This is a genomic window from Streptomyces sp. yr375 (genome assembly GCF_900110755.1).
In the GTDB taxonomy this organism is placed as follows: domain Bacteria; phylum Actinomycetota; class Actinomycetes; order Streptomycetales; family Streptomycetaceae; genus Streptomyces.
On the sequence record NZ_FOFF01000032.1, the window covers coordinates 1 to 97,093 of the forward strand.

The window sequence follows — 97,093 nt, forward strand, 5'->3', positions numbered from 1 at the left end:
TCAGCCCCTGCCCGGGTCTTAGGTTTCCCGCCTGGGTGTCAGCCCCTGCCCGGGTCTTAGGTTTCCCGCCTGGGTGTCAGCCCCTGCCCGGGTCTCAGGTTCCCTGCCCGGGCCTCAGCCCCCTGCCCAGGTCTCAGCCCCTCGCCCGGGTCTCAGCCTCCCGCCCTGATGTCACTCTCCCCCCGTCGTCACCGGTACCCCCATCACTTCGCGTGCGTGGCGGTCCGGGACCATGCCCAGGCGCCAGGCCTGCCAGCCGGCTTCCAGGTTGACGCCGCGTTCCAGTAGGACCGCGTAGGACTTCGTGCAGTCGGTCAGTTTGCCGTCTCGGGACGGGTGGGTCGCGTGGGCCAGTTGGGTCAGGTCCTGCTGGGCCACCGCCGTGCCGACCTCGACGCCGCCCGGGGACGCGTACGGCAGGAGGGTGCAGCGCAGGAAGCGGGCCCAGTCCTCGCCGCGCCGGTCGCCGTAGGACGCGAAGAGGGCCGTCGCCTCCTCGCACAGGGCGAGCGCCGCCTGCGTACGGGCGTTGCCCGCGTCGACGATCGCGAGTTCCAGGCAGGTCCAGGCCTCGCCGTGGGCGACGCCGATGCGCTGGAAGTCGGCGCGGGCGTCGACGAGGAGCTGGCGGGCGAAACCGGAGTTGCGGAGCGAGCCGGTCTGGGCGGCGCGCTGGTCGCGGGTCACCCGGGCCGAGTGGTGGCGGGCGCAGGCCAGACCGTAGACGTCCCGCATGCGGGAGAACAGGGAGCGGGAACGTTCCAGCTCGCGGACGGCGTGGTCCAGGCTGCCCGTCTCCTCCAAGGCCAGGCCCAGGTAGTAGACGGTCCAGGCCTCGCCGCGCGCGTCCTCGTTGTCCCGGTGACGGGCGGCCGCCCGGCGCAGGTCGTCGGCCGCCGGGCCGGGGTCGCCGGCGATGAGCCGGGCCCGGGCGAGCTGGGTGAGGGCCCAGGCCTCGCCGCGGGCGTCGCGGGTGCGGCCGTACAGGTCGAGGGCGCGGCGCAGGTCGGCCTCGGCCTGCGGGGCGTCGCCGCGGCGCAGGTTGAGCTGGCCCAGTTGGAAGTGGGCCCACGCCTCGCCGTGCACGGAGCCGCCCTCGCGGTGCAGGACCAGGGAGCGGGTGAGCAGGTCGAGGGCCTCGGTGAGGTGCGCCCGGTCGCGCTGCACCGCCGCCAGCGCGTGCATCGTCCAGGCGCGGTCCGTGGCCAGTTCGGGCGCGGCCTGGAGAGCCAGCGCCTCGCGCAGTTTCGCCGCCGCCTCCGTGAGCTGGCCCTGATGGTGCAGGGTGATGCCCAGCGAGCACAGGGCGCGCGCCGCCCCCGCGTCGTGATGGGCCTGGAGGTAGAGGTCGACGACCGAACTGAGCGTCGTACGGGCCTTGTCGAGCTCGCCCAGTTGACGGGCCGCGATGCCCGTACGCCACTGCACGGACCGCACCAGCAGATCCTGGCCGACCGACTGTGCCAACTCGCTGATCTCACCGAGCCGGTAGAGGTCGCCGCGCAGCAGGCAGTAGTCGCACAGCGCGCCCAGCAGGCTCAGTACGGCGTTCTGGTCGACGCCCTCCGCGTGCCGCAGCGTCGCGGTGATGAAGCTCGACTCGTCGTCCAGCCAGCGCAGCGCCTCGTCCAGGGAGGTGAAGCCGTGCGGGGTGAAGCGGTCCGAGCGGGTCGACATGTTGCCGTCGACCAACCGCAGTACGGAGTCGGCGAGTTCGGCGTAGCTGACGATCAGGCGTTCCTGCGCCGCCGCCCGCTCGCTCTGCTCCTCCTCGTCCAGCAGGCGGGCCAGGGCGAAGGCGCGGACCAGGTCGTGCAGGCGGTAGCGGTCGCCGCGGACGTGGTCGACGAGGCCGGCGCCGGCGAGGGCCGTCAGGTGACGGGTCGCCTCCGCGCGGTCCGTGGCCAGCAGCGCGGCGGCGGCCGCCGTGCCGAGGGAGGCGCGGCCGGCCAGCGCGAGACGGCGCAGCAGTCGGCGCGTCACCTCCGGCTGGTCGGTGTAGCGCAGCCACAGCGCGCGCTCGACCGGCTCCACCGGGCCGTACGCCGCCAGGTCCGCCGCCAGTGCGCGCGGTGAACGCGGGCCCAGCGAGGAGCCGACGACGCGCAGCGCCAGCGGCAGCCCGCCGCACAACTCCCCGATCAGGTCGGCGGATTCGGCGTCGTAGGGACCCGAGGCGTCCTGGGCCGCCGCTCCCAACAGCTCCTCCGCGCCCGCCGAGTCCAGCGGCTGTACGGCCAACTCGCGTACCCAGGCGGACAGTTCGGGCGGGAGGTCGAGTGCGGTCCGGGCGGTGACCAGGACGAGGCTGTCGGAGCGTTCCGGGACGAGCGCGCGGACCTGTGCGGGGTCCGAGGCGTCGTCCAGGACCACCGTGACCGGGAGGCCGGTCAGGTGCTGGTGGTACAGCTCGCCGAGCCGTCTGACCTGCTGGTCCGCGGAGGAACGCTCACGGAAGAGGAGCTGTTCGCGGGGCGCGCCGAGCCGGTTCAGCAGGTGCAGCAGGGCGTCGCGGGTGGGCAGCGGCGTCTCCCGCGCGCTGTCGCCGCGCAGGTCCACCACGCACGCGCCGCGGAACTGGTCCCGCAGATCGTGCGCGGCCCGCACCGCGAGGGTGGTGCGGCCGCTGCCGGGCGCGCCGTGCAGCACCACCACCGTGGGCCGCGTCTCCGTACTGGCCCGCGCCGCCTGCACCCACTGCCGGATCTGCGCCAGTTCGGACCGGCGACCCGCGAACGGCCCCGCGGTCTCGGGCAGTTGGGCGAACGACTGCTCCAGCACCGTGCGCCCGCGCGCCGCCGCGCTCTTGTCCGCGCCCCTGAGCTGCGGCCCGGCCGCCTTCTTCGGCCCGGTCGTCGCGCTGATCACCCGCTGCTGGTCCAGGAACGGCCGGATGCCCCGCACCTCCAGCGCCGTGAGCCACTGCAGCCGCAGTTGCTCCGCCCCGCCGGGCTGGCCCGCCTCGCCGGCCCGGTGATGCGCGGCCGGCAGATGTGAGCCCGCGACCTTGACGACGGTCGCCGCCGCGCCGACGACCCCGACGGTCACCCCGGCCCCGAGCGCCGTGCCCGGACCGGTGCCCAGCGCGAGGTCGGCGACCGCCGCAGTGAGGGCGGCAACACCCGCCACCAGCAAGGGAGTTCGCCCGCCCTCGCGCGCGTAGCGCTGCCCGAAACTGATCCGCCGGGCCTCCGACGCGTCCAGCGCGCGGGCATACGCCTCGTACTCCTCCGCCGCCGTCTGCGCCATGGCGTCCAGCGCGCCCCGCGCCCGCGTCATCAACACCTGCCGATCAGCCCGCCCCCCGGACCGCCGCACCTCCTCCTCCACGGCCCGCACCAACAACCGCTCGGCCTCAGCCCTATGGCCGTCCCGCATGTTCCGTCCCCCTCCGGCGGCAACTCCCTGTCCCCTGAGTGTCCTTCGGAGGAGGCGGGAGCGCGAGAGGGGCGACGATCACAGGAAATGGTCAGGTGACCTTCCGACCGGTCGATCGTTTCTTTGTGTGTCGGTCTGGTGGTCGAACGGGAGGGACTGCGGACGGTCTTGTGGTGGATCGGGAGGAGGGAAGGATTCCGGTGGCGTCCTACGCCCGCACATCGGAGGACTCCCGCCGACGGGACGGACATGGGGTACGTCATCAGCTACGGATCAATCAACGAACCGCGTTTGAGCGAGGCTGCCGGGTTGTCGCGACGTACTCCGACAACGGGTGCAGCGCATCCAAGGAGGGATCGGCCAGGCCTGGGTTCAACCGTCTGATCGAGGACCTGGTGCGTGGACACACAGTCGACGGCCTGACGATCCAAGGGGTCGTCTGTGTCGCGGACGACCGGATGTATCGCCGTCCGGAGGATCTGACCCGGTTCTTCGCCGCGCTGACGAACCAGCCTGGTCGCGTGTACATCGATCCGCAAGGCGTCCGGGACCCGTATGCGGCGCACGGTCTGTCGCAGGCTTTGCGGGCGCTGGAGGCAGCGGAGACCGAGACCCGGGTCAGAGGACGGAGGGTGGCGAACTGGCACTGGGCGCGAGCCGTCGAGGGCGTGCCGCACAGTGGGCCCCGTCCCTTCGGATGGCAGGAGGACAGGATCACCCTCCATCCTGTTGAGGCGACACTGGTCGACCGTGCCATCGACGACCGGGTGGGAGGGAAACCGGTCCGTGCCATTGCCCGTGAATGGTGCGATCTCGGTGTGACCGGAACCCGAGGCGGCAGGCCCAACGCGCAGACCGTCACGCAGATCATGACGGCGCCCAGAGTGTGCGGCTACCGAGCCAACAGGGGCGAACTGCTACTGGTGCCCGAGTCGGGGCAACCTGTGCTCGGGCGGTGGGCACCCATCGTCACGCCGGACCGGTGGCAGGCGGTGTGCGCGACGTTCTCCGCAGGCAGTCTGTACATGCGCAGAGGCAGCGGAGCGCCGAGACTCACCGGACAGCGGGTCGCTCCACGGTTTCTCGCCAGTGGCATCCTCCGATGCGGAGTGCCGCGCCACGACGGCACGGTGTGTCACGGTCCGTTGTGCGCCCAGAAGGGGAGAAGCAGAAAGAGCCCCCACGTCTACTCCTGTCGCGACTGCGGACGGTGCAGTATCAGCGGGCCGTTGGCCGACGAAGTCCTGGAGAGGCTCGTGTTCTCCGAAGCCCCGGGGCGCGTGAGGCCGTCGGACGAGGTGCTCCATCGCTGGCGTGCGGGTGAGTTGCGACTTGAGGAGAAGCGAAAGACCATCACGTCCGTCATCGCGTGCTGCGTCGTCCGAGCAGGCGTGAAGGGGAAGCCCACCTGGGACCACTCACGAGTGGTGCCGGTGTGGCGTTGAGGGCTGGTCCCTCCGCCGGTCCGGCGGACCTCTCAGGCAGGATGGACCCCATGCCGAACCGACTGGCCCATGAGACCTCCCCGTACCTGCTCCAGCACGCGGACAACCCTGTCGACTGGTGGCCCTGGTCGGCGGAGGCGTTCGCGGAGGCGCGACGCCGAGGTGTTCCCCTATACCTGAGCGTCGGCTATTCGAGCTGCCATTGGTGCCATGTCATGGCTCGGGAAAGCTTCGAGGACGAAGCGGTCGCCGCTTACATGAACGACCACTTCGTCAACATCAAGGTCGACCGCGAAGAGCGGCCCGATGTGGATGCCGTCTACATGGAAGCCGTGCAGGCTGCCACCGGGCAGGGTGGGTGGCCGATGACCGTGTTTCTGACGCCTGAGGGTGAGCCCTTCTACTTCGGTACGTATTTTCCGCCCGCGCCCCGGCATGGGATGCCGTCGTTTCGGCAGGTGCTGGAGGGGGTGCGGCAGGCGTGGTCGGAGCGGCGGGACGAGGTGGCCGAGGTTGCCGGGAAGATCGTCCGGGATCTGGCGGGGCGGGAGATCTCGTACGGGGACAGTCGGGCGCCGGGTGAGCAGGAGTTGTCGCAGGCGTTGCTCGGGCTGACCCGGGAGTACGACGCGCAGCGGGGCGGGTTCGGTGGGGCGCCGAAGTTTCCGCCGTCGATGGTCGTCGAGTTCCTGCTGCGGCATCATGCGCGGACGGGGGCCGAGGGCGCGTTGCAGATGGCCCAGGACACGTGTGAACGGATGGCCCGGGGCGGGATCTACGACCAGTTGGGCGGTGGATTCGCCCGGTACTCCGTCGACCGTGACTGGATCGTGCCGCATTTTGAAAAGATGCTGTACGACAACGCGCTGCTCTGCCGCGTGTACGCGCACCTCTGGCGGGCCACCGGCTCGGAGCTGGCCCGTCGCGTCGCGTTGGAGACGGCCGACTTCATGGTGCGTGAACTGCGCACCGCCGAGGGCGGGTTCGCCTCCGCGCTGGACGCCGACAGTGACGACGGGAGCGGGAAGCACGTCGAGGGGGCCTACTACGTGTGGACGCCCGCGCAGCTCGTGGAGGTGCTGGGCGCTGCCGACGCCGAGTTGGCCGCCCGTTACTTCGGGGTCACCGAGGAGGGGACCTTCGAGGAAGGTGCCTCCGTCCTTCAACTCCCGCAGCAGGAAGAGGTCTTCGACGCGGAGCGGATCGCCGGTATCAAGGAGCGGCTGCTGACCCGGCGCGGTGAGCGTCCCGCGCCGGGCCGGGACGACAAGGTCGTCGCCGCCTGGAACGGGCTCGCGGTCGCCGCGCTCGCCGAGACCGGCGCCTACTTCGACCGCCCGGATCTGGTCGAGGCGGCGGTCGGCGCCGCCGATCTCCTCGTCCGGCTGCATCTCGACGAACAGGCCCGGCTCTCCCGCACCAGCAAGGACGGGCAGGTCGGGGCCAACGCGGGTGTCCTGGAGGACTACGCCGACGTCGCCGAGGGGTTCCTCGCCCTCGGATCGGTCACCGGGGAGGGCGTCTGGCTGGAGTTCGCCGGGTTCCTGCTCGACCACGTCCTCGTCCGGTTCGCCGACCCTGAGTCCGGTGCGCTGTTCGACACGGCGGTCGACGCCGAGCAGCTCATCCGGCGTCCGCAGGATCCGACCGACAACGCCGCGCCCTCCGGCTGGACCGCCGCCGCCGGCGCGCTGCTGAGCTACGCCGCGCACACCGGCTCCGAGCCCCACCGCACCGCCGCCGAAAGGGCGTTGGGCGTCGTGAAGGCGCTCGGGCCGCGCGTGCCCCGGTTCATCGGCTGGGGGCTCGCCGCCGCCGAGGCCCTGCTCGACGGGCCGCGCGAGGTCGCCGTCGTCGCCACGGACGTGACCGACCCGGCGTCAAAGGCCCTGCACCGCACGGCACTTCTCGGTACCGCCCCGGGAGCGGTCGTCGCGTTCGGTGCGGCGGGCGGCGACGAGTTCCCGCTGCTCGCCGACCGCCCGCTGCGCGACGGCGAGCCGACCGCGTACGTCTGCCGCAACTTCACCTGTGACGCCCCGACCACCGACCCGGAGCGGCTGCGCACCGCGCTGAACGGCTGAAATGCCGTAAGCGGCCGTCTAGTTGGCGAACTCGGCCAGGGCGCGTTCCACGATGGCGACCAGTTGCTCGTGGTGCGCGCCCTTCCAGTAGGCGCGCTTGCAGGAGCGGCACTGGGCGAAGACGTCGTACGACTGCTCGGTGCCCTGGCGGAGTTGGTCGGCGACCTCGTCCTTGGTGGCCTCGCGCAGCAGGCCGTTGCAGGCGGTGCACCGGGTCCAGGGGAGCAGTTCGGGGGCGAACCGGTCGAGGACGTCGCGCAGTTGCTGCTCGGGGTCGGTGCTGTAGACGTACGCGCCGGACCACAGTTCGCGGCGGCGCAGCAGGCCCCGGTCGCGGCTGAGCAGGACGCGCTGCTGGGCGGCCGAGCGGGCGGCGAGCGCCGGGTCGCCGATGTCCGTCGACTCGTACGCCGTGTCCACGCCGAGCAGGCGCAGTCGGCGGGCGAGGGTGCCGAGGTGGACGTCGAGGAGGAAGCGCAGCGGAGCGCCCGGCACCTGCTGGGGGCGGGCGACCGGGCGGACGGTGACGGACTCGCCGGCGGCCGGGATGTGCGCGACCGGGACCTCGCGGCCGTCGACGAGCAGCGCGCCGACCTCGGTGAGGGGCACCCCGAGCGACTCGACGACATGGCCGAGCGTGGAGACGCCGTCGACGGCGAGCGCGGTGGCGCCGGCGCGCCGGGCGTGCGGGACGAAGAGGGCCAGCTCGGGGGCGACTTCGACGTGGATCTCGGGTGCGTTCACCTGGTCAGGATGGCATGGGGGAGGGGGCCCGGTCTCAGGCTTTGCGGCTGGGCAGGCCGTGTTCCAGGACGTCGAGGGAGCGGTTGAGAAGGGTTTCGAAGTCGTCCTGGTGGCCGTTCTCGGCCCAGTACATGGATGTCTGCAGCAGGCCGGCGATGACGGACATCGTGTAGACGCGGACCTCCAGGCTGCCGGGGTCGAGGCCGGTGCGCTCGCCGATGGCCTCGGCGAACATGCGGCCGGTGACCGACATGCTCTCCATCATGCGCGAGCGCACCGAGGGGACCTGGACCATCAGGTGGGTGCGCAGCCGGGCCACCTCCAGATCGTCCTCGATGCCGGTGCGGACGGCCTTCAGCATCACGTGCCGGACTGACTCCGGCCATGGTTCGTCCGCCGGGCGTTCCCGCAGTTCCGCGACGAGGATCGGGTCCCACTCGTCGGTGAGGACGATGTCCTCCTTGGTCGGGAAGTAGCGGAACACGGTCGACGGCGAGACCTCGGCGCGCTCGGCGATCTGGTCGATCGTCGTGGCGTCGTACCCCTGTTCCCCGACCAGTGCGTACATCGCGGCGCGGATCGCCTCGCGGGTCTTGATCTTCTTGCGCTCCCGGAGACCGAGTTGGGGTCGGTCGGCGGGAGCGCCGGTGCGTGCGGCGGTCATGGGCTCATTGTCGGGCATCGGGCCTGGCGGCGACCACGCCGGGAGCGGCGTCGGCGGGGTCGAGGTCGCCAGGGGCGAGGTCGGCCGGGCCGGCGTCGCCAGGGCCGGTGTCGGCGGTCTCGTCGTGCGCGGCTCCCGGCAGGAACGCGGCGGCCAGCAGGGCGGTGACCAGGGCGGCGATCCCGCACACCAGCAGGACCAGGTCCATGCCGTGCACATAGGCGTCGTTCGCGGAGGCGACGAGGCCGGTCAGGTGGGCCTGCTCGGCGACGACGTGGGCGGCGACCACCGAGTCCCCGGCGGTGTCGGCGACCTGGGCGGGCAGACCGGTGACGTCGAGCCGGTCCCGGAAGGCGGCGGACAGCAGGCTGCCGAGCAGCGCGATGCCGATCGCGCCGCCGACCTGGCGCAAGGTCATCAGGAGCCCGGAGCCGCTGCCGGCGCGGTCGCGGGGCAGGGTGCCCAGCGCGCCGTTCATGGCCGGGATGACGGAGAAGCCGAAGCCGAGGCCGGTGACGGACAGCCACAGCGCGGTGAATCCGTAGCCGGAGTCGACCGTCGTCCGGGTGCCGAGGAGCGCGGCGAAGGCCAGCACCACCAGGCCCGCGCTCACCGAGGCGCGCGCCCCGAACCGGGCGACGACCGGCGCGGCGGTCCGCGAGGCCACCAGCAGGCCGCCCATCATCGGCAGCAGCCGCACACCCGTGCCGAGGGCGTCGTGGCCGAGGACGGCCTGAAGGTAGGGCGGCAGCACGAACAGCAGGCCGGACAGTACGAACATCACCAGGGTCGCGGCGATCGTGTTGAAGAGGAAACCGCGGTGGGCGAGCAGGGTCATGTCGAGCATGGGGCGCTCGACGCGCCGTTCGCGCAGCACGAGCGCGGCGATCAGGACGACGGCCGCGCCGAGCATGCCGAGGATCAGCGGGTCGCCCCAGCCGCGCGTGGGGGCCTCGATGATGCCGTAGATCAGGGCGGCGAGCCCGGTCGCGGTGAGCGCGGTGGAGAGGGCGTCGACCTTGGGGGAGGCGGGGTCGCGGGTCTCGGGGAGCAGGAAGAGGCAGGCGGCGATGCCGAGGGCGGCCATCGGGACGTTCACCAGGAAGACCGAGCCCCACCAGTAGTGGTTGAGCAGCCAGCCGCCGATGATCGGGCCGAGCGGCAGGCCGAGCGCGGAGGCGGAGGAGATGACGCCGACGGCCCTGGTGCGCTCGTCGGGGGCGAAGAGCGAGGGCAGCACCGCCAGCGCGAGCGGCGTGACCAGCGCGGCTCCGACGCCCATGACGGCGCGGGCGGCGATCACCGCGTCGACGTCCCCGGCGAGCACGCCGACCAGCGAGCCGGCGAGGAAGATCCCGAGCCCGGTGATCAGCATCCGGCGGCGGCCGAACCGGTCGCCGAGGAGGCCGGCCGGGAGCATGAGCGCGGCGAAGACGACGACGTAGGCGTCCGCCATCCACTGCTGCTGGCCGGTGGTCGCGCCGAGGTCGCGCGCCATCGTGGGCAGGGCGACGTTGAGGATCGTGGTGTCGAAGCCGAGCGTGAGCATGCTCGCGACCAGGGCGCTGAGCGCCCACCAGCGGCGGGGGTCTGGAGTGACAGTGACAGTGTCCATGAAGTGAGAGTAACTCTCAAAACATGTGGACTGTCAATAAGTACCCACTCCAGGTATTCGCTCCTGGGGCTCTCGCAACGCAAACTCGCCACGCAAAAGGGCCACGCAAAAGGGCCACGGCTCGAAAGCCGTGGCCCTGAAGGAGGGGGCGTCCGTAGTGGATCGCCCGTAGGGGACTACCCGTGCTGGTACGCCACCAGGGAGATGCCGACGTAGTGGACGACGAACGCGGCGAGCGTGAGGGAGTGGAAGACCTCGTGGAAGCCGAACCAACGCGGTGACGGGTTGGGCCGCTTGATGCCGTAGATCACGCCGCCCGCGCTGTAGAGGAGTCCGCCGACGACCACCAGGACCAGGACGGCGATGCCGCCCGTGCGCAGGAAGTCCGGCAGGAAGAAGACGGCCGCCCAGCCCATCGCGATGTAGCAGGGGGTGTAGAGCCAGCGCGGCGCGCCCACCCAGAACACCCGGAACGCGATGCCGGCCGCCGCCGCGGCCCAGATGCTCCACAGCAGCCACTGCCCCTTGGCCTCGGGCAGCAGCAGCATCGTCAGCGGGGTGTAGGTGCCCGCGATGATCAGGAAGATGTTCGCGTGGTCGAGTCTGCGCAGGATGCCGTCCATGCGCGGGCTCCAGTCGCCCCGGTGGTACAGCGCGCTCACGCCGAACAGCAGGCAGGCGGTGAAGGCGAAGATGCCGCAGGCGATACGGCCACGGGTGGAGTCGGCGAGCGCGGTGAGCACGAGACCCGAGACGAGGACGGCCGGGAACATGCCGAGATGCAGCCAGCCGCGGAGCTTGGGCTTGATCTCTTGCGACAGGGAGTGCGCGACGGGACCGCGGCCGGCGGCCGGCGTATCCGTGGGCGCGTCGGGGACGGGCGCAGTCATAGGCGGCATCGTACCTACGGAACCGTAGGTTGCGGATCAGTCCGGCGAGATGACGGGTCAAGAGTGGCCATCGTCTCACGGGAGTTGGGTCGGCGCGGTGCGCGGAAGTCAGGTCAACGGACGGTTGTCCGAACGTCATGTGAACGCAAAACGTCGCTTTTACACGTGCCGGGCCGTGGTCATGTGCGTGGTCATCCTCACTCCGCTCACTTGTGAGGCAGTCTGGACAGATGGGCGGTACAGTCGGATGATCAAATGAGTGCGGTCGACACCGGATGAGCGCCAAGGTCACCACCGAGAAGCATCCGGGTCGCAGCCCCCACGGGGCCTCCAACAAAAAACCCTCATTTAGGAGCAATCGTGGCGCGCGACATCGCGGCTCCCCCCGTCATCCCCACCCACCACCAGGAACTCGTCTCCTGGGTGCACGAGATCGCCGAACTGACGCAGCCGGACAACGTGGTCTGGTGTGACGGATCCGAGGCCGAGTACGAGCGCCTGTGCGGGGAGCTCGTCTCGAAGGGCACCTTCCGGAAACTCGACCCGATCAAGCGACCGAACTCCTACTACGCGGCCTCCGACCCGACCGACGTCGCGCGTGTCGAGGACCGCACCTTCATCTGCTCCGAGAAGGAGGAGGACGCGGGCCCGACCAACCACTGGAAGGCCCCGGCGGACATGCGGGACATCTTCGTCGGCGAAAAGGGCCTGTTCCGGGGCTCGATGCGGGGCCGGACGATGTACGTCGTCCCGTTCTGCATGGGCCCGCTGGGCTCCGACCTCTCCGCGATCGGCGTCGAGATCACCGACTCCGCCTACGTCGCCGTGTCCATGCGCACCATGACCCGCATGGGACAGCCGGTCCTGGACGAACTGGGCTCCGACGGGTTCTTCGTGCGTGCCGTGCACACGCTCGGCGCGCCGCTCGCCGAGGGCGAGGCGGACGTCCCCTGGCCGTGCAACTCCACGAAGTACATCTCGCACTTCCCCGAGAGCCGCGAGATCTGGTCCTACGGCTCCGGCTACGGCGGCAACGCGCTGCTCGGCAAGAAGTGCTACGCCCTGCGCATCGCGTCGGTGATGGCGCGGGACGCGGGCTGGCTCGCCGAGCACATGCTCATCCTCAAGCTGACCCCGCCGCAGGGCGAGTCGAAGTACGTGGCCGCCGCCTTCCCGTCCGCCTGCGGCAAGACCAACCTCGCCATGCTGGAGCCCACCGTCTCCGGCTGGACCGTCGAGACCATCGGCGACGACATCGCGTGGATGCGCTTCGGCGAGGACGGCCGGCTGTACGCCATCAACCCCGAGGCCGGTTTCTTCGGCGTCGCGCCCGGCACCGGTGAGCACACCAACGCCAACGCGATGAAGACGCTGTGGGGCAACTCGGTCTTCACGAACGTGGCGTTGACCGACGACAACGACATCTGGTGGGAGGGCATGACGGAGGAGACCCCGGCCCACCTGACGGACTGGAAGGGCAACGACTGGACACCGGCGTCCGGTTCGCCCGCCGCCCACCCCAACGCCCGCTTCACCGTGCCCGCTTCGCAGTGCCCGATCATCGCGCCCGAGTGGGAGGACCCCAAGGGCGTGCCGATCTCGGCGATCCTGTTCGGCGGCCGGCGCGCCTCCGCCGTCCCGCTGGTGACGGAGTCCTTCGACTGGAACCACGGCGTGTTCCTCGGCGCGAACGTGGCGAGCGAGAAGACCGCCGCCGCCGAGGGCAAGGTCGGCGAACTGCGCCGCGACCCCTTCGCCATGCTGCCGTTCTGCGGCTACAACATGGGCGACTACATGGGTCATTGGGTCGACGTCGCCAAGGGCAAGGACCAGGCGAAGCTCCCGAAGATCTACTACGTCAACTGGTTCCGCAAGAACGACGCGGGCCAGTTCGTGTGGCCCGGCTTCGGTGAGAACAGCCGTGTCCTGAAGTGGATCGTCGAGCGGCTGGAGGGCAAGGCCGAGGGCGTGGAGACCCCGATCGGCGTCCTGCCGGCCAAGGGCGCCCTCGACACGAACGGCCTCCAACTCGCCGACGAGGACCTGGAGTTCCTCCTCACGGTCGACAAGGAGGTCTGGCGCGAGGAGGCCGCCCTGGTCCCCGAGCATCTGAACACCTTCGGCGACCACACACCCAAGGAACTGTGGGACGAGTACCACGCGCTGGTACAGCGCCTGGGCTGACGTCCCCCTTGGCCGGAATGGGTCGGGCCGCGTACAACGACGTACGCGGCCCGGGGCCGTTCACGGTTCGCCGCCCGAGCCGACGCGGTGTGTGGCGCCCGGTCCGCGCGTCGCTGCGGGTGCACGCGGACCGGGGCCGTTCGTGGTCCCCCGTAGGGGAGTCCCCTGAAGGGAGGTTTCCTGGAGGGGAGCTTCTTGGAGGGGAGTCAGCCGGCGGTGCTGAGTTCCTTGGTTTCCGCCAGGGCGGCGGCGTGCGCGTCCATGCGCTGGGCCGCCAGGATCGCCGTCGCCGTGTCCGCGCGGGACGCGGCGACGAGGAGCGCGCGGCCCGCCAGGGCGTGCGCCCGCTTGTGCAGGACGATCGCGCGGCGCGACTCCGCGAGGGCGGTGGCGAGCGGCGGGCGGACCGGCGTCCGCCCTTCCCGCAGCCGGGTGACCTGCTGCGCGAGCCCTGCGGCCGCGTTGTCCAGGTCGGCGGAGGGCTCCGTCGCGAGCAGCTCGTCGGTGACGGCGAGCAGCGCCGCGAGATGGCCCGCGAGCTGGATGTCCAGCTCTTCCTCGCGGGAACGGTGGGGGAAGTCCGAGGGCATGCCGGCCATCGTGCTGCTGTGGACCGACTTGGTGCGGATCGGTTCGTACATGAGGATGGCCTCCTGGGATGTCAGGAAACCATCCTAGCTTAGATTCCGTCTAAGATTGTGCTGAGGCTGTGCAGCGGCCGTTCCCTCGGACGTGGCTACGGTTCTCCGCCGGACGTGGCTACGGTTCCCCGCTGGACGCGGTTATGGCTGGCTGTAGCCATCCAGGAAGCGGCCGATCCGGCCCATCGCGTCCCGCAGGTCCGTGGCCGTCGGCAGGGTGACGACCCGGAAGTGGTCCGGCTCCGGCCAGTTGAAACCGGTGCCCTGGACCACCATGATCTTCTCCCGGCGGAGCAGGTCGAGGACCATCCGCCGGTCGTCCTTGATCTTGAAGACGGTGGGATCCAGGCGCGGGAAGAGATACAGCGCGCCCTTGGGGCGGACGCAGGTCACGCCGGGGATCTGCGTCAGCAGCTCGTACGCCGTGTCCATCTGTTCCTTGAGCCGGCCGCCGGGCAGCACCAGGTCCTTGATCGTCTGGCGTCCGCTGAGGGCGGCGACCACGCCGTGCTGACCTGGCATGTTCGCGCACAGGCGCATGTTCGCCAGGATCGTCAGGCCCTCGATGTAGGAGTCGGCGTGCGCGCGCGGCCCGGAGATCGCCATCCAGCCGACCCGGTAGCCGGCCACCCGGTACGCCTTCGACATGCCGTTGAAGGTGAGGGTCAGCAGGTCGGGGGCGACCTTGGCGGTCGGGGTGTGCGTGGCGCCGTCGTAGAGGATCTTGTCGTAGATCTCGTCCGAGCAGACCAGGAGGTTGTGCCGGCGCGCGATGTCGGTCAGCCCCCGGACCATCGCCTCGTCGTACACCGCGCCCGTCGGGTTGTTCGGGTTGATGATGACGATCGCCTTGGTGCGGTCGGTGACCTTGCGCTCGACGTCGGCGAGGTCGGGCATCCAGTCGGCCTGTTCGTCGCACCGGTAGTGCACGGCGGTGCCGCCGGACAGGGACACGGCGGCGGTCCACAGCGGGTAGTCCGGGGCGGGGACGAGGACCTCGTCGCCGTCGTCCAGCAGTCCCTGCATGGCCATGACGATGAGCTCGGAGACGCCGTTGCCGATGAAGACGTGCTCGACGTCGGTCTCGATGCCGAGTGTCTGGTTGTGCATGACGACGGCCCTGCGCGCGGCCAGCAGTCCCTTGGCGTCGCCGTACCCGTGCGCCGTCGAGACGTTGCGGAGGATGTCCTCCAGGATCTCCGGCGGCGCCTCGAACCCGAACGCGGCCGGGTTCCCGGTGTTCAGCTTGAGGATGCGGTGACCAGCCGCTTCCAGCCGCATCGCCTCCTCGAGAACCGGGCCCCGGATCTCGTAACAGACGTTGGCGAGCTTGGTCGACTGGATCACCTGCATGCCTGGAGCTTACGGCCGGGTAACACTTCCCGCGCCGTGTTTTCCACCACTTGAGACGGTCATGGGCGGATCGGTCTCGCCCCCACCGGGGCCCGGCCGCGCATGCCCATTGCCCACCCGGGTAGCCCATCCGGGCTACGGCGGGGCCGCGCTGGCCGTCAGCCGCCGAATTCCCCGCCACCGACTCCGGCGCTGAAGGCGTTCCACTCCGTGGGCGCGAAGAAGAGGACGGGGCCGTGCGGGTTCTTGCTGTCCCGTATCGCGCGGCCTCCGTCGGCGGTGTGCGCGACCTCTACGCAGTCGTCGTTAATGTCCAGCCCGGAAGCCGACGACTTCCTGAAGGCTGTGATGATGTTCCGGTTCTTACGCACTTGCCTCTTCTTCCTGGGGGGCGAGGGATGCGCCGGAGTGGAGTACGGCCTTGGCTGTCAGTCGTTGAATTCCCCGCCCACGACTCCGGCGCTGAAGGCGTTCCACTCCGTAGGCGCGAAGAAGAGGACCGGGCCGTGGGGGTTCTTGCTGTCGCGTATTGCGCGGCCTCCGTCGGCGGTGTGCGCGACCTCTACGCAGTCGTCGTCGTGGTTCATCCCGGAGGCCGACGACTTCCTGAAGGCCGTGACGATGTCCCGGTTCTTACTCACTTGCTGCTTCTTCCTGGGAGATGCCGTCCGCCGTCTGCCGGAGGAACGCGAGGCTCTCCTCGGGGCTGAGCGCGGCGGACCGCAGCGTGTCGAAAGCATGCCCGTAGCGAGCCAGTTCTTCCTCGTCCTCGATGAGCAACATGCCCCCAAGCGCGTCGAGAGCGACGATCTCGGGGGCCCACTCCTCGTCGAAGGAGAAGGCGACGAAAGGACTGGCGATCCTTGCCGCATCCCACTGGCCCTGCGGCAGGATTTGGACCGTCGTGCTCCTCCGTCGGGCGACCTTGACGATGTGCTCGATCTGCTTGCGGTGATCCGAACGGCTCGGCATCGGAGAAGTGAGCGCGTGCTCCCAGATGACGGCGGCGATGCGCGTGCCCGCCTCCTCGACGGTGCGGCGGCGCTCTTGGCGGATCTTGAGACCCTCTTTGACCATCTCTTCCGACATCGCGGCCGGATTGCTTTCGAAGAGCGCTCGCGTGTACTCGGGGGTTTGCAGGATTCCGGGGATGAACATGGTCTGCCAGGTGCGGATGAAGGACGCGTCCGCCTCCAGCGTCACGAAGTCGGTGAAGCCGGCCTTGACCGTCGCCTGGTAGTCCGCCCACCAACCGCGCTTGTTGCTCTGGCGCGCCAGGCTCTCCAGCCGGCCGCGCAGCTCCGCGTCCTGGATCTGGTAGAGGTCCAGGAGGATCCGTACGTCCCCTACGCGCGCCGGTGACAGCCCCGACTCCAGTCGGCTGATCTTGGACGTGGAGCAACCGACCGCTTCGGCCGCGTCCTTCAGGTCGAACCGAAGGCTCTCGCGGTGCTTGCGCAGCGCGGTGCCGAGCCGTCGGCCGCGAATCGCAGGCCGTCCATCTGACGACATGCAGACCCCTTTCTCTGTGCAGCTTCCCAGTCTGCCCGGCAACTCGACGTGACCGCCAGCATGTTGATGCATCTGCTTCAAGCAAACTTGCATGGAGATTCCGTTGCGGGGCTTCCACTTCCCACGATACCTTCGTTGCGTCACTTCGTGTTCCCGGTTGGGTACGGGGGGTGACCTTGGTTCCACGTGTCCACAGATCGCAGACCCAGGGAGGACCTATGTCCGGGCGCACGTGCAACAGGAGGTTCCGGTTGCGTAAGGACTCGGTGCCGGCGGCCCGTGATCATGTGCGCGCGATATTGACGCTGTGGCTCCTCGGGGAGCTGGCGGACGACGCCGTCTCGATCGTGGGGGAGTTGGCGGCCAACGCCGTCGTGCACGCCAAGGGGATCGGCGAGTTCTTCGAGGTGGGGCTGCGCCGTCGCGACGGCGTGCTGATCGTCGAGGTGTCCGACTCGTTTCAGTGGCGGATGCCCGAGAAGCTCGACGCCGACCCCGACGCCGTCGGTGGCCGCGGGCTCGTCATCGTCGAGGGGCTGTCCGACAAGTGGGGCGTGCGGCCCAGAGATGCCGGCAAGACGGTCTGGGCCCACCTCGCCGTCGGCCGTACGGAAGTGCCGTGTTGACCACGCGGCGGGACATGTGCCGCGCCCTGATCCGTCGCCCCGCGTCCGGGGGCCGCCCCGGCTGGTGGTGCGAGTGCGTCGCGCGTACGACGGACGGCGACGGTGACGGCGAAGTGTGGACGGTGCGGGTCCGGATGGGTGCCGCCGACACCCCGGAACGGGCGCTGGTGTGGATGCGTCTCGCCGTGCGCGTGCTGTTGTCGGCGCTCGATCCGGAGGATGTCGAGCGGACGTTCCGGTGGCTCGACCACGGTCAGTGGGAAGCGGTCATGCGGCTCAGGGCCGGGGAGCCGTACGTGTTCGTCGCGGCGTCGGGGAGTACGCGTGTCGAGTGGTCCGCCCGGCCGGTGCTGTTCCTTCCGCTTCTTCCCCGTCGGGGGTGACATCGCGCCAACTCCCGGCCGGAAACAACTCCTTGCTCATCCGCCCCTCTGAACTCAGAATGCACATGACAAGAACAGTGGTGGCCGGAAGATCTCCGGTCGCTTTGTCATCAGAGGGGACCCCCACATGAGAAAGCCTCTCGTTGCCGCGTTCTTCGCTCTGGCCATCGCCGGGGCGGGAGCGGCACCCGCGGTCGCGGCGCCCATGAGCATGAACGTCGCGCCCGCCGACTCGGCTTCCGCGACAGCGGTCAAGGCGGACGCCAAGGCTGCTGCCGCCAAGGCCGCCGCGCCCACGTTGAAGGCCGTCAGCCTCGCCGGAACCGTCGCGCTGAGCAACTGCTCCGGCTCGGTCGTCCGCTTCCCGAACTCCCTGGACACCGACCCGGCGTTGGTGATGTCCAACGGGCACTGCCTGACGACCGGTTTCCCGGAGCCGGGCGAGGTGCTCGTCAACCAGGCGTCCTCCCGGACCTTCGGGCTGCTGAACTCCGCCGGCACCAAGGTCGCGACCCTGCGCGCGAGCAAGCTCGCCTACGGGACGATGACCGACACCGACGTCTCGATCTACCAGTTGACCAGCACGTACGCGTCGATCAAGAGCTCCTACGGGATCTCCGCGCTGACCGTGCAGGACACCCACCCGACCGCCGGTACGGCGATCACCGTGGCCTCCGGTTACTGGAAGAAGCTCTATAGCTGCAACATCGACGGCTTCGTGTACCGCATCAAGGAGGGTGACTGGACCTGGAAGGACTCGGTCCGTTACACCTCCGCCTGCCAGACCATCGGCGGCACCTCCGGTTCGCCGGTGATCGACCAGGCCACCGGCAAGGTCGTCGCCGTCAACAACACCGGCAACGAGGACGGCGAGCGCTGCACGGAGAACAACCCGTGCGAGGTCGACGAGAGCGGCAACGTCACCGTCCACGAGGGCATCAACTACGCCCAGGAGATCTACCAGATCCCGGCCTGCTTCACGACCGGCAACCAGCTCGACCTGAGCGCCAGCGGGTGCACCCTGCCCAAGCCGTAAGGCGAAGTGGTGGGGCCGGTCCGTCACATGGGACTGCGACGGACCGCCCGCCCCGCCAGTACGTCCGTCCGCCGGCCGTCCTCGATCACGAAGCGGCCGTCGACCAGGACGTGCGGGACGCCCGTGGGGAGGGTGCGCGGATCGTCGTACGTCGAACCCGCCGCCACCGTCGCCGCGTCGAACAGCACCAGATCCGCCCGGTAGCCCTCGCGGATCAGGCCCCGGTCCGGCAGGCGCAGCCGGGCCGCCGGACGGCCGGTCAGGTGGGCGACGCACTCCTCCAGGGACAGGATCCCCAACTCCCTTGTGTAGTGGCCCAGATAGCGCGGGAACGTGCCGTATGCGCGCGGGTGCGGCTTCGCGCCCTGGAGGACGCCGTCCGAGCCGCCCGTGTGGACGCGGTGGCGCATGATCGTGCGGACGTTCTCCTCGTGGCCCACGTGCTGGAGGATCGTGGCGGACAGCCGGTCGTCGAGGAGTAGGCGGCGGGCCGTCGTCCACGGGGGTTCGCCGCGCAGTCGCGCCGACTGCTGGATCGTGCGGCCCACGTGGGCCGCCAGGCGTTCGTCGGCCACGCCCGAGATCTCGATCGTGTCCCAGTCGACCGGTACGCCGTGGCAGCCGTCCGCGCCGGTCACCTCCAGGTCGTGGCGGATACGGGCGGCCGTGTCGTCGTCCGCGAGGCGGCGCAGGATCTCCTGCGGGCCGCCCTCGCTCGCCCAACTCGGCAGCAGCGCCACGAGAGTTGTGCAGCCCGGCGTGTAGGGGTAGGTGTCGAGGGTGATGTCGGCGCCGGCGGCGAGTGCCTCGTCGAGGAGAGTCAGCAGGTCCGGTGCGCGGCCCTTGTTCACGCCGAAGTTCATGGTGGCGTGGGCCAGATGGAGCGGGCAGCCCGCCTGACGGGTCAGCTCGATCATCTCCGCGTACGCGGCCAGCGCGCCCGCTCCGTAACTGCGGTGGTGGGGGCAGTAGTAGCCGCCGTAGCGTGCCACCACCCGGCAGAGTTCGGTGAGTTCGGAGTCCGGGGCGTACATGCCGGGCGTGTAGGTCAGGCCGGACGACAGGCCCACCGCGCCCTGTTCCAGCCCCTCCGCCACCAACTGCCGCATCCGGTCCAGCTCTTGGGGCTTCGCCGGACGGTCCTCCCAGCCGACGGCCAGCGCGCGGACGGTTCCCTGGGGGATCAGATACGCCGCGTTGACGGCGATGCCCGCGCCGTCGAAACCGTGGTCCAGGCGGTCCAGGTACTCGCCCACCGAACGCCAGCCGAAGTCGAGTTCGTCGCCGTAGCCGTTCCAGCCGGTGATGGCCCGGCGGACCTCCTCCAGGGTGCGGTCGTCGACCGGGGCGTACGACAGCCCGTCCTGGCCGAGGACTTCGAGGGTCACCCCCTGCGCGGCCTTCGCGCTGTGGTCGGGGTCGCGCAGGAGGGCGAGGTCGCTGTGCGCGTGCATGTCGATGAAGCCGGGGGCGAGGGTCAGTCCCTCCGCGTCCAACTCCCTTACGGCCGTCGGGCGTTGGCAGCCCGCCGCGGCCGCCTCGCGCACGATGGAGACGATCCTGCCGTCGTCGACCACGACATCCGCGCGGTAGGAGTCCGCGCCGGTGCCGTCGATGACGTCCGCGTCCCGGATGACCAGGTCTGCCACGGCCGAACTCCCCTAGAAGAAGGTGCGGATGTAGTCGACGACCGTGCCGTCCGCCTCGGCCAGCGGGATCAGCGGCCACTTGTCGAAGGACGTGCACGGGTGGGACAGACCCAGGCCCACCCAGTCGCCGACCTGGAGATCCGCCTCGTCCGTGGTGCGCAGCCAGGCGTGCTGGTCGGAGAGCGCGGTCACCGAGACGCCGGTGGCGGGGCGTTCCGTACCGTCCCGGCGGACCGCCTGGGCGAAGGGCAGGTCGAGGTCGTAGGCCGCGTCCCGCTTGCCCGCGTTGACGAACGCCTGGTCGGGGGAGGGGCGCGAGACGACCTGCGTCCAGAGCCGGAACGCGGGCTCCAACGCACCTTCCTCCGGGACCCGGTTGAACGGCGTCAGCTTGCGGTAGTGCCCGTCGTCGTGCGAGACGTACGCACCCGAGCGCAGCAACTTCAGTACGGGCAGGGAGAGTTCGGGAATCTCGGCGAAGACGTCGGCGACCGCGTCGAACCAGGCGCTGCCGCCCGCGCTGACCACGACCTCGTCCACACCCGTGCCCGCGAACCGCCCGGCCTTGTCGAAGTCGACGGCAAGGGCGACCAGTTGCCGCAGCCAGGCGCGCACCCGCTCCGGGTCGGCGCGCGGGACCTCGCCCTCGTAACCCGCGACCCCGACCAGCCGCAGGGTCGGCGCGGCGGCCACCGCGTCCGCGACCGCCGCGCACTCCGCCTCCGTACGGACCCCGGTGCGAGCGCCCGCACCGGCGGCCAGTTCGACGACGACGTCCAGGGGGCGGCGCGCGCCGCGCAGGGCGGCGTCCATCAGCTCGACCCCGCGCACCGAGTCGACGTAGCAGGTGAGGCGGAAGTCGTCGTCGGCGTCGAGTTCGGCGGAGAGCCAGCGCAGGGCCGCCGGGTCCACGACCTCGTTGGCGAGGAACACCCGCTGGACGCCGTACGCCCGCGCCACCCGCACCTGGTGCGGGACGGCGAGGGTGATGCCCACCGCGCCCCGGTCGAGCTGCCGCTGGAAGAGCTGCGGGGCCATGGACGTCTTGCCGTGCGGGGCGAAGGCGAGGCCGTGGCGGGTCGCGTAGGTCTCCATGAGCGCGAGGTTGTGCTCCAGGCGTTCGGCGGAGAGGGCAAGGACGGGGGTGGTGAAGCCGCCGGTGAAGAGGTTGCGGCGCTGCGCGGCCAGCTCGCCGACGGTGAGGCCGTCGGCGTCCGGCGGGAGGCCCTTGAAGCGGTGGTCGACGCGTTCCGCGGCCAGTCGGGCGAGCGCCTCGCGTGCCTCGGTCCTCATGGAACCTCCCTGATCAGGAGCGTTGCGATATGTGCAACGTCCATTGCGTATGTCGCTGACTGCTGTCTAACATCTCGGCCACGCGGGGTCAACGGAGCCGCCGACCCGCACCGGCACGGGAGTTACGAGCATCGTGACCGTCACTGGACCCTGCAACGCCCCCCGAGTGGTGGACGTCGTCGCGCTCGGCGAGTCCATGGTGACCTTCCTGCCCTCCCGGCCCGGCCGCCTCGCCGACGTGCCGTCCTTCGACCGGGGCATCGGCGGCGCGGAGTCCAACGTGGCCTGCGCGCTGGCGGCGGCCGGACACGCGGTGCGCTGGGTCAGCCGGGTCGGGGCGGACGGCTTCGGCGACCACCTCGTCGAGGCCATCGGCTCGTACGGAGTGGACGTGGCCTCCGTACGCCGGGACCCGGCCCGCCCGACCGGCGTCTACTTCCGCACCGCCGCCGACCGGGCCACCGCCGCCCACGAGGTCGCCTACTACCGCGCCGGGTCCGCCGCCTCCGTCATGGCGGTGGGGAACGTGGACCTGGCGGCGGCGCGGGCCGGACGCGTACTGCACCTGACCGGCATCACGGCGGCCCTGTCCGGGGACTGCCTCGCTCTCCTGCGCGAGCTGACGGCCCCCCGGCCGGGACGCCCGCTGATCTCCTTCGACGTCAACCACCGCCCCGGGCTGTGGCGCGGAACCGACGGTCCGCGCGTGCTCCTGGAACTGGCCCGCGCCGCGGACGTCGTGTTCGTGGGGGAGGACGAGGCGGAAGTGGCGTGGGGGGTCACGGGCGGGCCGACGGCGATCAGGGAGGTGCTGCCCGAGCCGGCCGTGGTGGTGGTGAAGCAGGGGGCGCGGGGGGCGACGGCGTTCGCCGGAATCGGTGAGGGAGTCCGTGACGGCGAGTGGGGTGGTGCCGCCCGGTCTGCGGGCCTTCGCCTTCGGCGGGACGGGGGCCGAGCGCACCGGCTTCGGCCCACGCCCGCTCCCGCTCCGGGTGTCGCCCCGCCGTCGACGGTCACTTTCGTGTCCGCCCCGGCGGTCCAGGTCAGTGCGGCGGTCGGTGCCGGGGACGCCTTCGCCGCCGGGTTTCTCTCCGCCACCCTGCGCGGACTGTCCGTGCGGGACCGGCTGCGGCACGGGCACCTTATGGCGGCCGCCGCCCTGACCGCCCCCGGCGACCTCGCCGTGCCCCCGACGCGCGCGCACGCCGACCGGCTGGCCGCTCTCGACGATCAGGCGTGGGAGACACTGCGACTCGGCCCTGGCTGGATCCAGACACTCGAGGGGGCCGACGAGGAGGTACGTACGCCATGAGCCAGACCGTCGACCGCGCCCTGAGCATCCTGCCGCTGCTCGCCGAAGGACCCGCCGACCTCGGACAGGTCGCCGACCGCCTCGGCGTGCACAAGTCGACGGCCCTGCGGCTGCTGCGCACCCTGCACGAACACGGCCTCGTCTACCGGCAGTCCGACCAGCGCTACCGGCTCGGCGCGCGTCTCTTCGCCCTCGCCCAGGAGGCGATGGAGAACCTCGACATCCGCGAGATCGCCCACCCCCACCTCGTCCGGCTGAACGAGACCTGCGGACACACCGTCCACCTCGCCGTCCACGAGGAGGGCGAGGTCCTCTACATCGACAAGGTGGAGAGCCGCTACCCGGTGCGCATGTACTCGCGGATCGGGAAGCCGGTGGCCATCACCGTCGCCGCCGTGGCGAAACTCCTCCTCGCCGATCTCCCCGAGGCCGAGCGCCGGGTGCTCGCCGACCAGCTCGACTACCCCCTCTACACGTCCCGTTCCACCCCCAACGCCCCCGCTTTCCTGCGGGAGTTGGAGAAGGTGCGCGAACAGGGCTGGGCCACCGACCTCGGTGGCCACGAGGAGTCCATCAACTGCGTCGCCGCGCCGATCCGGGGCGCCGACGGCCGGGTGGTCGCCGCGATGTCGGTCTCCGCGCCGAACGTCGTCGTCACCGCCGACGAACTCCTCACCCTGCTCCCGCTGGTGCGCCGCACGGCCGACGCCATCAGCGGCGAGTACTCCGGCAGGACACCGATCAAGGAAGCCACTTCATGACCGAGAAGACCGCGACCGAGAAGACCGTGACCGAGAAGGTCGCGCTCACCCCGAAGACGCACACCGCTCCGCCCGCGAAGTTCTCGCACGGTGTCCGCAAGGGCAACATCCTCCAGGTCGCCGGCCAGGTCGGCTTCCTGCCCGCCGAGGAGGGCAAGCCGCCGACGCCCGCCGGACCCACCCTGCGCGAGCAGACCCTCCAGACCCTCGCCAACGTCAAGGCGATCCTGGAGGAGGGCGGGGCGTCCTGGGAGGACGTGCTGATGATCCGCGTCTACCTGACGGACACCGGGCACTTCGCCGAGTTCAACGAGCTCTACAACCAGTACTTCGAGCACCTCGCCGAGGTACCCGCCGCCCGCACGACCGTCTACGTCGGCCTGCCCGCCGGTCTGCTCGTCGAGATCGACGCGCTGGCCGTCCTCGGCTGATCCGTCACTTCCCCCAACTCCCGCACCCCGTAAGACGGTACGACGGTACGGCGCACCCGACGCGTGCGCCGTACCGCGCTCACCCCTGCCCGAGAGCACCAGTGAACCCACCCCGAGGACCCCCACATGCCCACGCCATCCACGCCACCCCACACCGGCGGACTGCTCCTGCTCATCGACGGCACGGCCGGCCTCCTGACCGTCGCCGCGCTCGGCATAGCCCTGCTCCTCTTCCTGATCATCAAGGTCAGGATCCAGCCCTTCGTGGCCCTCCTCGCGGTCTCCATAGCCGTCGGCCTGCTGGCCGGCCTGTCGGTGACCGAACTCTTCGGCACCGTCCAGCGCTCGGACGCCGTCTCCACCATCGAGTCCGGCATGGGCGGAATCCTCGGCCATGTCGCGATCATCATCGGCCTCGGCACGATGCTCGGCGCGGTCCTCGAAGTCAGCGGCGGGGCAGAGGTGTTGGCCTCCCGGCTGCTCGGCCTCTTCGGCGAGAAACGAGCCCCGCTCGCCATGGGCCTGACCGGCCTGATCTTCGGCATCCCGGTCTTCTTCGACGTCGGCATCTTCGTCCTCGCCCCGATCGTCTACGCCGCCGCCAAACGCGGCGGCAAGTCGATCCTGCTGTACTGCCTCCCGCTGCTCGCCGGCCTGTCGATGACCCACGCCTTCCTGCCCCCGCACCCCGGCCCGGTCGCCGCCGCCGGACTGCTGCACGTCGACCTCGGCCGGGTCATCCTCATGGGCGTCCTCTGCGGCATCCCGGCGGTGCTGGCGGCCTGGGCGTACGCCGCGTGGATCGGCCGCCGGATCTTCGTCGCCGTACCGCAGGACATGGTGGAGGCGGCGGCGGAGGCGCGGCAGGCGGTGATCGAGGAGCAGCGGGCGCAGGGCGTGGTGCCGCGCGAGGACCCGGTGCCGCTCGGCACGGTCGTCGGCATCATCGGCACCCCGCTGGTCCTGATCCTGGCGGCCACCTTCTCCTCGATCGCCCTGGACCCTCCCCCTCTCTCTCCGACAAGCTCCGAGCCGGGGGGACCCCCATCCAGCCGCTCGGTGATCGAGTTCTTCGGCAGCCCGTTCGTGGCGCTGACGATCGCGCTGCTCCTCGCCTACTACCTGCTCGGCATCCGGCGCGGCTGGTCCCGCAAGTCGCTGGAGACGGTCTCGACGGCCTCGCTGAAGCCGGTCGGCAACATCCTGCTGGTGGTCGGCGCGGGCGGGATCTTCGGCGCGGTCCTGAAGGCCAGCGGGGTGGCCCAGGCCCTGTCGGACACCTTCCACGACGTCGGGCTGCCGGTGATCGTCCTCGCCTACCTGATCTCGGTGGTGCTGCGGGTCGCCCAGGGCTCGGCGACGGTGGCGATCGTGACGACGGCGGGCATCGTGGCCCCGCTGCTCGCCGAGGGCGACCACTCGCAGTCCTTCGTGGCGCTCGTCATCATGGCGATCTCGGCGGGCTCGATCTTCGCCTCGCACGTCAACGACGGCGGCTTCTGGATGGTGGCCAAGTACTTCGGCATCACCGAGCGCGACACCCTCAGGACGTGGACCGTGCTGGAGACGGTGCTGTCGGTGGCGGGGTTCGCGATGGCGGCCGTATTGAGCTTCTTCGTATAACGAAGTTGGTCCTGGCTGTGCCCGGCACAGGATCTTCGACCATACTTCGCGCTGTGGAGCAGCGTATAGGTTCGAGCAGCCAGCCCCTGGAGGGCGAGCCCCTGAAGGGCGCCGGTTTCGACCCGGCCTTCATCCCCGGGCTCACGACGCCCCTGACGACGTCCCCGACGTCCCCGAAGGCGGCGGAGCCGGAGGACGAGGCCGAGGACGTGGCCGAGGGCACGGTCGAGGTCGAGGACAAGGTCGTCGAGAAGGCGGAGGACGCCTCTTCGGAGGAGCCCGCCGAGGACGAGTCCGAGCCCGTCGACGGTCCCGTCTTCGAGGCCTCCGACCGCCGGGCGCGGATCACCGCCGACGCCAAGGGGGTACGGCTGCGCCTCGACGAGGAGGCGTGCGAGTTCCGCTGGGACGAGATCGGCGCGATCGAGACGGAGGCGCCGCGCTTCGGCAAGCGGTACACCATCACGGTGCACACCCCTGACCGCCGCTGGTACCCGATCGAGATCGAGGCGACGGCCAGGGCGCGCTTCAGCGAGTGGGACGAGCAACTGGACGCGGTCCTCGACGCCTACTTCGACGACGAGGCCGAAGCCGAAGCCGAAGTCGAAGAGGCGGACGCCGAGGCCAAGGACGCCGACTAGCTGCAGTACTGGGCGGCCTTCCCGATCGCCCGGTACATACAGTCCGCGTTCTCGAGAAGCTGAAGCACCGCGTCCCGGTTACGGGAAGTCTCCCGCTCGATGACCTCGTCGGGCGGGTAGAACCCACCCCCGGAGCTGGACGACGGATACATCTCGAACGTGAAGTCGAAGATCTTGTGCGTGCCCCAGAGGTAGTCGTCGATCGACCCGTCCGTGATGTACAGGTCGCTCGACTGCTCCGGCGTGTACCCGTTGCTCGCGGCCAGCTTCTGCCCGATGGCCTTGAACGCCGCGTTGTCGTCCGCCGTCATCCCGGTCGCCGTGTCCGCGTTGGTGTACCCGAGCGGCCACAACACCAGTTCGCTGTACGTGTGGAAGTCGATACCGGCGGTGATCTGCTGCTTCCCGCCCACGACCCGGCTGCGTACGAAGTCGGCGACGACCTTCACCTCGGGCGCCGACTCGGCGGCCGTGCCCCGGTAGGTCTCGGACGACGTCGAGCCCGAAGAGCCGCCGCAGCAGCCCCACTTGTAGCCCCAGTTCCGGTTGAGGTCCGTACCGACGGACGAGGAACCGGAGTTGGGCTGCCGGTTCTTGCGCCACGAGCGGTAGGAGCCGGTGGCGATGTCGTACTCGCCGCCGTCCGGGTTGAGGTCGGGCACGATCCAGATCTCGCGCCCGTCGACCATGCTGGTGACCCGGGAGTCGGAGCCGTAACCGGCGCCCAACTCGCGGATCAGGTACAGGGCCATCTCCACGGTCATGTGCTCACGGGCGTGCTGGTGATGCGTGAACAGCACCTCGGGCTCGGCCTCGTCGGTGCCGACGTTGTCGCTGATCTTCACGGCCACGATGTCCCGGCCGCCGTACGACTTGCCGATGACCCGCTTGCTCATGATGCCCGGGTAGGCGGCGATGCGCTGGTCGATCTCCGCCGTCATCTCGGCGTAGTTGTGGTACTTCGAGTCGGCGGACGGGAAGTCGTAGAGCCGTACCTCGTCCTCGGCGACGCGGTCGGGCGCGGAGCCCAGCAGGGAGACCTCGTACCCCTGCGCGCGCAGCTTCTTGATCTGCTCCGCGCGCCCGGAGACCACCACGGTCTCCTCGTCCGCCTCGTCGACGCTCACTCCCGACGCGGCGATCGCGGTGCGCACGGCGGACGTGCTGTGGGCGATGTGGATCTCGTACTGGCGGATGTCGTCGGCGGAGGCTGCCGTCTTCGGGGCGCTGCCCGCCGCCGCGTCGGTGGCCGTCGCGGTGAGGGGTGCCGCGAGGGCGAGGGCCAGCAGGGCGGCGAGAGCGGCGGTTCGTCTGCCGCCACCTGAGCCAGAGCCTGAGCCGCGAATGCGAAGTCGCATGAACTCTCCTTGTGGGGAGTGGGGTGTGGGGGGCTGCGCGCTTGCTGAATGCGGTGGTGCGGTGCGGCGGTGCGGGTGCCGCTCATCGTCGGCTTATGGCATGAGCAGGTCAAGAGACGACAAAGGGACGGTTGGCCGGAATCATGCGCAACGGTGAGCGGACGGCGGCGGTTGGCGGCGACCGGCCGCGCAGTGTAGTCACGGTCGCATCCCCGGAAGCGATCCCCGGTGAAGTACACCCGCGCGTGTGAGGCGGGGGAGCCTCTGCGCAGCCCCGGGGGAAGGCTGAGGGTTCGCGCAGGATCTGGCTGATCATGGGCGGACCTGCCGGCCCACCCGACCGACCGCCGATGGGGGACCCCGGACCCATGACCGCCCAACCAGCCCGACCAGCCCGACCAGCCCGACCAACTCGATCCATCCAGCCGACGCAGCCCATCCAGCCAGTCCCGCCAGTCCCGCCAGTCCAGCCAGTTGAGCCCGTCCAGCCCGTCCAGTCGGTCCCATGCGCCGCCGCCGGTGCCGGTGCCGGAGCGTTCGACCACCGGATGTCCGTCGCCGCCACGGACGACGCGTTCCTCGCCGCCGCCCTCCCCTTCCTGGCCGAGGGCCTGGCCGCCCCCGACGAGCCCCGGCCCGTCGCCATCGCCGCCCCCGACAAACTGGACCTCCTGCGTGACGCCCTCGGCGCGGACGCGCGGGACGTCGGCCTCGTCGCGCACACCGACTGGTACACCGGCTCCGCCGCCAACGCCGTCGCCCGCCTGGCCGGCCACCTCGCCACGCACACCGGCCCCACCGGCCCCGGCGGCCGGCTCCGCCTCCTCATGGAGCCGGTGTGGAACGGCAGGGCCGGCCGCTCCCCGCGCGAGAGCGCCGAGTGGATCCGCTACGAGGCGCTCGCCAACCTCGTCTTCGCCCCGACGGCGACCACCGCGATGTGCCTCTACGACACCCGCACCGCCGGTTCCGCGCTCATCGAGGCGGCCCGCCGCGCCCACCCGGACACCGGCGTGTACGCGGCCCCCGCACTCCTCGCCGCCGAGCTGGACGCCGTACCGCTGCCCCCGACCCCCGCCGACGCCGTGCGCCTCGCCGACCCCGCCCCGGACGCCGTCCGCGCGTGGGCGACCGGCCGTGGACTCGCCGCCGCCGACGCCGAGTTGTTCGCCACGGCCGTCGCGGAGGCGGCCTCCCTCGCCCCGGTCACCGGCGTGCTGCTCTGGGGCGACGCCCCCGGCTGCGTCTGCGAACTGCTCCTGGCCCACCGCCTCGACGACCCCCTCTCGGGCTTCGTCCCGCCCCCGACGCCCGAGTTGGCCCCTGGCCAGGGCCTGTGGTTCGCCCGCCAGGTATGCGCGTACGTGGACGTCCGCAGGGCCGACCCCGATCCCGACCCCGCTGTCACCGCCGCCGGGACGACCGTACGACTGCAGTACGCGTGAGCAAGGGCTGTTCGGCCGCCCGTTGCTGATGGACACTGGTGGCCACGCTTCGCGGGGGGTGGAGGCTTGGAGTGGCAGGCACTGTTGTCGGGGGCGTTGAGTGTGCTGGCCCCCGGGGCCACGCACCTCACGGAACGGGCGGAGCCCACGGAACCCCCGGATCTCACGCGACGCATTCGCGCCAAGTACGAGGCACTCGGCCCGCCACCCGACAGAGCCGACGACCCCGGCGACCCCAGCAACTCCTACGATCTCGACGCTCCCGACCCCGATGCCCTCACCGTACTTGCCGACGCGCTCGCTGCGGCCGGCCGCTACTCCGAGGCCGAGGCGATGTTCCGGCAGGCCCTCGCCCTGCCGTGGGACCGCCCGACGGCTCTCCGTCCCGTCGCCGGTCTCGCGTGGCTGTTGCGGGCGCGCGACCGGGACGCGGAAGCCGAGGCGCTGCTGCGTCCGGGGCTGACCCCCGACCGGCTCCGGGAGGTGCTGAGCACGCTCGACGCACCCGGCCCCGACACCGCCTACCGAGGACGTGACGGGGTGCTGGAGGAACGGGCGGTGTGGGAGCGGAGAGTCGAGGAACTGCGTGCCTTCGAGCGCGAGCACCGGACGCGGCTGACGAGCTTCCTGGAGAGCCAGTTGCGCCAACTGGACGCGCAGGACGACCTGGCGCCCGCCCCGCCCCCGGCCTCCTCGGGCAGGCACCGTCGCGCGGGGAGGGTGGAGGAGACCCGGAGACTGAACCCCGTCGACGAAGCGGCACTGGCGAGGGTCGCCAGAGCCATGCTGCGGTGGGAGGCCGGTGCGCCGCCGCCGCAGTCGTCGTCCGTGAACAGTCCGTCCGTGAAGAGTCCGGCGAACGACGGGGAGGAGGAGCGGTAATGGCCCCACGGTCGGCGAATCGCTGGGACGGCATGCTGCCCCCGCCGAGGGCGGCTCAGGAGTGGGAGGCGATCAAACCCGGGCTGGCCGCCGAGATCTTCGAGGAGTCGATCGCGGAGGAACGGCACCGCCGCCGCATGGAGACGCTGCGGGTCGGCACGAAGATCCTCGGGCAGTTCCTGGCCCTCGGCTCGGTCGGCCTGATGGTCCTGTTCGCCAAGTACGCGCTGGACGCCGGTGAACCCATCGTCGCGGGCTTCGCGACAGGAGCGCCGTCCGTGTCGCTCGCCGTCATCTTCGCCCTGTCCCGCACCCCGGGCAGACGCCTGGAGGAGGGCGTCGCGCGGGCCGGCCGCCGGGGTCTCACGGCCGTCACCGCCGGCCAGGGCACCCCGGCGCCGGTGATCGCCCAGGCGCCCCCGCCGGGGGCCGACACCGCCCAAATGCCCTGAGCTGTGGGCACATTGAGTGGAGATCGGGCAGGCCCTCTTGCCGGACCGGCTGCTTTAGGCTTTCTTGACCTTCATGGCGGACATCACGGGCAGCCCGAGGGACACCGACACCGACACCGACACCGACCTCAACAACGCATCTCCCCGCAAGTCCAGTTGGAAGTACATCGGCCCCGGCATCGTGGTCGCGGCGACCGGGGTCGGCGCCGGGGACCTGGTGGCCACCCTCATCGCCGGGAGCAACTTCGGCTACACGCTGCTCTGGGCGGCGGTCGTCGGCTGCCTGGTGAAGATCTCCCTCGCCGAGGCGGCCGGCCGCTGGCATCTGTCCACCGGCCGCACCCTCTTCGACGGCTGGGCGAGCCTGGGGCGTTGGACGACGTGGTTCTTCGTCGTCTACGTGGTCGTCTGGGGCTTCGTCTACGGCGCGGCGGCGATGTCGTCGAGCGCGCTGCCGCTCCAGGCGCTGTTCCCGGACGTGATGGACCTCAAGCTGTGGGCCGTCGCCTGCGGGCTGGTGGGCCTGGTGTTCGTCTGGTTCAACAAGTACGCCGTCTTCGAGAAGGTCATGACGGTCCTGGTCGGCGTCATGTTCGTGGTGACGGTGTACCTGGCGATCCGGGTCACCCCCCACCTCGGCGAAGCCTTCGCGGGCCTCCTCCCGGTGCTGCCGGACGAGAAGGACTCCGTCCTCAACACCCTCGGCCTGATCGGCGGCGTCGGCGGCACCATCACCCTTGCCGCGTACGGGTATTGGGTCAACGCCAAGGGCTGGACCAACACCGGCTGGATGAAGGTCATGCGGCTCGACAACCGGGTCGCCTACCTCACCACCGGCGTCTTCGTCGTCGCGATGCTCTTCGTCGGCGCGGAGCTGCTGCACTCCGCGAACGTGGCGATCGCGAGCGGTGACAAGGGGCTCATCCAGCTCAGCGACATCCTGGAGGCGAAGTACGGCACGGCGACCGCCAAGTTCTTCCTGATCGGCTTCTTCGCCACCTCCTTCACCTCCCTGATCGGCGTCTGGCACGGCGTGAGCCTGATGTTCGCCGACTTCGTGTCCCGCTACCGCAGCGACGGCGACGTGAGCGGCGCCGAGGTCGCCTCCGGCGAGCGGGAACGCTCCTGGCCCTTCCGGGCGTACCTGCTGTGGCTGACCTTCCCGCCGATCGTGCTGCTCTTCCAGGGCCAGCCGTTCCGCCTGATCATCCTGTACGGGGTGCTCGGCGCGGCCTTCCTGCCGTTCCTGGCCGGGACACTGCTGTGGCTGCTCAACTCCTCCCGCACACCCAGCCAGTGGCGCAACGGAGCGCTGAGCAACGCGATGCTGGTACTGGCGGGACTGCTGTTCCTGGTCCTGTGCGTGAAGCAGATCTGGGACCAGCCATGGTCGGAGTTCTTCTGACCACGTTCTCCGGCCACGGTTTTCTGACCACTTCCGTTGGGCGAGTCGCGCAATGGTTCGAGTTTCGTACGGGCCTCTCCTAGGCTGCTGATCCCCGAGGAGAGGTACCCCGGCCGTGGCTGTGACCGTGCTGGACGACAAGACCGCGCTCGTGCTGATCGACCTCCAGACCAGCACGCTCGCCGCCGCCACCAGGCCGTACCCGACGGTGGACGTGGTGGCCCGCGCCGCCGAACTCGCCGACGCCTTCCGCGCCGCCGGCGCCCCTGTGGTGCTGGTGCGCATGGCCACCTCGCCCGACGGCGCCGACGCCGTGCCCGGCCGCAGCGAGGCCGTACGACTGGCCGGCGGCCGCGCCCGCCCCTACGACCTGGGCCCCGTCGTCGAACCCCTCGCCGGACACGACGGGGACGTCCTGGTGACGAAACGGAACTGGGGCGCTTTCCACGGCACCGACCTCGACGTCCAACTGCGCCGCCGGGGCGTCACCCAGATCGTGCTCGGCGGCATCGCGACCAGTCTCGGCGTCGAGTCCACCGCCCGCGCCGCCCACGAGCACGGCTACCACCTCACGTTCGCGGTCGACGCGATGACCGACATCGACGAGGACGCGCACCGGCACAGCGTGTCGTACCTGTTCCCGCTGATCGGCGAGCCGGGCACGACGAAGGAGATCCTGGCCCTGCTGGCCGCCGCCCGAGCCTGAGCCCGGGAGGCCTGAGCCTGCGCCGCAGGGCCGGTCCACCACCTTCGCCGCCTTCGCCGACGTGTCTTTTTTTCGAGGTTCCGTCCGTCAGTCCTGGTCGGTCAGCCAGCGTGGGCTGAGGGCGATCGCCCGCAGTTGGCCGATGGTGAGGGCGGGTTGCGCGCGGGTCGCGGCCTCGTTCTGCTGCGCGGCGTTGAAGGCGCTGACGACGACGCGTGCCCCGTCCGCGCGCATGGAGTCGACGGTCCACGCCACGACCCCCGCCCCGCCCTTCTCGCCCGGCCCCTGCCGGACCGCGACCCGTGTCCCGTCGTCGAGGGTCTCGGAGCCGGCCCCGTACAACTGGTCGGCGACGTCGGACATGTCGGGCTGCACGTTGATCTCGACCCGGCTCGCGCCCTTGCCGTCGTCGACGACGACGTAGCCCCACCCGGTCTCCTGGCTGCCGTGCGAGACGCGCTTCAGGTCGGCGGGCAGCAGCAGGGCCAGCTTGCGCAGGATGACCGTGCCGGACATCTCCGTGGGCCGGGCGGACGAGCCCGTCGTGGCCGTCGACTTCCTCGGCTCGGGGATGGCGTCGGCGATGCGCCGCCACTCCGGGGCCGCCGCCAGCGTCTTCAACTGGGCCGGGGTCAGGGGTGGTTCGGGGCGGCTGATTGGCTTCCCCTTCTCCGCCGCCGAGTTCCACTCCATGACGCTCACATGCTGTCCGGCCCGGGTGACCAGGTCCGCGCCCCACGCCTTGGTGTCCGCACGGCGGTCGGGATACTCGTACCCCTGGTAGACGGTGATCGCGGACCCGTCGGGCAGCAGCTCGGTCCTGCAACTGTCGAGGCCCGACTGCTCGCCGTCCGCGCACGGCAGTACGGCGGTGGCCGGATCGACCTTCCCCGCGTCGGCCGGGATCCGGCCCAGGCCCACGGAGACGGCCGCCTCGCCCTTGCCGTCGTCGTACACGCCCAGCGCGAGCGGCGGCAGCTCGCCGTCGGTGCCGCGCGCCTCCGACGTGCTGAACTTCCCCTGGGGGAGCAGTTGTCGGAGCGTACGGATCATGTCGTCGCCGGTGAAGGAGGCGGCGACCGGCGTCGGTTCGGCGCTGCCGGGCACGGCGACGGAGGAGGGCCGCGGGCCGGGCGTACCGCCCCACGGCACCAGCAGCGCCCCGCCCACCCCCACGAGGGCGAGGCTCGCCGCACCCCCCATGACGGCGGCCCGGCGCCGCCGCAACCGCAGCCGCTGCCCCCACGCCTGACCGGCGGCGGCGAGCGCGCCCCCCGGACTGTCGAAGGTGCCGCCGACGTGATGCAGGGCGGCGGAGAGCCGTTCCTCGAAGGGATCGCTGTGCTGATCGGGTGACTGGTCGCCGGGCATGGTGAACCACCGTTTCCGCGAGGTTGGATGAGTCGGTCGTGTGTGGGAGGTGGGAAGACAGGGGAGGCGGCGGCTCAGGGTCTGGCGTACTCGCTCATGTCCTCGCCGAGCAGTTCCCGCAACCGGCCGAGCGCCCGTACGCACCGCGTTCGTACGGCCGCCGAGCTGGCGTTCATCGCCTCGGCGGTCTCCTCGACCGAGCGGTCCTCCCAGTACCGCAGGACCACGACGGCCCGGTCCTTGGCGGGCAGCCGGCCGAGGGCCTGCATCAGCGTCAGCCGCAGCGGGGTGTCGGTGCCGCGGCCGTCGGGCACGTCGGGGAACGAGTCCACGGCCTGCTCGCGGCTGCTGCGTCTGCGCTGGTGGGCGAGGAAGGTGCGGGTGAGGACGGTCTGCGCGTACCCGGCCGGGTTGTCGACCCGCGACACCCGCCCCCAGCGGACGTACAGCCTGCCGAGGGTCTCCTGCACCAGATCCTCGGCGAGGTGCGTGTCCCCGGCGGTGAGCAGACACGCCGACCGGTACAGATGCCGGGCGCGCGCCGCCGCGAACTCGGCGTACTCGTCCGCGCGGACCTGCCTCATGAGTGTTCCCCCGGTTTCGATTGCCCTGCTGCGTACGGTCCGTACTGTCCCTGCCGTCCTCACCTCATTGATGCGGTGAGTCGGGGAAATGTTTCAGGGTGGGATCAGGGTGGGACGGGAAGTGGGCGTCAAGAGGTCCGGTTGTGGAGGGCGGGTGGAGGGGGTGGGTGCGTAACCTGCCCCGGTTTGCCGTGACTTGCGTGATGAAGAGTTGCCTCGTCGTCACGGAAAGCTGTTCTCCGGCCACAGGGGCGTGGATACAGTGCTGACGTAGTCACGCAATGAAGTCACCCCGGCGCACCGGAGTAACGCCGGTGGGCCGGACCGCGGGAATCGGGGAGCTGCGCGTGCCAACTGCCATTGCCGTGACCGGAGCGGATCTGGCGCTGCCGCCCCAGGACGAGCGGACCCTGCCCGCCGCCGTCCTCGCCGACCTCGACCGGCAGCCGCTGGCGGAGGCCCTCGCCGCCGTCCAGAGCCTCGTCGAGCAGTACGGGCATGTGATCGTCGTGTACTCGCGGGCCGTGCCGGCCGCCGTGGAGCAGCGGCTGCACACCATCCGCTCGCTCCTGGAGAGCGACCGCATCGCGCTGTTCCGGCCCGAACTCCCGCCGCTCGCCGTCGCCGTCCTCGCCCGGCAGTTGCGGCAGCTCGCCTCCTGCGACCTCGGCCCCGGCGTGCTGGCCGCCGCGGGCCGGCTGCTCACCCACTATCTGCACGCGGGCGCGCTCCTCGGGTCCGTCGCCCGGCTCGACCGGGTTCCGGTCGTCGGGCTGAAGGCGCATGCCAGGTCGTGGGTTCCGGGTAGTCAGTTCGGTGTGCTGGCCCATCCGCAGGCGGACATGGTGAAGGCGGGTCCCGAAGTCGTGCTGCCAGGGCCCGAGTTCGGTACGTGGATGCTCGTCGCCCGGGGGCAGTTGCAGTCCGACTGGGTCACCGGCACCCTCGCCCCGGCCTGGAAGGCGCAGGGGCTGCGGGAGACGACGCTGCCCGCCGAGTCCGCCGAGTGGTGGGGCACCGGCCGGGTGATCGAGTTCTGCGGGTATCTGCCCGACCTGTCGGTCCTCTACCAACTGGTCACCTCCGTCCGGCAGAGCGTCTGCCATTGGTGCGGCATCGACGTCATCGGCGACCGCTGCGTCTTCTGCTCCGCGACTCCGCCGTCCGCCGCCGAACTCACCGCGCAGCCAGCCCAGTTGGCTCGACAGGGCCGCCAGGGCCGCCCGGACCGAGGTGCTGCCCGCGCGCTCACCACGGGCGACTGAACCAGCGTCACCGACCCGACCCCCGACCCCCGACGAGGTTGTACGGCTCATGAACTCCCGTCAGCGCCGCGGCGTGATCCTCCTGCTCCTGTCGGTGTTGTGCGCCCTCGGCGCCTTCGCCGGCGTCCTCTCCGTCATCGACGACGTGAAGTCCAAGGTCGGCCCCGAGGTCACCGCGTACGAGCTGCGCTCCGACGTGGCGCCCTACACCACCCTGAACGCGGGCCAGTTCAAGAAGATCGAGATGCCGCAGCGCTGGCTGTCCCAGAACGCCGTCACCGATCTCGCCGCCCTCCGCGGCAAGATCGCCGTGACGACCCTCAAGAAGGGCTCCCTGCTGCAGAGCGACATGATCGTCGACCAGCCCGCCCTGCGGCCGGGGCAGCAGGAGGTCGCCATCATGATCGACGCGGCCACCGGCGTGGCCGGCAAGATCACCCCGGGCTCGTCCGTCAACGTGTACGCCACCTTCGAGGGCGCCCGGGAGAGCGACCCCGACCAGTCGAAGATCATCGTCACCAACGCCCGGGTCCTCGACGTCGGCGAACTGACCCCGCTCGAACCCGATTCGAGCAACCGGACCCGGTCCGCGACCGAGGCCGTCCCCATCACCTTCGCGCTGTCCACCCTCGACGCCCAGCGCATCACCTACGCCGAGTCGTTCGCCAAGCGCGTCCGCCTCGCCCTCGTCGCACCCGGCGGCGCCACCACGGTCCCCGACCAGGACCGTACGTACGAACTCACCACGGACAAGTGAGAGGCCGCCGCTCATGCCCACGAGGATCCTCCCGGCCGTCGGCGACGCGGACGCGGTCCGTTCCCTCACCACCCTGCTCAGCCAGCTCCCGGACGCCGAACCGCTCGCCCCGGTCACCGACTCCACCCAACTCGTCGACACCCTCGCGCGGCTGGCCGCCGAGTCGGTCGACGAACTGCCCGAGGTCGTCGTCGTCCACGAACGCATCGGCCCCGTACCGGCGTTGGAGCTGGTCCGCGAGGTCGCCCTGCGCTTCCCGGCGGTCGGCGTCATCCTCGTCACCACCGACATCGGCCCCGGCCTCTTCGCCGCCGCCATGGACTCCGGCGCCCGCGGCCTGGTCACCCTGCCGCTGGGCTACGAGGATCTCGCCGGCCGCGTCCAGGCCGTCGCCCAGTGGTCGGTCGGCGTACGACGCCATCTCGGCCACGGCGCCGACGTGTTCACCGGCGTCGGCGGCACCGTCGTCACCGTCAGCGGCGCGAAGGGGGGCGTGGGCGCGACTCTCACGGCCGTCCAACTCGCCCTCGCCGCCCAGGCGTCGGGCCGCCCCACCGCGCTCGTCGACCTCGACCTCCAGGCCGGCGACATCGCCTCCTACCTGGACGTCCAGTTCCGCCGCTCGGTCGTCGACCTCGCCGCCATCGCCGACATCTCGCCCCGCATCCTCGCCGAGGCCGTCTTCCGCCACGACACCGGCGTGGCCCTGCTGCTCGCCCCCGGCGAGGGCGAACGCGGCGAGGAGGTCACCGACCGCGCCGCCCGCCAGATCCTCAGCGCCCTGCGCGCCCGCTACGAGGTGGTCGTCGTCGACTGCGGCGCGCAGCTCAGCGGGGCCGGTGCGGCGGCGGTGGAGATGGCCGACCGTGCCCTGCTGGTCACCACCCCCGACGTCGTCGCCGTCCGCGGCGCGAAACGCACCGTCCGCATGTGGGACCGGCTGCAGATCCGCAAGGCCGAGGAGACGACCGTCGTCGTCAACCGGCACAGCCGCGCCACCGAGATCCAGCCCCCGCTGATCCAGAAGATCACCGGCACGGCCATCGCCGCGACCACGGTCCCCGCCAACTTCAAGGAACTCCAGGCCGCCGTGGACGCCGGCCGCGTCCACGCCCTCGACGGCAAGGGCACCGTCCGCCAGGCCCTGTGGGCGCTCGCCGCCGAACTGGGGCTGGTCAAGGCACCTGAGGGCGCGGCGGCGCGCCGGGGCGGGGGCCGGGCCCGGAGCGGCGGACGCGCCCGGGGCAGGGACGAGGCCCAGGCGGGGGACCGGTCCACGGTCGGGTTCCGGCGGCGGCGGGAGTGAGGGCCGTGAGACGTGTGAGGCACGTGAGACGTCTGAGGCACGTGAGGTGCGTGAGGAGCTCAAAGGGGGGTCGGTTCACGACGGACCGGGGCCAGGTCACCATCGAACTCCTCGGTATGACACCGCTGATCATCGTGACCCTGGTGGTGGTGTGGCAGTTCGTTCTCGTGGGGTACACGTTCACGCTCGCGGGGAATGCTGCCGACGAGGCGGTGCGGGCGGGGACGGCGGTGCCCGCGGGGGAGCGGCCCGGGGTCTGCCAACAGGCGGGCCTGGACAAGCTGGGGGACGCGTGGAAGGGGAACGCCGAGGTGGACTGCGGCGGCAGCGGCTATGTGACGGCCGACGTCACCCTGCACGTCCCCGTCCTCTTCCCGGGCCTCATCGACTTCCCGTTCCCGGTGCACGGCCACGCGGGCGCAGTCGAGGAAGAGGACGGCGACTGAGATGGCGCACCGACGTCCTCGAAGGCGCGACCAGGGTCAAGTCGCCCTGGAGTACCTGGGGTTCGTGCCGCTTCTGCTGCTGGTCGCGCTGGCCGCCGTACAGCTCGGCCTGATCGCCTACGCCGCCCAGCAGGCGGGGACGGCGGCCCGGACGGGGGCGCGCAGCGCGGCGCTCCGCGAGGACTACCAGGGGGACTGCCAACGGGCGGCGAGCAGTTGGCTGAACGCGAGTTGCGAGCCCGCGTACGTCGGCGACGACGTCCGGGTCACCTCCACCGTCACCATCCCGTCCGTCATCCCCGGCATCGGCGACTTCGGCCAGGCCCACAAGACGGCCACCATGCCACTCGACCACTGAAGCCCATGAAGTCCATGAGGAGGCACCGGAGATGAGTCTGCGGGCCCGCATCACCTCCCCCGAGGAGAACGGCGGCCGGGGCGAGGACGGCCACCTGGTCTGCTCCTACCGGACCAAACTGCTGGAGGAGATCGACCTCGCCGAGATGAGTTCGCTGGCGGCGGCCGAGCGCCGGGCCCGGCTGGAACGGGTGCTGGGGCACATCATCAGCCGCGAGGGCCCGGTGCTGTCGACGACGGAGCGCTCGCAGTTGATCCGCCGGGTCGTCGACGAGGCGCTGGGCCTCGGCATCCTGGAACCGCTGCTGGAGGACGCGTCGATCACCGAGATCATGGTGAACGGCCCCGACACGATCTTCGTCGAGCGAGGCGGCCGGGTCGAACAACTCCCGCTCCGCTTCGCGTCGAACGACCAGTTGATGCAGACGATCGAACGCATCGTCTCGACGGTCAACCGCCGCGTCGACGAGACGAACCCGATGGTCGACGCCAGGCTCCCCTCGGGCGAGCGGGTCAACGTGATCATCCCGCCGCTGTCGCTCACCGGCCCCATCCTCACCATCCGCCGCTTCCCACGCTCCTTCACCCTGCACGAGCTGATGGGCTTCGGCTCGCTGGACGAGCAGATGCTGTACCTGCTGGCGGGCCTGGTGCAGGCGAAGTTCAACGTGATCGTCTCGGGCGCGACCGGCACCGGCAAGACGACGCTCCTCAACGCCCTCTCCGGTCTGATCCCGGACGGTGAACGCATCATCACCATCGAGGACTCGGCGGAACTCCAGCTCCAGCAGTCCCACGTGATCCGCCTGGAGTCGCGGCCCCCGAACGTGGAGGGCAACGGCCGCATCACCATCCGGGACCTGGTCCGCAACTCCCTGCGGATGCGCCCGGACCGGATCGTGGTCGGCGAGGTCCGCGGCGGCGAGTCGCTCGACATGCTCCAGGCCATGTCGACCGGCCACGACGGCTCCCTCGCCACGGTCCACGCCAACAGCGCCGAGGACGCCCTGATGCGGTTGCAGACCCTCGCCTCCATGTCGGACGTCGAGATCCCGTTCGTCGCCCTGCACGACCAGATCAACAGCGCCGTGGACGTCGTCGTCCAGCTCACCCGGTTCGCCGACGGCGCGCGCCGCATCACCGAGATCGCCCTGCTCGACAGCCACGGCGGCGAGCCGTACCGGCTGGCGACGATCGCCCGCTTCAACGCCCGCCCGATGACCGCCGACGGCCGCATCCACGGCGCTTTCGAGTACTTCCCGCTGCCGCGCCGCACCGCCGACCGGCTCTACATGGCGAGCCAGCCGATACCGCAGGCGTTCGGGGTGGCGCGCGACGCCCTCGAACTGACGACAAGGGAAGCCCGATAGCAGTCATGGACATAGCAGTCATGGACATGGATATGGACCTCGACGAGCTCATCACCCTCACCACCGGCGTGGCCCTGCTGACCTGCACGCTGGCCGTCGCCGGACTGCACAGCTACGCCAAGGGCCGGGCCCAGCGCGCGGAGCTGGTGGAACGCCTCTCCTACACCGGCCAGCTCCCGGGCGCCGGACGCCGACGCCGCTTCCGCGCCCTGGACCGCCGACTGCGCCGGACGACGACCGGCCGCAAGCTGGAACTGAAACTGGCGGCGACCGGACTGGACGTGACGCCGGGCGAGTTCCTCGTCGCCATGCTGGCGACGGTGGCCGGGCTGTGGCTGATCGGCGAGGCCACCCTGGCCCCCTTCTTCGGCCCGATCGCCGGGCTGCTGGGCGTCTGGGCGGCCCTTCAGTTCCTCAACTGGCAACGCCAGAAACGTATCGAGAGGTTCATCAACCAACTCCCCGAACTGGCCCGCATCCTGGCCAACGCCACCCACGCGGGCCTCGCGCTGCGCACCGCGGTCGGCATGGCGGCTGAGGAGCTGGAAGCTCCAGCGGGCGAGGAACTGGCCAAGGTCGCCAACCAGTTGGCGGTCGGCCACTCCATGGACGACGCCCTGGGCGAACTCGCCGACCGCCTACCGTCCCGCGAACTCGTCGTCCTCGTCACCACGTTGGTGCTGTCGAACCGGGCGGGCGGCCAAGTCGTAGGGGCATTGCGGAACTTGACGGAGACGCTGGAGGAACGCAAGGAGACCCGACGGGAGGTGCGGACACAGTTGTCCCAGGTGAACATGACCTCGTACGCCGTACCGGCGCTGGGGGTCGGGGCGTTGTTCCTCATGGACAGCGTCGAGGGCGGCACGCTGGAGCGCATGACGGGCTCGACCGTCGGCCAGGCCTGCGTGATCATCGCGTTCGGCCTGTACGCGGTCGGCTTCGTCCTCATCCGCCGCATGTCCCGAATCGACGTCTGAGCAGGAGGTGACGTAGCGGATGGAACTGTTGCTCGCACTCACCGTGGGGATCGCCGTCTGGGGCATGTTCGCCGGTGTCCGCATGTACCGGGCCGACGTGAAACTGCCCAGCGACCTCGCGCTCGCCCTGGAGGTCGGGGCCACCCGCACCAGCGCCGTGGGCTCGGTCATCGACCGCCTCGGCATGCGGTACGCCCCCGCCGTCCTGCGCCTGATGGGCCCCAAGCAGGTCACCCGCTACCGCCGCCGGATCGACCTCGCGGGCAACCCCGGCGGCCTGACCATCGACCGGTACGCGGCCCGGCGCGCCGTCTACGGCGGGATCGGCGCCCTCGGCGCGTTCGCCGCGCTGCTCCAGGGCAGCTACTTCATCGCGCTCATGATGCTCGCGTTCGGCGCGTTCTGGTCCGAGGTCGGCATCTGGTCCGCGATCCGGGTCCGCAAGGACGCCATCGAACGCACCCTGCCGGACTTCCTCGACGTCCTCGCCGTCGTCGTGAGCGCGGGCCTCGGCTTCCGCCAGGCCCTCGACCGGGTGGCGTCCCGGTACGAGGGCCCGTGGGCGGACGAGATCCGCATCACCCTCCGTCAGATGGACCTCGGCGTGAGCCGCCGCGAGGCATTCCAGGAACTGCGCCGCCGCAACGACTCCGAGCAGGTCGCCATGTTCGTCACCGCGCTCCAGCAGGGCGAGGAACTGGGCGCGCCGATCGTCGACACGCTCGTCGCCATCGCCAAGGACATGCGCCGCACGGACGCGCAGAACGCCCGCCGCAAGGCCGCCCGCGCCGTCCCCAAGGCCACCCTGATGATCACAACGTTCATGGTCCCGGCCACCATGCTCCTCCTGGGCGCGGGCATGCTCCTCGGCTCCGGCACCGACTTCAGCTCGATCACGGGCGACTAGGGCCAGGACAGGACAAACGGTCATGACGATCACCACGGAGACCCGGGCAGACCGACGGCCCCACTGCGACCGCCCCAGCGACCGCGATGACTGCGATGACCGCGATGACCGCAGCGAGACTGACGGCCGCGGTGACACGGACGGTCGTCGGTCGGCCGGTGGCGGGGCGGCTGGTGGAGCCCCCATTTCCCTTCAGGTCAATGCCCTGCAAGCGATGTGTCGGCAGGTTTTTGGGTTTCGGTTGGCCATGATCGCCGTTGCCGCGCCTGCCGCTCTGCTCAATGCCGCTCCGGGGATGAGTGTTCGGCTGGTGGGTGCGGCCGTGGTCGTCACGTTCATGGGCTCGTACGTTCTCTTTCGGGACTGGGAGCGGTTCGGGCCCCTTCTCCTGCGCCACCCCTCCCTCCTCGCCGTGGACACCCTGGTCGGCACCCTGCTGTTGATCTCGGCCGGCCCGGACACCACGCTCGCGTACGTCAGCGTCTGCACCCCGCTGCTCGCCGGCATCGTCTACGGCTGGCGCGGCGCGGCCTGCTTCGCCTCCCTCCAGTCGCTGATCCTGCTGCTGGTCCACGCGACCCTCGTACGCGAGTCGGGGACCGGCCTGGCGGAGCGGCTGCTGCTGCCGGGTTTCTGCGTGATCACCGGCGCGGTCGGCTCGGCCCTGCGTCAGCTCATGCTCCGCTTCGGCGCGGCCACCCAGGCCCTGACCACCGTGAAGGCCCGGCTGGCCGTCACCGAGGCGGTCGCCGCCGAACGCGCCCGGCTGGCCCGCGAGATGCACGACTCGGTGGCCAAGACCCTGCACGGCGTGGCCCTCGCGGCGGATGCCCTGGCCCAGTCGGCCGGCACACCCGGCACGGACCCGGCCCTCGTACGGCAACACGCCGAACTGGTCGCCCGCGCCGCGCGCCGCGCCGCCGCCGAGTCCCGCGAACTCCTGACCGACCTGCGCCGCGAGTCGGCCCCCGCCCCCGGCACCGACCTCCTGCCCGAACTCGCCTCCACCGCCCGCGACTTCACACAACGCACCGGCCTGCCCGTCACGTACGACGACTCGTCCCACGGCGGTACGACGCCGCTCCCCGTCCCGCCCGCCGTGGCCCGCCAACTCCTCACCATCACCGCGGAGGCCCTGGAGAACGCCCACCGCCACGCGGCCCCGACCCACGTCGAGTTACGCGCCGCCGTGACCGGCGGACTCCTCACCCTCAGCGTCCGCGACGACGGCCGCGGCCTCCCGCCCGGCACCACCCTCGAACACCTCCGCCGCACCGGCCACTTCGGCCTGGTCGGCATGGCGGAGCGCGCCGCCTCCATCGGCGCCCGCATCCACATCGGCCCCGGCCCCGACGCCCGCGGCACCGAGGTCCGCGTGGAACTCCCGCTGGCCGCCATGACTCCGTACCCCGCCGCACCCCGAGAGGAGGCCGCCTGATGCCGCTGTTCCCCCCGCCGCCCCGGCCCGCCCCCGTCCGCGTGATCGTGGCCGATGACAACCCGGTCGTCCGCGCGGGCCTGACCGCCCTTCTCTCCGCCCGCGAGGACACGACGGTCGTCGCGGAGGCGGCGGACGGCCGCGAGGCCTACGAGTCCGCCCTCCGCCACCGCCCCGACGTCGTCCTCCTGGACGTCCGCATGCCCGGCGTCGACGGCCTCGCCGCCCTTCCCCACCTGGCCAGGATCACCCGCGTCGTGATGCTGACGTACAGCCACGAGGCCGAGATCGTCCAGGCGGCGCTGCGCGGCGGGGCGGGGGGCTATCTGGTCCACGGGGAGTTCACCGTGGAGGAGTTGGCGTCGGCGGTACGGGACGTCACGCGGGGCCGGGCGCACGTCACCCCCACGGCGGCGACGGCCCTGCTGGCACACCTCCAGACCGATGCGACTGCACACGCCGGTGCGGATCCAACTCTCCTATTTTTACCTACTTCTACGGAACCGCTTTCGCAGTTGCAATCAACTGTGGGACAGTCGATGTCGGTAGGCAGGGCGAAGTACCCACTCAGCGCGAGGGAGGCGGAGATCATGGACCTCATCGCGTCGGGCATGAACAACCAGCAGATCGCCGCCACCTGCTTCATCAGCGAGAAGACGGTCAAGAACCACATCAACCGCATCTTCGCCAAACTGCACAGCGCCACCCGCTCCGAGGCCACGGCCAAGTGGCTGGGCACGGCGGTGACTTCATGAGCCCCCGCCGGCCCTCCGACTGGGCCCGCCATTGGGCCCGGGGACCCTTCTCCAAGGCGGCCGCCCGGCCATACGGTGCCGGTCACGCCACCGATGGAGAGGAACGCCATGAGCGACCTGCTGCTGAAGACCGCCGTCGCGGCCAAGGTCCGGGTGAGCGGCTGGACGAACACGACGGCACGGGCCGTACGCCGCCGCGCCACCGGCGACAGGGGACAGACCGCGGTCGAGTACCTGGGCATCATCGCGGTGGTGGTGGCGATCGTGGTCCTCATCGCGAACACCAACCTGGGCCAGACGATCGTCGACAAGCTCAGAGCCCAGATCGCCAAGGTGGCTCCCTGACGCGACTTCGTCTTCGCGCGCACGGCGACGCAGGGCAGGTCTTCCCCATCTACATCACGGTGGTGGCGGGCCTGCTCTTCCTCGCGTTCGCGTACTTCGCGGTCGGCCAGGCCGCGGTGAACCGCAGCGGTGCCCAGACGGCGGCCGACGCGGCGGCACTGGCGGCGGCACAGGACACCAGGGACCAACTGGCGGACCTGTGGGTCGAGGACGTCCTCGACCCGACGAAGTGGCAGCAGATCTTCGAGGGCGTCGGAGCGGCCGAGGACCCGTGCCGACGCGCTGCCGAGCTCGCCGCGCAGAACGACGCCAGTGTGGACGACTGTGCTCCGGACGGCCTCCGCTTCACGGTCGCCGTCCAGACGAACAAGACGGCGGGTGACTCGGTGATCCCCGCCACGAGCACCACGCACGCACACGCCTCCGCCACAGCCGTGATCAAGTCCCTGTGCACGTTCGACCCGCCTGGCGCGGACCCCGAAGGTGCCGTGCTGCCCACGCTCACCTGCAACGACAAGGACGGGGAAAGGGAGTGGGAGCTGGATCCGAAGGATCTCGGGGTGCTTCCCAAACCCGAGGACCTCTTCGACGTCCACCTGACCAACGACTGACGCGCGAACGACAAGCGGTGAAGGAAGCGGAGTGATGAGCATGCGGTTCACGGCGAAAGCCCGCAGGGGGATGGTCGCGCTGGCCGTCGTGTCCGGGCTGGCCCTCGGCGCGACTGCCTGCGGTGGCGGCGGGGGTGACGACGACAAGAAACCACAGCGTTCGTCGTCCGCCTCCAAGAGCGGTGGATCGCAGCCGGACACCCAGGAAGGGCAGTCCGAGGAGCCTTTGGCCGAGCTGAAGGGCCCGAGCGGGCTGCTGCTCCAGATCACGTCAGCCGTACGCGACTCGGGCGGCTTCGTCACCGTCAACGGCGCACTGAAGAACGACAGCGGGACGGAAGCGGTGATCCCGTCCGCGCTGAGCGGCAACGAGACCGAGATCATCAACAACGGGCTGTCCCTCGGCGGAGCCACCCTCGTCGACTCCAAGAGCAAGAAGCGCTACTACGTCCTGCGCGACACCGACGGCCGCCCCCTGACGACCACCGGCTTCTCGACCCTCAAGGCCGGCGACTCCATCGACGTCTTCCTGCAGTTCCCCGCGCCGCCCGCGAGCTCGACCGACGTCACCTTCCAACTCCCGCTGTTCCCCAGCGGGGTCATCAAGATCTCCGGGTGAGGACGGCCATGACCCCACGTCTCACTCTGGCGGTGGCCACGGCCACCCTTGTGATCATCGGCATGGCCCCCGCCGCCCACGCCGACCCCAGCCCCGGCGTCAGCGTCCCGCCCGGCACCGAACCCACCGCCTCCGCCCCCGTGCAGGTCGACCCCAACGACCCCGACCTCAAGCTCCCGCAGGGCGGCACCCTCGCCGAGCCCAAGGTGCTGGACATCAAGCAGGTCGTCGAGGACGAGGCGGGCGACGAACGGCGGGAGGACACCAACGCGGACGTGACGTTCGCCCTCCAGGCCGAGGTCCTCTTCGGCAAGGACAGCGCGACACTCGGTGCGCAGGCGCAGGCCCGCATCGGCACGATCGCCGCCGAGATCAAGAAGCAGCACACCAGCCTGGTCCGTGTCTTCGGCTTCACGGACGACCTGGGCTCCTCCGCCCACGGCGACGTCCTGTCGAAACAGCGCGCCGACGCCGTACAGGCCGAACTCGCCGGCGAGCTGAACGACCCGAGCATCACCTTCGAGGTGCGCGGCTACGGCGAGCAGTACCCCATCTCCGACAACTCCACGGAAGAGGGCCGCAAGAAGAACCGCCGCGTGGAGGTCACCTTCCCCCGGACGGCGAGCTGACCCGTACCTCCACCCGTACCCCCGCCCGCACCCCCCACCCCGCCAGCGCCCCGGCCGCCGCCTCCAGCACATGCCGCGACCGCAGCCGGGGCAGCCCCAGCCGCCCCGGCTGCATGGTGCGTACGGCGATGACGGTGAACCGCCGGTCGAGATAGGCGACATCGATCGGCATCCGCATCCCGAAGGTGTGCACGCTGCCCGCCGGCGTCAACAGCATCGCCCCGGCGACGGACTCCCGCCCGAGCAGCCCCCTCGTACGGGCCCGATAGGAGGCGGCGATCTCCACCGCAACCCGCAGACCACCGAGACCCCCGCCCTCCCCGTCCACCACCACGAGCTCGCCCCGCCCGTCCCGCCAGCGCGCCATCCCCGTCTCCCCTCAGCCGCGTAGCTACCCTCTGCACCGTAGCGAGCCGGGCAGGTCGGGACACGAAGAGGTGGCCGTCGTATGCGGAAGATCGTGCTGATGATGTCGGTGTCCCTGGACGGATACATCGAAGGTCCGGACCACGACATCTCCTGGCACCGCGTCGACGACGAAGTGCACCGCGACGCCAACGACGCCGTCAGGCAGCTCGGCGGCATCCTCAGCGGCCGGGTCACCCACGAGCTCATGGCCGGGTTCTGGACCACGGCGGACGCCGAGCCCGAAGCCTCCGCGCCGGTCGCCGAGTTCGCCGCGATCTGGCGGAACATCCCGAAGTACGTCTACTCCCGCACCCTCCAGCACGCCGACTGGAACACCACGATCGTGCGGGACGTCGTCCCCGAGGAGGTCACCGCCCTCAAGGAACAGGCGGGCGGTGACCTGGGCCTCGGCGGCGCCGACCTCGCCGCGTCCTTCCTCCGCCACGGCCTCGTCGACGCGCTCCGCCTCTACGTCCACCCCGTCCTCATCGGCCGGGGCACCCCCCTGTTCCCGGCCACCACCGCCACCACGACCCCCCTGCACCTCACCGAGACCGAAATCTTCGGGAACGGAGTAGCCCTCCTGCGGTATGACGTACTGCATGAATGACAGGGTCTTCGAACACCTCCTCGCCGAAGGGGCCGCCGTCCCCACCGAAGGGTGGGACTTCTCCTGGTTCGAGGGGCGGGCCACCGAGGCGCGGCCCTCCTGGGGGTACGCGGCGAGGTTGGCCGACCGGCTGGCGGCGGGCGTCAGTGCCGTGCTCGACGTGCAGACCGGGGGCGGGGAGGTCCTGGACTTCGCGCTCGGCCGGATCGCCCCCGCCGCGCCCGTCCTCACCGTCGCCACCGAAGGTTGGCCGGCGAACGTCGCCAAGGCCACCGCCCTGCTCCGCCCGCGCGGCATCGCGGTCGTCGCGTCCCCGGAAGACGGCCCGCTGCCCTTCGCGGACGCCACCTTCGACCTGGTCACCAGCAGGCATCCGGTCCGGCCGCTCTGGGGCGAGATCGCCCGCGTGCTGCGGCCCGGCGGGACGTACTTCGCCCAGCACGTCGGCCCGCGCAGCGTCTTCGAACTCGTCGAGTACTTCCTCGGGCCGCAGCCCGAAGGGGTGAGCGGCGCCCGGCATCCCGACCGGGAGCGCGCCGACGCCGAGGCGGCGGGGCTGGAGATCGTCGACCTGCGGGCGGAACGGCTCCGGGTCGAGTTCCATGACATCGCCGCCGTCGTCCACTTCCTGCGCAAGGTGGTGTGGATGGTGCCGGGCTTCACGGTGGAGGCGTACCGGCCCCGGCTGCGCGCCCTGCACGAGCGCTCGAGGCCGACGGCCCCTTCGCCGCGCACAGCACCCGCCACCTCTTCGACGCCCGCAAGCCGACTGAGTGACTGACGGGCCGCCCCGGAACGCTCGTCGGCGAATTGGCCAGGAACTGTCGTTCGAGGCATCGTGCGGGGCCGCACGTCGAGTGGTTTTCGAGTGATCCTCCAGGTCGTGGCTACGGCGTCAGGCCGCAAAGGGGTCGGAACCTGAGCACTTCGTCGCCCCGCCGTCCCCGGCCGACCGCCGGTTCATCCCCGGAGCCCCTCTCCGGCTACGCTTCCCCCACCCTCCACCTCCACAAGGTTTCCACATCATTACCGTCAACCCTTCACATCTCCTGCCCGCCTCGCGTATGTTCTAGCCCGGGCAATTCGCGTGAGCAAAGCTACGTGGACGTCACCGCGCAGTGGAGGGGGCCGCGCGGTGACGCCCGCGTCCCGGTCGCGTCAAGGTGGCGTTCGCAGTCGGGTTAGCCCATCAGAGGGACAGGCGGGCGAGTGATCGGCCGAGGCTCATGTCGCCGCAAAACCTCTACTTTCCCCGGTAAACGTCCCCGTTCCCCTGGGAATCCGCTGTGTTCAGGCCATGGGTCACCCATGAACAACGCCCCAAACGGCCACCGGGGCGTCGTCGGGCGACTCCGGAGAGTAGTTGTGGCGCGCTGATGCACGCAGCATCACTTACGAAGGGTTATGGTGGAAACCCCCCCTCGGGCCGGTCCGTCTCCCCCCCCACGGACCGGCCCGTTTTTTTGTGCCTCCGGCCCCCGCGCCGCCCCCTCTCCCCGCCCACCCCGCTCAACGGGCCAGGCCCCACAGGGGTAGGCTGCGCCCCGCGGGGACCGCACCGTACGGAGGGGCTGACAATCACGTGAACCTGCGCGACAAGCTGCGCGGCCTTCTGGTCAGGCTGTACGCACGCCGGGTGGAAGGTCACCTGGACCACGCTCAGGTGCCCAAGCACATCGGCGTCATCATGGACGGCAACCGGCGCTGGGCGAAGGCCGCGGGTTCCACCACCGAGCACGGACACCGGGCCGGCGCCGAGAAGATCGAGGAGTTCCTCGGCTGGTGCACCGAGACCGACGTCCAGGTCGTCACCCTCTGGCTGCTGTCGACGGACAACCTCGACCGCCCGCAGGACGAACTCGTCCCGCTCCTCGGCATCATCGAGGACGTCGTACGCACCCTCGCCGCCGACGGCCGCTGGCGCGTCCACCACGTCGGCACCCCCGACATCCTCCCCTCCCACGTACAGACCGCGCTGAAGCAGGCCGAGGAGTCCACCGCCCACGTCGACGGAATACTGGTCAACGTCGCCATCGGCTACGGCGGCCGCCAGGAGATCGCCGACGCCGTGCGCTCGATGATCGTGGACGCGGCGGAACAGGGCACCTCCATGGAGGACCTCGCCGACTCCGTCAGCGTCGACCTGATCAGCCGCCACCTCTACACCGGCGCCCAGCCCGACCCCGACCTCGTCATCCGCACCAGCGGTGAGCAGCGGTTGTCCGGATTCATGCTGTGGCAGACGGCCCACGCGGAGTACTACTTCTGCGAGGTCTTCTGGCCAGCCTTCCGCAAGGTCGACTTCCTGCGGGCGCTGCGCGACTACGCGGCCCGCCACCGGCGTTACGGCGGCTGACCGGCCTGGTATTCCCCAGGGCGCCGGGTGCGCCGGGGGAGCGGCAGAGGGTCGGCAGGGGCGGAAGCGACGGAAGTCGTAACAAGGAGTTCACCGGCGCGCCGTCATATGCCCTGGCATGGTGGCGCATGTTCGAGGGCATAAGCCAAGCAGGTCGACGCCCGAACCACGGGCGTCGAATCTCAGCGGGCGGCACGGGGCCGTCCGCCCGGGAGGCCCTTTTGCACCAGCCCGACCGTGCGGTCACGGCACGGAAGAAGCAGCGGGGGGCCGGTTCTCGGCCCGTGCAGGGCGGCCGACGACCGGTCCAGCTCAACTCCGTCGCTCCCCGACCTCATCCGAGGGGGTACGTCCTTCCGTGGTGACCAGCACAAAGCGCCGTATGCCAGACCGGCGCACCTATGTTCTCGACACCAGCGTCCTGCTGGCCGACCCGAACGCCATGACCCGCTTCGAGGAGCACGAGGTAGTGCTCCCCATCGTCGTGGTCACGGAACTGGAGGCCAAGCGGCACCATCCCGAACTCGGCTACTTCGCCCGCCAGGCGCTGCGCCTGCTGGACGACTACCGGGTGAAGTTCGGTCGCCTCGACGCCCCCATCCCGATCGGGGAACTCGGCGGCACCGTCCGTGTCGAGCTCAACCACTCGGACCCCAGCGTGCTGCCTTCCGGCTACCGCCTGGGGGACAACGACTCCCGCATCCTCGCGGTCGCCCGCAATCTGCAGGCCGAGGGATTCGACGTCACCGTCGTGTCGAAGGATCTCCCGCTCAGGATCAAGGCCTCGTCCGTCGGACTCCTCGCCGAGGAGTACCGCGCCGAGCTCGCCATCACGGGCTCCTCCGGCTGGACCGGAATGTCCGAACTGACCCTGTCCGGCGAGCAGGTCGACATCCTCTTCGAGGAGGGGCACCTGCATGTGCCCGAGGCCGCCGACCTGCCCGTGCACACCGGTCTGACCATCCAGTCGGAGCGCGGCAAGGCCCTCGGCCGGGTCACCGCCGACGGCAACGTCCGGCTGGTGCGCGGCGACCGGGAGGCCTTCGGCATCAAGGGCCGCAGCGCCGAGCAGCGCATCGCGCTGGATCTGCTGCTCGACCCGGACGTCGGGATCCTGTCGATGGGCGGCCGGGCCGGCACCGGCAAGTCCGCGCTCGCGCTCTGCGCGGGCCTGGAAGCGGTCCTGGAGCGCCGTCAGCACCAGAAGGTGATGGTCTTCCGGCCGCTGTACGCGGTGGGCGGGCAGGAGCTGGGCTATCTGCCCGGTTCCGAGGCCGACAAAATGGGGCCCTGGGCGCAGGCGGTCTTCGACACGCTGTCCGCGGTCACCAGCCGCGACGTCATCGAGGAGGTCACCGCGCGCGGCATGCTGGAGGTGCTGCCCCTGACCCACATCCGGGGCCGTTCCCTCCACGACGCCTTCGTGATCGTCGACGAGGCCCAGTCCCTCGAACGGAACGTGCTGCTCACCGTGTTGTCCCGGATCGGGGCGAACTCACGGGTGGTACTGACCCACGACGTGGCACAGCGGGACAACCTGCGCGTCGGACGGTACGACGGTGTGGTCGCCGTCGTCGAGAAACTGAAGGGGCACCCGCTCTTCGCGCACGTGACGCTGAACCGGTCCGAGAGGTCCCAGATCGCGGCGCTTGTGACCGAAATGCTGGAGGACGGGCAGATCTGATGCGGATCTGAGCGAACTGCCCCAAATGATCGGGGTTGTGTGGTAGTTGGCGCCGTCCGACAAAGGCTGTGAGCCTAGTCGGGCGGCGCCGACGCATGTGAGGGTTTCGCTGAATTCCCGGGATCCCGTGGGTGTGAGCTTTCACACTCGGCCCGGAATTGCCCTGCGTGGTTTGGTTACGGCAGAGTCTCAGTCCTGTCAGGCCCCGCATACGACACACGTGTACCCCCAGCGGTACGCAACCACTTGAGCTTCACCCTCAACTCCATACAGACCGTCGTATGCCGCCCGCGTACCATGCGGCGCTCCCGTAGCGGGAGTTGCCCACCGGGCCCGTGTCTCCTGTGACCCCGTAGTTCGGAGACCAGCGTCAAAGGGCACGATTGCGTCCGCCAGGGTCACCGAAGCGGGCGATGCTGGAAGGAAACCGTGTGAGCCGGGTCTCGGTCCGGGGATTCGCAGTGGCCTCGGCCACGGCGGTCACCGCTGTCGGAAGCGTCGTCGGTGTTGCCTCGGGCAGCGTCGCGCAGCCCAACGACGCAGAAGCGACGGCGAGCGACACGACGCTCCTCGCCGACATACCGGTGGGCCAGCAGGCCCAGGTACAGACGGCATCCCTCGCGCAGCAGGCCAGTTTCCAGGCCATCGCCGCGGACGAGGGCGCGAAGAAGGACGCCGAGGAAGCGGCCCGCAAGGCCGCCGCCGAGACGGCCGTCGCGAAGAAGGAGGCCGCCGAGAAGGCGGCCAAGGATCGCGCCGAGGCGAAGGCCAAGGCCAGCCGCAGCGCGGGCGACTTCCCGATCCTGAGCTCCTACTCCATCGACCAGATCCAGGCGATGGCGGCACAGATGGTGCCCAGCGGCCAGTTCCAGTGCTTCAGCAACATCGTGGACCACGAGTCGAGCTGGAACTACCACGCGGTCAACGCCTCCTCCGGCGCCTACGGCCTCTTCCAGGCGCTGCCCGCCGGCAAGTACGCGTCGGCCGGCTCCGACTGGCAGACCAACCCGGCCACCCAGATCAAGTGGGGCCTGAACTACATGGACAGCCGGTACGGCAGCCCCTGCGAGGCCTGGTCGTTCTGGCAGGCCAACCAGTGGTACTGACCGGCCAGTCGTACTGAGTCGGCCCGCACCGCCCCGGCCGATCATCCCCCCTCACCTGACCGCCTGATGACAAACCAGAAGGAATCCGTGTGAGCCGGATATCGACCCGGGGCTTCGCCGTGGCCTCCGCGACCGCAGTCACCGCCGTGGGCGCCGTCATGGGCGTCGCCCAGGGCAGCGTCGCGCAGCCCAACGACGCCGAGGCGACGGCGGACGACTCGATCCTCCTCGCGGACTTACCCGCGGGCGAGCAGGCCGACGTACAGACCGCCGCGATGACGCAGCAGGCGTCCGTCCAGGCCATCGCCGCCGACACCACCGCCAGGAAGTCGGCGGAGGAGACGGCCCGCAAGCAGGCGGCCAAGGACGCGGTCGCCAAGCAGCAGGCCGCGCAGGACGCCGCCGACCAGGCGAAGGCCGAAAAGGAAGCCAAGGAAGCCAAGGACCGCGCCGAGGCGGAGACCAAGGCCGCCGCCGGTTCGAGCGTCGACGCCGGGACCTTCACCCAGCAGTCGTCGTACACCGTCGCCGAGGTCCAGGCCATCGCCCGGCAGATCGTGCCGGCCAGCCAGTTCCAGTGCTTCAGCAACATCGTGGACCACGAGTCCACCTGGAACTACCAGGCCGTCAACGCCTCCTCGGGCGCCTACGGCCTCGTCCAGGCCTACCCCGCCTCGAAGATGTCGTCCGCCGGCGCCGACTGGCGCACCAACCCGGCGACGCAGATCAAGTGGGGCCTGAACTACATGAACGAGCGGTACGACAGCCCCTGCGGCGCCTGGGACTTCTGGCAGGCCAACGGCTCCTACTGACCCGGCGTCAGCACACCGCTCCGCACCCCCCCCCGCTCAACCTCGCGCAGCCCCTCCCCGTCATAGGGGGAGGGGCTTTCGCCCTGTACGGTCGGTACGGCCGTTACGGCTGGGACGGGCCGGGACCGACGACTCCAGGGGGAGTGGTGGGGAGAGACGGGGGAAGAGGACGGATCATGTCGCGAGTGCCAGGGTGGCTCGGCCGGATCGGCGCCGGTCTGAGCGAGATGGGTGAGCGGCTCGACGAACGGCGTGCGGAGGTCGAACGGGAGGGCGAGATCCCCGACCCGGAACCGGCGCCGCCCACCGACGACATCTCCGGTGGCTCCGGCGACTCCGGTTCCTTCGGCACGGTGCCGTCCGGGGCCGAGGAGTTCCCGCGGCCCGGCCCGCGTCCCGATCCCGCGCACGCCGTGCCGTGGGGGGTGCGGGTCGCCGCCGAGGCGAGCTGGCGGCTGCTGGTGCTCGCCGGGACCCTCTGGGTCCTGATCCGGGTCATCAGCGCGGTCCAACTCGTCGTCATGGCCTTCGTGGTGGCCCTGCTGCTCACCGCGCTCCTCGAACCGACGGTGGCCCGGCTGAAGCGGCTCGGGGTGCCCGGCGGGGCCGCGACCGCGATGACGGCGATCCTCGGGTTCGTCGTCATCGGCCTGATGGGCTGGTTCGTGACCTGGCAGGTCATGGCGAACATCGACGACCTTTCCGACCAGGTCCAGAACGGCATCGACGACCTGCGCCGCTGGCTGCTCAACAGCCCCTTCCACGTCACCGACAAGCAGATCAACGGCATCGCCAAGAACCTGCGCGAAGCGATCGGCGACAACACCGACTCGATCACCTCGGCGGGCCTGGAGGGCGTCACCGTCGTCGTCGAGGCCCTCACCGGCATCCTCCTGGCGTTCTTCTCCACCCTCTTCCTGCTCTACGACGGCAAGCGCATCTGGGAGTGGACGCTCAAGCTGGTCCCGGCCGAGGCCCGGCCGGGCGTCGCGGGCGCGGGTCCGCGGGCCTGGGCGACGCTCACGGCGTATGTGCGCGGGACGGTGATAGTCGCGTTGATCGACGCGATCTTCATCGGCCTCGGCATCTACTTCCTCGACGTGCCGATGGCCGTCCCGCTCGCCGTCTTCATCTTCCTGTTCTCCTTCATCCCGCTGGTCGGCGCGGTCGCCTCCGGCGCGCTCGCGGTCGTGGTCGCGCTGGTCACGCAGGGCGTGTTCACCGCGGTGATGACCCTGGCGGTGGTGCTGGCCGTCCAGCAGATCGAGGGCCACATCCTCCAGCCGTTCATCCTCGGCCGCGCGGTCCGCGTCCACCCCCTGGCGGTCGTCCTCTCGGTCGCGGCCGGCGGCATGGTGGCCGGCATCGGCGGCGCGATCGTGGCGGTCCCCCTGGTCGCCGTCACCAACACGGTCGTCGGCTACCTACACGCCTACTCCCGCGAACGGGCACTGCTGCGCAACGCCCCCCGGCCCCGGGGAGCCACAGCCTCCCGCGTCGCGACGGTGGCTGCGCCGACGCAGGGCGACGCCGGGGCAGGGGAGTCGGAATCCCCGGGCGACGACGGTGGGACGACCGCCCGGGAGTGAGAGGCGGGCGGTCGGGAAGGCGGGCGCGCCGGTCGGGCCTGCCCCCACCGCCCGGCAGTGAGGCGGGGCGATGGCGGGGGCGGGGCCGAGAAATCGGGGACCCCCGGCCGACGATGGTCGGACCGCCGCCCGGGAGTGAGAGGCGGGGCGGTCAGGGTGTCGATCAGACGTCGGTGAGAATCGCCTCCGCGTCCAGCGTGACCCCGACTGCCTGGATTACTGAGGCGATCTTGAAGGCTTCCTGGATGGTCTGCCGTTCGACGCCCGCCCCGCGCAGCACCCGCTCGTGTGTGTCGAGGCACAGGCCGCAGGCGTTGATCGCGGAGACCGCGAGTGACCAGAGCTCGTGGTCGACGCGTTCGACGCCGGGGTCGTCGATGACGCTCATCCGCAGACCGGGCCGCAGGTTGCCGTATTCCGGGTCCGACAGCAGGTGGCGGGTGCGGTGGAAGACGTTGTTCAGGGCCATCACGGCGGCGGTGGACCTGGCCGCCGTGTACGCCTGCGGCGAGAGGTTCGCCTTCGCCTCCGGGGCCAGCTCGCGCAGCACGAGGGGGGAGCGCGAGGCGATCGCGGTCGCCAGCACGGTGCCCCACAACTGCTGTGCGGACAGCCCGGATTCGCCGATGACCGAGCCCAGATTGAGCCGCAGATCCTTGGCGTAGTCCGGCATCGCGGACTTCAGCGCATCCAGTGACACGTCGGCTCACTCCCTGGCCGGCTCCCCTAGGGGCGGACGCCACCGATCGTGACACAAGGGGCGCACCCGCACCGCCCGGGACGCGGCCGGAGCGGGTGCCGGGCGGCGACGATCAGTGTCCCTCAATCGGTCAAATGAGCGTCGTACAAAGAGAATTGAGCCCAGGCGTGGAGCAATTTCCGTCAGCCGGAGGCAGGTGGGAAATCCCCCGCTGGAACACGCGCCCCGGCTGATACACATTCCCTCCTCAGCGCTACGCGTCAGGCGTATGTGCGAGAGATCCTGGGGGGAGTGGGGGAGCGATGTCGGGCCACGAACCGCTGGCACGCGCCCTCGCCGCGTGCGGCCGGGAGGGCTTCACCGGGGAAGTGCGCGTGTCGGGCACGCCCGGCGGCACCTTCCATCTGCACGGCGGACTGGTCGTCGCCGTCGAGTCGCCGGGCGCGCCCACACCGGAGGCACTGCTGCTGCGCTCCGGCCGGATCGGCGGCGAGGAGTGGGCCGGGCTGGTCCGCGCGTCCGGCGGGGCGCGCTGGCCGGCCGCCGGGCTGATCGCGCACGGCTACGCGGGGGCCGCACAGCTCCGGGTGGTCTGCGCGATGGCCCTCCAGGACGCCGCGTTCGCGGTCGTCGCGGGCAGTGTCGACGGCTGCGAACGCGGTCCGGCGAGCGGGCCGCCGGCCACCCCACTCGCCCCGGCCACCCCACTCGCCCCGGTCCCCGTGGCCCCCATGGTCCCCGTGGGCGAACCGCCCACCCGGCTGCTCCAGGAGGCGTCCCGCAAGCTGCGCGCGCTCCTGGCGCTGCCCTACCCGGTGCGCCCGGACCGGGAGCGGCCGGTGCCCGCCTCCCTCTCCTACACGGCGGCCCGACTGGGCGTCCTGCAACGGGAGTTGCTCACCCACGCCGACGGCCGGCGCACCGCCCGCGACCTCGCTTTCCGCACCGGGCGCGGGGTCTACGCCGTCACCGTCGAGGTGGCCCGGATGCTGGGTGAGGGACTGCTGGAGTGCGTGGACGCGCCCCACCCGATCCCGGTCCGGCTACCCCCCGACGCCCCCGGCGTACGCCCCCGCGAACCGGCCCCGCCCCCGCCCGTGCCACAGCCCCTGCCGCAGCCGTCGCCTCCGGAACCGGCGACCCTGCCCCGCCGTCGGCCCGGCGCCAGCGGCATCAACGAAGCCCTCACACCGGAACACGGCGGCACGGACACCGGCACGGACACCGGCCCCGGCTGGAAGGAGTTCTTCCGCCTGCGGAACTCGACGCCGAAGTAGCCGAAACGGCCGTTCGGCCGAACGGCCGAAACAGCACACGCCATATATGTCATATATGCCGTCAGAACCAGGGGAGTTGCGCCTATGGACCACGAAGCCCTCGCACGGGAGATGCGCGGCCTGCGCGAGCAGGTGGCCGGTATCACCGACACCGCCCTCGCGGCGGCCGACGGGCTGCTCATCGCCGCCGACACCGCCGACTCCATCGACCCGGAGGGCCTCGCCGCCCTCGCCGCGGCCGGCCTCGGCCTCGCCCGCCGCACCGCCGCGGCCACCGCCCGCGGCGCCCTGCACCGCACGGTGGCCTACGGCAGCCACGGCTGCGCCGCGTTCTACGCGGTCGGCGACACCGCGCTGATGGTCGTACTCGGAGACGAGGGCATCGACGTGGAGCGCCTGCACCGGGCGACCCAGCCGGCCCTGCGCCGCATCGACCTGATCCTCACCGCGAAAACCTCCGCGAAAACCTCCGCGAAAGCCCCCGGAGGAGTCTGAAGGGATGGCGACGAAACGTATGACCCCCGGTTTCTCCGACCAGGTGATGGGCCTGGTCAAGGCACTGCGTACGGACGCCCCGGACTGCGTCGCCTCCGGCGTCGTCGACATGGCCACCGGCATGCTGCTCTCCTACGAGACCGTCGACAACCACCCGCCCGAGGTCCTCGACCTGCTCGCGGGCGCGACGCTCGACCTCTTCCAGGGCCGTACGGTCGTGATGATCGAGGACGTCTTCAAGGAGCGGCGCGGGAGCCAGAGCGACAACCACTTCTTTCAGGAGATCCTCGTCAACAGTGAGAACCTCACTCACCTGTTCGTGAGGATGACCGAGCAGCAGGACGTCGTCGCGGTGGTGGTCTGCCGCAAGTCCGTCAACGTGGGGATGCTGTTCGCGCAGGTGCGGAGGGTGGTGCGGGAGTACCGGCTGTGAAACGCCGACGGTCCCTCCCCGAGCCGATCGGGGAGGGACCGCCGTACCGCGTCGCCGCGTGTCTATGCCGCGTGTCTATTCCGTGCGCAGGCCGTCCGGGCGCAGCAGCCGCATCAGCGGCGGCAGGCTCAGCAGCGTCACCAGCAGGACGACCGCCGCACCGCAGCCGGTCATCGCCAGCACGCTCGACCAGTCGACGGCCACCGTCGTGGCGGTCATCTTCAGCAGCACCGCGCCCAGCGTGAGCCCCACCGCCAGGGCCAGCAGCAGGCCCAGCGCGATCGGGATCGCCGTCTGCCACAGCACCGACAGGCCCAGGGTGCGCCGCCGGGTGCCGAAGGCGACCAGTGACGACAGCAGCTTGCGCCGCTCACGCAACTGCTCCAACTGCGAGACCAGCAGGCTCGCCCCGATCAGCGCCAGCACCGCGGCGGCGCCGACGAGCAGTCCGGTGCGGATGGAGGTGAACGTGCGGTCCTCCTCGGTGCTGGCCCAGTTCATCGGGCTGGCCAGCGGATCCACCTGGTACGCCGTGTTGCGGGCGTACTCGAACGCGTCGGGCACGGACTCGTCGATCGAGAGGTAGAGCTGACCGCGGACCGACTTCTCGGCCGCCTTGGGCAGCGCGCTCGGCGTCATCAGGAAGCCGCCGCGCTCGTAGTCCGTCAGGCCCTGGAACGCCTGGGCCGTGGCGAGGCCCGCGGGGACGGTCCAGACGACGTCCTTGTGGTCCTTGGCGGAGGACGCGTCGAAGTACAGCTTCTTGCCGGGCTTGTTCAGCTCCTGCCCTTCGGGGGCGTAGTCGGCGCCGTCGATCACGAACATGTCGCCGTCCTTGCACGAGGGCAGCTTCGCCACCTCGCGCAGCGCCGAGCAGTCGCCCACGGTCAGGTCGGCGAGCGTGTCCGGGCCGTCCTGGGTGTTCCAGGAGGAGTCGCCGAGGTAGCCCTCCCACAGGGCCGTGACCTTCCGGACGCCCTTGGTGTCGGTGAACTTCTTGGCGGTCGCGGCCGGTTGGGCCCCGTCCGGCACGGTGATCTCGAGCTGCGCCCGGTTGAGGTCCTTGCCGGTGGACTTGGCGTACTCGCTGTCCACGCCCGCGAACAGCATCTGGAGCGCGATCGCCCCGGCCACCGCCACCGCGATGCCGTTGACCATCCGGGCCGCCGTACCGCTGCTCAACTGCAGCCGTCGTACGGCCAGTTGCCAGGCGACACCGCCCGAGCCGAGCCGCGCGACGACCGTCTCCACGAGCCAGGGCAGCAGCGCGGTGATCCCGACGAGGAGCAGCAGGACGCCGCCGGTCACCAGGTAGGAGTTGAAGCCCCCGTTGTCGTGGCCCTGCCCGATCATCGGGTAGAGCATCGCGAGTCCGGCCACCGGCATCAGCAGCCGCCACCACAGCCGTCGGCGCGCGGGCTTCGCCGTGCGCACCACGCCGAGCGGCTCGATCACCACACCGCGCAGCGCGAACAGGGTGACCAGGACCGCGGCCGCCGGCACCGCCACCACGACCAACGCGGCCAGCGCCGGGGAGGGGTTGAGGTAGCTGGGCCACACGCTGATGCCCACCAGCTCGACCGTACCCGCCACCTGACGGCCGATCAGGAAGAACACCGTGCCGAGGACCAGGCCCAGCAGCGCGCCGGCCATCGCCTCGCCGGCCGCGATGCGCCGGGTCATCCGGCCGTCGGAACCGATCAGCCGCAGGGCCGCGAGCCTGCGGTCGCGCCGCTCGCCGCCGAACCGCACGGCCGCGGCGATGAACACGGCCACCGGCATCAGCAGCACCACGATGACGACCAGGATCAGCAGGACCAGCACCGGATCGGTGCTCTCCTTCGTCGGGCTCGGGTTCCCGAACTCCTTCAGCCGGTTCACCCCCGAGACGTCGCGGTACGCGGCCAGCCCCGAGTCGCCCGCGTAGTAGGCGAGTTCCTGGGAGCCGACCAGCCCGCTCTCCCCGATGGTCCCGACGACGCGGTACGGCATCCGCTGCCGCAGCAGCGCCGAACCGTCGGCGGCGAGCAGCTTCCTGAGCGCGGGCGAGACGACCATGTCGCCCTTGGCCGGGAACCGGCTCAGGCCGGGCGGCAGCGGGGCGCGCGCCCCTTCGGGCTCCACCAGCCGGCCGCGTACGTCCTTGCCGCGGAACGTCGTGTCGACGTCCGCGATCAGCAGGGTGTCGTCGCCCTTGGCCAGCGGTTCACCGAACTGCCAGTCCAGCCGGGACTGTTCACGGTCGTGGCGGACCGCGAGCGCGGCCGGCACCGCAGTCGTCAGCAGCAGGACCGCCACGCCGAGCCCGACGCCGACGGCCGTCAGCACGGCCCGGATCCAGCCCTCCCGCCCGCCGGCGAACGCGAACCGGACCCCCATCCCCAGGTCCCTGGACCACTGGCGCAGGCTCATACGACCCGCTCCATGTCCCGCGACTTCCCGTCCCGTACGACTATCTCGCGGTCGGAGTAGGCCGCCACCCGCGCCTCGTGCGTGACGAGGACGACGGCCGCGTTGGCCGTCCGGGCGGCCTCGGTGAGCAGTTCCATCACGCGCTCGCCGTTGAGCGAGTCCAGCGCGCCGGTCGGCTCGTCGGCGAACACCAGGCGGGGGCTGGTGACGAGCGAGCGCGCGACGGCCACCCGCTGCCCCTGCCCGCCGGACACCTCGCCGGGCCGCTGCCTGCCGATGTCGTCGACCTCAAGCCGCTCCATCCAGCCCAGGGCGGTGCGCTCGGCCTGCTTGCGCGGGGTGCCGTTCAGCCGCAGCGGCAGCGCCACGTTCTCCACGCAGGTCAGTTCCGGCACGAGCTGCCCGAACTGGAACACGAACCCGAACTCCGAGCGCCGCAACTGACTGCGCTGTGCGTCGCTCATCGTCGCGAGCTCCCTGCCGTCGTACAGGATCGAACCCGAGTCGGGCGTCACGATGCCGGCGAGGCAGTGCAGCAGCGTCGACTTGCCGGACCCGGACGGGCCCATCACCGCGACGACCTCGCCGGGGTGGATGGAGAACTCGGCGCCGTCCAGCGCCAGCGTCGGGCCGTACGCCTTGCGCAGGTTCTCGGCGACGAGCAGGGATCCCCCGGGGGCGTTCACGCGATCACCGCGGCCTTCAGTTTGTCGAGGCGCGCGGCGGCGAGCTCCAGCCAGCGCAGGTCGGCCTCGAGGTGGAACAGGGCGTGGTCACAGATCAACTGGTCGGCCAGGTCGCCCCGGCGCTTGCGGTCCGTGAGGATGCGCATGCTGCGCAGGTGCTCGGAGCGCTGCGTGTCGAGGATGTCGGCCGCGTCGCGGTGGGTGAGCAGCGCGAGGACGATCTTGGTGTAAAGCGTCGACTGCAGATACGGCTCGGGCTTCTCGGGCGTCCCGAGCCATTGCTCTACGTCGGTGACGCCGGCGTCGGTGATCGCGTACCGCTTGCGCTCGGGACCGCCGCCGGCCTCGATCCCGTCGACCTCGACGAGCCCGTTCTTCAACAGCCGCGACATCGTCGAGTAGACCTGGCCGTAGTGCAGAGGCCGGTCGTGACCGAACTTCTCGTCAAAGGCCCGCTTGAGGTCGTAACCGTGGCGGGGTCCGGACTCCAGGAGTCCCAGAAGGGTGTGACCGATGGACATGAACACGACTGTACACGCGGTGTATACCCGGTGTGTATAGGTGTGAGGTGGGGGTGGTGGCGAGGGTGTGGGGGTGAGGGTGGGTGTGCAGGTGGGGGCCGATTGTCACTGTTCTGCAACAGGCCGGTGGTTGGTATTTCAGCCCGTCTGGGGGCACCCCCTCTGGGGGAGTTTGAGGACGAGGCCGTTCAGGCCGACGGGGGTCTGGGGGCGGAGCCCCCAGGGGGGCGCCCGCGACGAGGCAACGGACCCGTGTCGCCGGGCAGCCGCCCCGCCTCCTTCAAGGCCCTCCGCAGCAGAAACTCGATCTGCGCGTTGGCGGACCGCAGGTCGTCCCCGGCCCACCGCGCCAACGCCTCGTACACCAAGGGATCCAGCCGCAGCAACACCTGCTTGCGCTGCGGCCGCCCTCGCGGAGCGCCTTGTGGGGCCGGCCCCTCAAAGGGATCGGAGGGAACCGTCATTGGTAGAGGGTTCCGGTGTTCAGGACCGGCTGGGGCGCCCGGTCCCCGCACAGCACCACCATCAGGTTGGACACCATCGCCGCCTTCCGCTCGTCGTCCAGCTCCACGATGCCCTGCTCGGAGATCCGTGCGAGCGCCGCCTCGACCATCCCCACCGCCCCGTCCACGATCTCCCGCCGCGCCGCGACCACCGCACCCGCCTGCTGCCGCTGGAGCATCGCCGAGGCGATCTCGGGAGCGTACGCGAGGTGGGTGAAGCGGGACTCGATGATCCGCACCCCGGCCGCCGCCACACGCGCGTGCAGTTCGACGGCGAGCTTCTCGGTGATCTCCTCGGCGTTGCCGCGCAGCGAGAGCCCCTCCTCGTCGTGGGAGTCGTAGGGGTACTCGATGGCGATGTGCCGGACGGCCGCCTCGGTCTGGGTGGCGACGAACTCCAGGAAGTCGTCCACCTCGAAGCTGGCCTGCGCGGTGTCCTGCACGTTCCACACCACGACCGCGGCGAGTTCGATCGGGTTGCCGTAGGCGTCGTTGACCTTCAGGACGGCCGTCTCGTGATTGCGCACCCGGGTGGAGATCTTCGCGCGGGAGGTGAAGGGGTTCACCCAGCGCAGCCCGTCCTCCCGGATGGTGCCCCGGTAGCGGCCGAAGAGCTGCACCACGCGGGCCTCGCCCGGCGCGACCGTGTTCAGCCCGCACATCGCGAGGAACGCGGCGAGGCCGACCAGGATGCCGCCGGTGATCAGCGCGGCCTTGGGGCCGGTCGCGGTCACGGCGCTGGCCGCGGCGATCATCCCGCCGCCCGCCAGCAGCCCGGCCAGCCCGAGCAGCAGCGCGAGCCCGCCGCCCACGCTGTGCGCGGGAAACTCCCGCACGCTCGGCGCGGGCATCTCGGGCACGTCGATGCCGTCGGCGGCTCCTTCGGCGGTGGCCGAGGGGCCGGTCGAGGGATCGGGCGCGGATGTCGGCGCGGAGGTGGATGTGGACATGATGGATCCCCGTTCTGTAGAGCTAGCGACTGCCTAGCTAAGTGATATCACTTTATCGCGTCGCGGCAACCCTGCACCCCTCTCGAACGTCGAATCGGTGGGGACCTTCCGCCGGTTCCACCGGACGGGGTGCTGATTCTCACGCCCCGTTGAGACCGGATCGTGAACGCCCCGTCATAGAGAGCGGTGTTAGTTTTCGAAGCTGACCTGCCCCTGCCCACGGGCACTGGTGTGACTGCCGAGTAGGAAGCGGAGCGAGCGGACTCATGGGACGAGCGGAAGAGAGACGAGCGCGACAGCGCGGTGGCCGCCGCGCGGCGCCCAGGAACCGCTCGGCGGAGACGGAGTCGGTGGCACCCACCGCAGCCGGGCCCGAGACCGGATCCGGGACCAGGACGGGGACCAGAACCGAAACCAGGTCCGAGACCAGGTCGGAGACCAGATCCGAGTCCGGGTCCGAGTCCGGGTCCGACAGCAGACCTGAGACCGGGGGCCGGGCCGCCGCCCGCAGGGGCGCGAAGAAGAGCGGCAAGGCCGGCAAGGGCGGCAAGGCCGGTAAGAAGGACAAGAGCCTCATACGCCGGATCTTCACCTGGAAGAAGATCCTCGGCACCTTCCTCGGCCTGACCGTCGCCGTCATCGGCGGCCTGGTCTGGCTGTACATGAGCACGCCGATCCCCAAGGGCAACCCCGACGCCGACCTCCAGAGCAACGTCTACAAGTACGGCAACGGCGCGATCCTCGCCCGCGACGGCGACGTCAACCGGGAGAACGTCGACCTCTCGAAGGTCCCCAAGGAGGTCCAGCACACCTTCGTCGCCGCGGAGAACAAGACGTTCTACGGCGACAACGGCGTCGACCTCAAGGGCACCGCCCGCGGTGTCCTCAACACCCTCATGGGCAAGGGCGCGCAGGGCGGTTCGACGATCACCCAGCAGTACGTCAAGAACTACTACCTGACGCAGGAACAGACCGTCACGCGCAAGCTGAAGGAACTGGTCATCTCGCTGAAGCTGGACCGCGAGCAGTCCAAGGACTACATCCTGGCCGGCTACATCAACACCAGCTACTACGGCCGCGGCGCCTACGGCATCCAGGCCGCCGCCCAGGCCTACTACCGCGTCGACGCCGACCAGCTCAACGTCGAACAGGGCGCCTACCTCGCCGCGCTGCTCCAGGCCCCCAGCCAGTACGACTGGACCTCCGCCTCCGACACCGGCAAGCGGCTGGTCACGGCCCGCTGGAACTACGTCCTCGACAACATGGTCGGACAGGACTGGCTCGACAAGTCCAAGCGCGACGCCATGACGTTCCCGGTCCCCAAGGACCCCAAGGCCGCCCCCGGCAAGGAGGGCCAGGTCGGCTACCTCGTCGACGCGGCCAACGCCGAACTGGCCAGGCAGCTCGTCGCCAACGGCACCGCCGACGACTTCGAGGCGGCCACGGCCCTGGTCAGCAAGGGCGGCTGGAACATCCAGCTCAACATCGACAAGGGCAAGCAGAAGGCGCTGGAGACGTCCGTCAAGGACCAGCTCACCAGCAAGCTGGACAAGAAGAAGCGCTCGGTCGACGGCGACGTCCAGGCCGGCGCGGTGTCGGTGAACCCGAAGACCGGCGCGGTCGAGGCGATGTACGGCGGTGTCGGCTACACCGAGCACTACCTCAACAACGCCACCCGCGCCGACTACCAGCCCGCCTCCACCTTCAAGCCGGTGATCCTCGCCGCGGCCTTCGACAAGAACGCCGTGACACAGGACGACGACAAGATCACCGCCAACACGATCTACGACGGCACCAGCAAGCGCCCGGTCGTCGGCAGCGACATCGGCTTCGCCCCGGAGAACGAGGACGACCAGGACTACGGCGACGTCACCGTCCAGACGGCGCTGAACAAGTCCATCAACTCCGTCTTCGCGCAGATGGGCGTGGACGTCGGCATGGACAAGGTGCTCCAGGTCGCCGACCAGCTCGGCATGGACACCAAGGACCTCAAGGCGGTGCCGGCCCAGACCCTCGGCACCATGGGCGCGAGCCCCCTCCAGATGGCCGGTGTCTACGCGACCCTCGACAACCACGGCAAGCAGGTCACCCCGGCGATCATCAAGTCGGCCGAGAACAGCCTTTACCCGTCGTTCAAGCACACCCCGCCCGTCGGCGAGCAGGTCATCTCCCGCGAGGCCGCCGACTCGGTCACCTCCATCCTCACCGGCGTGGTCGACGACGGTACGGCCAAGAAGTCCGTACGGGACAACCCGCTGCGCAAGGGCCAGAAGGTCGCGGGCAAGACCGGCACCTCCGACAACAACAAGTCGGCCTGGTTCACCGGTTACACGCCCGACCTGGTGACCTCGGTCGGCCTGTTCGGTGAGGACGCCAAGACGCACGCCCAGGTCCCCCTGACCGGCGCGACCGGTCTGATCAGCGAGGGCGGCGGCCGTATCAACGGTGGCGGCTACCCGGCGCAGATCTGGGCGGCGTACACCTTCGGCGTCTCCACCAAGGTCAGCAAGTTCGACCTGGAGACCGACCAGGGCGCGGCGGTCCAGACGGCCTCGCCGTCCCCGACGACGTCCCCGTCGCCGAGCACCTCCCCGTCCGCCAAGCCGTCGAACACCGTCAAACCGACGGACACGGTCACGCCGACGGACACGGTCACCCCGACCGACACCACGACCCCGACGGACACCCCGACGACCGGGCTCCCGACGGACGGCACACCGACGACACCGAACACCCAGACCCCGTCGACAGGCCCGGCGAACACGGACGGTCCGCTCCTCGGCCAGTAGCGCGCACGGGAACGCGAACGCGACAGTGGGGCGCCCGGTGAACACCGGGCGCCCCACTGTTTGTGCTCTCAGCCGTGCGGGACTGTGTGTCCTACGGCCGATTCAGCTCGAACCACACCACCTTGCCGGTGCTGAGCCGGGTGGCCCCCCACCGCCGGGCGAGCCGGTTGACGAGGTACAGGCCGCGCCCGCCCTCGTCGGTGGCCCGCGCCTGCCGCAGCCGGGGCAGTTGCGGCACGTCGTCCCCGACCTCGCAGCGCAGTACGTCGGTGCGCAGCAGCCGCAGGGTGACCGGCCGCGTGGCGTACCGCACCGCGTTGGTGACGACCTCGCTGACCAGCAGCTCGACGGAGTCGGACATGTCCTCCATGCCCCAGCGGGACAGCGCCCGCCGGGCCAGCCGGCGGGCCCGGCCGGGAGCCGCGTCCTCCGGCTCCAGGACCCAGTACCCGACGTCGCTCGGCGCGATCCCGTCGAACCGGGCGGCGAGCAGCGCGATGTCGTCGTCCCGGTCGCCGGGGCCGAGCATGTCGAGCACCTCGTCGCAGAGGGCCTCGAGGGGCGGCGGATGATCCGGACCGGTCAGCGCGGCGGTCGCGGCGAGCTTCTCGCGGAGCTGCTCTATGCCGGTCGCCACGTCCCGCAGCCGGGACTCGACCAGGCCGTCGGTGTACAGCAGCAGCGTCGCCCCGGCGGGCGCGTCGAGCTCCACCGCCTCGAAGTCGACGCCGCCGACGCCGATCGGCGCGCCCGGCGGCACCCGCAGCACCTCCGCACGGCCGCCCAGGTGCAGCAGGATGGGCGGCGGGTGGCCCGCGTTGGCGATGGTGATGCGATGCGACACCGGGTCGTAGACCGCGTACAGGCAGGTCGCCATGCGGTCCGTGCCCAGCCGCTGGGCCTGTTCGTCGAGGTGGTGCAGGACTTCCTGCGGGGGCAGGTCGAGGCCTGCCAGCGTCTGCGCCGTCGTGCGCAACTGGCCCATGATGGCCGCCGACGTCATGGAGTGCCCCATGACGTCGCCCACCACCAGCGCCACCCGGCTGCCGGGCAGCGGGATGGCGTCGTACCAGTCGCCGCCGACCCGCGCCGTCTCCGCCGCGGGCAGGTAGCGGGACGCCAGCCGTACGCCCGTGGGGCGCGGCAGGGTCTCCGGCAGCATCGTGCGCTGCAACTCGTCGGCGATGTACGCCTCGCGGTCGTACAGCACCGCCTTGTCGATGCCGAGCGCGCTGTGCGTGGCGAGCTGGGCGGCGACCAGCAGGTCGTCGTTCTCGAACGGGAGGCGTTCCGGACGGCGCAGGAAGACCGCGGCGCCGATCACCCGGCGCCGGCCCCGCAACGGGGCCAGGATCGCCCGCTGGCCGCCCGGTACGACCAACGTACTGTCCTCGCCAAGGAGTTCGGGCAGTGCGGCGCGCGCGGCCGGATTGTCCGCGAACACCGGACGCACCCCGCGCAGCACCTCCGCGAGCGCCCCGCCGGGCCGCACCTCGCACAGCTCCGCGATCGCGGCCGACAGTTCGGCGGTCAGCTCCGCCGGCTCGGGGGCCGGCAGCGCCAGCGACGCGAAGCCGTTCTCGGCGTCCCGCTCCTCCGGGATCCGGTCGGTGCGGCGCAGCCGCAGCATGATGCGGTCCGCGGCGGGCCGCTCGTCACCGACGGGCAGCGGGTCGCGCAGATAGACGAGGATCGCGTCGGAGAAGGTCGGCACGGTGGCCCGGCACAGCCCCATCACGATCTCGTCGAGGTCCAGTCCGCGGGCGATCCGCCGGGTCGCGGCGCCCACGAAGCGCAGCCGGTCCCCGTCCCGCCGCATGGGCGTGGGCCGGCCGGGCGTCCCCACGCCGCCGCCGCGCCGGTCCGACCCGCCGACGCCCCGCTCCACCCGCACGTCCGCGCCCGGCTGGGCCGGGATGGACTCGGGCGCGGGGCGCGGCCGGTGGGTGTCGGACTCGGCGGACGCCGACGGCTGGGAGTGCTCGGTGTCGGTGGCGGGACCGGCTTCCGCACCGGCCACCGCATCCTTCCCCGCGGCTCCCGGGCCGCCGCTGCCGCTACCGCCGCCGGTGCCGCTCTGGCTTCCCTTGCCGCCCATGGCGCCCTTTCCGCCCTTGCCGTACGGCGTCGTCGAACCCGAGACGTCGGGCGGTAAGGCGGACGGGCCCACCGCGGGCTCGGGCTCCGGGGTATGCAGGAGTGCCCCACGGGGGTCCGTGGGGTCGACGCCCTGGGGGCGTTCGTAGGAGATGGGCTGCTCCGTCACGCGTGTCGAATCCGTCCGTCCGGGGCTGCGCGCCGCGCGCGCAGTTGGTCCCGCAGGAAACCCGATACCCGGAATACATGTCCCCGGAACGGAATTCCCGCGTGGTCAGAGGTTGTTCCTGTGTCGCCGGTGGACCGCGCGCGACCCTGGGGGCCGACGACGAAGGTCCCGCCTGTGTTGCCCTCGTGCCCCTCGCTCACGTCCTGCCGCCCCTCGGTGACGTTCGGTCAGACCCGGCATCTGATCCGGGAGTTACTGCCAGCGTGCCTTGCGGAGGACGATCCTACGTTTGTTGCCCGGGGGCGCATCAAGGGTCTCATGTGGACATGTGCGCGGGCGTACGGTCCCAGTCCTCCGGCAGCAACGGTACGGCCCAGGACGGATCCGGGCGCCAGTTCTGCCAGCCCTCGTCGAACGGCGGCCCCCAGGCGCCGATCACCTCGACCGCCCTGCGGCCCGCCTCCCGCACCTGTTCGGCGACCGCGGCGTCCATCAGACCGTCCTGCTGGGCCTGCGCGAACTCGTCCTCGTCGCGCCAGCCCCAACTGCGGTTCGGGTAGACGCAGATGTCCAGGAAGTGGTCCTCCGAGTCCACCCCGCCGTCCCAACGGAACAGCGGCTGCTCAAGATTGACGTACCAGTTCTTGAACTGCCAGCCCGGCTCCCAGAACAGCCACACCGACCACGGCTCGCCGGGCCGGGCCAGCTTCAGCACACCGGTGCCGAACCAGTGGTCGCGCTGCACGGTCCGCGGCTTGGTGTACCGGGTGTGCAGCGGCTCTTGGTGCAGCGGTGTGCCGTCCGCGAGCACCGGCCGCACGCACTCCGTGCCGGGGGCCATCCACACGGCCAGCACGTCCTCGTCGTCGCGCACGACGGTGACCGGGCGGGCGATGTGGAAACCCGCCCCGCCGTTCTCCCGGTAGCGCCACAGGATCCGGTCCCCGGGCTCCCAGAAGACCGCCGCACCGCCCGTTCCCACGCGTCTCACCGCTCCACCGTCTGCCATGCACAGATATTAGGTGCCATGGCCATACGACGCTGCGGCGCGCGTCACGGTTCTCGCGCCGGGGGCGCAATGGTTACGGGTGTGTCATCCGCAGGACATCCAGCGCCTCGTCGAGCTGTTCCAGGGTCAGGTCACCGCGTTCCACGTACCCCCCTTCGAGGACGGTCTGCCGGATCGTCTGCCGCTGGGCCAGGGCCTTCTTGGCGACCTTCGCGGCCTCCTCGTACCCGATGTACTTGTTGAGCGGCGTGACCACCGACGGCGAGGACTCGGCGTACTCGCGGGCGCGCTCGCGGTGCGCGACGATCCCGTCGACCGTGCGGTCGGCGAGCAGCCGGGAGACGTTGGCGAGCAGCCGGATCGACTCCAGGACGTTCTTGGCGATCACCGGGAGCATCACGTTCAGCTCGAAGTTGCCGGCGGCTCCGGCGGTGGCGACCGTCGCGTCGTTCCCCACGACCTGCGCGGCGACCATCAGGACCGCCTCCGGGATCACCGGGTTGACCTTGCCGGGCATGATCGAGGAGCCGGGCTGGAGGTCGGGCAGGCTGATCTCGGCCAGTCCGGTACGCGGCCCGGAGGCCATCCACCGCAGGTCGTTGGCGATCTTCGTCAGCCCGACCGCGATGGTCCGCAACTGCCCGCTGGTCTCCACGATCCCGTCGCGCGCGCCCTGCGCCTCGAAGTGGTCGCGCGCCTCCGTCAGCGGCAGTCCGGTGGCCCGGGCGACCTCCTCGATGACGGCGGCGGAGAAGCCGGGCGGCGTGTTGATCCCGGTGCCGACGGCGGTGCCGCCCAATGGCAGCTCGGCGAGCCGGGGGAGCGAGGCGCGCAGCCGCTCGACGCCGTACCGCACCTGCGCGGCGTACCCGCCGAACTCCTGGCCCAGGGTGACGGGTGTGGCGTCCATGAGGTGTGTCCGCCCCGACTTCACGACGTCGGCGAACTCCTGCGACTTGCGCTCCAGGGAAGCCGCCAGATGCTCCAGGGCGGGCACGAGATCGCGCGTGACGGCGGCGGTGGCGGCGATGTGGATCGAGGAGGGGAAGACGTCGTTGGACGACTGTGACGCGTTCACATGGTCGTTGGGATGCACACCGCTGCCGAGCCGCTCGCTCGCCAGTGTGGCGATTACTTCATTGGCATTCATGTTGGACGACGTACCGGAACCTGTCTGGAACACGTCGACCGGGAAGTGGGCGTCCCAGGTGCCCTCGGCGACCTCTTCGGCCGCCTCCTGGATGGCGTCGGCGATGTCCTTGTCGAGCACTCCCAGCCCGGCGTTGACCTTCGCCGCGGCGCCCTTGATCCGGGCGAGGGCCTCGATGTGGGACCGCTCGAGGCGCTGGCCGGACACCGGGAAGTTCTCCACGGCCCGCTGGGTCTGGGCGCGCCACTTGGCCTCGACGGGGACGCGTACCTCGCCCATGGAGTCGTGCTCGATCCGGTATTCGCTCATGTCCCGTTCAGCGAATGGGACGGCCGGAATGTTCCGGGATCCGGCAGGGTCCACCGTACGAGTGACGCTCTGTGACCCAGGTCTCATCGAGGCCGTGCAGCAGAAGCGGGCGGGTCCGCGTCGAGGAGGGGTGACAGGAAGGGAGGAGCGTGTGGAGACGGACTTCCAGGAATTCGTGGCCGCTCGGTCGGCCGCGTTGTTCCGGGGCGCGCTGGTCCTCACGGGAAACCGTGAGGCGGCCGAGGACCTGGTCCAGGAGACGCTGGAGAAGGCCTGCCGCAAATGGCGCACCATCGCTGCGAAGGACGCTCCGGACGCCTACGTCCGGCGGATCATGGTGAACCTGGCCAACGACCGCTGGCGGAGATTCCGACGCCTGACCACGACTCCCCATTCCGAGGGCGGCGACAAGGCCGCCCCCGGGGACGAGTACGGACAGGTCGACAGCAGGGACCAGTTACTGCGCGCACTGCAGCAACTGCCCATGCGGATGCGGACGGTGGTGGTACTGCGATACTTCGAGGATCTCTCGGACGGCGAGATCGCGGCCGACCTCGGCATATCGCCGAGCACGGTGCGCTCCCAGTTGGCCCGGGGCATCGAGAAACTCCGAAGTCAGTTCCCCGCACTCTCCAGCCCTTCACCGATGCGGCACAGGGAAGGAATCCGATGACCTCGTACGGCGATGCGCGGCCTTCCGGCCGCACACCATTCGAAGAGGAACTGACGAACGCCATGAACCGTTTCGCGCACTCCGCCGACGCCCCCGACTTCGACGCGCCGCAGATCGTCCGCAGCGCCCGGCGCCGTCGGACCGCCGGTATCGCCGCCGTCGCCACCGCCCTCATCCTGGCGGGCGGCGGGACGGCCCTGGCCACCTCGGTCGCCAGCAGCGGGAGTTCGACCCCGGCGGCGACCAGCGAGGCCACCGGGAGCGACGCCACCACCATGCTCTACGGAGAGAACCCGACCATCCCGATCGACTTCGCGGGCTGGCGCCTGGACGACGCCAAGACGTACCTCGACAAGACGCAGACCAAGCTCGGCACCGTCACCAGGAAGGCCACCGGGACCTGCAAGCCGGGCTCGGTGATCGGCGTGTCCCCGCATGCCCCGGCGATCGTCCACAACGGCGACACGGTCAGCTTCGTCGTCTGCGCCGGCTGATCTGAGGACGTAGGCCGTCCCAAGACATAGGCCGTCCCACTTGGTAGCGCTGCCGGGTGGGATGGTCATTTTTGTGTTGTCTCGGTCTTGATATGATAAATCCGACTCCGCAACTGGTGAGTAGTGTGCTAGAAATTCCAACATCACTGGGGCGGGTCACCCACCAGAGGCTCCGGTGGACACTCCCCCCACATGGAGCTGTAGTGCCATCCCACTCCGCTTTCCAGTCGCATCACCCTCCAGGCCTGACATCGTTGTCAGTAGCTCTCGTCAGCCGGCACGACACCCAACCGGCCTTCCTCTCCGGCGTCACCGTCCGGCCGGTGCGCGAACCCCACGAGTTCCAGCCGAGCGACGACGTCGTCCTGTTCTACGGCCCCGGCATGGCACGGGAGTTGAGGCGGTTCGCGGACGCGTCGGACGGCCGGCTGCCGCCCGCCGTGGTCCTGGCCCACCGGCTCGACTGGGACGACGTCCGCCTGGCGCTCGACAGCGGAGCCGCCAGCTACCTCCTGGAGAACCGGTACGCCTACCTGCTCGCCGAGGCGCTCCTGTGCACCTCCCGGGGCGCCAGCATCCTGGACCCGGCGATAGCCGCCGAGCAGGTCCGGGTGGCCGCGCGGGCGAGGGCCGAGGAACGGGAGCGGGTGAAGGAGCGAGCGAAGGCCGAGGAGCGAGCGAGGGCCGAGGAGCGGGCGAAGGCCGAGGAGCGCGCCCGCGGTTCGCTGCCGGAGCCCGTGGCGGCCCCCGACCGGCTGTGCCAACTGTCCCGACGGGAACGGCAGGTCATGGACCTGCTGGTCGCCGGGCAGGGGGTCCGTGACGTCGCACAGGAGATGAGCCTGACCGACAAGACGGTCCGCAACTACCTGAGCCGCATCTACACGAAACTCAACGTGCGATGCCGGTCGGAGGCGATCCTGTACTGGCTCGGGCACCTGGACACCAAGGGCGCGGACGTCAGGGCGGACGGAGCGCCGCCCGGCCGGGCGCTGCGCTCGATCTGATCCGGCCGCGGAGAACCTTCGGGCTCTCCGCGGCCGTTCGTTCATCCGCTCGGGGTACGGGCTACGGACTCAGCTATTGATGTTCCACACGCTGGCGACGGGGTCGGGCGCCCGGCGGGTGGCCCACGAGATGGTCCTGCCGCAACCCTGGTTGCGGTAGAAGTTGATGTTGACGCTCGTGCCGTTCTCGACGAAGACGTTGACGCTCGCGCTCTGGCCCGCCCTGACGTTGACGCAGTTGGAGAGGGCGGGGCTGCCGTCCGGGTTGCTGCTCTCGACGTCCACGGAGAGCGTGCCCGCGGGGTACAGCCTGGGGTTGACCACCACGCGGTTGGCATTCGCCGACGCCGGGGCGGCGGCGAGAGCGACCGAGGCCGTTGCGGCGACGATGGCCGCGGGGACGAGCATGCGCGTACGCGCGAGGTTCTTCATTACCGGTCCGTTCTGTGTGGGGGGTGGTCCGGTGTGGGGGTGTGTGGTGCGTGGACGAGAGGGCCGTCCGGCAGAATTCAGCGGCGGATCCGAAATTCCGGGTATTCGAGAATCCGGGGATTCCAGGACCCGCGAATTCAGGGATCCCGGGATGCAAGGATCGTCGAATCCCGGGATCTGAGGCGTCCCCTGCGTTTTCGGATTCAGCCGCCGTAGCTCATGTAATTCAACCGAAGCGCGGTCGTCCTCACCCTTCTCCGGAACCGAGTTTTGCGGTCACCTCGATTATCGAAGGATCGGCCCCGACGGAAATAGAGGCAAATGACCCCAGCCCGTCCGGGGCGCGACACCGGCGGGGTTGAAGGGGCGGAGCCCCTAGAGATGGGATGGGTCGGGTAGGGGCGGCGGGGGCGAGATTCCCCCGGCCGCCCCGAATTGCTAAGCGAGCCCAGGGCCCCGGACCGGAATGGACGTGAACGTCGGCTGGGGTGCGGGGTCTTTGAAGAAGTCGTTGCCCTTGTCGTCGACGACGACGAATGCCGGGAAGTCCTCGACCTCGATCTTCCAGACCGCCTCCATGCCGAGTTCCTCGTACTCGACGACCTCGACCTTCTTGATGCAGTCCTGGGCGAGGCGCGCGGCCGGGCCGCCGATGGAGCCGAGGTAGAAACCGCCGTGGCTGCCGCAGGCGTCGGTGACCTGCTGTGAGCGGTTGCCCTTGGCGAGCATGACCTTGGAGCCGCCCGCCGCCTGGAACTGCTCGACGTAGGAGTCCATACGGCCGGCGGTCGTCGGCCCGAAGGAGCCGGAGGCGTAGCCCTCGGGGGTCTTGGCCGGACCCGCGTAGTACACCGGGTGGTCCTTCAGGTACTGCGGCATCTCCTCGCCCGCGTCGAGGCGTTCCTTGATCTTGGCGTGCGCGATGTCACGGGCCACGACCAGCGGACCGGAGAGGGAGAGCCGGGTCTTCACCGGGTACTTGGTCAGCTCGGCGAGGATGCCGTCCATCGGCTGGTTCAGGTCGATCCGGACGACGTCGCCCTCGGTCTCCAGGTGCTCGTCGGTGGTGTCCGGCAGGAAGCGGGCCGGGTCGGTCTCCAACTGCTCCAGGAAGACGCCCTCGGCGGTGATCTTCGCGACCGCCTGCCGGTCGGCGGAGCAGGACACGGCGATGGCGACCGGGCAGGACGCGCCGTGCCGTGGCAGGCGCACCACGCGGACGTCGTGGCAGAAGTACTTGCCGCCGAACTGCGCGCCGATCCCGATCCGCTGGGTCAGCTCGAAGACCTTCTCCTCCAACTCCTGGTCCCGGAAGCCGTGTCCGAGCGGCGAACCCTCGGCCGGGATCTCGTCCAGGTAGTGCGCCGAGGCGTACTTGGCGGTCTTCAGCGCGAACTCGGCCGACGTGCCGCCGACGACGATCGCCAGGTGGTACGGCGGGCAGGCGGACGTGCCCAGTGAACGGATCTTCTCCTCCAGGAACTTCATCATGGAGGCCTCGTTCAGGACCGCCTTCGTCTCCTGGTAGAGGAACGACTTGTTGGCCGAGCCGCCGCCCTTGGCCATGAACAGGAACTTGTACGCGCCGCCGTCGGTGGCGTACAGCTCGATCTGGGCCGGGAGGTTGGAGCCGGTGTTCTTCTCGTCCCACATGGTGAGCGGGGCCATCTGCGAGTAGCGCAGGTTGAGGTTCAGGTACGCGTCGTAGATGCCGCGCGACAGGGCCTTCTCGTCCTCACCTTCGGTGAGGACGTTCTGTCCGCGCTTGCCCATGACGATCGCCGTACCGGTGTCCTGGCACATGGGGAGCACGCCGGCGGCCGCGATGTTCGCGTTCTTCAGGAGGTCCAGCGCGACGAACTTGTCGTTCCCGGAGGCCTCCGGGTCGTCGATGATGCGCCGCAACTGGGCCAGGTGCGCGGGCCGCAGGTAGTGCTGGATGTCGTGGACGGCCTCCTCGGCGAGCTTGCGCAGCGCCTCCGGCTCCACCTTGAGGAACGTCCGCCCGTCGGCCTCGAAGGTGGAGACACCCTCGGCGGTCACCAGCCGGTAGGGGGTGGTGTCCTCTCCCATGGGGAGCAGATCGGTGTACGCGAACTCAGGCATCTCGCCCATTCCTCACTCGACAGACAGCGGCCGCCTCCATTGGCGGGCGCTCACCAGCGTAGGACCTGCCGCTGACAGCGAGCTTGTGAGGTAAGGCTCAGTTCCGCGACGGCCGGTGGCGATGTCGTCAGCCGACATCGTCGGCCGGTGGGGCTATCGCGATCTATCGTGTGTGGGTACGCTGCTGTCGTGGACCTTCAGAAGCAGACCGCCGCACCCACACCGACCGCCGAGCTGCGCGCCTCGGACGCCGACCGCGACCGGGTCGCCGACATGCTCCGCGAGGCCCTCGCGGAGGGCCGGCTGACCGCCGAGGAGCACGCCGAGCGCGTCGAGGGCGTCCTCGCGGCGAAGACGGTCGGCGACCTGGAGGTGTTCGTCCGGGACCTGCCGGCCCCGCACGAGCGGCGCACGGCCCCCTCCGCCGCCTTCACCGCCGCGCCCGGCCGGCCCACCACCGGTGCGATTCCCGCCGATCCCGACGACAACGTGATCGCGGTCTTCAGCAGCGCCGTCCGCAGGGGCCGTTGGCGCGCGGGCCGCCGTATCCACGCGTACGCGGTCTTCGGCACCGTCGAGATCAACCTCACCGAGGCGCTGTTCGAGTACCAGCAGGTCGTGATCAAGGCGATCTCGGTCTTCGGCAACGTCGAGGTCCGCGTCCCGGAGAACGTGTCGCTGCGCGGCACCGGCGGCGCGGTGCTCGGCAACTTCGAGGTGGACGCGCTCGACTCCCCGCAGCCCGACGCGCCGGTGGTCTACGTCGACGGGTGGGCGGTTCTGGGCAACATCGAAGGCCGGCCGAAGCGGGGCAAGCTCGTCGCGGACATTCTCGATCGGGTTCAGTACAAGGTCGACAAGAGTTTGCGCAAACACTTCGACCGTTGACAGTCGTGAACACGCCATCGCCGGCGGCCGCGGCGCCGGGCGGTTGCGAACCCTGTGCATAGGCGCGCGCACAGCGGGTAGGCCTTGCTGCATCGTCTCTCGCTCGCGAAGCCGTCGTCAGGAGTAGACCCGTGCTGCAACCGCCGCATTCGTCCTTGCAGGTCGCCGCTGTCCCGGCCCAGCGGGTACCAGCGCGCGACAGGGACCAAGATGCTCCCTGGCATACCGAGGCGGTGTGCCGACGCGACGAGGCAGGCCTGTTCTTCGCCCCCTCCAAGGAGCCCACAGCCGCCCGGCTCTCCCGCGAGGAAGCCGCGAAACGCGTCTGCGCGCGCTGCCCCGTCATGGTGGAGTGTCGCGAACACGCCCTGCTGCAACCCGAGCCCTACGGCGTCTGGGGCGGCCTCACCGCCGCCGAACGCCGCGTGGTCCTCGCCCGTCGCCGCCGCCGCGACGTGGAACTGAAGAAGACGGCGGGGGCCGCGAGCCGCATAGCGCAAGCGGGGTAGGCGGCGCGCGAAGCAGCGCAGGGCGCCCCCTCCGCACCGGGGGCGCCCTGCTTCTTCGCTTCAGGCTTCTTCGCTCCAGGCCCCTCGGGGCACTGGGCGGGGAACGCGGGGCCTACTTGGCCCGGTCGAAGTCGACCGCGCTGTAGGCGCGCAGCTTGCTCAGGCGGTGCTCGGAGTCGATCCGCCGGACCGTCCCGGACTTCGACCGCATCACGATCGAGTCGGTCGTCGCTGTCTCCGAGCGGTAGCGCACCCCGCGCAGCAGCTCGCCGTCGGTGATCCCGGTGGCGACGAAGAACACGTTCTCGCCGGTCACCAGGTCCTCGGTGGTCAGCACCCGGTCGAGGTCGTGCCCGGCGTCGATCGCCCGCTGCCGCTCCTCGTCGTCCTTGGGCCACAGCTTGCCCTGGATGGTGCCGCCCAGGCAGCGCACGGCGCAGGCCGAGATGATGCCCTCGGGCGTGCCGCCGATGCCGAGCAGCAGGTCGATGCCGGTGCCCTCGCGCAGGGCGAGGATCGAGCCGGCGACGTCACCGTCGGAGATCAGCTTGATGCGCGCGCCGGTCTGCCGGATCTCCTCGATGATGCCCTCGTGCCGCGGCCGGTCCAGGATGACGACGGTGACGTCCTCCGGCATGGCCCGCTTGGCCTTGGCGACCCGCCGGATGTTCACGGCCACGGGCGCGTCGATGTCGACGAAGTCGGCGGCTTCCGGCCCGGTGACCAGCTTGTCCATGTAGAACACGGCGGACGGGTCGAACATCGCGCCGCGCTCGGTGGCGGCGAGGACGGCGATCGCGTTCGGCATGCCCTTGGCCGTCAGCGTGGTGCCGTCGATCGGGTCGACGGCGATGTCGACCTCGGGCCCGGTCCCGTCACCGACGCGCTCGCCGTTGAAGAGCATCGGGGCTTCGTCCTTCTCGCCCTCGCCGATGACGACCACGCCGTTCATCGACACGGTGGAGACGAGGGTCCGCATGGCGCGCACCGCGGCGCCGTCGGCGCCGTTCTTGTCGCCGCGGCCCACCCAGCGACCGGCGGCCATCGCGGCGGCCTCGGTCACCCGGACCAGTTCGAGGGCGAGGTTGCGGTCGGGGGCCTCGGAGGGAACATCGAGCTCGGACGGCAAGTGATGATGCTCGGTCATCGGAGCGCACCTTTCTGACTGATACGACGACGGCCGGATGAGGGTTCGATCCTCGACTCTATCGTCAGTCTGACAAAATGAGCAGGGGACCCCACGGATGAGCGCACCGGGCACCTGCGACGATAGGGGCGTGGCAGGTTCGAACGGCAAGCAGAAGACGGCCCGGGACATGATCCTCTCCCTGGGGCTGATCATCATCGCGGCATGGGTCATATACCTCTTTGTCCCCCATGACGATCGTCCGCGCGAGGTCGCGCGGGTCGACTACCGCGTCGAGCTCCTCACGGCGCGCCGCGCGGCGACCTACCCGGTGGCCGCGCCGGAGGGCCTGCCCGACACCTGGAAGGCGACCTCGGTGCGCTTCCAGGGCGCCGACTTCGACGCTTGGCACCTCGGCTTCCGCGCCCCCGACGGGGAGTACGTGACGATCGAGCAGTCCACTCAGAAGCGCGCGCAGTTCATCGACGAGGCCAGTCAGGGCTCGACCGCGACCAAGGTCACCGAGCAGATCGGCGGCCGCACCTGGACCCGCTACACCGGCGGCCGCTACGACGCGCTCGTCCTCCAGGACACCGAGGGCTCGACCACGGTGGTCGCGGGCACGGGCTCCTTCGACCAGTTGTCGACGATGGCCGGGGCACTGAAACTGGCCTGATCGACCCCCCCCGACCTGCGAAGAGGCCCCCGGCACTGCTGCCGGGGGCCTCTTCGCACGCGTACGCGTCACGGGTCCGTGTCGCAGGTGCGCGTCACAGGTCTCAGACGGTGGTGACGACCTCGTCGTACGCCAGGCGCGGGGAGCGCGGGTACGAGGCGTTCTCGCCGGGCTTGCCGATGTTGATGACCATCAGCGGGGTGTGGTCGTCGTCCAGGAACTCCTTGCGGACGCCCTCGAAGTCCAGACCGGTCATCGGGCCGGCGGCGAGACCCGCGGCGCGGACGCCGATGATGAAGTACGCGGCCTGGAGCGCGGAGTTCAGCGTGGCGGCACCTTCACGGGCCGGACGCTCGCTGAAGAACAGGTCCTTGGCCTGCGGGAACGCCGGGAACAGGGCCGGCAGCTCCTCGTGGAACTCGTTGTCCGCGGAGAGGATCGCGACCAGCGGGGCGGTGGCGGTCTTGGGCTGGTTGCCCTCGGCCATGTGCTTCACGAGGCGCTCGCGGGCCTCGGCGGAGCGGACCAGGGTGATGCGCAGCGGGGTCTGGTTGAACGCCGTCGGGCCGTACTTGACGAGGTCGTAGATCGCCTGGACCTGCTCGTCGGTCACCGGCTCGTCGGTGAAGGTGTTCGCGGTGTGAGCCTCGCGGAACAGCAGGTCCTGGGCGGCGGCGTCAAGAACGAGAGACATGCGTGAACTTCCTTGGGGTGGCGGCCGGAGGACGGGGTCCGGATCCGGATCCAGGTACCGGACCGTGGTCCGGATAGGCTGACGCGGTTGACGTTACGCGAAGTATGTTCAAATTTCAACAAAGGTGGGGTGGTGATCCGCTTCACAAACACCCACGTCTCGGTCGCCGGGGTCACTCCTCCTCGGGCGTCCCCTCCTCCTCGGCCAGCGCGGCGTCCAGCCGGGCGCGCGCACCCTCCAGCCAGCGCCGGCACACCTTGGCCAGCTCCTCGCCGCGCTCCCAGAGGGCGAGGGACTCCTCCAGCGTCGTACCCCCCGCCTCCAGACGCCGTACGACCTCGATCAGCTCGTCCCGGGCCTGCTCGTACCCGAGCGCTTCGTCCGTCCTGCTCGTCATGCACCCATTCCCAGTCGTCGTTGTCGTCGTACCTGGCCTGTCGTACCTGGCCTGTCGTCCACGGACCGTTGCCTACGGGCCGTTGTCTACGGGCCGTTGTCTACGGGGCCGTCGGCCCGGCTCACCGTGAACTCGCCCTCGGCGACCCGCGCGCGGAGCACCTCGTCCGCCGTCACCTCGCCCGGATCCCGGACCACATGCCCGTCGGCCTTCTGCAGCACCGCGTACCCCCGCCGCAGCGTCGCGGCCGGCGAGAGGCCCACCACGCGCGCGTGCGTGTGCGTCAGCTCGGAGTCGGCGCGGTCCAAGAGGTGGCCCAGGGTCCGCCGGGTGCGGTCGACGAGCGAGGCGACGTGATCGGCCCGCTCGTCGATCATCCGGTGCGGATCCTGTATCGCCGGCCGCGCGAGCGCCTGGGACAGCCCGCGCTCCTCCCGCTCCACGAACCCCTCCACGCACCGCCGCGCCCGCCCGCGCAGCATCCGCACCCGCTCCAGCTCCTCGCCGACGTCCGGTACGACCTTCTTCGCGGCGTCGGTCGGCGTCGAGGCGCGCAGGTCGGCGACATGGTCCAGGAGCGGATTGTCCGGCTCGTGCCCGATCGCCGAGACGACCGGCGTACGGCAGGCAGCGACCGCGCGGACCAACTGCTCGTCCGAGAAGGGCAGCAGGTCCTCCACGCTGCCGCCGCCGCGCGCGACGACGATCACGTCCACGTCGTCGAGCGCGTCGAGCTCCTTGACGGCCTGCACGACCTGCGTCACCGCGTGCACGCCCTGGACGGCCACATTGCGCACCTCGAAGCGGACGGCGGGCCAGCGGTGCCGGGCGTTCTCCAGGACGTCCCGCTCGGCGGCCGAGGCCCGCCCGCACACCAGCCCGATGAGCTGCGGCAGGAAGGGCAGCGGCTTCTTCCGCGCGGGGGCGAACAATCCCTCAGCGGCCAGGGACTTCTTCAACTGCTCCAGCCGCGCCAGCAGTTCCCCGACGCCCACCGGCCGTATCTCCACGGCCCGCAGCGACAACTGCCCCCGTGGCGCGTACCACTCCGGTTTCGCGTGGACGACGACCCGCGCGCCCTCGCCGACGACGTCCGCGACCGCGTCGAAGACCTGCCGGTAGCAGGTCACGCCGACGGAGATGTCGTGCGCCGGGTCGCGCAGCGTCAGAAACACGACGCCCGCGCCCGGACGTCGCGACAACTGCGTGATCTGCCCCTCGACCCACACCGCGCCGAGCCGGTCGATCCAGCTCCCGATGAGCCGCGACACCTCGCCGACGGGCAGCGGGGCGTCCGCGGACGTGTTCACAGCCATGCGCCCGAGAGTATCGGCAGGCACTGACAACACCGGTCAGCGTCAACCGCCGGTCCGGCCTTTGACGAGGAGGACGGGGACGGGGACGGGGAACGAGGCCGAGGACGAGTATGAGGCCGAGGCCGGGGCCAAAGCCGCCCCTTAAGGGCCGAAGTGGGGGGTCTCTTGGGGGCGAAGCCCCCGGGGCCGGGACGAGCGCGGCCTTACGATGGACGCATGTCTGCTTCGCCTGCCCGCCGCCGTGTCCTGCTCGCCGCTCCCCGGGGCTACTGCGCGGGCGTGGACCGCGCCGTGATCGCCGTCGAGAAGGCCCTGGAGCAGTACGGGGCCCCGGTCTACGTCCGCCACGAGATCGTCCACAACAAGTACGTCGTGCAGACCCTGGAGAACAAGGGAGCCATCTTCGTCGAGCGGACGGAGGAGGTCCCGCCGGGCAACATCGTCATGTTCTCCGCGCACGGCGTCGCCCCCGTCGTCCACGAGGAAGCCGCGCGCGGGAGCCTCGCCACCATCGACGCGACCTGCCCGCTCGTCACCAAGGTGCACAAGGAAGCCGTCCGCTTCGCCAATGAGGACTACGACATCCTCCTGATCGGTCACGAGGGCCACGAGGAGGTCATCGGCACCTCCGGCGAGGCCCCCGACCACATCCAGCTCGTCGACGGACCAGAGGACGTCGCCAAGGTCGAGGTCCGCGACCCGTCGAAGATCGTATGGCTCTCCCAGACGACCCTGTCGGTCGACGAGACCATGGAGACCGTCGACGCCCTGAAGGAGAAGTTCCCGCAGCTCATCTCCCCGCCCAGCGACGACATCTGCTACGCCACGCAGAACCGCCAGCTCGCCGTGAAGCAGATGGGCGCGGAGGCGGAGCTGGTGATCGTGGTCGGCTCCCGCAACTCCTCCAACTCCAAGCGGCTCGTCGAGGTCGCCAAGCTCGCCGGCTCCCGCGAGGCCTACCTCGTGGACTTCGCGAGCGAGATCGACGAGGCCTGGGTGGAGGGCGTGACGACGGTGGGCGTCACCTCCGGCGCGTCCGTCCCGGAGGTCCTCGTCGAGGAGGTCCTCGCCTGGCTCGCCGAGCGCGGGTTCGGGGACGTCGAGCTGGTGAAGGCGGCCGAGGAGCACATCACCTTCTCGCTGCCCAAGGAACTCCGGCGGGACCTGCGCGAGGAAGCGGCGGCGCTGGTCGCACAGCGCGGCGGAAGCGGTGCCGAGGGCGGCTCCACGGATGCCTCGGCGGGGTGACTGTCAGTCGGTCGTCGTAACGTAGGGCCATGCAGATCTTCGGCGTGGACATCGGTGGATCCGGGATCAAGGGCGCCCCTGTGGACCTGGACAAGGGCGACCTGGCGGAGGAGCGCTGCAAAGTGCTCACTCCGCGCCCGGCGACGCCCGGGGGCGTGGCCGACGGCGTGAAGCAGGTCGTCGACCACTTCGGCTGGACCGGCCCGGTGGGCCTCACCTTCCCCGGCGTGGTCACCGACGGCTCCCACATCCGCACGGCGGCCAACGTCGACAAGAGCTGGGTCGACGTGGACGCGCGCACGTTGTTCAGCGAGCGGCTGGGCGGGCTCCCGGTGACGGTGGTCAACGACGCGGACGCGGCGGGCGTCGCCGAGGTGGCCTTCGGCGCCGGCCGTGACCGCAGGGGCACGGTGATCCTGCTGACGTTCGGCACGGGCATCGGCAGCGCCCTCTTCGCCGACGGCGTCCTCGTCCCCAACACCGAGCTCGGCCACCTCGAACTGCACGGGCACGACGCCGAGAAGCGCGCCTCCAGCAAGGCCAAGGAGGACGGCGAGCTGACCTGGGAGCACTGGGCCCGCCGCGTCACGAAGTACCTCGCCCACGTCGAGATGCTCTTCTCGCCCGAGCTGTTCATCATCGGCGGCGGCGTCAGCCGCAAGTCGGAGAAGTTCCTGCACCTCATCGAGGGCATCAAGGCAGAGATCGTCCCGGCGCAACTGCAGAACAACGCGGGCATCGTGGGAGCGGCGATGCGCGCGGCGAAGGACAACTAGCACGCCACTGCATGCCGATGCGGGAGACGAAACTAGCGGCGGTTCGCGATATGCCGGCGGGCCGCCGCTCGACGCAGGCCGCGGGCCAGGATGGTCAGCGCCGCCAGGAGCGTCCCCCCGTACAGCCAGCCGGCTTGGGTGGCGAGCGCCGTCACCAGCCCCATCAGCCGCGCCCCGTTCCCGCTCTCGGCGACGGGCAGCAGCCCCACGGCGAAGGCGATCGGCGCGACCACGGGCGCGGCCAGCAGGTCGGCCCCGCGCACCCACAGCGCGGTCAGCAGACACACCGGCAGGAACAGCACGCTGTACACCGTCAACGAGCCCCCGAACACCACCTGGTCCAGACACCCGACCACCACCATCAACACCCCGCTGAACAGCCCCCCGCCAAGCCCGGTGAGCCGGGGATTGGGAACCCGACGTCCACCGGAGCCGCAGGACGAAGCCCCGCCACCCCGCGCCGACACGTCGCCGGTACGCGCCAGACGGCCACCCGGCCCCCGCCCCGCCTGAGGCGGAAGGGGTGGAAGAGGAGGCAGGGGCGGAAGAGCCGGAAGAGGCGGCAGCGCAGGCAGGGCTGGCAGGTCCGGCAGCGATGACGGGGACCGGAGGGCTCGGAAGGACGGAAGGGCTCGGAAGGACGGAACGGATGACGGTGGTGGGTCGCGGTGGGTGGTGGTGGCTTGGTCCGGGGGGCGTGTCCTGCGTGTCCTGTGTTGCTCCACTGGACAAACTTAGGTCGGTTTATGTGCCGAATCGGGTGTCGGACACGCCGTGGGGCCGAGCTTGGCCATGCGTTCGACCGGTCCGCCGGGGCGGGGCCGGGCACGCCGTAAACTGGGGGACCGGCCGGCCCTCTGGCCCCGGCCCGCTCACTACGGGATCCGGCCCCCTGGCCCTCTCACTACGGGAAGTCGCAACGTGTCGCTCACGATCGGAATCGTCGGTCTGCCGAATGTCGGCAAGTCGACCCTGTTCAACGCCCTGACCAAGAACGACGTGCTGGCGGCCAACTACCCGTTCGCCACGATCGAGCCGAACGTCGGCGTGGTCGGCGTCCCCGACCCGCGCCTGACGAAACTGGCGGAGATCTTCTCCTCCCAGAAGATCCTCCCGGCGACCGTCGACTTCGTCGACATCGCGGGCATCGTGAAGGGCGCCTCGGAGGGCGAGGGCCTGGGCAACAAGTTCCTGGCGAACATCCGCGAGTCCGACGCGATCTGCCAGGTCATCCGCGCCTTCAAGGACGAGAACGTCGTCCACGTCGACGGCAAGGTCTCGCCCAAGGACGACATCGAGACGATCAACACCGAGCTGATCCTCGCCGACCTCCAGACCATCGAGAAGGTCCTGCCGCGCCTCCAGAAGGAGTCACGCATCAAGAAGGACGTCGCGGTTAAGGTCGCGGCGGTCGAGGCGGCGAAGGAGATCCTGGAGAAGGGCGACACCCTCTTCTCCCAGGGCGTCGTCCAGGGCTCGGGCAAGGAGGAACTCCTCCACGACCTGCACCTGTTGACGACGAAGCCCTTCCTCTACGTCTTCAACGTCGACGAGGACGAACTGACCGACGACGCGTTCAAGGCCGAGCAGAGCGCCCTGGTCGCCCCCGCCGAGGCGATCTTCCTCAACGCCAAGCTCGAGCAGGACCTCGCCGAGCTGGACGAGGAGGACGCGATGGAACTCCTGGAGTCCGTCGGCGCCGAGGAGCCCGGCCTCGCCACCCTCGCCCGCGTCGGCTTCAACACCCTCGGCCTCCAGACGTACCTCACGGCCGGCCCCAAGGAATCCCGCGCCTGGACCATCAAGAAGGGCGCCACCGCCCCCGAGGCCGCCGGCGTCATCCACACCGACTTCCAAAAGGGCTTCATCAAGGCAGAGGTCATCTCCTTCGCCGACCTGGTGACCACCGGCTCAGTCGCCGAAGCCCGAGCCAAGGGCAAGGCCCGCATGGAGGGCAAGGAGTACGTGATGCAGGACGGGGATGTCGTGGAGTTCAGGTTCAACGTCTAATTGAAGTTTCATCTAAATTGCCTGCCCTGTAAAGTCGCAGGTCAAGAGGGGCCCGTCAATCCAAGATGGGCCCCTCTTGCGGCTCGTTGAAGGTCTGATGGTGCCGCTGGTGCCGGATGCTGTCCCGGAGGGCCGGAAACGATCACCCCGTGAGCCCGCGACCCGGCATGTGTACTTCGCCAGGTCGGTCAAGTAGCTGGAAATTCACCCCCCGGCTGCCGTGAGTGCGACGCCTTGGCGTGCGTCGTGCTCGCAGCCCCCGGAGCAACCCCGGACGCTCTCATGGTCGCGATCCCTCTGCTGTGGTTGCGTGTGCTCCTCGGCTCTGCAGATGTGAGGCGGTGGTGAGCCGTGAAGCTCTATCTAATTCGAAAGAAATTTCGTCAACTTCTAATGTAATCATCATTCGCAAGCGGCAATTCTGAGCAGATCTAGCATTCATTTGTTCTCAGGTCGAACGACCGCTCGGCACGTCATACCCTGCTGAACCTCAGAGATTGAACTTTGGAGGACAGATGGTGCCTGACGTCTTCGACTGCGTAGCGGCGTATGTCCGTGATGTTTGCGGTGAAGGGCCGGTCTGTGTCCACGTGGACGACGCGCGAGAATGTCAGATCAAGCGGCACCCGGACTATGCGAAGTTCCACTTCCGGGCTGTAGCCGCACGAGCGGCGCGGAAACCTTCTCAGCTAGCGCCGCGGAAGCCGTCTCCGCTATGGGAATCAATGGTCGCCATGGGGCGAATGTCTGACATGCGCGGTGAGAACAAGTGGCGGATGATCGTTGTGGACTGCCTCATCCCTTTCCTTCGCAAACACTCTTGGTCGATCTCCCGAGAATTTTATTATGATTCAGGGGACGTTCGATCGGACATGTTCGAAGCCGCCCTAGATGTTTGGGATGAGACGGCGAAAGGTGTTCCCCCTCGAGAGGTCCCGACGTTGATGGTCAAGGCGGCCATCAATGCCGCCTATGGGCGTGCGAATATCCATAAAAACGAAAGTTCGACCAGTGACGTAGAAGCCCTGTTGATGTTCGAAGAAGCCGCTATGGATTCTGTGCTGAAGGCATCCTCGATTATTCATGACGCCGACCCGAGGGATCCCGCCGTCGTTGAGCAAATTAGGGGGGAGCGCACTGGGTCGCTATGGCAGATGTGCGGCCTCACTGAAGAAGTTAACCGCTATCACGAGGACCTTCGGGCGGGCCGTCGCCAGGGCCTGCGAGGCGTCCTCGCGACAGAAGCGATGCTGGCCGTACGTGGGTTGCGGGCTGCAATTACTATTACTATATCTCCGACTTTTACCCCAAATTCGTTGCTCTTCCGGCTGCTGCCGAAGCGTTGGGAATCGCCAAGACCACTGCTTACCGAATGGTGAGAGCGGGATCTTTTCCCTGCCTAACTACACGCATGGGGAGCGGTATTCAGGTTCCTACGAAGGCCTTGATGAACTCGCTGTCCATTGCAGATGTTATCGTTCACCTTGATGACGTGGAAAACGGGGCGGATCACGCTGGAGGAAACTGAACTCGCCTTCATGTCATGAAACCGGCCACGAATAGCTGGTGGCCTACTTCCGTACATCCATGACGGTCAGCTTCGAACGGGATCGCCAGACGAGTTCACCTGCTTACCTGAGCGAGGTCCGTGGCAACGGCGTTCCGCTTACGAGGTCTCGTGGGCCATCACTCCGTCAAGATCCCGATCGACTTCTACGGGAACCCTCGGGAATTATGCCTGTCGTCCAGCACGTGGGCCCGCTGCCGGGAGGTCGCTGCGATATCTGGGCCCGCAGGGGTTGGTCGTCGGAGATTATCTGTGGTCAGACGGTGCGGATGACAGGGGCCGGTTTGATGTCCTGGGCGTCGATGAGGGCGCGGATGTCGTCCGGGTCCGAGGTCCAGATGATGGCGCCGAGGCTGGCAGCGATAGTCGCGACGGTGGCGTCGACGATGTCGGAGGTGCGGGCCTTGCCACAGAGAATGCCTGCGGCTTTAGCGGTTTCGAGGCCGACGGGTACCACGTGGCACCCGGCGAGGAACTTGCCGAGTCGGACCTGGCGGCGGGAGTCCCGCCACGCCTGGCTGACGACGACGGACGGGACGTGGATGTCGCGGCCGTCTTCGAGGGCCAGGCTGTGGCGGGCCCACATGCGCCGGTCGTCGTTGTCGATGGCGATGAGTACCCCAGCGTCGTACAGGTAGGGGATGTTCACGCGGCCGAGGCTCCCGAGCTGCTGAGGTACTCGGCGTCGGCGGCGGCCAGGTCTGCGCGGGCGGCGGCGAGCTCTTCCGGGGTGAAGGCGCCGTGTTCGGCCTGCCACTCCTGGATGACGGCGCGGCCGGCCCGCAGGCGCAGCTCGCGTTCGGCTGCTCCGGCGACGAGGCGGGAGAGTGGGATGCCTTCTTCCTCGGCGGCTCCGGCCAGGGCTTCGACCAGGGATTCGTCGAGAGTGATAGTCACCTTCTTGGTAGCCATACATCAACCATAGCGTGGTATGGCCTTCGCTGCTGATGCGCGGATCGTGGTGGGGAGCGCGCAGGGCGCAAGCGCATCCAGCGAGGAGGGGCTCGCCGACTCGGTGACCCGTGGGGCTGTGAGTGAGGCTGGGCCCACATTCGCCGGAAAGGGCGGATTGCTGATGAATGTCTTGCTCGGCCGTGAGGTGACGGTGCACGGTTTCGGGCACGGGTCAGGTAAAAGATCGGGGCTTGGGTGGCAGGCATTTTCCAGAGGTGCAAGAGGGATGTCCGGGACCGGAAATTCCCCTGTGATCGTCCGCTGTGTGGGCATGGGTGGACGGTGCGGTATCGGGAACCGGGCGGCAGGCGCGGGCGACAAGGCAGAGGTCGTTTCCCCGTCGGGTGGGCTCGGCTGGAGCGGACGCTTTCGCCGACAAGATCGAGAACGACAAGAAGTCGGACGTCCGCTTCGATCCTGCGCGTGGGCTTGTGCCGTTGCGGGTCTGAGCTCGGGAGTGGCTGGGGCAGCAGAGTCTGGGGCGGAAGATGCTGGCCGGGCTGGCGCGGTGCGACTTCGAGGAGTTCGCCAAGGATGTGCATGCCTCCGGTGCGGGGTTGGCGGTCTCTACGGCCAATGACCGGATGGTGATGGTGGCCGCCATGCTGGAGGCGGCTGTTAACGACAAGCGCATCCTTGACTCCAGCGAATGTCGGCGGGCTGGCTTCGTCAGAATCCGCCGGCAGGTCAGCGCCAAGGCTCACCGTGCCGACTGCCGCACGGCTTTCGTGCCCTGCAAGAACCGGGTGGAGGGTGAGTGCCGAGACGTTACGACTGTCCCGTTCGTCGATCAGGAAATTGACGCCCACCTATCGTGGTGGGCACCGGTGCCCGTGGTCTTCACAGGTCAGAGGGGAAAGCGGCTGAGGCGGCCAATGGTGTGCCGATCCATGAGGTCTCGCGCGGCTGGGTCACCGGTCGGTCAAGACCACGATCGACATCTACGGACCCCTCTTACCCCGTGCCTGGCATCGATGCAGGGAAGTTCTGCCGAACGCCATGCGGCCCGCGCTCCTCGACACGGCAGTCCAGTCTTTGGGGAGGCAAGAGCCAGACAATTGCACGCAGGCCGCGTAGGCGAGGGGCCGAAGGGGCGCCCGAGCCGCATGGTGCTGGGATAGAGCTCCCATGCTGGGATGACCCCCGTCAGAACCCCGTTTCCGCAGGTGGGAGTTCTGTACTACGGATTCCGGTTCAACGTGTAGCCGTGATCCCCCCCACACGTCGCTGACCTTCGTAAATGACGTGTCGTCTGCCGTGACAGCCTCGGGTCGAAGAGGCTGTCACGGGGGGTTTGGTGGTGCGTGTGCTTGGTTCGGGCGTAGGTGCCGGGTGGGGGTCAGTTGTTGTTCAGCAGGTGGGGAGGTTGGGGGCGTTGTGGTTGGTGGGGGTTAGCCAGACTGTGGACAGGTAGCCCTCTCTGCCGTCGGACCAGCGGATTCGGTACCAGAGTGTGCTGCTGTACAGGCCCGGGTTGGTGTCGTCGATCGTGTTGTCGTTCTGGCCGTTGGTGATGCGGTCGCCGGTCAGTTGGCAGATTGCCTGGGCGACGAAGCCGCTGGTCATCTCCGTGCCGTCCAGTTTGCAGCCGAGCTTGCGGCAGGAGCCGACGGTTCGGGTGGAGAGGTAGGCCGGGGTGTCCTCCCGCATCTGCTCCGCGCCGTTGGTCACCAGGTTCGACACGGTCACCGAAACCGGCTTCGGCGTCGCGGGGGTGGGGGTGGGCGTGCGTGTGGGTGTGGGGGGCGGGGTCGGTGTGGGGGTGGGCTGTGTGGGGGGTCGGGGTGTGGGGGTGCCGATGGTGAAGGGCACTCGGCCTGTGGTTTCGCGGCCGTCCTCTGTGCTGATCTCGGTTGTGTAGGTGCCGGCCGGATCGCCCGCGCACGACCACGTCCAGGGCACGCTTCCGTCCGCGCGCGCCGACGTGCTGTTGCTGGCCAGGGGGTACTCGCGGCCGTCGGGGTAGTAGGCGGTGACCGCGTACTCGTCGCCGACGAAGCCGGAGGACCGTCCGGTCAGGGTCCCGCCCTGCGTGGTACAGGTTCCGGTGATCTCGAGTTTCAGCGGCTCGGGCTCGACGTGCGGGGAGTAGGGGTACTTCTGGAGGATCTCCGGGGTGCAGTGGGGCGTCTTCGTCTGCTCTGTTCGGGGGACGAGGTCGGAGTACACGTAGCCGGACTGCCCGGCGTGTTCGCCGTCGGCGACGGTGACGTAGAACCATCGCTGGACGCGCGGCTCGCCCTTCAGCGCCCGGCCCCAGTCGCCCAGCGTTCCGGTGTCGGTGTCCGTCCAGCACCGCATTGTCACCTGCGTGCCGGTCGGCAGACGCTCGTGCACCGACAGACAGGTGACGGCCACGTCGGCGTGCTGGACGTCGTGGACGACGAAGGGGCAGCCGCGCAGCGCCACCCCCTCGGGCTGGCCACCGGCGTCGACCGTGCTGGTCCGCTCCGCTCTCGTCGTCGGAGCAGCCACGGCCTTCTGCTCCTGCTGCTGGTGGTGGTCGTCGTCCGGTGTGTCGCTACCGCATCCGGTGAGGGCGACCGAGGTCAGCAGGGCCAGTGTCGTGGCCAGGACTCGGCCGCGCCGTCGGATGGGTCGTCTCGCGTCACGGGTCGTGCGCATCGTGAGTCTCCTCGAAATCCGGTCAGCACAGGGGGACGGACGTGGAGCCGGGGTCGACGTAGACGGCGGGCACCCATGCGCCGTCGGTCATCTGGTACCAGACGGTGGAGTCCGGGTCGGGGCCCGAGTAGGTGGCGCCTACTTTTATGGAACGTCCCTCGGTGAACCGGCAGTTGAGCGTGAGTGTTTCGCCGGCGGGGTAGGCGCTTCCGGTCGGTGTGGCGTTTCCGGGTTTGGGGCTCACGTAGGAGCGAAGGAAGGTCGAGCCGCCGTCGTTCGTCCAACGGACCTGCGCCGGGATGCCGGATGTCGTGGACGGGGCGTCCGACGGTGTGGACCGGGTGTCGGCCTTCGGTGAGAGCGACGGCGTGGGGGACTTCGCGTCGTCGCCTCCGTCGAGCAGTGGGGGTACGACGGCCGCGGCGATGGTGGCGATCGCGCCGACGAGGGCCACGGCCAGCGCACTCTCGAACCACGTCGGGCGACGGTGGCGACCGGTCGGCGGGGGATCCCCGGCCTCCTCGTCGGCCCCGTCCGGCTCGGTGCGCCCGGCCGCCGGACGCGGGATCGGCGTGTGGTCCGTGTGGTCCGTGCGGTCCGTGTGGGGCGTGTGGTTCGTGCGAGCCGGTGCGGGGCGTGACGGGCGGGCCGTGGTCCGGGACTGGTTTGGCCCGAAGCCGACACCGACACCGACCTGTTCACGTACCGCTTCGGTCTGCTCGGGCGTGCTGCCGGGAAGCGTCAGCCAGGCGGGCATCTCGAAGTCCTTGTCCTCGTCGTGGACGAGGATCTCGACGTACTGGTCGGGCCGCAGCCCCAGGAACTCCTTCGCCACCGTGTCCCGGAAGATGTCCTGGTCCACGACCACGACGAGCGGGCAGTCCGGGGTCAGGACCAGCGCCCGGCGCGCCTGCCAGCAGCTCAGGAAGCGGCTGACCATGACGAAGGGGTCCCCGCTGAGCCCGCCGGGCGCGGCCTCCGTCAGCCCCTCGACCATCGCCAGACGCAGCCGCAGCGCCGCGTCCCGGTGGCGGCTGACGTTCGCCTGGAGCAGCTCGTTGCGCAGCGCCGGCGGGTAGCGGAGCAGTATGTCCAGCGTCGACGGCGCCGCGGGCCAGCGTACGAACTCGCCGTCCCCCTGAGGCTGCTTGTAGGCCGCCTCACGGTCCAACCCGGCCACCCTCGCCGCCCGTTGGCGCACCGGATCGATGGCCTCCAGCAGACCGCGTTGGACGTGCGGCTGGTTGCCGCTGTATCTGACGAGGTCGTCGCCGGTGTGCAGACGCCGCACAAGCCCCTGCTCGATCTGTGGATTCATGGACACTCTTTCGTCCGTGTCGGTAGAAACTCACCATCGTGTCCGGGCAGTCGGACCTCGCCCGGGCGTTCAGTATGGGAACGGCCCACCGGGCAGCCGTTCTTGTATGCCAAATGGCGGCCTGGCCAAGGCCGATCGACGCCAAGTCGGTGTGCTGCTAAAGCTGTTCGCCGATGAGGGCGCGCAGGCCGGGTACGTCCCTGACCAGCATGCGGTTGCGTCCTGGATCTATCAGGCCGGCCAACTTGAGCTCGCCCAAAGCGCGTTGCACGGTGCGCGGGCTGACGCCGATGAGCATGCCCCACTCCACCTGGGTGAGATTCGCCCCGATGACCACGCTCCGCCCGCGCGGCACGTGACCGTGTTCATCGGCCATCTCCACCAGCAGACGGGCCAGTTGGAGGCGTACGGGCGCCTTCGCGTAGTCGACGCGTCGCCGGGTCGACGTCCGCAGCTTGCGCACTACGGAGTCGAACAGGAGCCGCCGGCCGCCGGGCACTGTGTCCACCGCCCGCTCGAACTGCGTCTCGTCCAGCCGGACGGCGGCCACGGGTTCCTTGCTGCACACCTCGACGGTGGCACAGCGCGTGTTGCCGTCCGTCGCCGCCATCTCGCCGATCACGTCCCCGGCGAACCGCACGGCGAGGAGGGTCTGTCCGCCGCCGTAGCGGCTCGCGCTGACCTTGACGTACGACGACAGCAGCAGGAAGACGCCGTCGTAGGCGTCGCCCTCGCGCACGAGGACGTCCCCCTTGCCGAAGTGCACCAACGTGCCCTCGGCGAGGAAGGGGACCAGGGCCTGATGATCCAGCCCGGCGAGGAAACTCCGCGGTGCCCAACTTCCGCGATACCGGCGAACAATGCTCTGCGGGTCCCACTTGTCCACCACAGCACGGCTCCCTCCCCCGAGACATGTGCTGAGCTGAGCTGAGCTGAGCTGAGCTGATTATGCAGTCGTGGGGCCCTTTAGGTCCCGACAATTCTGCTTTCGGGAACGAGTGTGCGGAAACGTCGGAGGTGCGAGCATTGAGGATGGGGTGGAGAGGGGGCGGTGGCCTGGTGCGGGGCCGGGAGTTGAGGGAGTTGTACGAGGGTGGGGTGCGGTTGGGTGAGGCCGCGCGGGTTCTGCGGGTGGATCACGGGCGGGCGCTGGACGCCGTCCGGGGCGCGTACGCGCCGCTCAGGGACGCGCTGGTCGGCGAGGAGCTGCGGAGTATTCCGCTGGGCCGGTTGAAGGATGTGACCGAGGGGCGGTTGCGGCTCGGGGCGGTGGAGACGGCCGGGTTCGGGTCGGTGGGTGAGGTGTTCGGGGCGAGTAGGTACGAGCTGCGGCAGATTCCCGGTGTCGGCGCGCAGACCGCCGACCAGGCGCTGGCCGCCGCCCGGCAGATCGCCCGCGCGGTCGAGGAGACGGTCTCGGTGCGGATCGACGTCGACCGGCCCGAGCCGCGTACCGCCGCCCTGGTCAGCGCGCTGTACCGGCTCGTCGAGGCCGGTCCCGAGCTGCCCCGCGCCGTGGAGGCCGCCGAGCGGTACGAGACGCGGCTCGCCGAACTGCTGCCCGTGGCCCGCCCGGCCACCAGCCGGCTGCGGCTGCGGCTGGTGCTCGCCGGGAGCCGTCGGCGGGAGGCCGTGCGCGGTGCGGTCGCGGAACTGCGGGCGCTGACGGCCGAGGCCGCCGCCGACCTGCTGCGCGAACCGGCCTCGGAGATCGAGCCCTGGGGCGACTTCGAGGTGCGCTCCGCCGAGTACTGCATCGTGGAGGAGGAGCAGCGCAGACTCGCCGGTGCGCCGCAGGGGGTCTCGTAGTCCTCGTTCTCCTTCTTCTTCCCCTCGTCGAACGACGTCACCGCCCCCTCCGCGCGTGCCGCGTTTACGATGCGCGCAGCCGGATGTCGGTCGTACGTCGGTCGGATGCCAGTTCGGAGGCGGTGTCAGAAACCCCTGCCAGACTGGGCGAAGCATCTGAGTCATCGCTCACCTGTACGACCGTTCCAGCCGTTGCCCCATCGCCCCGTCGCCCGACCGTCTGAACCAGGAAGCACGGTACTCGTGTCCATACCTCCGCCTCCCGGGCCCCACCAGCCCCAGGACCCGTACCAGCCTCCGCAGCCGCAGAGTCATCCGTACCCGCAGGACCCGTACGGGGCGCCCTCGCAAGTCCCCTATGGGCAGGGGGCATACGGGCCGCAGGTCCCCTACGGGGCGGCGCCCTATCCGGTGTGGGGGCAGGGGTACAGCCCCTTCGGGCGGCCCGCGCCGGTCAACGGGGTGGCCATCGCCGCGCTGGTTCTTGGCATCCTCTGCTTTCTGCCCGCCGTGGGGCTGGTGCTCGGGGTCGTCGCGCTGGTGCAGATCCGGAGGCGCGGGGAGCGCGGGAAGGGGATGGCTGTCGCGGGCGCGGTGCTGTCCTCCGTGGGGCTCGCGCTGTGGGTCCTGGCGCTGGTCATGGGCGGTGCCGCCGAGTTCTGGGAGGGGTTCAAGGAGGGCGCGAGCGCCGACTCCGGGTTCTCGCTCGCCAAGGGCGACTGTTTCGACGTGCCGGGCGGGACCCTCGACAAGGAGGTCTACGACGTCGACGAGGTCGCCTGTGCCGGTGCGCACGACGCCGAGGTGTTCGCCACGGTGCCGCTGCCCGGCAGCGACTTCCCGGGCGCCGGTCAGGTCGCGGACGTGGCCGAGGACAAGTGCTACACGCTCCAGAGCGCCTATGCGATGGACGCCTGGGCGCTCACCGAAGCGGTCGACGTCTACTACCTCACGCCCACCAGCGAGAGCTGGGAGTGGGGCGACCGCGAGATCACCTGTGTCTTCGCCGATCTGGAGGGGAAGAGCAGCCTGACCGGCTCGCTGCGCGCCGACGAGACGACCCTCGACGCCGACCAGTTGGCCTTCCTGAAGGCGATGAACGCCGTGGACGAGGTGCTCTACGAGGAGCCGGCGGACCTCGCCGAGGAGGACCTGGAGGCCAACCGGACCTGGGCCGGGGAGGTCGGGGACGCGACCGACGAGCAGGCGGCGGTGCTCGGCGCGTACCCCTGGTCCGCGACGGCCCGCGCGCCCCTCGCCGCCCTGCTGAAGGACATGCGGGCGGCGGGCAAGGAGTGGGCGGCGGCGGGGAAGGCCACCGACGTGGACGCTTTCTACGTGCACTACGACACCGCCTATGAGTACGTGGACGGCGACTCGACTGTCACCGCCCGCAAGGCTCTGGGGCTGGCCACCACCCCGCCCACCTACGACGAGGACGGCAGCGGAAGCGGGAGCACCGGCGGCGACGGCGACGGCGGCGGTGGCCTCCATGTGTGACGACGTCCATAGCGGGGAGAAAGTGCCTGGGTAAAGCGTTTCCCGGGCGGATGTCATCACATCGAGTGATTCTCTGGCCTTTACTTGCATGGCACAACCCACGGTTGCCAGGCTGTAGCTGTCTGTACAACCTGATGGGAGTGGCCAGTGACATTCGGTGAGCAGCCGGCGTATCTGCGTGTCGCGGGTGATCTCCGCAAGAAGATCGCCGACGGGTCGCTGCCACCCCACACCCGGCTCCCGTCCCAGGCGAGAATCCGCGAGGAGTACGGCGTCTCCGACACCGTCGCTCTCGAGGCGCGCAAGGTGCTGATGGCGGAGGGGCTGGTCGAGGGCCGTTCCGGTTCCGGCACGTATGTGCGTGAGCGTCCCGTGCCGCGTCGTATCGCCCGCTCCGGTTATCGCCCCGTCAGCGGTGCCACGCCGTTCCGGCAGGAGCAGGCCGAGGGGCACACACGCGGGACATGGGAGTCCAGCAGTGAGCAGGTCGAGGCGGGTGTCGCCGTCGCGGAGCGGTTGGACATCCAGGCCTGTGATCGCGTGATGCGCACGAAGTACGTCTTTCGGGAGGCCGGTGAGGTGATGATGCTGTCCACCTCGTGGGAGCCCCTCGCCGTCACCGGCCGCACTCCCGTCATGCTGCCGGAGGAGGGGCCGCTCGGCGGCATGGGCGTCGTCGAGCGGATGCGCGCCATCGACGTCATCGTCGACAACGTCACGGAGGAGGTCGGCGCCCGGCCCGGTCTCGCCGAGGAACTGCTCTCGCTCGGCGGCGTCCCGGGGCATGTCGTCCTGGTCGTCCACCGTACGTACTACGCCTCCGGCCGCCCGGTCGAGACGGCCGACGTGGTGATCCCGGCCGATCGTTACCGGGTCGCCTACCACCTGCCGGTGAAGTAGGCGTGCTGCGGCCGCAGTAGCGGGCGGGGTGAGCAGGGCCTGTCCCGGGGGGAGTTGGTGGGCGCTGGGGCGGCGTTGGGGCAGAGGTGCGGTCCCGGGGTGGTAGCGCATTCGCGCGGGCGGCGCACACCCTTCCGGCAGTTGCCCCTGGTATCCGCCGGCCGCGGGGCCGCCCGCGTTCCGTCGTAATCCGGTCGTTCCGCTCTGTTCTCGCAGGTCGTCCGGTATGTGCCCGGACCCCCGCCAACCTGACTCATCGGGGTGCGCGCAGGGCGCGTTCGTCCCCGTGCGCCCCCTGCGTCTTGGCTGGTTGCGTACCTCTTTGTGCAAAGTCGTGTTCGTTGCGTGAAGGTAAGGCGTACGCTCGGGCATATGCGGATTGCGGTTTCCTTGAAAGGCGGGGCGCGAGGCGTACCGCGTACGGGATCCGGGCAGGCCGGGGCGGGAAGGGGGCGTGGGGGGCGATGAACGACAGCACCATCTCTCTGCCCTGGCTCGTCATAAGGCAGGACGACAACGGCAATCGCTACAGCGTGGGCAGGTACGCGACGCGGGCCGAGGCCCAGGAGACCGCCGACACCCTCGAGGGCCGCGGCCACAAGCAGCTCTACTGGGTCGAGCGCGTCGGCCAGGGCCAAGGCCAGGGCGAGGCCCGGTCGCAGGCGCCGAACGGAGACGGCACCCGGACCTGACGCCCGCCGCCGCGCCGACGTCCCCCACGGTCCCGCCGGCCCTGACTGTCCCGCCGGCCGTGTCCCGTAGGCTCCGGCGCATGACGGAACGGATCGTGGTCGTGGGAGCCGCCCTGCTCGACGGCGACCGCCTGCTCGCCGCGCGCCGCAGCGCACCGCCGGAACTCGCCGGACGCTGGGAACTGCCCGGCGGCAAGGTCGAGAAGGGCGAGTCGCCCGAGGCGGCGCTGGTGCGCGAACTGCGCGAGGAACTCGGCGTCGACGCCGAGACCGTCGAGCGCGTGCCGGGGGAGTGGCCCCTGAAACCGCCCTACGTCCTCCAGGTGTGGACCGCCCGCCTGCGCCCCGGCTCCGCCGCCCCCCAACCCCTCCAGGACCACGACGCGCTGCGCTGGCTCGCGCCGGATGAGATCTGGCACGTCGACTGGCTCGACCAGGACGTACCGGCGGTGCGCGAGACGCTCACGCGGACCCACGCCCGGCCTCGCTGAACCGCGCCCGCGCGCCAGCTCGGCTGCGCCCCGCCCCTGGCCCCGATCCCGGCTCCGGGTCCCCGGGCTTCGGCTCCGATCCCGGCTCCGGGCTCTGGCTCGGTCCTGGCTCCTGCTCCCGGCCTCGCGGTACGCGAGACGCTCACGCAGACCGACACCCGGCCCCGCTGAACCGCGGCCGCACGCCGGCTCGGCTGCGCCCCCGCCCCTGGCTCCGGTCCCGGCTCCTCGCCCCAGCCCCTGGCCCCTGGCCCGGTTCCGGCCTCGGCTCCGGGTCCCGGCCCCTGGCCCGGTTCCGGCCTCGGCTCCGGGTCCCGGCCCCTGGCCCGGTTCCGGCCTCGGCTCCGGGTCCCGGCCTCTGGCCCGGCTCCGGTCCCGGCTTCCGGTTTCCGGCTTCCGGTCCCGGCCCCTTGTCCCGGCTCCGCCGCCCCCCAACCCCTCCAGGACCACGACGCGCTGCGCTGGCTCGCGCCGGACGAGATCTGGCACGTCGACTGGCTCGACCAGGACGTACCGGCGGTACGCGAGATGCTCACGCGAACCGACACCCGGCCCCGCTGAACCGCGCCC

At 70.3% G+C, this 97,093-nt stretch carries 92 protein-coding genes and 1 pseudogene; 56 read left to right on the forward strand and 37 right to left on the reverse strand.

What is annotated here, in order from left to right; all coding sequences use genetic code 11:
- Nucleotides 1-171: 171 nt before the first annotated feature.
- Complete coding sequence (locus tag BMZ82_RS26475; protein WP_093779911.1) at nt 172-3,378, reverse strand: tetratricopeptide repeat protein; 3,207 nt, start codon at nt 3,376-3,378, stop codon at nt 172-174.
- Between the two features lie 173 nt (nt 3,379-3,551).
- Between BMZ82_RS26475 and BMZ82_RS26480 the strand changes: the two genes are divergently transcribed.
- Together BMZ82_RS26480 and BMZ82_RS26485 are read left to right on the forward strand one after the other, a co-directional pair.
- Complete coding sequence (locus tag BMZ82_RS26480) at nt 3,552-4,823, forward strand: recombinase family protein (protein WP_177244678.1); 1,272 nt, start codon at nt 3,552-3,554, stop codon at nt 4,821-4,823.
- A 50-nt stretch (nt 4,824-4,873) separates the two neighbouring features.
- Entirely contained in the window at nt 4,874-6,907 is a 2,034-nt protein-coding gene (locus tag BMZ82_RS26485; protein ID WP_093779913.1) for a thioredoxin domain-containing protein, read from the forward strand.
- An 18-nt stretch (nt 6,908-6,925) separates the two neighbouring features.
- On the opposite strand, the gene BMZ82_RS26490 is transcribed toward BMZ82_RS26485, so the two are convergent.
- The 4 genes from BMZ82_RS26490 to BMZ82_RS26505 all read right to left on the reverse strand — a co-directional run bounded on the left by BMZ82_RS26490 (nt 6,926) and on the right by BMZ82_RS26505 (nt 10,820).
- The gene (locus tag BMZ82_RS26490; RefSeq protein ID WP_093779914.1) at nt 6,926-7,651 is read right to left on the reverse strand and encodes a Mut7-C RNAse domain-containing protein; all 726 of its coding nucleotides are present in this window, start codon (nt 7,649-7,651) and stop codon (nt 6,926-6,928) included.
- Between the two features lie 34 nt (nt 7,652-7,685).
- Nucleotides 7,686-8,315: a TetR/AcrR family transcriptional regulator gene (locus tag BMZ82_RS26495; protein ID WP_093779915.1), complete on the reverse strand. Its 630-nt coding sequence runs from the start codon at nt 8,313-8,315 to the stop codon at nt 7,686-7,688.
- A gap of 4 nt (nt 8,316-8,319) precedes the next feature.
- Nucleotides 8,320-9,930, reverse strand: coding sequence for a DHA2 family efflux MFS transporter permease subunit (locus tag BMZ82_RS26500; protein ID WP_093779916.1), 1,611 nt, complete (start codon nt 9,928-9,930; stop codon nt 8,320-8,322).
- A gap of 176 nt (nt 9,931-10,106) precedes the next feature.
- Entirely contained in the window at nt 10,107-10,820 is a 714-nt protein-coding gene (locus BMZ82_RS26505; protein WP_093779917.1) for a PAQR family membrane homeostasis protein TrhA, read from the reverse strand.
- 360 nt (nt 10,821-11,180) lie between these two features.
- On the opposite strand from BMZ82_RS26505, the gene BMZ82_RS26510 reads away from it, so the two are divergent.
- Entirely contained in the window at nt 11,181-13,004 is a 1,824-nt protein-coding gene (locus tag BMZ82_RS26510) for a phosphoenolpyruvate carboxykinase (GTP) (protein ID WP_093779918.1), read from the forward strand.
- A 206-nt stretch (nt 13,005-13,210) separates the two neighbouring features.
- Here BMZ82_RS26510 and BMZ82_RS26515 read toward each other — a convergent pair whose 3' ends face one another.
- The 5 genes from BMZ82_RS26515 to BMZ82_RS26535 form a co-directional block, all read right to left on the reverse strand.
- The gene (locus BMZ82_RS26515; RefSeq protein WP_093779919.1) at nt 13,211-13,645 is read right to left on the reverse strand and encodes an SCO4983 family protein; all 435 of its coding nucleotides are present in this window, start codon (nt 13,643-13,645) and stop codon (nt 13,211-13,213) included.
- A gap of 141 nt (nt 13,646-13,786) precedes the next feature.
- Nucleotides 13,787-14,998, reverse strand: coding sequence for a pyridoxal phosphate-dependent aminotransferase (locus BMZ82_RS26520; RefSeq protein ID WP_093779920.1), 1,212 nt, complete (start codon nt 14,996-14,998; stop codon nt 13,787-13,789).
- Nucleotides 14,999-15,156: 158 nt separating this feature from the next.
- Nucleotides 15,157-15,369 carry a DUF397 domain-containing protein gene (locus tag BMZ82_RS26525; RefSeq protein WP_093779921.1) on the reverse strand — a complete coding sequence of 71 codons (213 nt, stop codon included), beginning with the start codon at nt 15,367-15,369 and terminating at the stop codon, nt 15,157-15,159.
- Between the two features lie 57 nt (nt 15,370-15,426).
- The gene (locus tag BMZ82_RS26530) at nt 15,427-15,639 is read right to left on the reverse strand and encodes a DUF397 domain-containing protein (RefSeq protein ID WP_256252125.1); all 213 of its coding nucleotides are present in this window, start codon (nt 15,637-15,639) and stop codon (nt 15,427-15,429) included.
- Nucleotides 15,632-16,582 (reverse strand): helix-turn-helix domain-containing protein, encoded by a 951-nt coding sequence (locus BMZ82_RS26535; RefSeq protein ID WP_256252132.1) that lies wholly within the window; start codon nt 16,580-16,582, stop codon nt 15,632-15,634. The genes BMZ82_RS26530 and BMZ82_RS26535 overlap by 8 nt, the downstream gene beginning before the upstream one ends.
- A gap of 179 nt (nt 16,583-16,761) precedes the next feature.
- Here BMZ82_RS26535 and BMZ82_RS26540 point away from each other — a divergent pair, with 179 nt between their 5' ends.
- From BMZ82_RS26540 to BMZ82_RS26550, 3 genes are all read left to right on the forward strand, one after another.
- Nucleotides 16,762-17,136 (forward strand): ATP-binding protein, encoded by a 375-nt coding sequence (locus BMZ82_RS26540; protein WP_256252126.1) that lies wholly within the window; start codon nt 16,762-16,764, stop codon nt 17,134-17,136.
- Nucleotides 17,130-17,519 carry a hypothetical protein gene (locus BMZ82_RS26545; protein WP_093779925.1) on the forward strand — a complete coding sequence of 130 codons (390 nt, stop codon included), beginning with the start codon at nt 17,130-17,132 and terminating at the stop codon, nt 17,517-17,519. The genes BMZ82_RS26540 and BMZ82_RS26545 overlap by 7 nt, the downstream gene beginning before the upstream one ends.
- A gap of 127 nt (nt 17,520-17,646) precedes the next feature.
- Nucleotides 17,647-18,555, forward strand: coding sequence for a S1 family peptidase (locus tag BMZ82_RS26550; RefSeq protein ID WP_093779926.1), 909 nt, complete (start codon nt 17,647-17,649; stop codon nt 18,553-18,555).
- Between the two features lie 23 nt (nt 18,556-18,578).
- Here the strand turns inward: BMZ82_RS26550 and BMZ82_RS26555 are convergent, their stop codons facing one another.
- A complete protein-coding gene (locus tag BMZ82_RS26555) occupies nt 18,579-20,204 on the reverse strand; it encodes an N-acyl-D-amino-acid deacylase family protein (protein ID WP_093779927.1) in 1,626 nt (541 codons plus the stop codon).
- 12 nt (nt 20,205-20,216) lie between these two features.
- A complete protein-coding gene (locus tag BMZ82_RS26560; protein WP_093779928.1) occupies nt 20,217-21,497 on the reverse strand; it encodes an amino acid deaminase in 1,281 nt (426 codons plus the stop codon).
- 133 nt (nt 21,498-21,630) lie between these two features.
- Between BMZ82_RS26560 and BMZ82_RS26565 the strand changes: the two genes are divergently transcribed.
- From BMZ82_RS26565 to BMZ82_RS26585, 5 genes are all read left to right on the forward strand, one after another.
- A complete protein-coding gene (locus tag BMZ82_RS26565; RefSeq protein ID WP_093779929.1) occupies nt 21,631-22,809 on the forward strand; it encodes a sugar kinase in 1,179 nt (392 codons plus the stop codon).
- Nucleotides 22,806-23,570, forward strand: coding sequence for an IclR family transcriptional regulator (locus tag BMZ82_RS26570; RefSeq protein ID WP_093779930.1), 765 nt, complete (start codon nt 22,806-22,808; stop codon nt 23,568-23,570). Before BMZ82_RS26565 ends, BMZ82_RS26570 begins: the two co-directional genes overlap by 4 nt.
- Before the next feature lie 26 nt (nt 23,571-23,596).
- Nucleotides 23,597-24,001 (forward strand): RidA family protein, encoded by a 405-nt coding sequence (locus tag BMZ82_RS26575; RefSeq protein ID WP_093779994.1) that lies wholly within the window; start codon nt 23,597-23,599, stop codon nt 23,999-24,001.
- 126 nt (nt 24,002-24,127) lie between these two features.
- Complete coding sequence (locus BMZ82_RS26580) at nt 24,128-25,624, forward strand: GntP family permease (RefSeq protein WP_093779931.1); 1,497 nt, start codon at nt 24,128-24,130, stop codon at nt 25,622-25,624.
- A gap of 53 nt (nt 25,625-25,677) precedes the next feature.
- A complete protein-coding gene (locus BMZ82_RS26585) occupies nt 25,678-26,265 on the forward strand; it encodes a hypothetical protein (protein WP_093779932.1) in 588 nt (195 codons plus the stop codon).
- On the opposite strand, the gene BMZ82_RS26590 is transcribed toward BMZ82_RS26585, so the two are convergent.
- Entirely contained in the window at nt 26,262-27,623 is a 1,362-nt protein-coding gene (locus tag BMZ82_RS26590) for a M14 family metallopeptidase (protein WP_093779933.1), read from the reverse strand. The genes BMZ82_RS26585 and BMZ82_RS26590 overlap by 4 nt on opposite strands.
- A gap of 548 nt (nt 27,624-28,171) precedes the next feature.
- Between BMZ82_RS26590 and BMZ82_RS26595 the strand changes: the two genes are divergently transcribed.
- The 5 genes from BMZ82_RS26595 (at nt 28,172) to BMZ82_RS26615 (ending at nt 32,513) form a co-directional block, all read left to right on the forward strand.
- Complete coding sequence (locus tag BMZ82_RS26595) at nt 28,172-29,068, forward strand: MEDS domain-containing protein (RefSeq protein ID WP_093779934.1); 897 nt, start codon at nt 28,172-28,174, stop codon at nt 29,066-29,068.
- A gap of 66 nt (nt 29,069-29,134) precedes the next feature.
- Nucleotides 29,135-29,950, forward strand: a complete 816-nt coding sequence (locus BMZ82_RS42785; protein WP_143098916.1) for a tetratricopeptide repeat protein — start codon at nt 29,135-29,137, stop codon at nt 29,948-29,950.
- Complete coding sequence (locus BMZ82_RS26605) at nt 29,950-30,402, forward strand: hypothetical protein (RefSeq protein WP_093779936.1); 453 nt, start codon at nt 29,950-29,952, stop codon at nt 30,400-30,402. Before BMZ82_RS42785 ends, BMZ82_RS26605 begins: the two co-directional genes overlap by 1 nt.
- Nucleotides 30,403-30,475: 73 nt before the next feature.
- Nucleotides 30,476-31,807: an Nramp family divalent metal transporter gene (locus BMZ82_RS26610; RefSeq protein WP_093779937.1), complete on the forward strand. Its 1,332-nt coding sequence runs from the start codon at nt 30,476-30,478 to the stop codon at nt 31,805-31,807.
- Between the two features lie 115 nt (nt 31,808-31,922).
- Nucleotides 31,923-32,513, forward strand: coding sequence for an isochorismatase family protein (locus tag BMZ82_RS26615; RefSeq protein ID WP_093779938.1), 591 nt, complete (start codon nt 31,923-31,925; stop codon nt 32,511-32,513).
- A gap of 87 nt (nt 32,514-32,600) precedes the next feature.
- On the opposite strand, the gene BMZ82_RS26620 is transcribed toward BMZ82_RS26615, so the two are convergent.
- Both BMZ82_RS26620 and BMZ82_RS26625 read right to left on the reverse strand, forming a co-directional pair.
- Entirely contained in the window at nt 32,601-33,884 is a 1,284-nt protein-coding gene (locus tag BMZ82_RS26620; protein ID WP_093779939.1) for a hypothetical protein, read from the reverse strand.
- A 74-nt stretch (nt 33,885-33,958) separates the two neighbouring features.
- Nucleotides 33,959-34,468, reverse strand: coding sequence for a SigE family RNA polymerase sigma factor (locus BMZ82_RS26625; RefSeq protein WP_093779940.1), 510 nt, complete (start codon nt 34,466-34,468; stop codon nt 33,959-33,961).
- Nucleotides 34,469-34,815: 347 nt separating this feature from the next.
- On the opposite strand from BMZ82_RS26625, the gene BMZ82_RS26630 reads away from it, so the two are divergent.
- The 14 genes from BMZ82_RS26630 (at nt 34,816) to BMZ82_RS26695 (ending at nt 46,250) form a co-directional block, all read left to right on the forward strand.
- Nucleotides 34,816-35,733 carry a hypothetical protein gene (locus BMZ82_RS26630; RefSeq protein ID WP_256252127.1) on the forward strand — a complete coding sequence of 306 codons (918 nt, stop codon included), beginning with the start codon at nt 34,816-34,818 and terminating at the stop codon, nt 35,731-35,733.
- 49 nt (nt 35,734-35,782) lie between these two features.
- Nucleotides 35,783-36,490: a Flp pilus assembly protein CpaB gene (gene cpaB / locus BMZ82_RS26635; RefSeq protein WP_093779941.1), complete on the forward strand. Its 708-nt coding sequence runs from the start codon at nt 35,783-35,785 to the stop codon at nt 36,488-36,490.
- A gap of 13 nt (nt 36,491-36,503) precedes the next feature.
- Nucleotides 36,504-37,796, forward strand: coding sequence for a CpaE/TadZ family protein (locus BMZ82_RS26640; RefSeq protein ID WP_093779942.1), 1,293 nt, complete (start codon nt 36,504-36,506; stop codon nt 37,794-37,796).
- A 116-nt stretch (nt 37,797-37,912) separates the two neighbouring features.
- Nucleotides 37,913-38,242, forward strand: coding sequence for a septum formation initiator (locus BMZ82_RS26645; RefSeq protein WP_093779995.1), 330 nt, complete (start codon nt 37,913-37,915; stop codon nt 38,240-38,242).
- Between the two features lies 1 nt (nt 38,243).
- Nucleotides 38,244-38,600 carry a TadE/TadG family type IV pilus assembly protein gene (locus BMZ82_RS26650; RefSeq protein ID WP_093779943.1) on the forward strand — a complete coding sequence of 119 codons (357 nt, stop codon included), beginning with the start codon at nt 38,244-38,246 and terminating at the stop codon, nt 38,598-38,600.
- 31 nt (nt 38,601-38,631) lie between these two features.
- Nucleotides 38,632-39,969 (forward strand): TadA family conjugal transfer-associated ATPase, encoded by a 1,338-nt coding sequence (locus BMZ82_RS26655; protein ID WP_093779944.1) that lies wholly within the window; start codon nt 38,632-38,634, stop codon nt 39,967-39,969.
- Nucleotides 39,970-40,001: 32 nt separating this feature from the next.
- Nucleotides 40,002-40,946 (forward strand): type II secretion system F family protein, encoded by a 945-nt coding sequence (locus tag BMZ82_RS26660; RefSeq protein WP_093779945.1) that lies wholly within the window; start codon nt 40,002-40,004, stop codon nt 40,944-40,946.
- Nucleotides 40,947-40,965: 19 nt separating this feature from the next.
- A complete protein-coding gene (locus tag BMZ82_RS26665) occupies nt 40,966-41,853 on the forward strand; it encodes a DUF5936 domain-containing protein (protein ID WP_093779946.1) in 888 nt (295 codons plus the stop codon).
- A gap of 22 nt (nt 41,854-41,875) precedes the next feature.
- Nucleotides 41,876-43,291: a sensor histidine kinase gene (locus BMZ82_RS26670; RefSeq protein ID WP_371271306.1), complete on the forward strand. Its 1,416-nt coding sequence runs from the start codon at nt 41,876-41,878 to the stop codon at nt 43,289-43,291.
- Nucleotides 43,291-44,046 (forward strand): response regulator, encoded by a 756-nt coding sequence (locus BMZ82_RS26675; protein ID WP_093779948.1) that lies wholly within the window; start codon nt 43,291-43,293, stop codon nt 44,044-44,046. The genes BMZ82_RS26670 and BMZ82_RS26675 overlap by 1 nt, the downstream gene beginning before the upstream one ends.
- Nucleotides 44,047-44,154: 108 nt before the next feature.
- Nucleotides 44,155-44,391 (forward strand): Flp family type IVb pilin, encoded by a 237-nt coding sequence (locus tag BMZ82_RS26680; protein ID WP_093779949.1) that lies wholly within the window; start codon nt 44,155-44,157, stop codon nt 44,389-44,391.
- A gap of 62 nt (nt 44,392-44,453) precedes the next feature.
- The gene (locus tag BMZ82_RS26685) at nt 44,454-45,002 is read left to right on the forward strand and encodes a pilus assembly protein TadG-related protein (RefSeq protein WP_371271307.1); all 549 of its coding nucleotides are present in this window, start codon (nt 44,454-44,456) and stop codon (nt 45,000-45,002) included.
- Nucleotides 45,003-45,036: 34 nt separating this feature from the next.
- Complete coding sequence (locus BMZ82_RS26690) at nt 45,037-45,621, forward strand: hypothetical protein (protein ID WP_093779950.1); 585 nt, start codon at nt 45,037-45,039, stop codon at nt 45,619-45,621.
- A gap of 8 nt (nt 45,622-45,629) precedes the next feature.
- Nucleotides 45,630-46,250 carry an OmpA family protein gene (locus BMZ82_RS26695; RefSeq protein WP_093779951.1) on the forward strand — a complete coding sequence of 207 codons (621 nt, stop codon included), beginning with the start codon at nt 45,630-45,632 and terminating at the stop codon, nt 46,248-46,250.
- On the opposite strand, the gene BMZ82_RS26700 is transcribed toward BMZ82_RS26695, so the two are convergent.
- Nucleotides 46,225-46,617 (reverse strand): DUF192 domain-containing protein, encoded by a 393-nt coding sequence (locus BMZ82_RS26700; protein ID WP_093779952.1) that lies wholly within the window; start codon nt 46,615-46,617, stop codon nt 46,225-46,227. The genes BMZ82_RS26695 and BMZ82_RS26700 overlap by 26 nt on opposite strands.
- 81 nt (nt 46,618-46,698) lie before the next feature.
- On the opposite strand from BMZ82_RS26700, the gene BMZ82_RS26705 reads away from it, so the two are divergent.
- The 7 genes and pseudogenes from BMZ82_RS26705 (at nt 46,699) to BMZ82_RS26735 (ending at nt 54,815) form a co-directional block, all read left to right on the forward strand.
- Nucleotides 46,699-47,268 (forward strand): dihydrofolate reductase family protein, encoded by a 570-nt coding sequence (locus BMZ82_RS26705; protein WP_093779953.1) that lies wholly within the window; start codon nt 46,699-46,701, stop codon nt 47,266-47,268.
- Nucleotides 47,249-48,045 (forward strand): annotated as a pseudogene (locus BMZ82_RS26710) (class I SAM-dependent methyltransferase). Before BMZ82_RS26705 ends, BMZ82_RS26710 begins: the two are co-directional and overlap by 20 nt.
- A gap of 805 nt (nt 48,046-48,850) precedes the next feature.
- Nucleotides 48,851-49,624: an isoprenyl transferase gene (locus BMZ82_RS26715; RefSeq protein ID WP_093779954.1), complete on the forward strand. Its 774-nt coding sequence runs from the start codon at nt 48,851-48,853 to the stop codon at nt 49,622-49,624.
- Nucleotides 49,625-49,982: 358 nt separating this feature from the next.
- Nucleotides 49,983-51,308, forward strand: coding sequence for a PhoH family protein (locus tag BMZ82_RS26720; RefSeq protein ID WP_093779955.1), 1,326 nt, complete (start codon nt 49,983-49,985; stop codon nt 51,306-51,308).
- Between the two features lie 431 nt (nt 51,309-51,739).
- Nucleotides 51,740-52,414 carry an aggregation-promoting factor C-terminal-like domain-containing protein gene (locus BMZ82_RS26725; RefSeq protein ID WP_177244679.1) on the forward strand — a complete coding sequence of 225 codons (675 nt, stop codon included), beginning with the start codon at nt 51,740-51,742 and terminating at the stop codon, nt 52,412-52,414.
- An 89-nt stretch (nt 52,415-52,503) separates the two neighbouring features.
- Nucleotides 52,504-53,226: an aggregation-promoting factor C-terminal-like domain-containing protein gene (locus BMZ82_RS26730; RefSeq protein ID WP_093779957.1), complete on the forward strand. Its 723-nt coding sequence runs from the start codon at nt 52,504-52,506 to the stop codon at nt 53,224-53,226.
- A 176-nt stretch (nt 53,227-53,402) separates the two neighbouring features.
- Nucleotides 53,403-54,815, forward strand: coding sequence for an AI-2E family transporter (locus BMZ82_RS26735; protein WP_093779958.1), 1,413 nt, complete (start codon nt 53,403-53,405; stop codon nt 54,813-54,815).
- 163 nt (nt 54,816-54,978) lie between these two features.
- Here the strand turns inward: BMZ82_RS26735 and BMZ82_RS26740 are convergent, their stop codons facing one another.
- Nucleotides 54,979-55,515 carry an alkyl hydroperoxide reductase gene (locus BMZ82_RS26740; RefSeq protein WP_093779959.1) on the reverse strand — a complete coding sequence of 179 codons (537 nt, stop codon included), beginning with the start codon at nt 55,513-55,515 and terminating at the stop codon, nt 54,979-54,981.
- Between the two features lie 302 nt (nt 55,516-55,817).
- Between BMZ82_RS26740 and BMZ82_RS26745 the strand changes: the two genes are divergently transcribed.
- The 3 genes from BMZ82_RS26745 (at nt 55,818) to BMZ82_RS26755 (ending at nt 57,720) form a co-directional block, all read left to right on the forward strand.
- Entirely contained in the window at nt 55,818-56,792 is a 975-nt protein-coding gene (locus BMZ82_RS26745; RefSeq protein ID WP_093779960.1) for a MarR family transcriptional regulator, read from the forward strand.
- Nucleotides 56,793-56,876: 84 nt separating this feature from the next.
- Nucleotides 56,877-57,287 (forward strand): roadblock/LC7 domain-containing protein, encoded by a 411-nt coding sequence (locus BMZ82_RS26750; protein ID WP_177244680.1) that lies wholly within the window; start codon nt 56,877-56,879, stop codon nt 57,285-57,287.
- A gap of 4 nt (nt 57,288-57,291) precedes the next feature.
- On the forward strand, nt 57,292-57,720 hold the full coding sequence (locus BMZ82_RS26755) for a hypothetical protein (RefSeq protein WP_093779961.1): 429 nt from the start codon (nt 57,292-57,294) through the stop codon (nt 57,718-57,720).
- A 75-nt stretch (nt 57,721-57,795) separates the two neighbouring features.
- On the opposite strand, the gene BMZ82_RS26760 is transcribed toward BMZ82_RS26755, so the two are convergent.
- From BMZ82_RS26760 to BMZ82_RS26780, 5 genes are all read right to left on the reverse strand, one after another.
- The gene (locus BMZ82_RS26760) at nt 57,796-60,132 is read right to left on the reverse strand and encodes an FtsX-like permease family protein (RefSeq protein ID WP_093779962.1); all 2,337 of its coding nucleotides are present in this window, start codon (nt 60,130-60,132) and stop codon (nt 57,796-57,798) included.
- Entirely contained in the window at nt 60,129-60,818 is a 690-nt protein-coding gene (locus BMZ82_RS26765) for an ABC transporter ATP-binding protein (protein ID WP_093779963.1), read from the reverse strand. Before BMZ82_RS26765 ends, BMZ82_RS26760 begins: the two co-directional genes overlap by 4 nt.
- Entirely contained in the window at nt 60,815-61,339 is a 525-nt protein-coding gene (locus tag BMZ82_RS26770) for a PadR family transcriptional regulator (RefSeq protein ID WP_093779998.1), read from the reverse strand. Before BMZ82_RS26770 ends, BMZ82_RS26765 begins: the two co-directional genes overlap by 4 nt.
- Before the next feature lie 188 nt (nt 61,340-61,527).
- Nucleotides 61,528-61,803, reverse strand: a complete 276-nt coding sequence (locus tag BMZ82_RS42050) for a type II toxin-antitoxin system antitoxin (RefSeq protein ID WP_093779964.1) — start codon at nt 61,801-61,803, stop codon at nt 61,528-61,530.
- Complete coding sequence (locus BMZ82_RS26780; RefSeq protein ID WP_093779999.1) at nt 61,800-62,693, reverse strand: SPFH domain-containing protein; 894 nt, start codon at nt 62,691-62,693, stop codon at nt 61,800-61,802. Before BMZ82_RS26780 ends, BMZ82_RS42050 begins: the two co-directional genes overlap by 4 nt.
- Nucleotides 62,694-63,058: 365 nt before the next feature.
- Between BMZ82_RS26780 and BMZ82_RS26785 the strand changes: the two genes are divergently transcribed.
- Nucleotides 63,059-65,581, forward strand: coding sequence for a transglycosylase domain-containing protein (locus BMZ82_RS26785; protein ID WP_177244681.1), 2,523 nt, complete (start codon nt 63,059-63,061; stop codon nt 65,579-65,581).
- A 91-nt stretch (nt 65,582-65,672) separates the two neighbouring features.
- Here BMZ82_RS26785 and BMZ82_RS26790 read toward each other — a convergent pair whose 3' ends face one another.
- From BMZ82_RS26790 to BMZ82_RS26800, 3 genes are all read right to left on the reverse strand, one after another.
- Entirely contained in the window at nt 65,673-67,847 is a 2,175-nt protein-coding gene (locus BMZ82_RS26790; RefSeq protein ID WP_093779966.1) for a SpoIIE family protein phosphatase, read from the reverse strand.
- A 316-nt stretch (nt 67,848-68,163) separates the two neighbouring features.
- Nucleotides 68,164-68,856, reverse strand: a complete 693-nt coding sequence (locus BMZ82_RS26795; RefSeq protein WP_093779967.1) for a cytidylyl-2-hydroxypropylphosphonate hydrolase — start codon at nt 68,854-68,856, stop codon at nt 68,164-68,166.
- Nucleotides 68,857-68,929: 73 nt separating this feature from the next.
- The gene (locus BMZ82_RS26800; protein WP_093779968.1) at nt 68,930-70,315 is read right to left on the reverse strand and encodes a class II fumarate hydratase; all 1,386 of its coding nucleotides are present in this window, start codon (nt 70,313-70,315) and stop codon (nt 68,930-68,932) included.
- Nucleotides 70,316-70,466: 151 nt separating this feature from the next.
- Here BMZ82_RS26800 and BMZ82_RS26805 point away from each other — a divergent pair, with 151 nt between their 5' ends.
- From BMZ82_RS26805 to BMZ82_RS26815, 3 genes are all read left to right on the forward strand, one after another.
- The gene (locus tag BMZ82_RS26805; protein WP_093779969.1) at nt 70,467-70,988 is read left to right on the forward strand and encodes a SigE family RNA polymerase sigma factor; all 522 of its coding nucleotides are present in this window, start codon (nt 70,467-70,469) and stop codon (nt 70,986-70,988) included.
- 62 nt (nt 70,989-71,050) lie between these two features.
- Nucleotides 71,051-71,482, forward strand: coding sequence for a PASTA domain-containing protein (locus tag BMZ82_RS26810; RefSeq protein WP_256252129.1), 432 nt, complete (start codon nt 71,051-71,053; stop codon nt 71,480-71,482).
- Nucleotides 71,483-71,805: 323 nt separating this feature from the next.
- Nucleotides 71,806-72,489: a helix-turn-helix transcriptional regulator gene (locus BMZ82_RS26815; RefSeq protein WP_177244682.1), complete on the forward strand. Its 684-nt coding sequence runs from the start codon at nt 71,806-71,808 to the stop codon at nt 72,487-72,489.
- A gap of 69 nt (nt 72,490-72,558) precedes the next feature.
- On the opposite strand, the gene BMZ82_RS26820 is transcribed toward BMZ82_RS26815, so the two are convergent.
- Together BMZ82_RS26820 and BMZ82_RS26825 are read right to left on the reverse strand one after the other, a co-directional pair.
- Nucleotides 72,559-72,921: a hypothetical protein gene (locus tag BMZ82_RS26820; RefSeq protein WP_093779972.1), complete on the reverse strand. Its 363-nt coding sequence runs from the start codon at nt 72,919-72,921 to the stop codon at nt 72,559-72,561.
- 438 nt (nt 72,922-73,359) lie between these two features.
- Nucleotides 73,360-75,027 (reverse strand): fumarate hydratase, encoded by a 1,668-nt coding sequence (locus BMZ82_RS26825; protein WP_177244683.1) that lies wholly within the window; start codon nt 75,025-75,027, stop codon nt 73,360-73,362.
- A gap of 189 nt (nt 75,028-75,216) precedes the next feature.
- Here BMZ82_RS26825 and BMZ82_RS26830 point away from each other — a divergent pair, with 189 nt between their 5' ends.
- Both BMZ82_RS26830 and BMZ82_RS26835 read left to right on the forward strand, forming a co-directional pair.
- A complete protein-coding gene (locus tag BMZ82_RS26830; RefSeq protein ID WP_093779974.1) occupies nt 75,217-75,915 on the forward strand; it encodes a DUF1707 SHOCT-like domain-containing protein in 699 nt (232 codons plus the stop codon).
- A gap of 131 nt (nt 75,916-76,046) precedes the next feature.
- Complete coding sequence (locus BMZ82_RS26835) at nt 76,047-76,424, forward strand: WhiB family transcriptional regulator (protein WP_093779975.1); 378 nt, start codon at nt 76,047-76,049, stop codon at nt 76,422-76,424.
- A 112-nt stretch (nt 76,425-76,536) separates the two neighbouring features.
- On the opposite strand, the gene glpX is transcribed toward BMZ82_RS26835, so the two are convergent.
- Nucleotides 76,537-77,571 carry a class II fructose-bisphosphatase gene (gene glpX, locus BMZ82_RS26840; RefSeq protein ID WP_093779976.1) on the reverse strand — a complete coding sequence of 345 codons (1,035 nt, stop codon included), beginning with the start codon at nt 77,569-77,571 and terminating at the stop codon, nt 76,537-76,539.
- A 130-nt stretch (nt 77,572-77,701) separates the two neighbouring features.
- Here glpX and BMZ82_RS26845 point away from each other — a divergent pair, with 130 nt between their 5' ends.
- Complete coding sequence (locus BMZ82_RS26845; RefSeq protein ID WP_093779977.1) at nt 77,702-78,226, forward strand: DUF4245 domain-containing protein; 525 nt, start codon at nt 77,702-77,704, stop codon at nt 78,224-78,226.
- Nucleotides 78,227-78,329: 103 nt separating this feature from the next.
- Here BMZ82_RS26845 and BMZ82_RS26850 read toward each other — a convergent pair whose 3' ends face one another.
- The 3 genes from BMZ82_RS26850 to xseA form a co-directional block, all read right to left on the reverse strand.
- Nucleotides 78,330-78,920, reverse strand: coding sequence for a malonic semialdehyde reductase (locus tag BMZ82_RS26850; RefSeq protein ID WP_093779978.1), 591 nt, complete (start codon nt 78,918-78,920; stop codon nt 78,330-78,332).
- Nucleotides 78,921-79,092: 172 nt separating this feature from the next.
- The gene (locus tag BMZ82_RS26855; RefSeq protein WP_093779979.1) at nt 79,093-79,317 is read right to left on the reverse strand and encodes an exodeoxyribonuclease VII small subunit; all 225 of its coding nucleotides are present in this window, start codon (nt 79,315-79,317) and stop codon (nt 79,093-79,095) included.
- Nucleotides 79,318-79,403: 86 nt separating this feature from the next.
- A complete protein-coding gene (gene xseA / locus BMZ82_RS26860; protein WP_093779980.1) occupies nt 79,404-80,633 on the reverse strand; it encodes an exodeoxyribonuclease VII large subunit in 1,230 nt (409 codons plus the stop codon).
- Nucleotides 80,634-80,849: 216 nt separating this feature from the next.
- On the opposite strand from xseA, the gene BMZ82_RS26865 reads away from it, so the two are divergent.
- Complete coding sequence (locus BMZ82_RS26865) at nt 80,850-81,881, forward strand: 4-hydroxy-3-methylbut-2-enyl diphosphate reductase (RefSeq protein WP_093779981.1); 1,032 nt, start codon at nt 80,850-80,852, stop codon at nt 81,879-81,881.
- Nucleotides 81,882-81,910: 29 nt separating this feature from the next.
- Nucleotides 81,911-82,657, forward strand: a complete 747-nt coding sequence (gene ppgK, locus BMZ82_RS26870) for a polyphosphate--glucose phosphotransferase (protein ID WP_093779982.1) — start codon at nt 81,911-81,913, stop codon at nt 82,655-82,657.
- A gap of 32 nt (nt 82,658-82,689) precedes the next feature.
- On the opposite strand, the gene BMZ82_RS26875 is transcribed toward ppgK, so the two are convergent.
- A complete protein-coding gene (locus BMZ82_RS26875; RefSeq protein WP_093779983.1) occupies nt 82,690-83,019 on the reverse strand; it encodes a DUF6542 domain-containing protein in 330 nt (109 codons plus the stop codon).
- A 559-nt stretch (nt 83,020-83,578) separates the two neighbouring features.
- On the opposite strand from BMZ82_RS26875, the gene ychF reads away from it, so the two are divergent.
- The gene (gene ychF, locus BMZ82_RS26880) at nt 83,579-84,667 is read left to right on the forward strand and encodes a redox-regulated ATPase YchF (protein WP_093779984.1); all 1,089 of its coding nucleotides are present in this window, start codon (nt 83,579-83,581) and stop codon (nt 84,665-84,667) included.
- A gap of 743 nt (nt 84,668-85,410) precedes the next feature.
- Nucleotides 85,411-86,046 (forward strand): hypothetical protein, encoded by a 636-nt coding sequence (locus BMZ82_RS40320; RefSeq protein ID WP_143098917.1) that lies wholly within the window; start codon nt 85,411-85,413, stop codon nt 86,044-86,046.
- A gap of 444 nt (nt 86,047-86,490) precedes the next feature.
- Here the strand turns inward: BMZ82_RS40320 and BMZ82_RS26885 are convergent, their stop codons facing one another.
- The 5 genes from BMZ82_RS26885 to BMZ82_RS26910 form a co-directional block, all read right to left on the reverse strand.
- Entirely contained in the window at nt 86,491-86,883 is a 393-nt protein-coding gene (locus BMZ82_RS26885; RefSeq protein WP_093779985.1) for a PIN domain-containing protein, read from the reverse strand.
- Entirely contained in the window at nt 86,880-87,146 is a 267-nt protein-coding gene (locus BMZ82_RS26890; protein ID WP_093779986.1) for a hypothetical protein, read from the reverse strand. The genes BMZ82_RS26885 and BMZ82_RS26890 overlap by 4 nt, the downstream gene beginning before the upstream one ends.
- A 1,392-nt stretch (nt 87,147-88,538) precedes the next feature.
- Nucleotides 88,539-89,813, reverse strand: coding sequence for a hypothetical protein (locus BMZ82_RS26900; protein WP_093779987.1), 1,275 nt, complete (start codon nt 89,811-89,813; stop codon nt 88,539-88,541).
- A 22-nt stretch (nt 89,814-89,835) separates the two neighbouring features.
- Entirely contained in the window at nt 89,836-91,131 is a 1,296-nt protein-coding gene (locus tag BMZ82_RS40325; protein WP_093779988.1) for a hypothetical protein, read from the reverse strand.
- Between the two features lie 157 nt (nt 91,132-91,288).
- Complete coding sequence (locus tag BMZ82_RS26910) at nt 91,289-92,020, reverse strand: Crp/Fnr family transcriptional regulator (RefSeq protein WP_093779989.1); 732 nt, start codon at nt 92,018-92,020, stop codon at nt 91,289-91,291.
- 143 nt (nt 92,021-92,163) lie between these two features.
- Between BMZ82_RS26910 and BMZ82_RS26915 the strand changes: the two genes are divergently transcribed.
- The 5 genes from BMZ82_RS26915 to BMZ82_RS26935 all read left to right on the forward strand — a co-directional run bounded on the left by BMZ82_RS26915 (nt 92,164) and on the right by BMZ82_RS26935 (nt 96,523).
- A complete protein-coding gene (locus BMZ82_RS26915; protein ID WP_371271308.1) occupies nt 92,164-92,940 on the forward strand; it encodes a hypothetical protein in 777 nt (258 codons plus the stop codon).
- 243 nt (nt 92,941-93,183) lie between these two features.
- On the forward strand, nt 93,184-94,440 hold the full coding sequence (locus tag BMZ82_RS26920; RefSeq protein ID WP_093779990.1) for a DUF4190 domain-containing protein: 1,257 nt from the start codon (nt 93,184-93,186) through the stop codon (nt 94,438-94,440).
- A 147-nt stretch (nt 94,441-94,587) separates the two neighbouring features.
- Nucleotides 94,588-95,340 carry a GntR family transcriptional regulator gene (locus tag BMZ82_RS26925; protein WP_093779991.1) on the forward strand — a complete coding sequence of 251 codons (753 nt, stop codon included), beginning with the start codon at nt 94,588-94,590 and terminating at the stop codon, nt 95,338-95,340.
- A 464-nt stretch (nt 95,341-95,804) separates the two neighbouring features.
- On the forward strand, nt 95,805-96,032 hold the full coding sequence (locus BMZ82_RS26930) for a hypothetical protein (RefSeq protein ID WP_093779992.1): 228 nt from the start codon (nt 95,805-95,807) through the stop codon (nt 96,030-96,032).
- Between the two features lie 80 nt (nt 96,033-96,112).
- On the forward strand, nt 96,113-96,523 hold the full coding sequence (locus BMZ82_RS26935) for a (deoxy)nucleoside triphosphate pyrophosphohydrolase (protein WP_093779993.1): 411 nt from the start codon (nt 96,113-96,115) through the stop codon (nt 96,521-96,523).
- Nucleotides 96,524-97,093: the final 570 nt, after the last annotated feature.

Bases quoted from the DNA above. Each gene is read 5' to 3' on its own strand.
- BMZ82_RS42050 (WP_093779964.1), bottom strand. From the start codon at position 61,803: ATGACGGTTCCCTCCGATCCCTTTGAGGGGCCGGCCCCACAAGGCGCT.
- BMZ82_RS26915 (WP_371271308.1), top strand. From the start codon at position 92,164: ATGGGGTGGAGAGGGGGCGGTGGCCTGGTGCGGGGCCGGGAGTTGAGG.
- BMZ82_RS26610 (WP_093779937.1), top strand. From the start codon at position 30,476: ATGGCGGACATCACGGGCAGCCCGAGGGACACCGACACCGACACCGAC.
- BMZ82_RS26770 (WP_093779998.1), bottom strand. From the start codon at position 61,339: ATGTCCATCGGTCACACCCTTCTGGGACTCCTGGAGTCCGGACCCCGC.
- BMZ82_RS26590 (WP_093779933.1), bottom strand. From the start codon at position 27,623: ATGCGACTTCGCATTCGCGGCTCAGGCTCTGGCTCAGGTGGCGGCAGA.
- BMZ82_RS26655 (WP_093779944.1), top strand. From the start codon at position 38,632: ATGAGTCTGCGGGCCCGCATCACCTCCCCCGAGGAGAACGGCGGCCGG.
- BMZ82_RS26475 (WP_093779911.1), bottom strand. From the start codon at position 3,378: ATGCGGGACGGCCATAGGGCTGAGGCCGAGCGGTTGTTGGTGCGGGCC.
- BMZ82_RS26825 (WP_177244683.1), bottom strand. From the start codon at position 75,027: ATGCCTGAGTTCGCGTACACCGATCTGCTCCCCATGGGAGAGGACACC.
- BMZ82_RS26500 (WP_093779916.1), bottom strand. From the start codon at position 9,930: ATGGACACTGTCACTGTCACTCCAGACCCCCGCCGCTGGTGGGCGCTC.
- cpaB (WP_093779941.1), top strand. From the start codon at position 35,783: ATGAACTCCCGTCAGCGCCGCGGCGTGATCCTCCTGCTCCTGTCGGTG.
- BMZ82_RS26890 (WP_093779986.1), bottom strand. From the start codon at position 87,146: ATGGCTACCAAGAAGGTGACTATCACTCTCGACGAATCCCTGGTCGAA.
- BMZ82_RS40325 (WP_093779988.1), bottom strand. From the start codon at position 91,131: ATGAATCCACAGATCGAGCAGGGGCTTGTGCGGCGTCTGCACACCGGC.
- BMZ82_RS26640 (WP_093779942.1), top strand. From the start codon at position 36,504: ATGCCCACGAGGATCCTCCCGGCCGTCGGCGACGCGGACGCGGTCCGT.
- BMZ82_RS26650 (WP_093779943.1), top strand. From the start codon at position 38,244: ATGGCGCACCGACGTCCTCGAAGGCGCGACCAGGGTCAAGTCGCCCTG.
- BMZ82_RS26675 (WP_093779948.1), top strand. From the start codon at position 43,291: ATGCCGCTGTTCCCCCCGCCGCCCCGGCCCGCCCCCGTCCGCGTGATC.
- BMZ82_RS26620 (WP_093779939.1), bottom strand. From the start codon at position 33,884: ATGCCCGGCGACCAGTCACCCGATCAGCACAGCGATCCCTTCGAGGAA.
- BMZ82_RS26690 (WP_093779950.1), top strand. From the start codon at position 45,037: ATGAGCATGCGGTTCACGGCGAAAGCCCGCAGGGGGATGGTCGCGCTG.
- BMZ82_RS26515 (WP_093779919.1), bottom strand. From the start codon at position 13,645: ATGTACGAACCGATCCGCACCAAGTCGGTCCACAGCAGCACGATGGCC.
- BMZ82_RS26700 (WP_093779952.1), bottom strand. From the start codon at position 46,617: ATGGCGCGCTGGCGGGACGGGCGGGGCGAGCTCGTGGTGGTGGACGGG.
- BMZ82_RS26670 (WP_371271306.1), top strand. From the start codon at position 41,876: ATGACGATCACCACGGAGACCCGGGCAGACCGACGGCCCCACTGCGAC.
- BMZ82_RS26535 (WP_256252132.1), bottom strand. From the start codon at position 16,582: ATGCATCAACATGCTGGCGGTCACGTCGAGTTGCCGGGCAGACTGGGA.
- BMZ82_RS26745 (WP_093779960.1), top strand. From the start codon at position 55,818: ATGTCGGGCCACGAACCGCTGGCACGCGCCCTCGCCGCGTGCGGCCGG.
- BMZ82_RS26495 (WP_093779915.1), bottom strand. From the start codon at position 8,315: ATGACCGCCGCACGCACCGGCGCTCCCGCCGACCGACCCCAACTCGGT.
- BMZ82_RS26605 (WP_093779936.1), top strand. From the start codon at position 29,950: ATGGCCCCACGGTCGGCGAATCGCTGGGACGGCATGCTGCCCCCGCCG.
- BMZ82_RS26760 (WP_093779962.1), bottom strand. From the start codon at position 60,132: ATGAGCCTGCGCCAGTGGTCCAGGGACCTGGGGATGGGGGTCCGGTTC.
- BMZ82_RS26935 (WP_093779993.1), top strand. From the start codon at position 96,113: ATGACGGAACGGATCGTGGTCGTGGGAGCCGCCCTGCTCGACGGCGAC.
- ppgK (WP_093779982.1), top strand. From the start codon at position 81,911: ATGCAGATCTTCGGCGTGGACATCGGTGGATCCGGGATCAAGGGCGCC.
- glpX (WP_093779976.1), bottom strand. From the start codon at position 77,571: ATGACCGAGCATCATCACTTGCCGTCCGAGCTCGATGTTCCCTCCGAG.
- BMZ82_RS26505 (WP_093779917.1), bottom strand. From the start codon at position 10,820: ATGACTGCGCCCGTCCCCGACGCGCCCACGGATACGCCGGCCGCCGGC.
- BMZ82_RS26855 (WP_093779979.1), bottom strand. From the start codon at position 79,317: ATGACGAGCAGGACGGACGAAGCGCTCGGGTACGAGCAGGCCCGGGAC.
- BMZ82_RS26850 (WP_093779978.1), bottom strand. From the start codon at position 78,920: ATGTCTCTCGTTCTTGACGCCGCCGCCCAGGACCTGCTGTTCCGCGAG.
- BMZ82_RS26930 (WP_093779992.1), top strand. From the start codon at position 95,805: ATGAACGACAGCACCATCTCTCTGCCCTGGCTCGTCATAAGGCAGGAC.
- BMZ82_RS26560 (WP_093779928.1), bottom strand. From the start codon at position 21,497: ATGAGGACCGAGGCACGCGAGGCGCTCGCCCGACTGGCCGCGGAACGC.
- BMZ82_RS26705 (WP_093779953.1), top strand. From the start codon at position 46,699: ATGCGGAAGATCGTGCTGATGATGTCGGTGTCCCTGGACGGATACATC.
- BMZ82_RS40320 (WP_143098917.1), top strand. From the start codon at position 85,411: ATGTCTGACATGCGCGGTGAGAACAAGTGGCGGATGATCGTTGTGGAC.
- BMZ82_RS26660 (WP_093779945.1), top strand. From the start codon at position 40,002: ATGGACCTCGACGAGCTCATCACCCTCACCACCGGCGTGGCCCTGCTG.
- BMZ82_RS26750 (WP_177244680.1), top strand. From the start codon at position 56,877: ATGGACCACGAAGCCCTCGCACGGGAGATGCGCGGCCTGCGCGAGCAG.
- xseA (WP_093779980.1), bottom strand. From the start codon at position 80,633: ATGGCTGTGAACACGTCCGCGGACGCCCCGCTGCCCGTCGGCGAGGTG.
- BMZ82_RS26875 (WP_093779983.1), bottom strand. From the start codon at position 83,019: ATGGTGGTGGTCGGGTGTCTGGACCAGGTGGTGTTCGGGGGCTCGTTG.
- BMZ82_RS26780 (WP_093779999.1), bottom strand. From the start codon at position 62,693: ATGCCCGCGCCGAGCGTGCGGGAGTTTCCCGCGCACAGCGTGGGCGGC.
- BMZ82_RS26485 (WP_093779913.1), top strand. From the start codon at position 4,874: ATGCCGAACCGACTGGCCCATGAGACCTCCCCGTACCTGCTCCAGCAC.
- BMZ82_RS26695 (WP_093779951.1), top strand. From the start codon at position 45,630: ATGACCCCACGTCTCACTCTGGCGGTGGCCACGGCCACCCTTGTGATC.
- BMZ82_RS26680 (WP_093779949.1), top strand. From the start codon at position 44,155: ATGAGCGACCTGCTGCTGAAGACCGCCGTCGCGGCCAAGGTCCGGGTG.
- BMZ82_RS26625 (WP_093779940.1), bottom strand. From the start codon at position 34,468: ATGAGGCAGGTCCGCGCGGACGAGTACGCCGAGTTCGCGGCGGCGCGC.
- BMZ82_RS26820 (WP_093779972.1), bottom strand. From the start codon at position 72,921: ATGAAGAACCTCGCGCGTACGCGCATGCTCGTCCCCGCGGCCATCGTC.
- BMZ82_RS26580 (WP_093779931.1), top strand. From the start codon at position 24,128: ATGCCCACGCCATCCACGCCACCCCACACCGGCGGACTGCTCCTGCTC.
- BMZ82_RS26595 (WP_093779934.1), top strand. From the start codon at position 28,172: ATGTCCGTCGCCGCCACGGACGACGCGTTCCTCGCCGCCGCCCTCCCC.
- BMZ82_RS26900 (WP_093779987.1), bottom strand. From the start codon at position 89,813: ATGCGCACGACCCGTGACGCGAGACGACCCATCCGACGGCGCGGCCGA.
- BMZ82_RS26865 (WP_093779981.1), top strand. From the start codon at position 80,850: ATGTCTGCTTCGCCTGCCCGCCGCCGTGTCCTGCTCGCCGCTCCCCGG.
- BMZ82_RS26520 (WP_093779920.1), bottom strand. From the start codon at position 14,998: ATGCAGGTGATCCAGTCGACCAAGCTCGCCAACGTCTGTTACGAGATC.
- BMZ82_RS26570 (WP_093779930.1), top strand. From the start codon at position 22,806: ATGAGCCAGACCGTCGACCGCGCCCTGAGCATCCTGCCGCTGCTCGCC.
- BMZ82_RS26550 (WP_093779926.1), top strand. From the start codon at position 17,647: ATGAGAAAGCCTCTCGTTGCCGCGTTCTTCGCTCTGGCCATCGCCGGG.
- BMZ82_RS26735 (WP_093779958.1), top strand. From the start codon at position 53,403: ATGTCGCGAGTGCCAGGGTGGCTCGGCCGGATCGGCGCCGGTCTGAGC.
- BMZ82_RS26645 (WP_093779995.1), top strand. From the start codon at position 37,913: ATGACACCGCTGATCATCGTGACCCTGGTGGTGGTGTGGCAGTTCGTT.
- BMZ82_RS26755 (WP_093779961.1), top strand. From the start codon at position 57,292: ATGGCGACGAAACGTATGACCCCCGGTTTCTCCGACCAGGTGATGGGC.
- BMZ82_RS26795 (WP_093779967.1), bottom strand. From the start codon at position 68,856: ATGGCAGACGGTGGAGCGGTGAGACGCGTGGGAACGGGCGGTGCGGCG.
- BMZ82_RS26665 (WP_093779946.1), top strand. From the start codon at position 40,966: ATGGAACTGTTGCTCGCACTCACCGTGGGGATCGCCGTCTGGGGCATG.
- BMZ82_RS26800 (WP_093779968.1), bottom strand. From the start codon at position 70,315: ATGAGCGAATACCGGATCGAGCACGACTCCATGGGCGAGGTACGCGTC.
- BMZ82_RS26810 (WP_256252129.1), top strand. From the start codon at position 71,051: ATGAACCGTTTCGCGCACTCCGCCGACGCCCCCGACTTCGACGCGCCG.
- BMZ82_RS26785 (WP_177244681.1), top strand. From the start codon at position 63,059: ATGGGACGAGCGGAAGAGAGACGAGCGCGACAGCGCGGTGGCCGCCGC.